The 115343-nt window shown below is 40.7% G+C and carries 83 protein-coding genes and 1 tRNA gene (1 of these 84 only partly in view); 61 read left to right on the top strand and 23 right to left on the bottom strand.

Features of this window, described 5'->3' with window-relative positions:
- The 3 genes from B4A24_RS09770 to B4A24_RS09760 all read left to right on the top strand — a co-directional run.
- Positions 1-747 carry the end of a RagB/SusD family nutrient uptake outer membrane protein gene (locus tag B4A24_RS09770; RefSeq protein ID WP_293944587.1) on the top strand. Its footprint begins 939 nt before the window's first position, so the window shows 747 of its 1686 coding nt (coding positions 940-1686); its start codon lies off the left edge, out of view; the stop codon is at positions 745-747.
- 56 nt (positions 748-803) lie between these two features.
- Entirely contained in the window at positions 804-2408 is a 1605-nt protein-coding gene (locus B4A24_RS09765; RefSeq protein ID WP_293944585.1) for a glycoside hydrolase family 32 protein, read from the top strand.
- Positions 2409-2469: 61 nt separating this feature from the next.
- Positions 2470-3975 (top strand): glycoside hydrolase family 32 protein, encoded by a 1506-nt coding sequence (locus tag B4A24_RS09760; protein ID WP_216660827.1) that lies wholly within the window; start codon positions 2470-2472, stop codon positions 3973-3975.
- Between the two features lie 62 nt (positions 3976-4037).
- Here B4A24_RS09760 and B4A24_RS09755 read toward each other — a convergent pair whose 3' ends face one another.
- Positions 4038-5186: an alginate lyase family protein gene (locus tag B4A24_RS09755; protein ID WP_172395532.1), complete on the bottom strand. Its 1149-nt coding sequence runs from the start codon at positions 5184-5186 to the stop codon at positions 4038-4040.
- A gap of 157 nt (positions 5187-5343) precedes the next feature.
- Between B4A24_RS09755 and B4A24_RS09750 the strand changes: the two genes are divergently transcribed.
- The 17 genes from B4A24_RS09750 (at position 5344) to B4A24_RS09670 (ending at position 36105) form a co-directional block, all read left to right on the top strand.
- Positions 5344-5943, top strand: a complete 600-nt coding sequence (locus B4A24_RS09750) for an RNA polymerase sigma-70 factor (protein WP_172395533.1) — start codon at positions 5344-5346, stop codon at positions 5941-5943.
- 67 nt (positions 5944-6010) lie between these two features.
- A complete protein-coding gene (locus B4A24_RS09745; RefSeq protein ID WP_288808435.1) occupies positions 6011-7285 on the top strand; it encodes a FecR family protein in 1275 nt (424 codons plus the stop codon).
- Between the two features lie 250 nt (positions 7286-7535).
- Entirely contained in the window at positions 7536-11075 is a 3540-nt protein-coding gene (locus B4A24_RS09740) for a SusC/RagA family TonB-linked outer membrane protein (RefSeq protein ID WP_288808436.1), read from the top strand.
- A gap of 14 nt (positions 11076-11089) precedes the next feature.
- Complete coding sequence (locus B4A24_RS09735; protein WP_293944582.1) at positions 11090-12856, top strand: RagB/SusD family nutrient uptake outer membrane protein; 1767 nt, start codon at positions 11090-11092, stop codon at positions 12854-12856.
- 70 nt (positions 12857-12926) lie between these two features.
- Positions 12927-15572, top strand: coding sequence for an alpha-L-fucosidase (locus B4A24_RS09730; RefSeq protein ID WP_293944580.1), 2646 nt, complete (start codon positions 12927-12929; stop codon positions 15570-15572).
- A gap of 94 nt (positions 15573-15666) precedes the next feature.
- Positions 15667-16548 (top strand): SGNH/GDSL hydrolase family protein, encoded by an 882-nt coding sequence (locus B4A24_RS09725; RefSeq protein ID WP_288808439.1) that lies wholly within the window; start codon positions 15667-15669, stop codon positions 16546-16548.
- A gap of 36 nt (positions 16549-16584) precedes the next feature.
- Positions 16585-18426 carry an alpha-L-fucosidase gene (locus B4A24_RS09720; protein ID WP_172395539.1) on the top strand — a complete coding sequence of 614 codons (1842 nt, stop codon included), beginning with the start codon at positions 16585-16587 and terminating at the stop codon, positions 18424-18426.
- A gap of 134 nt (positions 18427-18560) precedes the next feature.
- Positions 18561-19844, top strand: coding sequence for a Gfo/Idh/MocA family protein (locus tag B4A24_RS09715; protein WP_172395540.1), 1284 nt, complete (start codon positions 18561-18563; stop codon positions 19842-19844).
- 254 nt (positions 19845-20098) lie between these two features.
- Complete coding sequence (locus B4A24_RS09710; protein ID WP_288808442.1) at positions 20099-21109, top strand: LacI family DNA-binding transcriptional regulator; 1011 nt, start codon at positions 20099-20101, stop codon at positions 21107-21109.
- Between the two features lie 194 nt (positions 21110-21303).
- Positions 21304-23889 carry an alpha-amylase family glycosyl hydrolase gene (locus B4A24_RS09705; RefSeq protein ID WP_293944576.1) on the top strand — a complete coding sequence of 862 codons (2586 nt, stop codon included), beginning with the start codon at positions 21304-21306 and terminating at the stop codon, positions 23887-23889.
- A gap of 11 nt (positions 23890-23900) precedes the next feature.
- Positions 23901-26870, top strand: a complete 2970-nt coding sequence (locus B4A24_RS09700; protein ID WP_293944574.1) for a SusC/RagA family TonB-linked outer membrane protein — start codon at positions 23901-23903, stop codon at positions 26868-26870.
- A gap of 11 nt (positions 26871-26881) precedes the next feature.
- Entirely contained in the window at positions 26882-28477 is a 1596-nt protein-coding gene (locus B4A24_RS09695; RefSeq protein WP_293944573.1) for a RagB/SusD family nutrient uptake outer membrane protein, read from the top strand.
- 212 nt (positions 28478-28689) lie between these two features.
- Positions 28690-29709: a SusE domain-containing protein gene (locus B4A24_RS09690; protein WP_172395545.1), complete on the top strand. Its 1020-nt coding sequence runs from the start codon at positions 28690-28692 to the stop codon at positions 29707-29709.
- Between the two features lie 8 nt (positions 29710-29717).
- Positions 29718-31577, top strand: a complete 1860-nt coding sequence (locus tag B4A24_RS09685) for a glycoside hydrolase family 13 protein (protein WP_293944572.1) — start codon at positions 29718-29720, stop codon at positions 31575-31577.
- A 33-nt stretch (positions 31578-31610) separates the two neighbouring features.
- Entirely contained in the window at positions 31611-32258 is a 648-nt protein-coding gene (gene pgmB, locus B4A24_RS09680) for a beta-phosphoglucomutase (protein WP_172395547.1), read from the top strand.
- A 111-nt stretch (positions 32259-32369) separates the two neighbouring features.
- The gene (locus tag B4A24_RS09675; RefSeq protein WP_293944571.1) at positions 32370-34679 is read left to right on the top strand and encodes a family 65 glycosyl hydrolase domain-containing protein; all 2310 of its coding nucleotides are present in this window, start codon (positions 32370-32372) and stop codon (positions 34677-34679) included.
- A gap of 100 nt (positions 34680-34779) precedes the next feature.
- Entirely contained in the window at positions 34780-36105 is a 1326-nt protein-coding gene (locus B4A24_RS09670; RefSeq protein ID WP_172395549.1) for an MFS transporter, read from the top strand.
- A gap of 191 nt (positions 36106-36296) precedes the next feature.
- Here the strand turns inward: B4A24_RS09670 and B4A24_RS09665 are convergent, their stop codons facing one another.
- Positions 36297-40250, bottom strand: coding sequence for a hybrid sensor histidine kinase/response regulator transcription factor (locus B4A24_RS09665; protein WP_246250867.1), 3954 nt, complete (start codon positions 40248-40250; stop codon positions 36297-36299).
- 373 nt (positions 40251-40623) lie between these two features.
- Here B4A24_RS09665 and B4A24_RS09660 point away from each other — a divergent pair, with 373 nt between their 5' ends.
- Both B4A24_RS09660 and B4A24_RS09655 read left to right on the top strand, forming a co-directional pair.
- Entirely contained in the window at positions 40624-43608 is a 2985-nt protein-coding gene (locus B4A24_RS09660) for a SusC/RagA family TonB-linked outer membrane protein (protein ID WP_172395550.1), read from the top strand.
- 372 nt (positions 43609-43980) lie between these two features.
- Positions 43981-45225 carry a RagB/SusD family nutrient uptake outer membrane protein gene (locus B4A24_RS09655; protein ID WP_293944570.1) on the top strand — a complete coding sequence of 415 codons (1245 nt, stop codon included), beginning with the start codon at positions 43981-43983 and terminating at the stop codon, positions 45223-45225.
- Between the two features lie 546 nt (positions 45226-45771).
- Here B4A24_RS09655 and B4A24_RS09650 read toward each other — a convergent pair.
- Positions 45772-45845 (bottom strand) — tRNA-Pro (locus B4A24_RS09650).
- A gap of 164 nt (positions 45846-46009) precedes the next feature.
- Positions 46010-46573: a porin family protein gene (locus B4A24_RS09645; protein ID WP_293944569.1), complete on the bottom strand. Its 564-nt coding sequence runs from the start codon at positions 46571-46573 to the stop codon at positions 46010-46012.
- Between the two features lie 259 nt (positions 46574-46832).
- Here B4A24_RS09645 and B4A24_RS09640 point away from each other — a divergent pair, with 259 nt between their 5' ends.
- The 3 genes from B4A24_RS09640 to B4A24_RS09630 are packed head-to-tail and all read left to right on the top strand — an operon-like array spanning position 46833 to position 50204.
- Entirely contained in the window at positions 46833-47366 is a 534-nt protein-coding gene (locus B4A24_RS09640; RefSeq protein WP_288808451.1) for an RNA polymerase sigma-70 factor, read from the top strand.
- Positions 47363-48475 carry a FecR family protein gene (locus tag B4A24_RS09635; RefSeq protein WP_293944568.1) on the top strand — a complete coding sequence of 371 codons (1113 nt, stop codon included), beginning with the start codon at positions 47363-47365 and terminating at the stop codon, positions 48473-48475. Before B4A24_RS09640 ends, B4A24_RS09635 begins: the two co-directional genes overlap by 4 nt.
- 34 nt (positions 48476-48509) lie before the next feature.
- The gene (locus B4A24_RS09630) at positions 48510-50204 is read left to right on the top strand and encodes a hypothetical protein (RefSeq protein WP_293944567.1); all 1695 of its coding nucleotides are present in this window, start codon (positions 48510-48512) and stop codon (positions 50202-50204) included.
- Positions 50205-50369: 165 nt separating this feature from the next.
- On the opposite strand, the gene B4A24_RS09625 is transcribed toward B4A24_RS09630, so the two are convergent.
- The 3 genes from B4A24_RS09625 to B4A24_RS09615 form a co-directional block, all read right to left on the bottom strand.
- Entirely contained in the window at positions 50370-50822 is a 453-nt protein-coding gene (locus B4A24_RS09625; RefSeq protein ID WP_172395555.1) for a KTSC domain-containing protein, read from the bottom strand.
- Between the two features lie 54 nt (positions 50823-50876).
- Positions 50877-51098, bottom strand: coding sequence for a VF530 family protein (locus tag B4A24_RS09620; protein ID WP_293944566.1), 222 nt, complete (start codon positions 51096-51098; stop codon positions 50877-50879).
- Between the two features lie 84 nt (positions 51099-51182).
- A complete protein-coding gene (locus tag B4A24_RS09615) occupies positions 51183-51701 on the bottom strand; it encodes an NADPH-dependent FMN reductase (protein ID WP_293944565.1) in 519 nt (172 codons plus the stop codon).
- Positions 51702-51965: 264 nt separating this feature from the next.
- Between B4A24_RS09615 and B4A24_RS09610 the strand changes: the two genes are divergently transcribed.
- From B4A24_RS09610 to B4A24_RS09575, 8 genes are all read left to right on the top strand, one after another.
- The gene (locus B4A24_RS09610) at positions 51966-52523 is read left to right on the top strand and encodes an RNA polymerase sigma factor (RefSeq protein WP_172395558.1); all 558 of its coding nucleotides are present in this window, start codon (positions 51966-51968) and stop codon (positions 52521-52523) included.
- 183 nt (positions 52524-52706) lie between these two features.
- Positions 52707-53810: a FecR family protein gene (locus tag B4A24_RS09605; RefSeq protein ID WP_293944562.1), complete on the top strand. Its 1104-nt coding sequence runs from the start codon at positions 52707-52709 to the stop codon at positions 53808-53810.
- A gap of 186 nt (positions 53811-53996) precedes the next feature.
- Positions 53997-57254 (top strand): SusC/RagA family TonB-linked outer membrane protein, encoded by a 3258-nt coding sequence (locus B4A24_RS09600; RefSeq protein WP_293944560.1) that lies wholly within the window; start codon positions 53997-53999, stop codon positions 57252-57254.
- A gap of 12 nt (positions 57255-57266) precedes the next feature.
- Positions 57267-58862 (top strand): SusD/RagB family nutrient-binding outer membrane lipoprotein, encoded by a 1596-nt coding sequence (locus B4A24_RS09595; protein WP_293944559.1) that lies wholly within the window; start codon positions 57267-57269, stop codon positions 58860-58862.
- 64 nt (positions 58863-58926) lie between these two features.
- A complete protein-coding gene (locus tag B4A24_RS09590) occupies positions 58927-59412 on the top strand; it encodes a hypothetical protein (RefSeq protein WP_293944558.1) in 486 nt (161 codons plus the stop codon).
- A gap of 236 nt (positions 59413-59648) precedes the next feature.
- Positions 59649-60206 carry an RNA polymerase sigma factor gene (locus B4A24_RS09585; protein WP_293944557.1) on the top strand — a complete coding sequence of 186 codons (558 nt, stop codon included), beginning with the start codon at positions 59649-59651 and terminating at the stop codon, positions 60204-60206.
- Complete coding sequence (locus B4A24_RS09580; RefSeq protein ID WP_293944556.1) at positions 60196-61020, top strand: HEAT repeat domain-containing protein; 825 nt, start codon at positions 60196-60198, stop codon at positions 61018-61020. The genes B4A24_RS09585 and B4A24_RS09580 overlap by 11 nt, the downstream gene beginning before the upstream one ends.
- A gap of 120 nt (positions 61021-61140) precedes the next feature.
- Positions 61141-62022, top strand: a complete 882-nt coding sequence (locus tag B4A24_RS09575; protein ID WP_293944555.1) for a DUF4097 family beta strand repeat-containing protein — start codon at positions 61141-61143, stop codon at positions 62020-62022.
- Positions 62023-62148: 126 nt separating this feature from the next.
- Here B4A24_RS09575 and B4A24_RS09570 read toward each other — a convergent pair whose 3' ends face one another.
- The 3 genes from B4A24_RS09570 to B4A24_RS09560 all read right to left on the bottom strand — a co-directional run bounded on the left by B4A24_RS09570 (position 62149) and on the right by B4A24_RS09560 (position 65801).
- Positions 62149-62850 carry a class I SAM-dependent methyltransferase gene (locus tag B4A24_RS09570; RefSeq protein WP_293944554.1) on the bottom strand — a complete coding sequence of 234 codons (702 nt, stop codon included), beginning with the start codon at positions 62848-62850 and terminating at the stop codon, positions 62149-62151.
- The gene (pncB, locus tag B4A24_RS09565) at positions 62843-64024 is read right to left on the bottom strand and encodes a nicotinate phosphoribosyltransferase (RefSeq protein ID WP_293944553.1); all 1182 of its coding nucleotides are present in this window, start codon (positions 64022-64024) and stop codon (positions 62843-62845) included. Before pncB ends, B4A24_RS09570 begins: the two co-directional genes overlap by 8 nt.
- A gap of 256 nt (positions 64025-64280) precedes the next feature.
- A complete protein-coding gene (locus tag B4A24_RS09560) occupies positions 64281-65801 on the bottom strand; it encodes a DUF6600 domain-containing protein (RefSeq protein ID WP_293944552.1) in 1521 nt (506 codons plus the stop codon).
- A gap of 256 nt (positions 65802-66057) precedes the next feature.
- On the opposite strand from B4A24_RS09560, the gene B4A24_RS09555 reads away from it, so the two are divergent.
- From B4A24_RS09555 to B4A24_RS09530, 6 genes are all read left to right on the top strand, one after another.
- Entirely contained in the window at positions 66058-66816 is a 759-nt protein-coding gene (locus B4A24_RS09555; RefSeq protein WP_172395567.1) for an MlaE family ABC transporter permease, read from the top strand.
- Between the two features lie 6 nt (positions 66817-66822).
- Entirely contained in the window at positions 66823-67596 is a 774-nt protein-coding gene (locus B4A24_RS09550; protein ID WP_293944551.1) for an ABC transporter ATP-binding protein, read from the top strand.
- A gap of 5 nt (positions 67597-67601) precedes the next feature.
- The gene (locus tag B4A24_RS09545; protein ID WP_172395569.1) at positions 67602-68606 is read left to right on the top strand and encodes an MlaD family protein; all 1005 of its coding nucleotides are present in this window, start codon (positions 67602-67604) and stop codon (positions 68604-68606) included.
- Positions 68607-68810: 204 nt separating this feature from the next.
- Positions 68811-69512 (top strand): RluA family pseudouridine synthase, encoded by a 702-nt coding sequence (locus tag B4A24_RS09540; protein ID WP_293944550.1) that lies wholly within the window; start codon positions 68811-68813, stop codon positions 69510-69512.
- 27 nt (positions 69513-69539) lie between these two features.
- Positions 69540-69803 (top strand): hypothetical protein, encoded by a 264-nt coding sequence (locus B4A24_RS09535; protein WP_293944549.1) that lies wholly within the window; start codon positions 69540-69542, stop codon positions 69801-69803.
- 30 nt (positions 69804-69833) lie between these two features.
- Positions 69834-70250: a DUF983 domain-containing protein gene (locus B4A24_RS09530; RefSeq protein ID WP_293944548.1), complete on the top strand. Its 417-nt coding sequence runs from the start codon at positions 69834-69836 to the stop codon at positions 70248-70250.
- A gap of 34 nt (positions 70251-70284) precedes the next feature.
- Here B4A24_RS09530 and B4A24_RS09525 read toward each other — a convergent pair whose 3' ends face one another.
- Positions 70285-70575 carry a DUF4286 family protein gene (locus B4A24_RS09525; protein ID WP_172395573.1) on the bottom strand — a complete coding sequence of 97 codons (291 nt, stop codon included), beginning with the start codon at positions 70573-70575 and terminating at the stop codon, positions 70285-70287.
- Positions 70576-70713: 138 nt separating this feature from the next.
- Between B4A24_RS09525 and B4A24_RS09520 the strand changes: the two genes are divergently transcribed.
- The 9 genes from B4A24_RS09520 to B4A24_RS09480 all read left to right on the top strand — a co-directional run bounded on the left by B4A24_RS09520 (position 70714) and on the right by B4A24_RS09480 (position 79707).
- Positions 70714-72600, top strand: a complete 1887-nt coding sequence (locus B4A24_RS09520) for an alpha/beta hydrolase family protein (protein ID WP_293944547.1) — start codon at positions 70714-70716, stop codon at positions 72598-72600.
- A 9-nt stretch (positions 72601-72609) separates the two neighbouring features.
- Positions 72610-74268, top strand: a complete 1659-nt coding sequence (locus B4A24_RS09515) for a sensor histidine kinase (RefSeq protein ID WP_172395575.1) — start codon at positions 72610-72612, stop codon at positions 74266-74268.
- 87 nt (positions 74269-74355) lie between these two features.
- Positions 74356-75054 carry a response regulator transcription factor gene (locus tag B4A24_RS09510; RefSeq protein ID WP_077438378.1) on the top strand — a complete coding sequence of 233 codons (699 nt, stop codon included), beginning with the start codon at positions 74356-74358 and terminating at the stop codon, positions 75052-75054.
- 143 nt (positions 75055-75197) lie between these two features.
- Positions 75198-75671: a transcription elongation factor GreA gene (gene greA, locus B4A24_RS09505; protein ID WP_108635709.1), complete on the top strand. Its 474-nt coding sequence runs from the start codon at positions 75198-75200 to the stop codon at positions 75669-75671.
- 222 nt (positions 75672-75893) lie between these two features.
- Positions 75894-76310: an HIT family protein gene (locus tag B4A24_RS09500; RefSeq protein WP_172395576.1), complete on the top strand. Its 417-nt coding sequence runs from the start codon at positions 75894-75896 to the stop codon at positions 76308-76310.
- Positions 76311-76450: 140 nt separating this feature from the next.
- Positions 76451-77101, top strand: a complete 651-nt coding sequence (locus tag B4A24_RS09495) for a DedA family protein (protein ID WP_293944546.1) — start codon at positions 76451-76453, stop codon at positions 77099-77101.
- Positions 77102-77109: 8 nt separating this feature from the next.
- Positions 77110-77652 carry an inorganic diphosphatase gene (locus tag B4A24_RS09490; RefSeq protein ID WP_293944545.1) on the top strand — a complete coding sequence of 181 codons (543 nt, stop codon included), beginning with the start codon at positions 77110-77112 and terminating at the stop codon, positions 77650-77652.
- Between the two features lie 8 nt (positions 77653-77660).
- Positions 77661-78974 carry a hemolysin family protein gene (locus B4A24_RS09485; RefSeq protein WP_293944544.1) on the top strand — a complete coding sequence of 438 codons (1314 nt, stop codon included), beginning with the start codon at positions 77661-77663 and terminating at the stop codon, positions 78972-78974.
- A gap of 19 nt (positions 78975-78993) precedes the next feature.
- Positions 78994-79707: a 16S rRNA (uracil(1498)-N(3))-methyltransferase gene (locus tag B4A24_RS09480; protein WP_293944543.1), complete on the top strand. Its 714-nt coding sequence runs from the start codon at positions 78994-78996 to the stop codon at positions 79705-79707.
- An 80-nt stretch (positions 79708-79787) separates the two neighbouring features.
- Here the strand turns inward: B4A24_RS09480 and B4A24_RS09475 are convergent, their stop codons facing one another.
- The 3 genes from B4A24_RS09475 to B4A24_RS09465 form a co-directional block, all read right to left on the bottom strand.
- On the bottom strand, positions 79788-80261 hold the full coding sequence (locus B4A24_RS09475; RefSeq protein ID WP_293944542.1) for a hypothetical protein: 474 nt from the start codon (positions 80259-80261) through the stop codon (positions 79788-79790).
- A gap of 100 nt (positions 80262-80361) precedes the next feature.
- Entirely contained in the window at positions 80362-81759 is a 1398-nt protein-coding gene (locus B4A24_RS09470; protein WP_293944541.1) for an ABC transporter permease, read from the bottom strand.
- Positions 81760-81805: 46 nt separating this feature from the next.
- Positions 81806-82447: an ABC transporter ATP-binding protein gene (locus B4A24_RS09465; RefSeq protein WP_293944540.1), complete on the bottom strand. Its 642-nt coding sequence runs from the start codon at positions 82445-82447 to the stop codon at positions 81806-81808.
- Positions 82448-82832: 385 nt separating this feature from the next.
- Between B4A24_RS09465 and B4A24_RS09460 the strand changes: the two genes are divergently transcribed.
- Both B4A24_RS09460 and B4A24_RS09455 read left to right on the top strand, forming a co-directional pair.
- A complete protein-coding gene (locus tag B4A24_RS09460; RefSeq protein ID WP_293944539.1) occupies positions 82833-84080 on the top strand; it encodes a hypothetical protein in 1248 nt (415 codons plus the stop codon).
- Between the two features lie 96 nt (positions 84081-84176).
- On the top strand, positions 84177-87002 hold the full coding sequence (locus B4A24_RS09455) for a TonB-dependent receptor (protein ID WP_293944538.1): 2826 nt from the start codon (positions 84177-84179) through the stop codon (positions 87000-87002).
- A gap of 45 nt (positions 87003-87047) precedes the next feature.
- On the opposite strand, the gene B4A24_RS09450 is transcribed toward B4A24_RS09455, so the two are convergent.
- Together B4A24_RS09450 and B4A24_RS09445 are read right to left on the bottom strand one after the other, a co-directional pair.
- A complete protein-coding gene (locus tag B4A24_RS09450; protein WP_293944537.1) occupies positions 87048-88259 on the bottom strand; it encodes a hypothetical protein in 1212 nt (403 codons plus the stop codon).
- A gap of 318 nt (positions 88260-88577) precedes the next feature.
- Complete coding sequence (locus B4A24_RS09445) at positions 88578-89273, bottom strand: hypothetical protein (RefSeq protein ID WP_293944536.1); 696 nt, start codon at positions 89271-89273, stop codon at positions 88578-88580.
- Between the two features lie 325 nt (positions 89274-89598).
- On the opposite strand from B4A24_RS09445, the gene B4A24_RS09440 reads away from it, so the two are divergent.
- Positions 89599-91455: a DNA polymerase III subunit gamma/tau gene (locus B4A24_RS09440; RefSeq protein ID WP_293944535.1), complete on the top strand. Its 1857-nt coding sequence runs from the start codon at positions 89599-89601 to the stop codon at positions 91453-91455.
- 72 nt (positions 91456-91527) lie between these two features.
- Positions 91528-92322, top strand: a complete 795-nt coding sequence (gene rlmB, locus B4A24_RS09435; protein ID WP_409456473.1) for a 23S rRNA (guanosine(2251)-2'-O)-methyltransferase RlmB — start codon at positions 91528-91530, stop codon at positions 92320-92322.
- Between the two features lie 45 nt (positions 92323-92367).
- Here the strand turns inward: rlmB and B4A24_RS09430 are convergent, their stop codons facing one another.
- Entirely contained in the window at positions 92368-94146 is a 1779-nt protein-coding gene (locus B4A24_RS09430; protein ID WP_293944534.1) for an AMP-dependent synthetase/ligase, read from the bottom strand.
- Positions 94147-94361: 215 nt separating this feature from the next.
- Positions 94362-96230, bottom strand: a complete 1869-nt coding sequence (locus B4A24_RS09425) for a DEAD/DEAH box helicase (protein WP_172395602.1) — start codon at positions 96228-96230, stop codon at positions 94362-94364.
- A gap of 262 nt (positions 96231-96492) precedes the next feature.
- Between B4A24_RS09425 and B4A24_RS09420 the strand changes: the two genes are divergently transcribed.
- From B4A24_RS09420 to B4A24_RS09395, 6 genes are all read left to right on the top strand, one after another.
- On the top strand, positions 96493-97107 hold the full coding sequence (locus B4A24_RS09420) for an RNA polymerase sigma factor (RefSeq protein ID WP_293944533.1): 615 nt from the start codon (positions 96493-96495) through the stop codon (positions 97105-97107).
- Between the two features lie 129 nt (positions 97108-97236).
- Positions 97237-98199 (top strand): FecR family protein, encoded by a 963-nt coding sequence (locus B4A24_RS09415; RefSeq protein ID WP_293944532.1) that lies wholly within the window; start codon positions 97237-97239, stop codon positions 98197-98199.
- Between the two features lie 162 nt (positions 98200-98361).
- Entirely contained in the window at positions 98362-101715 is a 3354-nt protein-coding gene (locus B4A24_RS09410) for a TonB-dependent receptor (protein ID WP_293944531.1), read from the top strand.
- A 218-nt stretch (positions 101716-101933) separates the two neighbouring features.
- Positions 101934-103289 (top strand): hypothetical protein, encoded by a 1356-nt coding sequence (locus tag B4A24_RS09405; RefSeq protein ID WP_293944530.1) that lies wholly within the window; start codon positions 101934-101936, stop codon positions 103287-103289.
- Between the two features lie 55 nt (positions 103290-103344).
- Positions 103345-104160 carry a hypothetical protein gene (locus tag B4A24_RS09400; RefSeq protein ID WP_293944529.1) on the top strand — a complete coding sequence of 272 codons (816 nt, stop codon included), beginning with the start codon at positions 103345-103347 and terminating at the stop codon, positions 104158-104160.
- A 69-nt stretch (positions 104161-104229) separates the two neighbouring features.
- Positions 104230-104544: a hypothetical protein gene (locus B4A24_RS09395; protein WP_293944528.1), complete on the top strand. Its 315-nt coding sequence runs from the start codon at positions 104230-104232 to the stop codon at positions 104542-104544.
- Between the two features lie 5 nt (positions 104545-104549).
- Here B4A24_RS09395 and B4A24_RS09390 read toward each other — a convergent pair whose 3' ends face one another.
- The 5 genes from B4A24_RS09390 to B4A24_RS09370 all read right to left on the bottom strand — a co-directional run bounded on the left by B4A24_RS09390 (position 104550) and on the right by B4A24_RS09370 (position 110712).
- Complete coding sequence (locus B4A24_RS09390) at positions 104550-105908, bottom strand: S41 family peptidase (protein ID WP_293944527.1); 1359 nt, start codon at positions 105906-105908, stop codon at positions 104550-104552.
- A gap of 185 nt (positions 105909-106093) precedes the next feature.
- Positions 106094-107422, bottom strand: coding sequence for an OmpA family protein (locus tag B4A24_RS09385; RefSeq protein ID WP_293944526.1), 1329 nt, complete (start codon positions 107420-107422; stop codon positions 106094-106096).
- 144 nt (positions 107423-107566) lie between these two features.
- Positions 107567-108910: an OmpA family protein gene (locus B4A24_RS09380; protein ID WP_293944525.1), complete on the bottom strand. Its 1344-nt coding sequence runs from the start codon at positions 108908-108910 to the stop codon at positions 107567-107569.
- A 90-nt stretch (positions 108911-109000) separates the two neighbouring features.
- On the bottom strand, positions 109001-109843 hold the full coding sequence (locus tag B4A24_RS09375) for a universal stress protein (protein WP_293944524.1): 843 nt from the start codon (positions 109841-109843) through the stop codon (positions 109001-109003).
- A gap of 14 nt (positions 109844-109857) precedes the next feature.
- Positions 109858-110712 carry a universal stress protein gene (locus B4A24_RS09370; protein WP_293944523.1) on the bottom strand — a complete coding sequence of 285 codons (855 nt, stop codon included), beginning with the start codon at positions 110710-110712 and terminating at the stop codon, positions 109858-109860.
- Positions 110713-111138: 426 nt separating this feature from the next.
- Between B4A24_RS09370 and alaS the strand changes: the two genes are divergently transcribed.
- The 3 genes from alaS to B4A24_RS09355 form a co-directional block, all read left to right on the top strand.
- Positions 111139-113754 carry an alanine--tRNA ligase gene (gene alaS / locus B4A24_RS09365; protein WP_293944522.1) on the top strand — a complete coding sequence of 872 codons (2616 nt, stop codon included), beginning with the start codon at positions 111139-111141 and terminating at the stop codon, positions 113752-113754.
- A 214-nt stretch (positions 113755-113968) separates the two neighbouring features.
- On the top strand, positions 113969-115066 hold the full coding sequence (locus B4A24_RS09360) for a TlpA disulfide reductase family protein (protein ID WP_293944521.1): 1098 nt from the start codon (positions 113969-113971) through the stop codon (positions 115064-115066).
- A gap of 102 nt (positions 115067-115168) precedes the next feature.
- Positions 115169-115343, top strand: a 175-nt coding sequence (locus B4A24_RS09355) for a response regulator (protein WP_293944717.1), incomplete at its 3' end; no start/stop codon positions are given.

Here is a 115343-nt window from a genome sequence, read left to right as displayed (position 1 = left end):
GATTTTAATAAACCTAGTCAGAGCTTGGTGAATGCATTTCGCACGACAGGAAAGGGTGTACCTCTTGATATCTACAATACGTTAAATACGTTCAACGCTTCGGAAAAATATGACCCAAGGTTATTTCACACCGTAGCGATTCCGGGACTGCCTTATAAATACAATACCAAACGCACCTATCAAGAGAGCTGGAATCGTAATCCGGCGGACTATTCGGTCTATGCTTCGTTAAAAGAGAACGTTGATCCTGATTGTGATTGTTTTGTACCAATGGCTCCCTTTTTTGCGAATACGAAAAACCGTATTGTGCTGCGTGTGGCCGATGTCTTGCTGATGCGTGCCGAAGCACTAATAGAATCGCATCGTTCGGCCGAAGCTTTACCCCTGATCAACCAAGTACGTCTGCGTGCAAAAAATAGTGCCACAATGACGGGGTATGCTACAGATAAAATGTTGATCGAAACGTATAAAAATGGTGACAATATCATATGGAATGAGGAAAATGCACGGAAGGCTTTACGTTGGGAACGTCGTTTGGAATTGGCGATGGAAAATGGCCGATTCTTCGATCTGGTACGCTGGGGAACTGCGGATCAAACGATGAATGCGTATTATGAAACGGAGAAATCGCGGCGTTCTTATTATGCTGTAGCTCATTTTACGGCAGATAAGAATGAGTATTTGCCTATTCCCGAAGCACAGATCAGATTGAGCAAGTACCTCTATAAACAAAACCCAGGATATTAAAACACTGTAGGAATGGGCAGAACAATATGTAATTAATGGTTTTATTGAGATCCTAAATGAGAACAAAATTATATTTAATTCCGGTGCTATGCTTGATGGCGTTGCTGACAAATTGTAAAAGTGTTGATCAAAGCTTGCCTCTCGATAAGCCGAGTGATCCAGTAGCCGTAGATCGGTCTACTTCCTGTACTTCGGTACAGGAAGCCGGTCTGTTTCAGACTTTTTATAAGCCACAAGAAGGATTTGTCGGAGATCCCATGCCGTATTACAATGCCGATGATAAAAATTATTATTTGTTTTATCTCTACGAAAATGCCAATCGCCATCCGATTCAGGTGACCAAAACCAGCGATTACGCCACATTTGATGGTTTTACAGAAGTATTGCCTGCTGGGGTTATGGGAAGTCAGGATGAATGGATAGGCACAGGCAGCTTTATTAAAAAGGATCAGACCTATTTTTGTTTTTATACGGGGCATAATGGCAACCTGAATCCGGCCGAAAAAGTGATGATCGCGACTTCGACAGATTTACTGAACTGGACAAAGCAGTCCGCCTGGACGATACAGTCCGCTCCGGGTTATGACCAAAACAATTTTCGGGATCCTCATGTCTATTGGGACGAAACTCGCGGCAGTTATGTGATGTTGGTGACGACGCGTAAGGATGGTAAAGGTGCTATTGCACGATATATATCTGTAGATCTGAACAATTGGTCTAGTATAACACCCGTCGTAGCGACAGATGCACAAGCTGTAGGGATGTATCAGATTGAAACGGATGCAGAAATATTGGAGTGTCCAGATCTATTTAAAATGGGTGACAAATGGTATTTAACATTCTCCCGGATCAACCGGGACGCACATCGCAAGACTTTTTACCGCATTGCTGATTCACCCGATGGCCCCTGGAAAATATGTAGAGATGAAAACGGCCATCATGAAACTTTTGACGGCTTATACCTGTATGCTGGCAAGACAGCCAGTGATGGAACAGCACGCTACCTATCGGGCTGGTGCTCTACAGGGCAGACCATCAACAGCAATAATGAACTGCCCTGGTCTGGAAGTTTAATTACACACAGGCTGCTGCAGGGGCCGACAGGGAGGTTATATCCGGTTATTCCCGCTGCTGTGGACAATAAGTTTAATAAGGAACTGCTGTTTGAAAAACTGAATGCCGTTGGAAATGTTTCGGAAAATAATAAAACATATCGTATAACAGCGCAGTCCAATGGGAGGAGCTATGCACAATTCAACCGGAACAAAACCGCTGTTAAAATATCAATGACGATAGATGCTTCACAATCTGACCACTTTGGTTTCACTTTTGGTGCTTGTGACAAGCCTTCTGAGTTGTATAGTATTGCCTTCGACCTAACTTCTGCAAATCGCTGGGGCATGCCTTCGCTCTTTATGAATCGGGAAGTCAGTCTGGGGGGAACAGCTGGAAAAACAGAACTTAACTTTACGCCGTTGATCATACCTGCCGATAAACGTTTTGATGTAAAAATTGTCATCGAAAAATCTATCTGTGTGGTCTATGTTAATAAGAATGTCGCTTTTACCAATCGTATTTATAAAATGGACCAGAATCCATGGACGATTTATGCTGATCAGGGTACTATTGAAGTCAATACGATGAAAGTCGAGAAATCATAAGAATTATCGTTATTTTATAGACAGACATAAATAACCTAAAATGATATAAACTAAATAAGCTATGAATAAAATAAAGAAATATGGAACTATGCTGCTTCTTGCAGGTATAGCAAGTACAGCATTCGCGCAAGTTGGTTCGAAAGAAATAAAAGATCCTGAGGAAAAATACCGTCCGATCTACCATTTTACGCCCAAGCAGGGCTGGATGAACGATCCGAATGGCATGGTATATATCAACGGAAATTATCACCTCTTTTTTCAGCATAACCCCGAGAAACCAGTCTGGGGACCTATGCATTGGGGGCATGCGACAAGCAAAGATCTGCTTCATTGGGATGAAAAAAAGATTGCCTTATATCCGGACAGTTTAGGAACTATTTTCTCGGGAAGTGCTGTAATTGATCAGGATAATACAGCCGGTTTTGGAAAAGGTGCGATGGTCGCTATTTTTACCCATCATAATCATCAGGAAGAGGATCGGAAAACAGGATTACATGAAAACCAAAGTTTGGCGTATAGTCTGGATGAGGGTGCTACCTGGACAAAGTATAAGGGGAATCCAGTGCTGCCTAATCCGGGAATATGGGATTTCAGAGATCCAAAGGTGATGTGGCATGCGCATAGTCAACGTTGGATCATGACTTTAGCAACCAAGGATTGCATTACTTTCTATTCATCTAAAAACTTAAAGGAATGGAATAAGGAAAGCGAATTTGGTAAGGAGGTGGGTGCACATGGCGGAGTCTGGGAATGTCCTGACCTTATCCCAATGAAATACAAAGGCGAGACGAAATGGGCTCTATTGGTGAGCATAAATCCGGGAGGACCAAATGGTGGCTCGGTAACGCAATATTTTGTCGGTGATTTTGATGGAAAGCAATTTAAAGCTGATGATACTGCAGTTAAATGGTTAGACTGGGGACCGGATAACTATGCTGGCGTAACCTGGAGTAATCTAGGCGATAGACATCTAATGATTGGTTGGATGAGCAATTGGGAATATGCTAATGTGGTACCTACGACAGGGTGGCGTTCCTCATCAACTATACCCCGTGTTTTATCCTTGGAAAAAGTTGGACAGTCTTTCTACGTCACGAGTACTGCGCCCAAAGAAATTGAAACTGCATTTCGGCCTTTAAAAAAATACCATGGCGGCGGAGCGAAGGAAGTCTCATTCGAGGAACAGCTCCCACAAGCGTACCGTTTGGACCTCAAGAAGTTGGAACAGCAGGCATTTAAAGTGATCTTATCGAATGAATCTGGTGATGAATTGGTCATTGGTTATCGTGAAGACCAAAATGCATATTACATCGATCGTTCTAAGTCCGGCGAAGTGTCTTTCAATGCGGAATTCGCTAAAACCGCTTTGGCGCAACGCCTGCTGAATAATGGAACATTGTCTTTCAGCTTGTATGTTGATGTGAGCTCTGTGGAGCTTTTTGCAGATGGAGGACTGACGGTAATGACCAGCTTATTTTTTCCGAATAAGCCAATAACCAAGATTCGTATCGTCGGGGATAAAAAGCTGGAATTTCAAGAGTTAAGCATTGCTGAGTTTAAAAAATAAGCGCTGGTTTTGTGCAATTAAAGCGATCCTTTGTCATGACAGGGATCGCTTTATTCCATGCGTTACTTGGTCGTATTGTCCGAATGCAAGTGTGCCGGCATTAGTGTCGGGAAGGTCCACGCAAAATGATTTTTTTTGTAGACCATTGGACGATAAATCGAGAGGTACGAATCAAATTGAGATGTATGATAAATATCCTTCATGGCTTCAAATAGATTGGAAGGCCAGACTCCTGCTGTCCTGTCCGGAATGTCAACATCAGGGTTCTTAAACCAAGGCCATTCTCTCGGGTGTTGATTGTAATAATATAAGTAGTCTATGGCCTGCTTGATCGATTTTCCATCCTTCTTGGCTGCAAACAAGTTTTCTCCGGTGGCATTGTATATGCACCACATGGAGGCTGTCAATGGAGCCAAAGAAAAGTACGTATACCATAAACCTTTCTCACCCCGTTTTACTTCTTCAATAAGATGGCCATCCGCTGCGATCTTTTCAAAAAGATCAGCCTTGATTAAGGCTACTGTAAAAGAAAGCTCTTTTTTGTCATCAAGAAAATTTGCCGAAAGTAGATTAGCAAATCTTGCCCAATCCGCAATATTATTTGGTCTTTCGCGCAAGAAATGTGTCGCTTTTTGATAGACCTTGACAGTCCAGGTTTTGAAATGATCATGGTCGTTCTTCGTCCAAAGAGGATCGTTTTTAAGTAATTCAGCCGCGATCATTAATCCGGCACCAGCATAAGAAAGTACAACGGGTCCGTCAAAATCAGAATATTTTTTATTGATTGTGGCCCAGGAGTTGATGAAATATAGGGCCTTGGATGCATATTTCTGCTCACCGTTTATTGTATAGGCTAAGGCGGTACAATAGGCCGCAAAAGCATCCGCATGGAGTTTTTTTGCCATGGCACGCTGGCCTTCTTTATCGCTGTAGAAACCAGGTACGCTAAAATCTTCGACAGCATGATGGTCGGTCAATAAAAGGGAGTCGGCCAGCATAATCAACTGCTTGTATGCAGTATACACCGGTTCGGACTTTTTGCTGATTTGGGATTTGACATCATTGATCTGGGTAATTGGATGCATTAAGGATTGGGCATGCCCATGTGAAGGTGAGATAAACAGGCCCGCTAGGAACAAAGTCAATCCTATTTTTAAAAATTGGGCAGTTCGGGCATAGAGGCCAGGAAATAAATAGATGAAATTTTGCATGGTTTTAAAATCGATACGTTTATGGATTGATTACGCAGCTATGGGGGGATTAGCTGCTGCAAATTAAGAAAAAAATACCACAAGTTTACTGGGATTCAGAAATTTGATTTGAATTATTGCAGCGAAGTAATTAACTTCATGCCTAGAATAATCAATTATGGACATCGATCAAAATCTGCTTGAGAAGGAACTCTTGTGCCAACTCCATCATGGAGATATGCAGGCCTTTGATATTTTGTATCATCGCTATAGCCAGATTATTTACGCCAATATTCTTAAGTTTCTAAAAGATGAAACTAGCGCTGAAGATTTACTTCAGGATGTTTTTCTACGTATTTGGGAAAATAGGTCAAAGATAGATCCTGAGCAATCTTTCGCAGCATTTCTGTTTACCTGTTCGCGTAATATTACTTTTAATTTCAAACGACGGCTGAAATTGGAGATGGAATCTGAGATCCAGCTCGCCTATGGGGCATCGGAATCCGAGAATACCATTGATAAAGTGCTGGATTCAAAGGAGGCCATGGCCTTGGTAGAAGACTTGTTGAGCAGATTGCCCAAACAACGCCAAAAAATATTCAGGCTATCTAAGCTGGAAGGTAAAAGCTATCAGGAGATTGCGGAAGAAATGGGTATTTCTATTGCTACTGTTCGTGACCATATTGTCAAGGCAAATAAGTTTATCCGAAGTGGTGCGCTGCAGGATAATGGCTTCTCAGCCTTGTTACTGATTCTGCTTCTCCATTCTGCGCAGTAAAAAAAATTTTTTTTAGAGCAGACCTTTATTCCCCGTAATGTGTATTTACTTTAAAAATACACAAAGCGTGGAGACCAATAAATCTAAAATAGACCAATTACTTCAAAAATATAAAGAAGGGAACTGTTCGCTTGAGGAGATCGAATGGCTACAGCATGCGCTTTCTACTGCTGATATCCATGATCAGGATGCCATCGACCAAGCCATAGTCGCTAATTTACTTCAGCCTTCTTCTGTAGAGAAAATGAGCCAATCCAGGCAGAAAATAATGCTTGAAAACATCAAAGAGCAAATTCAGCGGGGGACCGAAAATAGCGATGAGATAACGGATATGGGTGCAGAAAGTATGGTGCCGATGCAAAAGAAAACCATATTTTCTATACGATGGCCCTACTGGACTGCTGCGGCTTGTCTACTGCTCTTTGTTTTTTCAATGGTATTCCAGCGGCAGCAGAGGAGTCCTGTTCAGGTGGATAGCAACCTGGCTGGGATACAGGATACAAGGAAGGATATCGTACAGCCTGGCGGAAACCGTGCAACACTTCGTTTGGCGGACGGTACACTTCTGGAGCTCGATAAACATGCATCTGGGATTGTTATGGGCGAAAGTATTACTTACGAAAATGGGAAATCTATTGCTGCCGCCACATTAGGTAAACAGGGGATGACAGTAGATCCGAGCAAGGTTATGTTGGAGTTAACCACACCGCTGGGCGGGATGTACCAGATTACTTTACCTGACGGTACAAAAGTGTGGCTCAATGCGGCCTCTTCTTTAAAATACCCGATGAGCTTTGCCAAAAATGAACGAAAAGTTATCCTGCTGGGCGAAGCTTTTTTTGAGGTGACCAAGGATAATTCACGACCTTTCAAAGTGCTGAGTAAAGGACAGGAAATTGAGGTGCTTGGGACTGCGTTTAATGTAAATGCTTATCCTGAAAATACGACGATCAAGACGACCTTAATCACAGGGAAGGTTAAGTTATCAAACGATAATCATGCCACGCTGCCGATATACTTGAAACCGGGCCAGCAATCGACCAATACCAATAGCGGGAATATACGAGTTGCAAATGTGGATACAGCACCCTTCACTGCTTGGAAAGATGGCCTGTTTTATTTTGACGAAACACCGCTGCCGGACGCATTGCAGCAGATCGGTCGCTGGTATAATGTCGAAGTAAGATACAAAACCGAAGTGCCGCAAACGCATTTCTATGGTCGTATAAAACGGAGCAAGCCACTCCGGGAAGTACTCGAAGTATTGGAAGAAGGTGGACTGCATTTTGAGCTGAGCAAAAGCCAGGAAAAGAACATCTTATTTGTGATACCATTACAATAATAACCTTAAATAATGATGAAAAAAGAAATGATCATGGATTCTACCTAAGCTGGAGAAGGGTATAGGCAAGACAAAAAAGGGCAGTGCTGGGGGGCACTGCCTTGGATTGGATGCATATACTTACAAGTATTGCCCGAGGGCAAATTTTTGATAACCATTTATAAATAAATACAAACCGTACAAACATATGATTTTTTATCCATTTGTTAGGCTACACCCGTGGAGTTTAACTTTACGAAGTATACTGATTATGAAATTGATCGTACTCATTTCCTTGCTGACCACCATGCAACTGTTTGCAGAAGGAAATGCGCAGACCATAAACTTAACCGCTAAGCATGTGACCTTAAACCAGGTGATGCGCGATATCCAAAAACAGAGTGGCGTCAATTTTTTCTTAAATGGCAAGTCCTTGGCCCAGACTCGTTTGTCTGTCAATATACAACATGCCAAATTGGAAGATGCGTTAAACGCCATTGTAACGCCACTGAATCTGGAGTGGGTCAAAAAAGACGAGGTAATCGTGATAAAACCCAAAAGAAATCCGCTAAATCCCGACCGAAAGGAAGTCCTACAGCGGAACATTGGCGGTAAAGTCGTCAATGGCAAGGGACAGGCTGTTATAGGAACAACCATTATGGTGAAAGGAACCAATGTCTCCACGGTCACGGACCAAGAGGGAAGATTCACGATTCAGTTGCCTGCCGCGAATGGCACCTTGATATTTTCGAATGTTGGCTACCAACGCTTGGAAAAAAGTGTCGCCGCTGGAAATGACGAATTAACGATCGTACTTCAGGAGGAGGTAAGTGGCCTGGATGAGGTGGTTGTTGTGGGATACGGAAGCCAAAAGCGCGCAAATGTGATTGGCGCTGTATCCACAGTGAACGGAAGTTCAGTGGAAAACCGTTCAACGTCTACGCTTACGTCTTCCTTGGCTGGACTCGCGGCCGGCGTGAATGTACAGACCACAACCGGAAAACCGGGGGCAGACGGCGCTAATATCCTTATTCGTGGAAAGGGAACATTAAACAATACCTCACCCTTGGTGGTGATCGATGGTATTGTGGGATCCATGGATGCTGTCAATCCCAACGATGTGGAATCGATTTCGATTTTAAAAGACGCGGCGACGGCAGCAATTTATGGATCCTTGGGTTCGAATGGCGTTATTTTAATTACGACAAAAAAAGGGGGCAAAGGGAAAAATAATGTGTCCTATACGGGTATGGTTTCGATGCTACGGCCAAATAATGTACCCGAATTTATCACCGATTATGCGCAGCATATGCGCCTTGTCAATGAAGGCTTCAAGAATTTGGGACAGGCTGCTGTTTATACGGATGCCACGATCAATCTCTGGGAAGAAGCGAAGAGAAATCCGACGGGGTTAACCGAATTTGGTATTCCCAATGAAGTTGCTTATCCAAATACCAAGTGGGGCGATGTGCTTTTTGGACAACGTAAACTTTTACAAAACCACAACCTTTCCTTAAACGGTGGAAGCGAGAATACGCAATACCTCTTTTCAGTAGGTTATTTCAACAACCCGGGGACGATGCCCGAAACTGGGGCAGACAAGATACGTATGCGTATAAACTTACAGTCCAAAGTCGCCAAGTTTTTAACTGTGGGTACCCAGACCTTTGGCGATATGCAGAATTTGAGTGTGGCCGATGTGGTTACTGCATATTCCTACCTGACCCAAACTGTGCCCGGGGTGTATCCTTACTACAATGGTGTCTATGGTTTCCCGGCTGCTGCCGAAGAATCTGCGACCGCAAACAATGCCTTGGCTTTTCTAAATGGGATGGGTGGAAAGAACCAGGTCAATCGATTCAATACCACAATATTTGCGAAATTAAATCTAATGAAAGGGCTGGAGTTTGAATCAAAGGTAAATTATAACCATACGTACACCGAAACCAATTCCCATCAGGTTCCTTATGAAAAATGGAATTTTGCAACCAACAAATTGAGTACAGCGGCGCTATCGTCAGGACAAATAACAACGCAATATGGCATGACTAAGAGCTACAACGTCATCATTGATAATGTATTGCGTTATTCAGGATCATTTGGTAAACACGATGTGGGGGGGATCTTGGGGTATAATGAACAGTATTTTAACCAATATAATATTGGTGCGGCCAAACTGGGACTTGTGCATCCCGACTTGACGACATTTAATTCGGCGACAACAATGAGTTCCATTACAGGCGATGAGCTTGATTACGGTTTGCGGTCCTTTTTTGGCCGTGCCAATTATGCATACGACAATAAATACCTCGCTGAAGCGGTGGTACGGTACGATGGGTCATCGCGATTCGGAACCGCCAAACGTTGGGGCTTCTTCCCGGCCTTCTCCGCGGGGTGGCGTATTTCGGAGGAATCTTTTATGAGTCCGCTCAAATCCTTTCTGAATGATTTGCGGCTAAGAGCTTCATGGGGGAAAACCGGAAATAATGCATCTCCGGGTAATTACGATCATCTTCCGTCATATGGTACTGTAAATTACTCATTCAATAATCAGGCTGTCCGTGGTTTGGCGCAGACTAAATTAGGAAATGACCTGCTGCACTGGGAAACGACCACCACGACAAATGTTGGCTTTACAGCGACAGCATTGAAAAATAAATTGACAGTCGAGTTTGATGCCTATCGCGCTTACACGGATGGAATTTTATACGTCCCGACTATTCCTGCGACAACAGGGACGGCTACAGCAGCAACGATGAATATTGCCGAGGTCAGCAAACGGGGGATTGAATTGACTTTGGGGTATCAAGATAAAATCAGCGATTTTAAATATGGAATATCAGCCAACTTCGCCTATAATACCAATCAGGTAGAAAAATATAAAGGGGCATTGTCGGAGGGCTATGTCACTGATGCCGCAGGTAATCGGGTTTATCAGTCAAATATCGGTATGGTTTCCAACGGGGTAAACCAGCGGATTCTGGAAGGGCACGAAATCAATGAATTCTATTTGTATAATGTGTACCGTGGATCAGGAAACCATTTTCTAACGGATGGTTCCGTTGATAAAAATGGCGGGCCGCGCGATGGTATGATCCGCACCGAGCAGGATATGGCCTGGTTAAAGGCCATGGTCGCAGCAGGCTATTTGTTTCAGCCTGCCGATGGCATAGACCCTACCAAGATCTGGTATGGTGACCTGATTTATTCGGATATGAACGGGGATGGAATTTATGGAAATGTGTATGACCAAAAGTTTATGGGCAAAAGAGCAACACCGGCATTCAATTATGGTCTTACTATCAACATGGCCTATAAAGGATTTGATGCGTCTATGATCTGGTCCGCTTCTTCAGGCATGTCGTATTATTGGAATGAACTTTATCTCAATTCATCCATCGTCGCGCAGGGTAAATCGGTACCGGCATTGGTCGCTAACGACCATTATTATTATAATCTTGCGAATCCCGCGGATCCCAACAATCGGATCGATGGTTATTATCCACGCTTAAAAGGTGTGACTGATGCACAGAACGGACGTACCAGCGATTATTACTTGTATAATGCTTCTTTTGTGAAGCTGAGAAACCTTCAGTTAGGCTACACCCTTCCTGAAAGCTTAGCAAGCCGTTTCTCGATCGCTAAACTCCGGATTTATCTAGCTGGCGAAAACTTGCTGACATGGACAAAGTTCCCGGGACTGGATCCGGAAATTGGGCCGGCAAGCAACGACCCCTCGTTGATCAACTCTTCTGTTGTAAACTATCCAACGATGCGCCAATATTCACTGGGTCTAAATCTTACCTTTTAATCCGAATGAGAACAATGAAAAAGATGAAAAAAATTCTGGCGATTGTATTGCTAACAAGTATAGTGGGGTGTAAAAAAGATCTTTTGGATACCTCTCCGTATTCATCGGTCTCCACGGCAACGATGTGGACAACCGATAATTTAACAGATTTGGGCGTTGCGGGAATCTATAGTTCCTTTCGACTCTTAATGGGGCATAGCGGACTGATTTCGCCTTATGAGCTCTATCAATTTGACCGTTTCTCCTATACTGGGCAAGCACGTTTTGATGAGCCCTTATTGACAGGGACCATCACTGCTGGAGATCCCTTATTTATGAATGTCTGGAAGATCCAATACGAAGGTATTCAGCGGGCAAATGACGCCTTGAAGAATATTCCCATAAAATCGCCTTCAACAGCAGAAAAGAAAGCTAAATATATAGCCGAAGCTAAATTTCTACGTGCTTACTTTTACTTTCGACTCAATCAACTCTACAAAGGAGTACCTATTTACCTTGAACCTTTTACGGCGGTCGAGGCTATCAAAGGACGTAGTTCGGAAGATGAGGTCTGGAATCAAATATTGGCTGACTTGAACGATTGTATTGCGGAAACTAATTTTCCGGATCGTTATCCCGCGGGCAATGCGAATTATGGACATGCAACAAAGGCGGCTGCTTATGCCTTACGGGGTAAAGTGTATCTCTATCGAAAAGATTGGGCAAAGGCTGCAGCTGATTTTCAAAAAGTAAAAGATGCTGGACATACACTCTTCGCTGATTATAAAGCTTTGTTTAAGGAAGCCAATGAGCAATGTCCTGAGATGATTTTTTCCATTCAGCATCGGAGTGAGTCAGGCTATGGAAATAATATGCAATTGTTTTGCGGTTGGCCTTCAGTCTATTCGCGGGGCTGGAATTATTACATGCCTTCACCACATTTGGTCGATCTCTATGAAAATAATGACGGTTCTAAATTTGATTGGGATAAAATCATTCCCGGATACAATAGTTTAACTGAAAATGAAAGGGAGGTCTTTTTTCTACGCAACAACCTCACGGAGGCCGAGAAAGCGGCTGCGGCATTGAGAGGAGCAAAGATGAGCCTATATCTGCCGCAAGGTAATGAAGAGCGTATCAAAAAAGCCTATGAAAACCGTGATCCTCGTTTGCAGGCCAATGTCGTGACGCCTTATTCGACGTTTAGGGGCGCCTATAATTTTACCAATGTGGAAAGTCTTCAATTTATGCGCTGGCCATTTCGTGGACAGGCACAGGCAGATGGCGATATTCAGAGTGATACACAGATCAATTTCTTTTATTTCTACCGAAAATTTGTTGCGGAAGGAGTCAATGAGATTGTCGATCGCAATTATGGCCCTATCGATTTCCCGGTTTTCCGTTATGCTGATGTCTTATTGATGTGGGCTGAGGCGTTAAATGAAGATGGGCAATTGAATGAGGCCATTGCAAAAGTCAACGAAGTACGGCAACGAGCTGGCGTCGCGCTGTTAAATTCAAATGTTGCAACGGCTGTTGGGGGGAAGGATGACTTACGCCTGCGTATTCGCAATGAACGTCGTGTCGAGTTTCCGAATGAAGGAATCAATTATTTCGATGAATTGCGCTGGGGAACATGGAAAACGACCGTATTTCAGACAGGCAATGGACGTAAGCAGGTCTGGGGGACAAATGTCGGAAATTATAGCTATAAAGGCGACTTCTTGAACGTATGGCCTATTCCGACCTCAGAAATACAGATGAACGTGAACCTGGTGCAAAATCCGGGCTGGATCGACTAGTTTTTTGTAAAATAAGACCGGGGAAAGCGCTATCTAGGCTTTTCTCCGTTCGATATAAACTGAACCTAATATGATTGTTTTTAGATATAGCCTATACGTTATTTATTTTTTGAGCTTTTTTTCTCCATTTCTTCTGCGTGCGGATACAAGTGATATCGTAAAAAAAGGATTTGATTTAGCCGAACGACAGTATGCATTACTGTATCAAGGTCATAATGACCTGAGTAAATATCCGCGATCGGCAGATCGCAATGGGAAACCAACTTTTACGGATATTCGGGATTGGACCGGCGGTTTTTGGCCGGGCTGTCTCTGGTATGTTTTTGACTATACCGGTGACGATAATTGGCGGAACGCAGCATTAAAATGGACGAATTCATTACGTCAAAATCAATTCAATACCAATCACCACGATATTGGTTTTGTCATGAATTGCAGTTATGGCAATGCCTATCGGCTTACTGGTGATACAACGTTCAAAGCGATTTTAATCCAGAGTGCTAAATCCTTGCTGACACGGTTCAATCCCAAGGTAGGTGCTATTAAATCATGGGACGTATTTCCTTCCTGGGACGGTAAACATACCTATGAGTTTCCGGTCATTATTGACAATATGATGAATCTGGAGCTGCTTTTTCTGGCTTCGAAACTTTCTGGCGATCCAATCTATCGTAATGTGGCGATCAGACATGCCGAGACTACCCTGAAAAATCAGTATCGTCCGGATTTTAGTTCGTATCATGTAGTCAACTATGATCCGGACAACGGCCGAGTATTGAGCCGGGAAACAGCGCAGGGTTTTTCGGACAATTCTGCTTGGGCACGAGGTCAGGCATGGGGACTGTATGGTTTTACGGTGATGTACCGCGAAACGAAAGACCAAAAATATTTGGAGGCCGCAGTAAAGATGGCAGATTTTTATCGCAACCATCCGCGACTACCTGCCGATAAAGTACCCTTTTGGGATTTTGATGTCAATCAGCCTGGCTTTGTGCCGCGCTGGGATTATCGAAAAGCTGATTTTCAGACCATACCGCGTGATGCCTCTGCAGCTGCAATAACAGCTTCGGCACTGCTTGAACTGGTGGATTATGTACAGCCACAACAGCAGCATACTTACTTAGCGCTGGCCGAAACGATCCTGCAGTCGCTAGGCTCTGCGAAGTATTCCAGCAAGGTCGGAGAAAATGGTTTTTTCATTTTAAAACACAGTGTTGGCAGCATCCCGCATAAAGGGGAGATCGATGTGCCGTTGGTATATGCAGATTATTATTACCTGGAAGCAATGATGCGCTGGCACAAACATGTTGATGAATCAAAACAGCGGATGATGCAGGAATGGAAAGCGATGAATGTACAGAAGGCCGCAGCCCTAGCCGATTTTCGACATCAAAAATTCGGCATGTTTATCCATTGGGGACTCTATGCAATTCCGGGAGGCGTTTGGGAGGGGCAAAAAATAGAAACCTTGGGAAGTCCGAGTGTGGCCGAGTGGATCCAGTTGGTGGCCAAAATTCCACGGTCCACTTACGCGGATCTAGCGAAGCAATTTAATCCGGTATCATTTGATGCCGACGAAATTGTGAAGATGGCAAAAAATGCAGGAATGAAATATTTGGTGGTCACGAGTAAGCACCACGATGGTTTTGCCATGTATGACTCCCGGATCAGTACCTTTAACGTTGTGCAGGCCACGCCGTTCAAAAGAGATGTGATTCAGGAACTGTATGATGCATGTATACGACATGAGATCGACTTTGGCCTATACTATTCCCATAATATTGATTGGAAAGACGGTAGTGACGCACAGTATGCTGTAACGAAAGCACAGCATGACATGCTAGACAAAAAAACTGATGCTTTTGGGGCAAACCTTTGGGACCCCAGTGCCAATTCCTTTGCTTCCTACTTGAATGAAAAGGCTATTCCACAGGTTCAGGAAATCTTACAACGTTTCAAAAAATTAAAATATATCTGGTTTGACATGCCTGGATTGATGACCGAGGAACAGAGTTTTCGTTTTTACAAAACGGTCTATGACATCAATCCAAAGGTCATCGTCTCCGAACGAATTGGCAATGGTATGGGAGATTATGCCATTCCGGGTGATAATCGTATTCCAGTGGATAACAAAGCGTTCAGCAGTCCCTGGGAAGCCATCGGTACATTCAACCATTCCTGGGGCTATAAATCCTATGATCAAGATTGGAAGTCGATTGATGAGCTGCGGTATTGGCTCTTGGAGATCTGCAGTAAAGGAGGAAATTACATGCTTAATATTGGACCTGATGCAAAGGGGGAGATCGCTGAGCAGGTTAAGCAAAATCTTAGTATATTGGGAGACTGGCTTCAAACCAATAAGGAAGCTGTATTCAACAGCACAACTTGGGTAATACAGCGTGAAGGACCTACAACAATACAGATTACAGATACCGAACAGCGGGAAAGGGAAGGATTTAAAGCTGCTTTCACAGCGTCCGACTTTTGGTTTACCCAAAAAAAGGGTGTTGTATATGCATTTGCGATGGTAGCGCCTCGTGATGGAAAAGTAAGGGTACGTAGTTTAAACCGAAATAAAGCTAAGATCCGATCTGTCGAGATCTTAGGGGCAGGCAAAGTCAATTTTCGTCAGGATAAAGAAGGACTGCATCTCAGCCTGCCGAAAAAATTGCATGGCAGCGCCTTGGGATATACCCTGAAAATTAAATTAACTTGAATGAGGATGTTCACTATATGACATGATAAACTTAATGCGGATACAATTTATTTACTTTTTGCTACTAGGCCTTTTGAGCATAAGCTATTTGTCCGTGCGGGGACAAGTTCGCCACAAACCAGAAATATGGGATGCTGCTGGCCCCATACTTTTTTTAGGAAATAGTATTACGTATTCTGGTCAGTATGTGGCGATGACGGAGAGTCTGCTATTGACTAGCCATCCTAAAAAGAGCCCTATCTTTTGTAATCTAGGCTTGCCCAGTGAAACTGTATCAGGTTTGAGCGAACCGAATCATGCGGACGGTAAGTTTCCCCGGCCCTGTCTCTTTGACCGGCTTGATCATGTATTGGACAAAATCAAGCCTGAGGTGGTGTTTGTCTGTTATGGTATGAACGATGGGATTTATCTTCCTTTTGATTCTAGCCGCTTTGAGGCATATAAAGTTGGGATTTTACGCTTGCACGAAAGGTTGCAAAAAGCGGAGATAAAACGTATTATTTGGTTGACACCACCCGTACACGATGATCTCAGGCTGCGGACCGCTGGATACAATCAGGTATTGGACCGTTATGCCGATTGGTTGATGGCTGAGGCTGTTAAAAACAGCTGGGAAATAATAGACCTGCATTTTCCGATGAAAGGATACCTGGAGCAACAGATAAAGGTGGACAGTACATTCAAATTGGCTACAGATGGTGTCCATCCTGGTACCTTGGGGCATTGGTTGATGGCCAAGGCTATCATCGCCCACCTGCTCCCTAAAATGGTGCTTGAGCCTACTTGGGACGAGCAGTTAAGTCGCTATGCAAAGCTAGAACGACTTTATCCTTTGGTGCTGAAACGCCAGACCATCATGAAAGATGCCTGGCTGACGCATACGGGGCATAAGCGGCCTGGTATGACGAAAGGGCTTCCGATGGCACAAGCGTATAGGTTATATCAGGAGATAAAAAGTAAAATTGCTGATCTCTGATCCATTCCAACTGAACTTTTATGTACAAAAAATAAAATGATGAAAATTAACTTTATTAAATGGAAATGCGCGGCAGCACTGGGAATGTTGCTGTACATGACCGAGGGATCATTTGCCCAAACCAAGTCAATACCTTATGAAGGTGTATCCGGATGGGCTGAAAGCCAGGACAAACGCATGGCATGGTTTAAAGAAGCACGTTTCGGACTCTTTATTCACTGGGGTTTATATAGCGCTGCCGGTGGTAGCTTTGAAGGAAAACGATATCCACAGCACTATGCCGAGTGGATACAAACCTGGGGTAAAATTCCTAGCAAACATTATGCGGAAGTGTTAAAGCCAAAATTTACATTACGTTCTTTTGATCCGAAGTACTGGGCTCGCCTGGCTAAAAAAACAGGAATGAAATATATGGTATTGACTTCGAGGCATCATGAAGGCTTTAGCCTATTTAATAGCCAGCAACCCTATGCGCTGAATAATGACATTACAGGCAGCGCTAATCTGTCACCCAAGGGAAGGGATTTATATAAAGAGATCATGACAGCATTCCGTCAGGAAGGACTGAAAGTGGGGGCCTATTATTCGCTGTTGGATTGGCAGCATCCAGATTCCTATGAAGCTTTTAGTTTGAACCCTAATCCTGAGCATCATCAACCGGATCATAACCGCTACAAGGATTACCTCTATGGACAGATTAAAGAATTAGCACAAAATTACGGGAGATTGGATGTGCTCTGGCCAGACTTTAGCAGCAAAAAGCATCAGGGAGAGTCGTGGGGAACCAAACGCATCTTGACTGACCTGATCAAATGGCAACCCGATATCATTATCAACAACAGGTTTTGGGAAGGGTTGGAGAACAAAAACGGAGATATCGGAACGCCGGAAAAATATATTCCACCGACAGGCTTGCCCGGTATGTACTGGGAGGTGAGCCATACCATGAACGAAAGTTATGGCTATAGTGCGCATGATCAAAACTGGAAAAGCTTCCCTAAAATCATGCAGTTATTTGTGGAAACAGTCAGCAAAGGCGGTAATTTTCTCCTAAATGTAGGTCCTGACGGCGATGGTGCTATCCCGGAGCCGGCAATTAAAATTATGGAGCGCATAGGAGATTGGATGCAGATCAACAAGGATGCCATTTATGGGTCGACGGCAAGCCCGTTTCAGGCGTTGGATTGGGGCTATTGTACACAAAAAGAAGGTAAATTATACATGCTTATATTTGATCGGCCAGCCAGCGGAAATATAGATCTGCCAATCAAAAATAAAGTCATCGCTGCTTATGCATTGGCCACGCCCAAAGCTAAATTGAAGGTTGTAACGAATAGCGGAAAGCCCGTGATTCCGGTAGATACTTTTGCTATTGAAAAGGGACCAAAGGTCATTGTTGTTGAAATACAAGGAAAACCAATTGTCGAGGAAAGTTTAACGCAGACTCAGGCAGATGGGCGCATCGTGATGAACGCAAATAATGCAAAATTGCAGGAAGGCAAGAGCCTGAAAATTATTGGCGCACATACCCATGACCCAAATCGCCCCAATGCCATAGGTCAGTGGAAAGACCTTGTGGACAAAGTTTTTTGGGATATCAAAATTCAAAAACCAGGTAAATATCGTGTGCTTGTCAATTATCTGCCGAATGCAAAACAAAGCGGGAAGGTAGTGCTTTCCATACTTGGGCAGAAGCTTCCATTTATTTTGGCTGCAGAAAATGGAACAGGATTTAAAGAAGCTGAAATGGGAACGGTAGAAGTATCGCAGCAGGTTATCGGCGAACCGAGTACTCGGGTTATTTTACAGGCAACTACAATTGAAGGCGATGCATTGCCTGAAATTGCATCCATTAACTTGGTCCCAATAAAAGAGTGATTACTCAATATGAGCACCCCAACAACTAATATTAGATCATCTCAGGATCGTCCTTATATAAAATTTTTGGCTATTTACCTAGTTAAAGTATTAAATAGGGGAGACGCCTGACCAATAAGAAAAAATGTTAACATATGAAAAGAAGAGAATTTATTGCTAAAGGAATTGTATCTTCCTTGGCTTTTACCATTGTTCCGCGCGTCGTGTTGGGCGGGAATGGATTCCTTGCGCCAAGTGACCGTATTAATCTGGGCTTTATTGGAGTTGGAAAACAGTCTTACACCTTGATGCATGGCCTTAATAATTGTAGGGAAATCAATACATTGGCAGCCTGTGATGTAGACCGGAAAAAATTGCAGGCATTTATTGCAGGGACAGCAAAAAAACAGATTGAATTGGGCCGATCGCAAAGTACGGTGACCGCCTATCACCATTATCGGGAACTCTTGCAACGGAAGGACATCGATGCGGTTGTCATTGCAACACCAGATCATTGGCACGCCCAGATTGCTGTGGACGCTGCAAAGGCAGGAAAGGATATTTACTGTGAAAAACCCCTGGCACTCACAATTGCTGAAGGGCGTGCCATGGTGGATGCGACCCGCAAATACAAACGCGTATTCCAAACAGGAAGTATGCAGCGTTCATCTTTCAATTTTAGGCAGGCAGCAGAATTGGTTTCCAATGGATATATTGGAAAAATAAAAGAGATTAACGTTGCTGTAGGTGAGCCGGTCAGACAATGTGATTTGCCTTCAATGCCAGCACCGGAATATTTGGATTGGGATATGTGGGTTGGCCCTTCGCCTTATAGAGGATATAACCCTATTCTGAGCCCGCCGATCGAGGATGATAAATGGGCGTGGTGGCGTGGCTATCGGGATTTCGGTGGTGGCTATATCACCGATTGGGGGGCACATATGTTTGATATCGTGCAATGGGCATTGCGAATGGATAATTCAGGACCAACGCAATTTATTCCTCCCAAACAAGCCAATAGTAACAGTGGGCTTTCGTTTATCTATGCCAATGGGGTTAAAGTCAACCATGTTGCTTGGGGGGTACATAATGCTATTCAGTTTATCGGTGAAAAAGGTAAGATTGAAGTAAGCAGAGAATTTATCCGTTCGAACCCGGAAAATTTGGCGAATCTTAAATTGACATCTGCAGATCGTCGTCTGTATTACAGTGATAATCATTATCAGGATTTTGTGGATGCCATTAAGAAAAGAAGCAAACCGATCTGCGATGTGGAAATCGGCCATCGTACAAGTTCTGTGTGCAACGCTATAAATATCGCGTACGAGCTCCAGAAAGATCTCAAGTGGAATCCGCACAAAGAAGAATTTGATAATGAATATGCCAACCTAATGCGCAGCCGTCCGTATCGAGGGGAGTGGGATTTTCATAAGTTTTAAATAAACGGATAATATAAGCTTTCGAAAACAAACGGGTAAACAGCCTCGTTTTGATTCACAGCCTCAGTAAGAAAACTACTGAGGCTGTTTTGGTTGCTGAAAAACATAACATATGACCGATAACCATCGTTTTGAGTTTATTGAAAATAGATGATAAATGAACGTACAGGAAAAAAGAAAATTTGTTATTGTGGAAAGATAATTGCTTTATTTGCATAAAGCAATTATTAAGTGCAGCAAAGGAAACCACCGTTATGTCTCAATTAACAATCGTCGATCTGGCCAAAAAATTAGGCTTATCAAAATCAACCGTTTCCCGGGCATTTCGGGACAATGTGGACATTAACCCTGCGACCAAAGCCCGCATCTTGGCAATGGCTGAAGAAATAGGCTTTTCCCCAAATGTGTATGCAAGCAGTCTCAAGGCCAACAAAAGTCTAACGATAGCGATTATCATTCCTGAATTTGGAAATAAGTTTTTCTCACAGGCGATCAAGGGCATAGAAGCTGTAGCGCGATCCAAGGGCTATCATACCCTGATTTATGTGACCGATCATCAGGTGCAAAATGAAGCTTCTATTGTGCGTTCGCTGGCCAATGGGCGGGTGGATGGTGTTATCATTTCGGCTTCGGGTGAGGGAAAAGACCATTCTCATTTGCAGCTTTTGGCAGAACGGGGAATACCTGTTATGTTTTTTGACCGTGCTTACGACGACTGGAAGGGGGGATACGTTACGGGCAATGATTTTGATTCTGCTTACCTGGCAACCAGGCATTTGATCCATAATGGTTGCAAACGGATTGCTTACTTAGCGATTAATCCGAATGTTTCCATTGGTAAGGTACGTAAAGATGGGTATGAGAAAGCTCTAAAAGAAGCTGGGATACCAATCCATCCAGAACTTATCTTGGACACAGTCAACGACGCGGAACAAAATATGCAGGATATTGCCACTTTGATCAAAACAGAAAAACCAGATGCAATATTCGCCTCCGTTGAGCGTTTAGCGATTTCCAGTATCCGCGTCGCTAAGCAGCTGGGGATCCGAATTCCGGAAGATCTCAAGATCATTTGTTTTTCTTGTCTGGATATTGCCGATCTGATTGATCCAGCACTCAGTGTGGTAAAGCAACCTGCTTATGAAATGGGCGAATTAGTAACAAAATACCTCTTGGATAAGATGGATGATCCTACTAATGCTAAGTTTGCTAATTCGGTTTACCTTGATTCCCAGCTTATTTTTCAAAAATCTAGTCTTAAATAAGAAAAAAAATATTTGTTTTTTGTTATCCCATTATTTAGCTTTGGTTACTTTTCGGGAACATTCCCGAAAAGTATTTAAATAATCAATTTGTATATAATATTGGATAGGGAATCCAGAAAATCGCAAAGGCGATTTCTTTTTTCTTTGATTTCGGGAACGTTCCCAATTCAATATCCAATGAAAGCTAATTATCGATGGGGAAGCATATCACGCGTTTAATAGGGTATCTCTGGATGGTTGTCCTATTATCATCATGTGCAAATAAAAAAGATATCGTTGATACTGAACAGCCGTCTGTAATTGAGCAGCAAGGGACTGGTCTCGTCAATCTGTCTTCTCCATTTCTCTTCTGGGACAGGGAAATTACCCTGCAATTTGATCTTTCAAAAGGAAACGCCGCATTAAAAGGCAGTACAGCAGATCTGTACCTACACGCCGGATTGATCGCTGTCAATGGTAGCGAATGGCAACATGTAGTGACAGACTGGTCAAAGAATGATATCGCTTACAAATTAAAATTTATAGCTTCCGGACTGTACTCGTTCACATTTACACCCGCCAAATTTTTCAACCTGAGCAACGCTGAGGGCTTTGGTCAGCTAGCATTTTTGCTGCGCAATGGTGATGGATCATTGGTTCAACGAAATCAGAATAATTCGGATTTATTTCTACCCCTGGTGGCAGACAATGCGCAAGCAATTCGTTTTGTGTCGCCTATGCTGCAGCCCACAGATCCAATTACGACGGAGCAGATGTATGCCGTTGGCGATAATCTAAAATTGGGCGTTCAAGCAACCCAGTCCGGAAAAATCAGTATCTGGGACAATGGCCTGGAAATCGCTGAGTCCAGTGCTGCAAAGTCGTTAGAAAAATCTATTAGCCTTCAAAGCGATGGTCTACATGAATTTGAGGCACGCTTTGAAGCGAACGGGAAGGTAGCTACAACTAAAATAGCTTTATTTGTACAGACTAAACCAGCAATTGCAGCGCTTCCAATAGGAGTTAATCCTAATGGGACGACGATCAATAAGGAAAAAGGACAGGTTAGTTTTGCGTTGACTGCGCCCTTTAAAAACAGTGTGTATCTATTGGGTGATTTTAATGGTTATAAAGCACTGCCGGCCCATGCAATGAGTCAGACTCCGGATGGTAAAACCTGGTGGGTGACTATATCCAATTTAGATTTCTCCAAAAAATATACCTACCAGTTTTTGGTCGACGGTCAGCTTTATATTGCAGATCCTTATGCCGAACTGATTCTCGATCCGCAAAACGATCCGGCTTTGGGCCGGACAAGTACTATGTTGCCCGCCTATCCCGAAGCAGCACACGGAATTGTGGGGATATTGGACCTCGCAGCGAAGCCGTATTCCTGGAAGATCGACTCGTTTACCAAACCCGCACAAGGTGATTTGGTGATTTATGAACTTTTGGTGCGTGATTTTGTCAAACATCATCAGTATACCACACTCAAAGATTCCTTAACTTATTTAAAACGCTTAGGGATTAATGCGGTTGAACTGATGCCCATTCAGGAATCGGAGGGGAATTCAACCTGGGGATATAATCCTTCTTTCCATCGCGCTCTGGATAAATATTATGGATTGAAAAATGACCTGAAAGCCTACGTAGACGCTTGTCACGAAAACGGTATTGCTGTTATTCTGGATGTCGTTTTTAATCATGCTTTTGGTCAGTCTCCACTTGTGCAGCTTTATGTTGAACAGGGAAATGTCGCCGGCAATAGCCCTTGGTTCAATACCGTTGCCAAGCATCCGTTCAATGTGGGCTTCGACTTTAACCATGAAAGTGGCTACACCCAAACTTTTGTCAAGGATGTGCTGACCTATTGGATGCAAGAATATAAAATTGATGGTTTTCGGTTTGACCTATCCAAAGGGTTTACGCAGAAAAATTCAGGGACTTCAGAAAATGACTTAAGCGCCTGGAATGCATACGATGCATCCCGTGTAGCCATTTTGAAGCAATACCAGCAGCATATCCGTGGCATAGATCCCTCTTGTTATATTATTCTTGAACATCTCGGTGGAGATCAGGAAGAAATGGAGCTAGCACAATCAGGCATGCTGCTCTGGAATAATATGAATGTTGTCTTCAATGAAGCTGCAATGGGATGGAATGCAAATAATGGATCGGATCTAGGTAGATTGTTTGCCTCAAACCACGGTATGGCACAGCCCTCTTTTGTGTCGTATATGGAAAGCCATGACGAACAACGACTGTTGTTCAAATGCCTGAATTATGGGAACTCATCGGATAGCTATACGATCAAGAACTTGAGTACAGCGCTCAAACGTATGGAATTGGCGGCCCTGTTTTTATTGGCTTCGCCCGGTCCCAAGATGATTTGGCAGTTTGGTGAATATGGCTATGATGTGTCTATCGACGAAAATGGCCGAACCGGAGAAAAACCGCTTTTATGGAGTTATTTGCAACAAGACGACCGTAGGCAGCTCTTTGAGACCTATGCGAAACTCATACGCTTTAAAACACGAAATAACATCTTTCAAAATGGAAATATCATTGTCACAGGGGTAAAAGACGCGATGAAGTATTTTCTATTGGAAAAGGATGGGCAACAAGTAGGGGTACTTGGTAATTTTGGGGTGGAAAATGCAACGTTTACATTACCACAAGCACTACAGGGGCAGTGGGTGGACAATTTTACGGGGAAAGAGCTCAACTGGTCCAGTCAGTCGACATTGAGCCTTTTGCCGGGACAATACCAATTGATAAGCAAAACAAAACTAAATAAATAAACAGTTATTTTATGAACAAACAGCTATTACGTCCATTTTGGGCTCTGAACATGCTACTCGGGGTGAGCGCTTCGGCATTTGCCCAACAGGCTACGCTTCAAGGGCGAGTAATGGACCAGAAAGGAAGTTCCTTGGTCGGTGCCACAGTGCGCTTCGAGGATATTCAAAAATCGCTGTCTACCAATGCGAATGGGGATTTTAGCTTGGATAGACTGCAATCTGGAAAATTGCGTCTGAAAGTAAGCATGGTCGGCTATGCGAGCTTGGATACGTTGATCCAAGTGAAGAATGGGCAAAATCCGTTAACCTTATACCTGAAATCCAATACAAGTGCATTGGAAGAAGTTGTTGTCATTGGTTATGGTACGCAAAAGAGAAGTGAGCTGACGGGATCGATCAGTACGGTGACTTCCAAGGACTTTCAGAAGGGGCAAATTTCATCTCCAGAACAGCTTATTGTCGGTAAAGTCCCTGGTGTGCAAATTACCACCAACGGCGGACAACCGGGTGCCGGAAGTACAATCCGTATCCGTGCTGGAGCTTCGCTGAATGCCAGCAATGATCCACTGATCGTTGTTGATGGCATTCCATTGGCGGGCGGATCGGTATCCGGCGTAGCAAACCCACTGAGTTTGATTAATCCCAGTGATATCGAAACGTTTACCATTTTAAAAGATGCCAATGCGACGGCAATCTACGGTTCAAGGGCTTCGAATGGGGTGATTCTGATTACCACAAAAAAAGGTAGCCGTTCAGGAACACAGATCAATTTTTCGACACAAAACTCACTCGCCACTGTAGCCAATAAAGTGAAGTTGCTCAACGCAGATCAAATCCGTGAATACGTCAACACCAACGGCAGCGATGCCATGAAAAAATTGTTGGGAACAGCCAATACCGATTGGCAGGATGTGATCTATGGCAATGCATTTACCACAGACAACAACGTTAACATCGCTTCTAAAGCGGGTAATATGCCTTACCGGATTTCGGCTGGATATATGAACCAGGATGGCGTGCTGAAAAATGATAACCTAAAACGGACAACAGCTGCATTGGCTTTGACCCCAAAATTTCTGGACAATCACCTATCCTTAGATGTGAATGTGCGTGGTACTTGGTCAAAATCTAAGTTCGCAACACAGGATGCGATTGGATCGGCTATTCAATTTGATCCGACACAGCCCGTTTATGTGGAGGATAAGAACAGCTTTGGGGGCTACTATGAGTGGATTCAAGGCGGGAAACCTAATCCGAATGCACCACGCAATCCACTGGCACTGCTGGATCTGCGCAAAGATAACGGAGATGTTTTCAGAAGCATTGGAAATGCAAAGGTTGATTATAGTTTCCATTTTCTCCCTGAGTTGCACGCCAACTTAAATGTGGGATATGACTTGGCCCGCTCAAAAGGGAACACATTCACACCGGCAATAGCTGCGCGTAACTTCAATGAAGGTGGTGAAAGAACCCAGTATAAAACAGATATCAACAACAAAACGCTTGAGTTTTACCTAAAATACGATAAGGAATTACCTGCAATAAAAAGTAATATAGACGCAACATTAGGATATGGTTACTATAAAAACAGTAGTAAGGTCTACAATTTCAACCGGACCAACGCTGAGGGAGATAAGATCCTAAATGAACCTACGCGGGCTTTCGACAGACCCGAAAACTTGCTGATATCGTATTATGGTCGTTTGATCTATACGTATGATAACCGTTATGTGCTTTCTGGAACATTGCGTAGCGATGGCTCATCACGTTTTAGTCCAGATAACCGTTGGGGATATTTTCCATCTGTCGGATTTACCTGGAGAGCAAAAAATGAAGGCTTTTTAAAGGAAGTAGCAGCTGTATCGGAATTAAAACTTCGTTTAAGTTATGGAAAAACAGGACAACAGGATGGTATTGCCAACTATTCTTACTTGCCTAATTATACCATCAGTGGCAATGAATCCATGTATCGCTTCGGAGATGAGTATTATTACCTGAATTCGCCAGTGGCCTATGATAAAGATATTCGCTGGGAGAGCACGACAACCTACAATGCCGGAGTTGATTTTGGCTTCGCCAACAATCTATTCTATGGTAGCATAGACTATTACTCGAAGAAGACTAAAGATCTGCTCAGTACCATTCCAGTTCCTGTAGGATCCAACTTTAGCAACTTTTTGCTGACCAATGTCGGTAATATGGAAAACCAGGGATTGGAGTTTAACCTACACTACGTTCCTGTAAAAACAGAGAATTCATCGTTGGATCTCGGATTCAATTTGACGTATAACAGAAGCAAAGTGACCAATCTGACGCAAAGTGATGATCCAAATTTTATCGTCGAGACAGGTGGTATCCGTGGCGGAACAGGTGGAAATATCCAGGCGCATAAGGTGAATTTCATGCCCAATAGTTTCAATGTTTTCCAACAGGTGTATGATGAGCAGGGGCGTCCGGTTGAAGGTGTCTACGTCGATCGTAATGGGGATGGTGTGATCAGCGATAACGATCGTTATCTGTATAAATCACCTTTACCGAAGTATCTTTTGGGCTTTACAGCGGCGTATAGTTATAAAAAATGGTCCGCAACAACCGTATTGCGTGCCAACTTGGATAATTATGTGTACGACAATGTCTCTTCCAACCTAGGCAGTGGTGCAAATGTCAACGATCAGGCGGTTATGGTTATCAACAATGCGCCGGTGGACTTTTTGAATACTAATTTTCTACTCAAACAGTTACAAAGTGATTATTACATCAAGAACGCCTCATTTTTGAAAATGGATAATGTCAATCTGAGTTATAACCTTGGAAAATTTATCCGTAATAGTAATGCCTCGATGTCTATTTCTGCAACCGTTCAAAATGTGTTTACCATCACCAAGTATAAAGGGGTTGATCCGGAAATATCCAATGGTATAGATGACCGGTTCTATCCTAGACCAAGAACCTATGTATTGGGTGTAAATGTGAGTTTTTAAACGATATAACGATGAAAAAATTAAATAAATATATAAGTGTTTGCTTGCTCGCCATCGCATTGAGCAGCTGCCACAAGGATTTGGATCTAAAACCGACCAACGATGTCACAGCAGATGTCGCCTATAAAGATTTTAAGGGTTACACATCGTCTTTTGCACGCTTGTATGGGTCGTTGACCTTGACGAGCACTTCAGGACCGAACAACTCCGACCTAGGAGGTCTGGATGCGGGTACTTCTGATTTTTTACGCCTTTTTTGGAATGCACAAGAACTGACCACAGATGAAGCGGCCTGTGCATGGCTAAATGACCCGGGGATCAGTGGATTGGATTATCTCAATTTTGACGACAGCAATCCGATGCTGAGGGGGCTCTATACACGTTGTGTCTATAGCGCTACTCTTGTCAATGAATTCTTAAGGGAGAGTACAGATGCTAAGTTGGCCGAAAGGGGCATCTCAGAAGCCGATAAAGCAGAGATCGCCTATTATCGTGCCGAAGCAAGATTCTTACGCGCTTATAACTATTGGGTACTCCTTGATTTGTTTGGAAATCCCCCATTTGTAACCGAAGAAACTCCTGTCGGGAAAGTTTCTCCGCCGCAGATTAAAAGGCCTGAGCTTTTTGCTTATGTAGAGAAAGAACTGTTGGAAGTGGCTGGTCAGCTAAAAGGTCCCAAACAGAATGTATATGGTCGTGTGGATCAAGTTGCCGCCTGGGGATTGTTGGCTCGCTTATACCTCAATGCTGAAGTATACTTGGGCGCAGGCAATAAGAAATATGCCGAAGCGATTACTTATGCAGAAAAAGTATTGAATTCGAGCTATAGCCTTGGAGCAAATTACAGGGAGCTCTTCTATGCAGACAATAATATGAACAACCCTGAATTTATTTTTTACCTACCCTACGATGGGACTAAAACGCAGAGCAAGGGGGGAACAACATACCTGATCAATGCGGCGATTGACGCCACAATGGATCCGACATCCTTCGGCGTACCCGGAGGAGGTTGGGCGGGTAATAGAACACGCGACAATATTGCGACGATTTTTGGGGACTATTCCGGACAGACAGATAAACGTGCCATGTTTCATTTAAATACAAGTGTTAAGATCGAGGATATCGCTGTTTATAAGCAGGGACTTGCGGTTACTAAATTCCGTAACGTAAATAAAGATGCTAAGACCGCTCCACCGGCGGCAGAAGGCTTTGTCGCATCGGTTGACTTTCCGCTGATTCGTCTGGCAGAGATGAACCTGATCTATGCCGAAGCGACTTTACGGGGCGGAGCTGGCGGTACCCAGGCGAAGGCCTTGGACTACGTCAATAAGTTACGCGTACGTGCTTATGGTAATAATAGTGGGAACTTGACCAATCTGTCGTTGGATGGTATTCTCAACGAGCGTGTGAAAGAGCTTTACTGGGAAGGATTTAGACGCTCGGATTTAATCCGCTACGGCAAATTTACGGGTGACAATTACCTCTGGCCTTTTAAAGGTGGTGTCTTGGGCGGTCAGGCGGTTGCAGCCTACAGAACCTTATTCCCACTTCCGGCATCGGATATTATTGCGAATTCAAATCTTGTGCAGAACCCCGGGTATAATTAGTCAATATTGAAAATGAAGAGCTTACCCTACTAAAAAAGGTTATTCCGGTCTTGTAAGCCAGAGCCGGCTTTTGACAGGTGAGCTCTTTGCTGATCGATATAATGAACCGGTAGTAGACAATGATTAAACAGCTGAAACACGGGAGCGTTCATCAGCTATTGAAACGAGATCATTTATACCGATGGGCCTAAACACTTATAAATATTAAATAGATGAAAATTAGACACTATATCGGATTGATGCTGCTATTTATAGTCGCCTTCCAGAGTTGTAAAAAAGACGAAACGCAAGCAAGATTGGCTAGTAATGATGCCGTAAAACCGGCAGTATTTAACCTTGATAAGACCAACTTAAGCTTGTCGAAAGATAATGCGAATGATACAGTATTACACCTCAACATAATCCAGCCTGACTTTGGTTTTCAAGCTGCGGTAACCAATGTGCTACAGTTTGGCCTTAAAGGGGACAATTTTAAAACGGTAAAGGAAGTAGTTATTCCGAGTGGCCGTAGCGCCATGGGTTTTACGGGGTATGAACTGAATAGCTACTTACTTGCCTTAGGTGTGCCAACTGGGAAAGCCTCTGAATTTGATGTTCGCCTCAAGTCAAGTATCAACACGAAAATTGCGGCCGTATTTTCTGCTTCAGCAAGTCTTAAAGCAAGTCCATACGCGTCCACTAGCTATTTGTATGCCATAGGCGCGTACGAAGATTGGGTTGAGGCTAATGCCGAATCGTTGATTTCGCCGACGAGCGATGGAATCTACACGGGAATAATCAATTTTCCAGAAGGAAAATTGACATTTAAACTGACACCTGAACGGAATTGGAGTAATTCGTATGGAGAGACAGAGCCGGGTAAAATAGTTTACAATGGCGGTCAAGACATTAAGGCTCCGCGCACAGGAAATCTCGAACTTCAGGTCAATACCAACACAAATACCATCTCATACAAAGACCATAGCTGGGGCGTAATTGGTAGTGCGACGCCAAAAGGCTGGGATGCAGATACCGACATGAAATACGATAATGCGAACCAGGTCTGGAAGCTCACCGTCAACCTAACTGCCGGCGCGATCAAGTTCCGCAAGAATCACGACTGGGGGACCAATTTTGGTGGTGCAAATGGAAGTTTAGTTGCAGGTGGTGGCGATATCGCAGTAGCAAGTGCAGGTACCTATGATATTGTCGTTGACCTGAATGCGAATACCTACACTTTAACTAAGAAATAATGCCGATTATGCTGAAAAAAACAATAACGCTTACCACAATTGTTGTGGCACTAACAACCCTTGGATGGAGCCCCTTACTGGGGCAATCCATTCAGCGCGTAGAACCATTAAATTGGTGGGTAGGAATGGAAGATCCGACTGTGCAGCTTGTCGTCTATGGACCTCAGATTGGAAAAAGTGAGGTACAGGTAGAGGATAAAGGGATAGAGCTGATGAAAATCAATCGTGTAGAAAATCCCAACTACCTGTTTTTGGATGTCAAAGTTACTGCTTCGGCTCAACCGGGCTGGTCAACCTTTACCTTTAGCCAGGGAAAGAAAAAGCTAACTTACCGCTATGAATTAAAACAAAGAGACCAAAGGGTAAAAGCGCAAGGAGTAAATAGTACGGACTTGATCTACCTGATTATGCCTGATCGTTTTGCAAATGGCAATAAGGCAAATGACCAAGTAAAGGGCATGCTGGATATGAGCTTAAACCGGGATTCGATGTACCTGCGTCACGGTGGTGATCTGGATGGGATCATCGGTAAGCTGGATTACTTACAAGATCTTGGCGTGACATCGTTGTGGTTAACACCCGTGTTGACCAACGATATGCCGCAATCGTCCTATCACGGCTATGCCAATACCGAAACCTATCATATCGATCCTCGATTTGGCAGCAACGATACCTATGTGCAATTGGGCGAACAGCTGCATAAGCGTCAGATGAAATTGATTTTTGATGTGGTACCTAACCATATCGGTAGCTATCATTGGACGGTGAAAGACAAACCAATGTCCGATTGGCTCAATGAATGGCCAAGCTATACACAGACGTCCTACAAAGATCAGACTGTTTTCGATCCGTATGCATCGGCAGACGACAAAAAGAAAATGGTCAAAGGCTGGTTTGTCCCCACTATGCCAGATATGAACGAGCAGAACCCTTATGTTCAAAACTATTTGACCCAAAGTCACATCTGGTGGATAGAGACTGCGGCAATTGATGGATTTCGTATCGATACCTACCCCTATAATGATCTTGATTTTATGGCTAAATGGACCGATCGAATCCAGCAGGAGTACCCTAATTTCACTTTTTTTGGCGAAACCTGGGTGCATGGCGTCGCTAACCAAGCTTATTTTCTTGGCGGAAAACGCGTAGGTCAGGATGTGGATTCTAAGTTGATGGGCGTCACGGATTTTCAGCTGAATTACGCGATCGGTGATGCGCTCAATCAAAAGACCGAATGGACTGCAGGCGCGAATAAATTGTATTCTACCTTGGCCTCAGACTATCAGTACCCGACACCTGAGCGCAATGTACTGTTTTTGGATAACCACGATAAAGATCGTTTTTTCTCCGTTGTGGGCGAAAATGTACAGAAATACAAATCGGCCATGGCCTGGCTAATGACGACAAGGGGTATCCCACAATTGTACTATGGTGCGGAGATTCTGATGAAAAATTTCTCCAATCCCGACGGCTTATTACGGGAAGATTTTCAAGGCGGTTTTGCGGGTGACAGATTGGATAAGTTTAGCCCTCAAGGGAGAACAAAAGCGGAGCAGGACATGTGGAGCTATGTGCAGACCTTGGCCAATTATCGAAAACAACATGCCGTTTTACAAACCGGTAAAACGATGCAGTATGTACCCGAAGATGGGATTTATGTTTATTTCCGTTATAACGAGCAGCATACGGTCATGGTGGTCATGAACTGTAATGATACAACGAAGGAGCTCAAATTGGATCGCTTTAAAGAGAGAAACAATAATGCAAAATCCTATTTCGACATTATCCAAAAACAAGAGACTAGTCCAGCTGACAATACCTTGAAGTTGGAAGCTTATGAGACTAAAGTCCTTGAGCTTAAATTTTAACACGAATTAAAATTCTATATAGTTCATTTTTCAATGATTAATTATAATACTGTAAAAGCCGTAATATTTGATTTGGACGGTGTGTTGGTGGATACGGCAATCTACCATTTTCAAGCTTGGCATAGATTAGCGGAAGGCTTGGGCTATTCGTTCAGCATTGTCGACAACGAACAGCTGAAAGGTGTTAGTCGCATTGAATCCCTGGAGTTGATTTTGAAATGGGCAGGGCTGGAAAAATCCAAAACGGAAAAAGAAGAGTTGCTGCGGCAGAAAAACCTATGGTACTTGGAGCTGATCGAGCAGCTTAGTCCAGCACATTTGCTTTCAGGAAGTCTGGACCTGCTAGAAAAGCTGCGGGAAAAGGGAATCAAAATTGCACTTGGCTCGGCAAGTAAGAATGCATTGGGCATCCTTGAAAAGACGGGAATTGTCGGTTATTTCGACGCCCTGATTGATGGAAATGCGGTTCAGTTGTCAAAACCCAACCCCGAGGTTTTTCTAAAAGGAGCCGAAGCATTGGGGACAGCAGCAGCATACTGTCTCGTTCTGGAAGATGCCCAGGCCGGAATAGATGCTGCCAGGGCAGCAGGCATGCAAGTAATCGGGGTAGGACAAGCCGAGAACCTAAAAGGAGCCGATTTGGTGGTGGCTGATTTAGGGACCTTAGTAGATAAATTTTAACGTATAGTAGCAATTTAGTTGATGATACTGCGATGTAAATGATATTGGATTGGCATACAATACAATATCATTTATACAGGGCTCTCATTAGGTATTGAAAAAAGTAAATCAATGAAAACATATATTAAACATAACCCTTGGCAAATAATTGAGGATACATTTCGTCCCGAGCATAATGAGTTTTCGGAAAGTATTTTTGCCATAGGCAATGGTCGCATGGGGCAGAGAGCCAATTTTGAAGAACATTTTAGCGGCAAGAGCCTTCAAGGCTCTTATCTCGCAGGTATCTATTATCCGGATAAAACGCGCGTGGGCTGGTGGAAAAATGGTTACCCGGAGTATTTTGCAAAAGTCATCAATTCCTTCAATTGGATCGGTCTGGATATTGCGATCAATGGTCAACGATTAGACTTGGCACAGGTAACCGTCCTATCGTTTGAACGTCGGTTGGATATGCAGCGTGGTGTGCTGCAGCGTAGTTTTGTGGTACGGATGCATGATGGGGTCGAAGTTAAAGTAGAAGCAAGCCGTATGTACCATCTTTTTGCGTCTGAAACAGCCTCCTTGCAATATCAAGTACAGGCACTCACAGCAGATGTCACAATTGAGTTGACCTCTTTTTTGGATGCAGAGGTGGTCAATCGAGATAGCAACTACGATGAGAAATTCTGGGAGCCATTGGAACAGGGACAGCAAGGGCAAAATCTTTTTGTCTCCTCGCGGACGAAAAAGACAGGCTTTGAGGTATGTGCCGAACTGGAAACGCGCGTCACAGGAACCGATGGAGTTATCGAGGCCGGTGAGATCGTTTCAAAAGACGGCTATATGGCCCAACGTTATACGGCAACAGTCGCTAAATCACATACACTTTGTATAGAAAAAAGAGTAGCGATCATTACTTCCGAAAACCATGTCGCTGAAAAATTGAGGACGGTAGCTACAGGACGATTGACGGACCTAAGGGCATTTCATTTTGACCAACTGAAGGAAAAGCAGGCAAAGGCTTGGCAGGCAATCTGGGACGAAAGTGATATCGAGATTTTTGGCGATGTAGCTGCACAACAAGCCATTCGCTACAATATCTTCCAGCTCAATCAAACGTATACGGGGGAGGATGCCCGATTGAATATCGGTCCAAAAGGATTCACGGGAGAGAAGTATGGCGGAGTGACCTACTGGGATACAGAAGCTTATTGTATTCCATTCTATCTGGCCACACAAACACCTGAAATTGCGCGCAATCTACTTTTGTATCGCTATCAGCAGCTTGATAAGGCGATTGAAAATGCAGGAAAATTAGGTTTCAGTAATGGAGCAGCCCTTTTTCCGATGGTCACTATCAACGGGGAGGAATGTCACAATGAGTGGGAGATTACTTTTGAAGAAATACATCGCAACGGCGCAATTGCCTTTGCCATCTACAATTATGTGCGTTATACAGGGGATAACGATTATATCTGGTCACACGGATTGGATGTATTGATCGCAATCAGTAGATTTTGGGCTCAACGTGTCAATTGGAGTACTGACAAGGAACAATATGTGATGTTGGGCGTAACAGGGCCTAATGAATACGAGAATAATGTCAACAACAATTGGTATACCAACCGGATTGCCTCCTGGTGCCTGGACTATACCCTGACCTGCCTCCGGAACTGCGAAAAATCCCGAACCGAAATTTTTACAGCATTGTTAGCGAGACTGAAATTAACTGCTGATGAACAAAACCATTGGCAGCATATCATCGACAAGCTCTATTTTCCTTACGATGAAAAGAGAAAAATCTTTTTACAGCAGGATGGTTTTCTGGATAAAGAATTGATCCCTGTGCAGGAGCTCGATCCATCGCAAAGGCCAATCAATCAAAAATGGAGCTGGGACCGTATTTTGCGCTCCTGCTATATCAAGCAGGCAGATGTACTGCAGGGCTTTTACTTTCTGGAGGAGCATTTTGATGAAGAGACATTGGACCGACATTTTGAATTCTACGAACCCCTAACTGTACATGAAAGTTCGCTTTCGCCTTGTGTTCACGCTATTCTGGCGGCCAAACTGGGTAAGACTGCCAAAGCATATGAATTTTATCTACGTACATCACGTCTAGATTTGGATGATTACAATAACGATACTGAAGATGGTCTGCATATCACATCGATGGCAGGCACATGGATGACTATTGTTGAAGGTTTTGCAGGAATGCGTGTTAAAGATGGACGGCTCTATTTAAACCCAATGTTGCCACCGGAGTGGAAGGGCTATAAGTTCCGTATCTTGTTTCGTGGGGCGACACTGCTGATTGCAGTATATGCCGATTTTTATACCATCGAAAACGTCAGTGATACACCAGCCCATATCCAGACAGCTGCAGAAGTGTTCGTGTTGGCTGGACATGGAACAAAGCAGATTTCGCAGGTTAGATAAACCTAAGTTTTCAGCGGTGAAAGACAAGCGCTTTCGCTGCTGAAAATCGAAGTTAAATGGTAATTAAATTGTATTTTGTCTTAAATTTTGATAGCCTATTATGGGAAATAAACCTGAATTAAGTATAAGCCAGGTCGTTAACATGAGTTTTGGGTTTTTAGGAATACAAATGGGCTTTGCTTTACAGAACGGCAATGCTTCGCGTATCCTACAGACTTTTGGTGCCGATGTGGAGCATCTCTCATTATTTTGGTTGGCAGCACCGATAACTGGTATGATCGTTCAGCCTATTATTGGCCATTATAGTGACCGGACATGGGTTCGTCTTGGGCGTCGCCGTCCTTATATATTGGTGGGTGCCTTACTGACAACATTGACGTTGTTACTCATGCCAAATGCAGCTTTATTTACAGCCTTGCTTCCTCCACTTTGGATCGGAGCAGGTCTACTGATGTTTATGGATGCATCGATCAATGTAACCATGGAGCCGTTTAGGGCGCTGATAGGAGATAACCTGCCGAGCAGTCAGCGTAGTCTTGGATTTTCGGTGCAGACCTTCCTCATCGGTATCGGAGCGGTCGTAGGATCACTATTGCCCTATATCTTAACAAACTACTTGGGCTTTTCCGGTACTGCGGCACCGGGGCATGTCCCCGCAAATGTAATTTACTCGTTTTATGCTGGTGGATTGGTACTACTATTGTCCGTATTATGGTCGGTGCTCAAAACGAAAGAATATAGTCCGTCGGAACTGAAATCATTTGCTGAAAATAAAACTGAAACAGCTGAAAGTACTGCTGCTTTTGGATTAAGTACCATCGTTCGTGATATCAAGGAGATGCCGGCAGTTATGAAGAAATTGGGCTGGGTACAGTTTTTTTCCTGGTTTGCATTATTCATGATGTGGGTGTATACAACACCGGCTATTGCTGAATCTGTCTTTTATCTAAAAGCTGGAAGTCGCCAGGATCTTTATATGGAAGCCGCCAACTGGGTAGGTGTGCTGTTTGGGATTTACAACGGAGTTTCGGCGATCTATGCCCTGTTTATCCCTAAAATTGCAAAACGCTATGGACGCAGTAAAACCCATGCTTTTGGACTGATTGTGGGCGGTCTTTCGCTGATCTCATTGTTTTTGATCAAAGATGCTACGTTGCTTGTCATACCGATGCTTGGTATTGGCATCGCCTGGGGGAGCATACTGGCCATGCCCTATGCCATCTTGAGCGATCATTTGCCGCCAACGAAAATGGGGGTATACATGGGCCTTTTTAATTTTTTTATTACACTGCCGCAGATTGTATGTGGGTTCTTCGGAGGGATGATTATTAAATTCCTCTTCCAGAGCCAATCCATCTATGGCTTGTTGCTGGCAGGGGTATTTATGTTTTTGGCAGCCTTTTTTGTTCCCAAAAGTAAGCAATAATTTAAAGGACTGCGTTTGACATCATGATGTCAAACGCAGTCCTATTTAGCTATTCCCAATAGCTATCGTTACTCAGCTCACAGCATAATCGCAACTACAAATCCTTAGGATTTACCGTACTTATTCTCTTCTGCTGCCATTCCGATGGCTCCGGGCCCCGCCTTATCCTTGTATACTGTTTGTTCGAATGATCAGCTGTTTTCAGTCATGTAAACACTGGGAGGCATTCCATAATGTTTATGGAAATCCCTTGAAAAATTGGATTGTACCGTATAACCGACCATGGTAGAAATTTGGGTAATGTTATATTCCCTTTGAACAAGCAACTCAGCTGCTTTCTTTAAACGCGATATATTGATCAATTCGTTGGGCGTGAGGTCAGATAAGCCTTTAATTTTACGGTATAGGGTTGGCCGGCTCATATTCATTAACCGTGCCAACTCGTCGACATTGAGATCTATGTCTGAAATATTGGCGTAGATCACGGTGTTGAGCTGGCTTATAAAATCCTTGTCTGGGGCCGAGACATTGATATCCTTCAGATTGGAAACGGAAGAATTGGTGAAATAGTTTTTGATGATCTTACGGTTGTTAAGGATGTTTCGTATCTGTACGGTCAGGAATTCTAGGGAAAAAGGCTTTTCAATATAGGCATCAGCACCAATTTTCAAACCTTTAATCTTGGAATCGAGTGCATTCTTAGCTGTCAGGAAGATGACCGGAATATGGCTGTATAGGATGTCGCTTTTGATACGTTTACATAAGGCAAGGCCATCCATAATGGGCATCATGATATCTGTCAAGACGAGCTGTACATTGTCCTGGTCTAATATTTCAAGCGCTTCGGCTCCGTTGCCCGCACGCAGAATGGTGTAATCTGTTTTTAGCTCTTTATTGAGGTAAGCCAGTATTTCTTTGTTGTCTTCGACGATGAGGACCACGGGTTTTTCGGTACTTTCATCCTCTTTCGGATACAGTTTGTCCTCATGATCTGTTTCTTCGAGGAAGGGAATGTCAAGCGACTGTTCCTGAAGGATTGGCAGTGAGAGTAAAAAAATATTGCGGTTTTGTTCGGTATATGCTAAGGATAAAGTTCCTTGATGCAGTTCGACAAGCGAGCGGGAGAGTGGTAGACCAATGCCTGTACCAGTATCCTTGTTTGATTCATTCAGCCGATAAAAAGGTTCAAAGATCTTTTCTCTCTTCTCGAATGGAATAATATCGCCGTCGTTTCGAAACTCTATATTAAACATAATGTCGTCACTGTTGAATGGAAGCAATTTGATATGCACCTGCTGGGTGGCATATTTTATGGCATTATGGATCAAGTTGGTGAATACCTTGCGCAAGGCTTCTTCGTCGACTTGGGCAGTGAGTGTAATCCGCGGCAAGGAAAGATCATATTGCAACATCTTTTCTTTCGCTAGAACGTTTAGGTCATTGAAAACGTCAAGTAGCAAGCTGTTAATGTCCGTTTTTGTAAAGATAAGGCTCATATTATTTGTTTCTGCTTTTCTAAAGTCCAAAAGCTGATTTGTTAGCCTAATCAGCCTCGTTGTGTTTTTTTCGATCAAGGCAAGGTCGTTTACCGTATCTTTATCCTCCTTAAATTGATGTGTACGGATGAGTTTCTCCAATGGCATCTTAATTAAGGTCAGTGGTGTGCGGATCTCGTGAGCGAGATTGGTAAAAAACTCCAATTTGAGATTATAAACTTCCTGTTCTTTTTTACGTTCGTAGCTATCCATTTTTTGCGTGTTATTCGCTTTGATGAGCAAAAAATAATAGCGCAAAATCAATAACACAATCGTGCTAATGACTAAAAAGTAAAGGATGTATGCCGAGAGAGATGACCACCAGGGCGGCGAAACGACAATACGTAATTCTTTTTCCATCGGATTCCAGATACCATTGTTGTTAGCGCCCTTAAATTTAAACGTATAGTTTCCAGGGGGAAGTTTATTGTAATAGATTTTTTGACTGCCGGTAATATCCGTCCAACCTTTGTCATAACCTTCCATAATATAGCGATAGACATTACTCTTTGGGGAAACAAAGCTCAGGGCCGCGATATTGAAGCTGATATTGGAACTGTCGTACGGCAAGTGGATCTCTTTTGATAGCGAAATGGACTGTTTTACGATGCCATTTTCACGGACAGGTATACTTACATTGTTGATCTGAATGCCGCTAATGAATATAGGTGGAATAAAGCTGTTCTTAATGGATTTTGTCGGGTTGAAGCTGACCATTCCTTTGATCGTGCCAAAATATAATGTTCCGTCGTTATCTTTGAAAGCTGAATTATAATTAAACTGATCTGCGGGAAGTCCGTCTCTCGATGTATAAATGACCCTACGGGGGACATCTTCATCCAGTCTGACTAATCCACCACCTGTTGAGATCCATATGCTGTTATTGTCATCTTCCAAGACTTTAAATACTTGATTGGAAGGTAAACCGGATTCGGTCAGATAATTGGTGAAGCGTCCATTACGACGGTATTTCGAAAGGCCGCTTTCGGTGCAAAACCAGAGGTTTTTTTTACTGTCTTCAAATAAGCCATTGACGTAATTATTGACGAGCGTATTTTGTTTACCCTGCTCGGAAAGCAAATGCTGTATCTTTCCCGAACGGCGGTTATACTGATAAACACCGCTGCCATAGGTATTGACCCAGAGTATACCATATTCATCTTCATACATGCCTTGGATCCATGCTGTAATGGGGAGGAGGTCAAAACTGTCGTTATTTTTGTTGTAAACGTATAATGCGCGGTCTGTCCCAACAAGCATGCTGTTGTCCCTGGATTTATAGATGCAAACGGCAAAGCGGCTTTGTAAAGTACCTTTGCCGATACGGTCATAGTGCTTTTTTAATTTTCCGGTCTTTACGTCGAGTATATCCAGACCATGTGTTGTGGAGCCTACCCAAAGATCATCGCCGATCGTTGCCAAACCATGAACATTGTTATGCGCAATACTTCCCTTTTTGCCATTGGCGACAAAATGCTGAATCTGTTGTGTTTGAGCATCTATTTTGTTTAGACCACCATCCTCTGTACCTATCCATAAATTTCCATAATTATCTTTTTTTATATCATGTACGATATTTCCTGATAGAGCCGATTTTCCAAATCCGGATAAGTACTTTTTGAAATTGTCGAATTGGTTGCTGTATTGGTTAACACCGCCGAAAAACGTTCCAAACCAGATGTTATTTTCACGGTCCCGATAGAAATTCAAAACAGCATTGTCAGAGATGGCAAATGGATTGAGCAGGTCTTTTTTGATGTGCTGGCTCTGACCTGAGCGAATGTCATAGGTGTATATTCCAGTCTCTGTTCCGATCCAGTATACCGATTCTGTCTGTTGAATAATGCAATTTGCCTGGATGACTTTGTCCGGGTAATGGTTTGCAAATAGATTTTTTAACGTGCCATTTTTAAAATCAAACAGGTAGGCTGAATTGATCGTCCCCACCATGAGGAGGGAGTCGTTGATGGCGTAAACGGTCTTGGTGTTGGCCAGTGCTTTCCGGTCTGTTTTTTTAAGCGCAATCTGAATAAATTTGCCAGTTTTGACTTGATACCGTTCGATTGTACTGTTATTGTCTGTAGTCCATAGACCACCTTTTTGGCTACTGGTAATGGCCACTAGGCTGTTTCTGTTTTGATCGAAAGCAACGACATCTGTCGTGTAAGGATTATAACGATACAATTTCCCATTGGAAAGCAACCAGATAAAACCGGCGTATTCATGGATGGCATTGACCTCACCAATCGGTATTCGATTGAATGGTTTGAAGTTTTCTTTAACCGGGTCGTAACAATAGGTGCCCCGAGTCGTTCCCACCCATAGCAGCCCTTTACTATCAGTAAGGATACTTAAGATGGATGAACTTCCGATGCTGGAGGGATCCGAAGCATTGTGCCTAAATATCTTAAATTGATTCCCATCAAAACGATTGAGACCATTCCTTGTTCCTAACCATAGGAATCCCTGTGTATCTTGTGTAATACACTTAACAGAACTGTTGGAGAGACCATCGTGGGGTTGATAATTTTTAAAATAGAGCGATTGTGCCCGCAGGTTGCCCCATGCGAGCAATAGGGATAGGATAAGTATATAGGTTATTCTTCTCAAAATTTATAAACTCACTCTAAAAGTAATCAATAAAAAAGGAAAAAAAGAGTTTTGTTGATACGTTATGATATAAAAATGAGACGCTGTGATTGGAGGTAAAACAATGATTTGCTGTATTTTTATCATACGATAATAACCAAAAAGTAAACTTATGCCTTGCCCTAAAATTATGACAGCAAATTGTTGTACCCTTATTTTTCAGCGCGCTACCTATTTCTATTTGACCTGGATGCAAAAGTTATTCAGGGGATTAACTTTCTGTGGGGATTGATCAAGAGGCTCTTCGTTTACGCAATATTTTTAAATCACTTAACGAAAGTTGAGCATTGTTGCTCAGGATAATAAATCAATTAAACCATCAATTTAAAAGCGTATGAAAAACAGACTACTTGCGCAATGTGTAATGATGCCGACATTACTGCTTGTAACCTTTATTGCGGCCGCCCAAACGCGGGTGTTAAAGGGAAAGGTTGTGGATGAGACCCAAAGTCCATTGACAGGCGCTACGATTAAGGTAAAAGGGAGCACCACGGCGACGACTTCGGATGCTGAGGGAGCTTTCTCCTTGAATATTTCAAATGATGCCAAATCATTGGAAGTGACTTACATCGGTTATGCTTTGAAGGAAGTTCCAATTGTAGGCAACGACATGACCATCGCCCTTGAGCCTAGTTCAGACCAAGGACTGGAAGAAGTGGTTGTCATCGGTTATGGTACCGCCCGAAAAAAAGATTTGACCGGCTCTATGGTGACCATCGGAGCAAAGAATTTCAATAAGGGCATTATGACCAGTCCCGATCAATTGATCCAGGGAAAGACACCCGGCGTAATGGTTATTAACAACACTGGGCAACCCGGCGGATCGACAACCGTACGGATCCGGGGTAATTCATCCATTCGGGCAAGTAACAACCCCTTATTTGTTTTGGATGGTGTTCCTATGTCGGGCAATTCGCCATTACCCGAAGGTCGTGGAGGATTTTCATCTGACAGAGGTAATCCATTGACGTATCTGAATCCTGGTGATATCGCGAGTATGGATATCCTGAAAGATGCTTCTGCGACCGCAATTTATGGGTCTCGTGGCGCAAATGGTGTCGTTATTATCACGACCAAAAAAGGAAAGGTCGGCTCGCCCGAAGTTTCCGTAGGTGCATCAGCGGGGGTATCGACGATGCGTGAATATCCAGATGTCTTGAATGCAGCACGATTTAGAGAGGCGTTAAAGTATTACACACCATCGGAAGCTGCCGATTCTGATTTTGGGGACAATGAGGATGCTTTTAAAGCCATTACAAGGAAAGCGATTACCCAAAATTATTACGCAGACGTGGCTGGAGGTACAGAACATGGAAAATATCGTTTATCTGGTGGTTATTTGAACCAAAACGGTATTATCCGGGGTTCACAATTGAAAAAATATACAGCTAATTTTACAGGCAACTTCCGCTTTTTGGAGAACAAGAGACTGGGACTTGATTTCGCTGTATTCCTGACGCAAATGGATAACAAATATGCGCCTATCAATGCAACAGTAGGCTCTGAAGGAAATGTGATCTCTCAGGCTTTACAATGGAATCCGACTCGTCCTTTACGTGATGCCCAAGGTAATTTGACATTCGTCAGTTCGACAACCCGAAATCCGTTAACCAGCATTGAAGCATTTCGGGATTTGGCAACAACCAATACAATGGTCGTCAACGTAGCTCCATATTATAAAATTACAGATGACCTAGAATATCGCTTTATCTACAGCGCAATGCGGCAAACAGGAAATCGTGAAGGTATGTATCGGGCCGGACTTATCGATCCATCGGCAGTGAATAACGAACAAGCATTTATTTCGAATAATGGGGAGACTAATCTACAGATGACCCACATGCTTTCCTACAACAAGCAAATTAATGAGGATTGGAGTGTAAATGCTGTAGCAGGATACGAATACTTGGATTACAATTTTAATAATAATATCGCTTTTGGAGGTGGATTTCGTTATATGGGATTGGATTATTTTGATTATCTCCAATATTCATCGGTGTCAACCCGGGAAGTCTCATCGTATAGAAGTCCTACAAATCAACTACAATCGCTTTTCTTACGGGGTGGATTTAATTATTTGGATCGTTATCTCCTTACAGCGACTGTAAGAAGGGATGGTTCCACTAAATTTGGATCGAACAACAAATATGCGATGTTTCCATCCTTAGCCGTAGCTTGGAATGTTGCTCAAGAAGACTTCTTAAAATCAAGTGGAACTTTTGATCAGTTAAAAGTAAGATTGGGCTGGGGAAAAACAGGTAACCAAGAGTTTCCATCAGGTGCATCTTTGAACAGATTAGTCTTTGGGAACCAAAGTGTAAGTCAGGCTAACTACGGTAATCCAGATCTCAAGTGGGAAACCTCAACCACCATAAATGCTGGTATTGATTTTGGAATACTTGGCAACCGTCTGTATGGTTCAATTGATTATTTTAATAAAAAGACGACGGACGCACTATTTGAACAGACACTCGCTCAGCCAGCACCTGCAGGACGTATCTGGGTGAATTTGGATGGTGAAATCGTTAATAAAGGGGTGGAAATTGCCCTGACAGGAACGATTATCAAAAATGACAATTGGACTTGGGACTTAACCGGTAATGCCACCTTCCTTAAAAACAGTGTCAGTGGTCTAGTCGGTTATTATGAAACGGGCGCATTAAGAGGACAAGGATTTTCGGGCGTATTGGGACAACGTATGGTGAATGGACAGCCGCTGAATGTTTGGTACCTGGCCGATTACCAAGGAATCGATCCGCAAACTGGTATGAGCATGTACCGTGGGCAAGACGGAAGCATTAGCACAACAAATGATCCGGCGATTAATAAATTCTACATGAATAGCCCAAATCCAACCACTTTATTGGGTATCTCGACTAACGTAAATTATAAACAATTTTCGCTAGCAGCCAATATGAACGGCGCATTGGGGCACTACTTATTTAACAATACAGCGGCTACAACCTTAGGTTTAAGTAACTTGTCCTCCAGAAATATTGGATCGGCCTTTTTTGATACAGCTGTGAAAGAATCTACGTCCAATTCAGCTGCACCATCAACTCGTTTTCTGGAGAAAGGTGATTATTTAAAGATGGCTAACCTGACATTAAGCTATAAAGTAGGGGATGTTGGAAAGACACTCAAAAATCTTAATGTATCATTGACTGGTCAAAACCTTTTTATTATAACTAAATATACAGGTTTTGATCCTGAAGTGAATACAGATGGAGCTACAAATGGCATTCCTTCCCTGGGCATTGAATACTTGCCTTATCCTCCAGCGAGAAATATACTATTGGGTGTTAATTTCTCACTATAGACCGTTAGCAGATATCATTGGATAATAAAATATGAGACAGATGAAATTAAGAACATTATTATATATCGGAATCATTGGTTCGGTTGTATCAAGCACCTATTCTTGTACTAAACTGAAAGAAGAGTTTAAGGGAGAATTGGAAGAAGGAACATCTAATGTTGATCCTGGAAGCCTTTTAATTACCGCTTATAACTCATTGAATACGCCTTATCAACAGGAACAACGCTGGGTGATGCAGGAAGTATCTACAGATGCAGCCATGGCCCCCACAAGGGGCGGTGACTGGGACGATAATGGGATGCACCGCGCGATCCACCTTCACACCTGGAATGCAGACAACGGTTACATGAATAATACCTTTNNTTTGTAAGCTTGGGAACGGCAATTTATAATGCCTCTAATGTCTTACGCTATAAGCCTAATGCGCAGCAAGCTGCAGAAGCCCGATTTATTCGTGCGCTAACCATGTTTGATATGTTGGATCTGTATGGGGTAGTGCCCATGCGTGAAGGAGAATCTTTTGATGATTTTAGGATAGCGCCGGAGGTACTGCAACCGCAGGCGGCCATAGATTACATGGTGAAAGAACTCAATGAAATTTTAAGTAGTTTGCCAGCAAATGGTCCAAAGGCGGCTTATGTGGCTAATCGGAATGCCGCTAAAACCTTGCTGATGAAAATCTACTTGAATAAAGGCGCATTTTTGAATAGGCAAGCACCTGCTTTCGCAGCAGATGACATGAATAAAGTAATTGCACTAGCTAAGGAAATTATTACGAGCGGGGCCTATACAGTTTCTGCAAAAGGAAAATATTTTGATAATTTTGCTCCTGATAACGATGAAAAGTCTACGGAGAATATCTATACCTTGTTCAACAAAAATGGAGAACGAGGTGGAAATGTGGATCGTACTTGGAATACAATAGCCCATTATAATATGAATCCTGGCGGGTGGAACGGCTGGTGTACGCTCTCAGATTATTACGATAAATTCGCTGCCGCGGACGAACGTAGGGGTATTTACTACGAGTACGCTGCAGATACAACGTCGAATCGAAAAAAAGAATTCGGACGCCAAAATGTGGGCTTTTTTGCAGGTCAGCAATATAATTGGAGTACAAATAAGCCATTAATGGCACGTAATCCGTCCAGCGCACCATTATCCTTTACGCGAGAAGTGACAATCCGTACATCTGGTGCTACGCTGGAAACGGCAGGTATCCGTCCAATGAAATATGCATTTGATTATGGCGTTACGGGACAACGAAATAACGACTGGGTAGTCTTTCGTTACTCGGATGTGCTGTTAATGCAAGCGGAAGCGATTTTGAGAGGGGGTACTGGTGCGGCTGGTGAGGCCCTGGCTTTGGTCAATAGTATTCGTACCAATCGTGGTGTGACTAATTTAACAGCCTTGACATTGGACAATTTATTGGATGAACGTGCCCGTGAACTGTATTGGGAAGGCTGGAGAAGACAAGATCTAATCCGATTTGGCAAGTTTTTACTGGCTTGGCAGGAAAAGGCTGCGGATCCGGATCCGAAAACATTGTTATATCCTATTCCGAGCCAACAGATAGCGGTTAACCCGAATCTGAAACAAAATCCAGGTTATTAGTAATAGCAAAAAACTGTTTGCTAATTTTTAAGTTGTAAAGGTATCTGGATTACTGGTGTGTCTCAGTAATCCAGATACCTTTTTCATTGGACAATCTTACTGCCGTCAGAGCTATATTGTTCGGCTATCATTCTGTGGTGAAACGAGTCTCCTTCGAGATATCGCCGTATCTGCTTCTCCATGTGAGCGAGGTGAGTCCGTACTGAGTCCGTGTTGAGTCCGTGTTTAACTCGGACTTATTGCTTGATCAACCCGGTTTTATTCCGCTCTTACCTACTCTATGTGTCGAAGAAGGGGTATAGTGGTTGCGAAGGAAACTCGAATCAGCATCAACAAACGTCAAAACACGGACTGTGCTGATAAAGACTACTTGTTGGGAACCTTTAACGTTAGCAGGAAATGGTTTATGGCTTATACAGGAAGGTCTGATTGTATGAAAGAATTTAATTTATCAAAAGGTTTCCCGTTACATTCGACAGCTGCAATCATGCTCTATAATCTAAAGACCACTTAATTACGTTAATTAAGTGGTCTTTTATTTTTATGTCGGGATGGCCGGATTTGAACCGACGACCTCCAGCACCCCATGCTGGCGCGATACCGGGCTACGCTACATCCCGAGTTATTCCAACAGTAGTGGATAGGATAATCCTATACTAAGTCTTTCAGGAATATTTTTTTGTAGCGCTAAAATAATAATTATTGACAAAAAATAAAATCTAAATAAAAAAAACACCATTTTTTTTGAAATGGTGTTTTAAAGTTGTTTTTAAATGAATCACGATTAGAATTTATAGCCAACCATAATGCCAATCGTTTTGTTCTTGGCGTCCAACGTTTTGTCCACGCTTGTGAATCCATGACTGTAGTAAGCGTCTACGGTAAAGCGGCTGACGTCTATCCCAATTCCTGCCCTTCCGTCAAGAGAGAATTTCTTATAGTCGGTCGTCGCGCTGGATTTGACAGTTTTTAAATCATAGTTTAATTGCGGTCCTAATAAGCCACGAAGGTTGAAATCGCCATTTTCTAAAAATTTATAACCAACTTGTAATGGAAGATTAACCTGGTAAAATTTAGGTGTCTTCTGTATGTTTTCAAACGTATATTCCTTCCGCAATAAACTGGCACCGATACCGGGCTGAAAGAAGAGACGATCCCCGACACGGGCAAATGCAGCGACAGAAACGCCTACTTTACCATTATTATCCTTAACGGATTTGTTCCCCAATGATGTCATGTGATAGTTGCTCCCTATTTGTATACCATAGGTCACTTCCTGTGCTCGCGCTGTACCTGCTATTCCTAATACTGTCATTGCCAATAAGGCCGCTTTGAATGTTGTTTTCATCTTTAATACTATTTTTGTTTTCTATATTCTAATGCACTTTTATGTTATGACAACGGAAAGCCGTTATACCCTTAGAAAAAAACAATTTTCTGTTTTCAGATAATTAACTTTAGTTTCTATTTGTATAATGGAGATGGGATGCTACAATAGGCCGTTATTCTAACCAAGAAAAAAAAGTAAAAAAATAATAAGGGTAATAGCTACTTGGGATGTCTTAGTAATAAAGTAGATTGTTTAATCAATAGGATAGAGTTAACCGATGTCGGAAAATAAAGAAAAGAATTTCGAGCAGCTTTTTCGGGCGCATTACAAGGAATTGCATCGTTATGCTTTTAGGTACCTAGGGGATAGTGATGGGGCCGAGGAGGTCGTACAGCAAGTATTTCTGCGATTATGGGAGAAAGATTGGGAAGAGCTGATTCATACTTCACTGAAGGCCTATCTATACCGTGCCATTTATAATGAAAGCATGAATGCCCTTAAGAAGGAGCAACGTAAGCTTAAATATCAGTCTTATGAACAGCATAGGCAGGGGTGGGAACCAGCTGTAGATGAAAGCAGCAAGGACCTCGATAAAAAGTTAAGGGTGGCACTTTCTGGTTTGCCTGAAAAGAGTAGGACTGTATTTGAATTGAGCCGTTTTCAGGAGATGAAATATAAGGATATCGCAGCAACATTAGACCTGTCGATAAAAACAGTGGAAGGACATATGAGCAAGGCTTTGCGTCACTTACGTATTGAGCTTATGGACTATTTGACGTTGATTATTTTCTATATCATCTATATACTATGAATAAGGAATTACTGGAAAGATATATCGTTGGGAATACCAATGAAGCAGAGAATAATAGGGTACAAGGTTGGTTGGATGAACATCCTGAGAACCGGGCCGAATACCAAAAAATGAAAAATGTATTTCTATCTTATCTATATGCGATGAATAAGGAATTGTTAGAAAGATATATGGTTGGGGAAACGAATGAAGCCGAGCGTATGATCGTAGAGGAATGGTTGGAAAATGATGCTAATAATAGGGAGGCATATTTGCAAATGAAAAAGTTATGGGATAGCTTACCCAAACCCCTGGAGGTGCCAGAAGTGGATGTGGATAAGGCTTGGACTGAATTTAAGATCGCTAGGGACCGGAGAGCTTCGGAACTTACCGGAACAAGAATCATTCATTGGAATTGGTGGGCTGCAGCAGGTATTTTGCTTATCTGCATGTTCGGATTCTACGTGTTTGACCGTTCACAACGGGAGAAAATACATTTTATAACCCAAGACGGTGTACGTCAGGATTCACTACCTGATGGGTCGATGGTAACACTCAACAGAAATAGTGAATTAGCCTATTCAAGGACATGGAGCAATAAAAATAGGAATGTTGAATTAGCGAGAGGAGAAGTGTTCTTTCAGGTGCATAAAGATAAAAAGCATCCTTTTGTGATAGCAACAGGCAATACGAAGATTACCGTACTGGGAACGAGCTTTAATGTGCGTCGCATTCCGGATGCAACAGAGATTATTGTCGCTACAGGTTTGGTTAAGATAGCTTATGCAGATAAAGAGATCTTGCTGCGACCTGAACAGATGGTAACGATTAGGGATACAGACACCATGAGGGTTGAGAAGAAGCCTGTTCAGGATAAATATTATAAATACTATGTAGACCGAGAGTTTAGTTTTGAAAATACACCTTTGCAGAAGGTCGTGGAGCTGCTGAGCCGAGCGTATGATTACAAGATTATTATAGATGATCCTATTGTTCAAAAAATACCTTATACGGCTGAATTTAAACAAAATAGTCTAAGCGAAATCATTAAAGTGATGGCAAAGAGCTTGGACTTAAAAGTCGAGGTCGAAGGCAGGGAAATTCACTTGATAAATAATCAAAAGCGCTAATATGTCTCCGAAACAACATTGTATAAAAAACGTCATGATATTATTTTTTAGCAATCGAATCAGATTATATATCCTATTTACGCTGCTATGCTCCTTTCAATGGGGGCTAGCGCAGCATAAGCTCGCCGATGAGGTGCAGATGCCTGCTTTTTCAAAAACTACGGTCGGCGAAGTCTTTCAGCTATTAAAGGAACGGCAAGACGTCTTGTTTTCTTTTAATGGAAACATTTTACAGATGGATAGTATCATTTCTCCGAAGGCATTTAAGGGAAACTTATATGACTATCTCGATGGGATTTTGGGCAAAGAATATAGCTTTAAAGAACTTGGAAAACATATCATCGTCCAGTACACGCCACAGCGTATGTCTGTAGATTTTGAAGTGCAGACCCCGGGAAAAAATAAAGTCGTTATCACCGGTTATATCAAAAATATCCGGACCAACAACCCGATTTCCAATGCCAGCATTTTTGACCGAAGTGCTTTGCTTTCTACTTTGACGGACAAGAACGGTTATTTTGAATTGGATGTCAAGAAAAAGAGTAGTCTGATCGCTGTTAATGTGAGCAAGGAAATGTTTCGTGATACCAGTGTGATGGTTATCTTTCCTATTGAAGCGCAGGTTGGAGGTAAAAAGAAACGCGAATATGGTTATTTTGAGGGTTATGAGGAAGATCATGGTCTTTATAAGTCATTTTTCGGAAGGGTCTTTTTATCTCCTGCACAACGGATTCAGAGTATGAACCTTGGCGGTATGTTTTTATATAGCCCTTATCAAATATCCATGACACCGGGATTAAGTTCGCATGGCTTTATACGGTCCCAGATAGTCAATAAATTTTCATTAAATATTATCGGCGGAGCGACAGCCGGTGTGAAAGGTGTGGAGCTAGGCGGGGTATTCAATATCAACCAATATAATATGCAGGGCTTTCAAGTGGCTGGGGTATTCAATACGGTTGGTGGAAATGTAAGCGGAGTACAATTAGCGGGGGTAGGGAATCGGGTTTTTGGGAGTTCAAAGGGAGTTCAGATAGCGGGTGTATTGAACAAAGTCGATACCGTCCGAGTGGTCCAAATAGCCGGAATTGCAAATACAGCACGACAGGCAGCGGGGACGACGCAATTAGCAGGGGTATTGAATAATAGTAGCGACGATGTGGGTATTCAAATTGCGGGAATTGCGAATAGGGCCAAAAAGGTTAAAGGGTTTCAGCTCGCGGGAATTGTTAATATCGCTGACAGCAGCGATTATCCAGTTGGCTTATTGAATTTTATCAAAAATGGAGAAAAAAGTCTATCGTTATCAATAGATGATGAACATTATCTCGGGCTGCAGTTTCGTTCAGGAGGACGGGTACTCTACAGTATATTGGGAGCCGGGGTGGCTCTTGTTGATGATGGTCCCTCTAAATATGCTTTTGAAGCAGGGTTGGGGGCGTTGTTACTGAATAGATCTAAGTTTGCGCTTCGCGCAGAAATTACGACACGCAATCATCTAACAGATAAATTTAAACTGTTGGATAATCACCAATCTTCTTTGCGTATTATCCCGGCCTATAAATTGACCGATGCCTTGTCCATATTTGTAGCACCGAGTTTCAATTATGCTGAACGGGATGAGAATACTGTACCTATTGGTGGTACTCGTTGGAAAGCTTGGGGAAGAGACCATACAAGAAATACATTTTACGGTGGTGGAATAGCTGGCCTAATGCTAAAATTATAAAATTAAAACTATTTGAGCTAGTCAGCTGTTATATAGATAGCTTTTAAACATTTAACATTTTACATAAGCGCCCTTTGTTATATCAACAAAGGGCGCTTACGCTTTTAGCCAATATGCGGTCAATAAACCCGTATATATATAATGTACGTATGTAATTCGTTTTTATTATGCGACAACCGTGGATGTTTTCAGCACATTCCGATAAGGATAGGAATGAAAAACATGTCTACGTGCAAATCGTCCTAAAGAATCTGCATTGACAAATTTTACATAATCATTTCGTTGGACACCAAAGTATTCATATTGACTGCCATCGTGAAATGTAATCGTCAATATTTGGGCTTTCCAATCAATATCCTGAATACCCGAATTCGTAATTGTTTCTGTATAAATGGGCAATTGTTGTTCAATAGTTTCTGGGCAGATGCTTACTAAAAAATGATAAGCTTCGATCATTTCTACACTCTTTTGTTCAGCAGCCAAACGACCTTCTTCGTCATTGACAAATTTATCCGGATGACATTCTTTCATTATCGTCCGATAGGTGGATTTTAGGGTCTTAAGATCCGCTGATTTATCCACATTTAACAACTTTCGGTAGTCGGCAATTTTTTTCATGGCTGCAAAGATATGCTTAATAATCAGATTATTTGCATTAACCTGGAAATAAGGTTATTTTTTGCCCAAGGTTTTGACATAGAGCTGTTCAACCTTCTCACGCGCCCAAGGTGTTTTCCGTAGAAAAGTTAAAGAGGATTTTATACTCGGGTTTTCATTGAAACATCGGATGGCTATCCTTTGTCCAAGTTCTTCCCACCCATAATAGTCTACGAGATACGTGATGATAGTATCTAATCGTTTCCCGTGTAATGGATTATTGATTTGTTCTTGCATGTTGTAAAGTTAGTAATCTTTGCACATTTAATATGATTTTTATTCCATTGCTATAGCGCTATAGATGGATTCAATAGCATTTAATTAGGATTTCTTGAGCTGTTCTGCAAGGGCATCAAGTTCTTGATCGAGCTTCTCGTCCCAGATATTTCCCACTGCGTCTAATTTTCCTTTTACCCCCTGGATAAGCAAGTTTTTTCTAGGATCAAGCTGTGCTCCAAGTCCCTGCATGATCCGCTGTAATTCGGCATGCCCCGTTTCTCCTTGTGCAGACGCGGTAATAATGGAGACGGGTTTGTCTGTAAAAATAGTAGTCGCAGCACACCATTCAAGCAAATTTTTCAATCCACTGGGTACACTGAAAATATACTCTGGGCTGCTGATCAATACAAGATCCGCATCCTGGATGACCTGACGTAGCGCAATGATTTCTATTGGTGGCTGGGAGGTGCTTTCCTCTGGGTCAAAATGCGGCAGTTCTTTTAAGCGGTCAAAGAGCACAAGATTAATCTCTGGATTTAACTTGTGTTGAAGATGACGTACAATCTGATGATTGGATGAATGTTCGCTTGCGCTGCCTATTATCGCAAATATGGTTTTCATTGAATATATTTACTTGAAGGCCCAAAGGCCCAAAATTGTTTAATCAATTTATTTACACGCTATGCGAGTTGCGTCGTGTAAGATTTGAAGCGGCTAATTTACGATAATGGATCTAAAACAATACAGAAAAATACGGTAATTATAATTTTAGACGATATACAAACACTATACTTAAAGATAAAAACTTTTTCCTTTTACCGATTAAGTTTATACTTTTGGAAATAAGGACTTGTATTAGCTTAAATACGGATTATATGCTTTGTTATGAGAAATAAAATGGGGTACCGTTTGTTGTGGGAGCGTATTCGTACGGGTGATGAGGCCGCGTTTTTTGATCTTTATGCGGCACTTTACCAAGAGCTTGTTAATTTTGGAATCCGGACCTGTGGTGACAGTGACCTGGCAAGTGAGGCTACCGACCAGGTTTTTGTCAAGATCTGGGAGAAAAGAACACAGCTCGAACGCGTCGAAAATGTACAGTCCTATCTCATTACCTTTCTAAAAAGGCGTATTCTGCGTCTGATCGAAAAGCAGCATAAAATTAATACGGCACTTCAGAACGTCAAAGCAGAAGATGAATGGATCGAGATGCCATACGACGAGTTTGTGATCAAAGTACAGACCAATGAGATTATTCAGATCCGTTTAAAAGAAGCGTTGGAAAAATTGTCTTTTCGCCAGAAGCAATTGGTCAATCTAAAGTTTTTTGAAGGCTATTCTTACGAAAAGATTTCGGAAACTACGCAGATGTCTGTCAAGACGGCTTACAATACGCTTTATGACGCATTGAAAATCTTGCGGCAAGAGCTAAAGGATATTTAATACTATTGACTACAAGAGCTGATGCATGTAAGGCATTTATCAGTTACTGAATAGCATATCTCTGATTTTAATATCGCTTTAGAATAAAATAAAGTACTGGTAATTAATATCTTGTGAAATATGTTGTTTTTTTCTTAGGAAAAAGGTCTCATCATGGGCACTATAAGATAAATACCCATTAGAATGAGCCAAAAAGATTATAAGCAGTTAGAAGATTTTTTGATTGACGATACTTTTCAAAAGTATTGTTCCGGAGAGGATAAAAACTGCATTCTTTATTGGCAACAATACAGCTTAAATCATCCAGACCAGGCTGAAATGATCTTAAAAGCAAAACGTCTTTACCAAATATTGGTTGGAAATCGAAAATCTGTCCATGAGCAAATGGAAAGATTGAAGACTGATCTTCAAAATGTTCCCGTTGAATCCTTACCTATCCGTCGAATAACCTGGCAAAAATGGGCTGCTATTGCTGCGGTATTGGTTGCTTTAGTGGCAGGCGGCGTATGGTATTATACGCTTCCAACAAATGATACCATTCCTCAAGCAATGGCTAATATTGGCCAGGTTTATCAGACAAGAAAAGGCGAGAAGAAGACCTTTGAGCTAATCGATGGTAGTACTGTTACCTTAAACTCTGCAAGCAAATTGGAAGTATCTTCGGATTTTAACAGCGAGTTGCGCTTAGTGAGGTTGGTTGGTGAAGGGTATTTTCAGGTAGCAAAAAATACGGAAAAGCCATTTATGGTGCAGGCTGCTGATTTTGATATCAAAGTTTTGGGCACTACTTTCAATGTGAAAAGTTATCCCGAAGAACCCACGGCAGAAGCGGTATTGGTGGAAGGATCGATTGAGATGAAAAGCAAAGGGCTTCGGGAGAACTCCGTTGTTATTAAGCCAAATCAGAAAATTATCCTATTTAAAAACCAAGATGAGGTTCTAGTCAATCCAAATAAAGGAAATAAACCAACCCTCAGTAAATTACCTATTAAAGAAATCGCCATTGAAAATATTCCGGCGATGGAGTCCAATACTGCCGAAATACCCGATATCGCCTGGAAGGAAAATAGATTGGAAATTGTGGACCAAGATTTCGAATCTTTACGCCGGACGCTGGAACGTTGGTATGATGTGGATATTGAGCTCCAAGGCGAACAATTAAAAAGATATCGCTTTACTGCAACCTTTAGTAAAGAAAATATTGAGCAGGTACTGAGTGCTTTACAAAAAGTTGAACCTTTTAAATTTGAATTATATGAGAAAAAAATAACGATCTCTGAAAAATAAAAGGATGGTGGACCAACACCATCCTTCATTGAAAAAATGATTAACCAAAAGCAGCAACATTGGGGCGTGCTGCTTAACATTAATTTTAACCAACACTAAAATATGATTAAAAATTGCTTATTGCAAATGCGCAATGGATATATTGTGCATTTTAGATTCATTATCCGGATGAAACTAGCCTTAATTATGACTACGTGTGCTGTAATCAATGTCTCAGCATCTGTATTTTCCCAACAAAAAGTTTCCCTGGATGTTCAAAAAACAAAGCTGAGCAGGGTACTTAAACTGATCGAAGAGCAAAGTGATTATTATTTTGTTTACAATTCGACCAACGAGAATTTAAATAAAGAAGTGTCAGTCAATGTTAATAATACAAAAGTATTGGACGTTCTGGCGAAGCTTTTCAATAAAAGTGGACTGGTTTATTCGGTATCCAAAGAAGGCCTTGTGGTGATTAGCCAACAGCAACAGGTTACCATCTCGGGTATAGTGACAGATAATAAAGGGAATCCATTAGCAGGAGCCAGTGTACGTGTTAAAGGTACCGCCGTAGGACGGGCGACCGATATCAACGGAAGGTTTTCAATTGAAGCCTCAACCGGTAATACATTGATTGTTTCTTTTGCAGGTTATACCTCACAGGAAGTAGCTGTAACGAAGGATGGCGATATGAAAATCATTTTAGTGGAAGATAACCGAATGTTAAATGAGGTGGTGGTCACCGCATTGGGCATGAAAAAGGAAAAACGTTCCCTTGGTTATTCCGTCACACAAGTTGCTGGTGAGTCCCTGACGACTGCACGGGAAAATAATGTGATGAACTCACTTGTCGGAAAAGTCGCAGGTTTGGATATTAGTTCGACTTCAGGTGGTGCAGGGGCAGCTTCGAATGTAACCATACGTGGGATTTCTAGTTTAAATCAAACCAATCAACCTTTGTATGTAATCAATGGTATACCTATGGAGAGCAAACCCGTGGGTATTGGCAATACGAACACCAAGGGAAACGCAGGTAGTCAGTGGGACAATGCACCAGATTTAGGTGATGCGATCAGTAATATCAATCCGGACGATATTGAGAGTATTTCGGTGTTAAAAGGCGCGGCAGCTTCAGCTTTATATGGGTCACGCGCAAAAGCAGGGGTGATTTTAATTACGACCAAATCCGGAAAAGGAAATTCAATCGATTTTAACAGCAATTTTGTCGGCGAACAAATTATAGACAATACAAACTGGCAGACAGTATATGGCCAAGGGGCTAATGGTGAAAAACCAAATAACCAAGCGGGTGCTGCCCAGGTTGGTGGTTCTAGCTGGGGAGCAAGGTTGGATGGAACACCCGTCGTACAATTTGATGGAGTAGAAAGACCGTATTCGTTACAAGATGGAAATCTTAAAAGGTTTTATAGAACAGGTTCGACATGGACAAATACGCTAGCATTAAATAAATCATTTGATGGTGGATCAATTCGTCTGTCAGGAACAGATGTAAATAACAAGTCTGTTGTTCCAAATTCGGGTTTGAAAAGACAGTCGTTCAATTTGGTCGGACTTTTTGAACCGCTTAAAGGATTGACGATCGATGCACGCTATAATATGATTCTGGAGCAAGTCAAAAATCGCCCAATGGTTTCTGACGGTGCTGGAAATGCCAATTATAATGCCATGTTTTTACCGACAAGTATTAATATTAATGATTTAAAACCATGGAAAGATGGCAATGGAAAAGAGATACTCTATAATTCAGGGAATGTATATGCGACCAACCCTTGGTTTGCAGCGAATGAGTTTATCAATAATACGAACCGGGATCGTTCGATAGCTTCCGTAACAGCAAAGTATACGCTGGGTAATGGTTTGTTTGTTCAGGGAAGGGCGGGAAGAGATGGTTATACCGATCATTATAAGAATGTTGTTCCTTCCGGAACCGGTTATTATGAGAATGGTAAAATCGCTGAGCAGGAAACCAAATTTGCGGATATTAATGCCGATGTTTTGGTTGGTAAGTCATTCACTGTCGGAGATTATTCCCTTACACCTAATCTCGGTGCGAGTTACAGAAATACGAAAATCAGACAGACGACCAATTTAGGTACTGACTTCGCAATATTTGGTGTTTACAATATTTTGAACGCAAAAAATAAATCGGTAGCGTATCTCGAAAGTGAATCGGAAACACAATCAACTTATGGAACATTGGAATTTGCGTATAAAGATGTGGCCTATTTGACTGGTAGTTTACGCTCTGACTGGTTTTCTACCTTAGCTACACCTGGAGTGGATAATAAATTGAACTCTGTTTATCCTGCTATCTCGGGTTCATTTATCTTTTCAGAATATCTAAAACCGTCGTGGTTGAGTTTTGGAAAGTTGAGGGCAGGTTTTGCTCAGGTAGGACAAGCAACAGATCCCTATCAAACGTTGTTAACCTATAATTTTAGAAGTGAGGTACTCAACGGACAACCTTTAGGGGTTATTAACAATGTGAATATTCCGAATTCTTCCTTGAAAGCCTCTACAGCAACTGAGTTAGAAATCGGAACGGAGTTGCGCCTTTTTAATGATCGTGTAAATTTGGATCTAACATGGTATAACAAGAAGTCGAAAGATGAGATCTCCTTTATCACAACACCTTCTGCAAGCGGTTATGCTGGCGCCGTACTCAATGCCGGCAAAATGCAAAATAAAGGATTTGAAGCATTGATTTCAGCTACTATTTTCAAAACGGAAGATTTTAAATGGGTATCCTCATTGAATGGTTCTTACAACGATAATAAGGTGATTTCATTGGCTGAGGGAATGGACGAACAGATAGTGGCTACTTCACGTTCGGGTGTAGGATATTTAATGAATAAAGTTGGTATGCCCGCTTTTCAGATCATGGCTTTCGATTATAAATACGATAGTAATGGTGAGATCGTAAAATTGGCCGACGGTTCTCCTGACCGGGGTGAGTTAAAGTCCTATGGTTCGGCTATGAATAAATGGTTTGCTGGATGGAACAACGAATTCAACTACAAAAGATTCAATTTCTCTTTTTTAATTGATGGAAAATGGGGTGGAAAGCTTTTCTCGGGAACAGATTACTATGGTTATATTTTTGGGTTGCATCAAGAAACTGTGGCTGATCGTGAAAGCTTGGGTAGAACAGCCTCTACCTATTACACCAATACTGCGAATAATGTATCCAAGATATTTGTTAACAGCGCTGATTTTGTGAAGTTGAGACAGGTCGTTATGGGCTATACTTTCCCGTCCAACCTATTCAATAACAAAGTCAAGTCGATTACGGTAAGTGCGGTAGCACGCAATCTCTGGACGATCATGAAGAAAACAAATAATATTGATCCGGAATCGAGCTATAATGCAACCTTCCCAGGGTTAGAACTTGGTGGCGTACCAGCAGTGCGTACCTACGGTGTTAATTTAAGTGTTAAATTCTAATTGCAAACAATCATGAAAAAATATATTAAACCGGTATTTATTAGTTTAATAGCAGCTACCTTATTTATGGAAAGTAGCTGTACAAAAGATTTTGATAACATAAATACAGATCCAGTTGCTTATGGTAAAGATAATTGGGATCCAAATTATACATTGAGCTCTGCACAATTATTTTACACTGGAAGTTTTGATTTTGCATACGATACTTGGCGTGGCAATCTGATTTACTCGTCGACAATGATGCAGGGTTTATCGACTGTGGTGAGTTATTGGGCGGGGGATAAATATATGCTGAATGAAAGCTATACTGCGGCTTATTGGGGTACGGGTACGGTTGGGGCCTATATTGAGCAGGTACGTAATATTGTGGATGTGGTTGAGTTTACAAAAGACAAACCGAAATATGCTAATCTATACAATGTCGCACGTATATGGAAAGCTTTAATTTTTGCACGCTTAACTGATTTGTATGGCGATGTTCCATATTCGGAGGCCGGACTGGGTTTTTATACCAAAGTTTATAAACCGAAGTACGATAAGCAGCAGGACATCTATAATGATTTGCTCAAGGAACTTGAAATGGCTACTGCCGCATTAAAAGATGATGGAGACAAAGTGACGGGAGATATTATTTATAAAGGTGATATTGGCAAATGGCGTAAATTTGGCAATTCTCTGCTACTTCGTACAGCTATGCGTCTAGTGAAAGTGGATGAAGCAAAAGCGAAGGAATATGTGCAGAAAGCTGCGGGTAAGACAATGGATAGTAATGCTGACAATGCATTTATTTTACATGATGAATCAGGATCTAGGGTGACTCAAAATAGAAATAGCCAGGTTTTGTTGGGCGATGGTGGTCAAGAGAATTATTATGTAAAATGGTCTAAAACATTTATTGACTATCTAAAAAATAATAATGATCCGAGGCTACAAAAGGTTGCTGTTACAAAACTATATTTATCAGAAAACGACAAAGTACAGAATGGGAGTTTTATCACAGACCCAACAAAGCAAAAAGGGATGCCTAATGGAAAAGATTTGGGAGCAAATGCGCAGTATAATATCAGTAGCGATCCAAGCTACACGACCTTTGCGGAATATTCCTCACCCAACCCTAATATGATCAAGCGGACTGGTGCAACATTTATTTTGACTTACGGTGAATCTGAACTGCTTTTGGCAGAGGCAGCCCAACGTTGGGGGATAGGTGGTAGTGCGGCCGATCATTATAAAAAAGGCGTGAAGGCAAGCATTACCTATCTGAGTCAATATGATGGCTCTTTGGCTATCAGTGACACCGAAGCGAACGCGTACTTAACTGCACATCCATTTAATACGACGGATGGCTTGAAACAAATAAATATGCAGTATTGGGTCCATACCATTACGATGCTGGATTTTTATGAGACTTGGAGTAATTGGCGGAGAACTGGTATCCCAGCACTGATTCCTGTAAACTATCCCGGAAATGCAACATCAGGCACTATCCCACGTCGCTTCCCATATCCTGCAAATGAAGCGGCCATAAATGGAGAAAATTATAAGGTCGCTTCTTCAGCGGTACCAGGTGGCGATAACCTCGCTGGCAGGGTCTGGTGGGACAAATAATCACAATAGTTTTTTTTGAGGCTGAACTTTCGTAGTTTGGCCTCTTTAAACCTCTTATCAAAATATGATGAACCTAAAAAATCAAATTTTACTAATTGCGGCCTTGCCGTGTATTGTCTTTTCCTGTAATAGCGTTGGTGAAAAGCAAAAGAAAAATGAGGCTACAAAAGCCAATACATTGACCGGAACATATAGACTTTTGGAAAGTAAGACGATCAAAGGAAAAGATACGGTGACCGCATTCACGGATACCAGTAAAACCGAAATGTTTAAGATGTTTAATGAAGATCATTTTTCGTTTTTCAATCATGATAAGGAGAAGGGGAAAGGGAAGGAACCTCATTTTCTCGCTGGCGGAGGAACTTATTCATTTGACGGCAAAAATTATCAGGAACGGTTACAATACTGTAGCCTGCGTGACTGGGAAAGTAACAAGTTTGATTTTGAGTTAGAATTTAAAGGGGACACACTTATTCAACGGGGGGAGGAAAACCTGCCTGAACTTGGGGTAAAGCATACGATCATTGAAACCTATCTAAAAATAAAATAACATTTATCCAATGAAGCTTTTATAAAACTTCATGAAGTATATTTTGTTAATGCAAGCACCCAGGGATTTCCTAGGGTGTTTTTTTTAGCCTATAAAGTTCAAAAAACGTATTTGTTGACGCCTGTAAATGGCTCTTTATTTATCTTAGAAAAAAAATAAAATTAAATTGCAACATTTTCTGGTGCTGTCCGACTATAGAATAGAAACATAGAAATTAACGGTATTAAATAGTAAACGTGCAAAATCAACTTAGCGATAAAGATTTATTAGCAATGTGCCAATCCGGTAATGAGTCGGGATTTACACAGCTCTACCATCGCTATGCGAAGAAGATTTTTAATTCAATCTATCGGATTTTGTCCAATCAGGAGGAAAGCGAGGATATTTTGCAAGAGACTTTTGTTGAGTTTTTCTCAAAATCGGATAAATGGCAGGCGGTACTTAGTGTGGAGGCTTGGTTGCGACGGATGGGGGTGAATAAGGCGATATCTCTTTTGCGGAAGAATAAGCAGTATTATACACCAATTGATGATTTGGAAATCCAAGATGAGGGCGAAGACGAACTACTGGAAAAGGAATGGCGCGAATGCCAGCTGACTGATTTGGAATCTGTAATTGATCAGTTGACTGGGATCCCTAAGATGGTCATCAATCTTTATCTTTTTGAAGATATGAGCCATGATGAAGTGGCTGAATCTTTGGGAATGACAGCAGTGGCGGTACGGAGTCAATACCACCGTGCCAAAAAGAAAATTTACGAACAATTGAAGGAGAGGTATAATTATGCGGGATAATTTGAAGGATTTTGTAAATGCGAACCGGGATGCATTTGACCAAAAAGAGCCGTCTGCGGATTTATGGAATAAAATCAAACCACAGGTGGTTCCTCAGGTACAGGAAAAGAAAATCAAACCCTTATGGCGGTGGGCGAGCATTGCGGCAGCGATATTATTGGTGGGTACTGCTACATTGTTAGTTTTTAATCAGAACGGTGGATCTGACCATACTGCTAAAGTAACGAATATCAAACCAGTTACTGTTCAAAAAGAACCGGAAGTAATGGAAAAATCTACCCAGCGGGAAGCTTCTGTAAAAGTTGAAAAGGAGAAACCTATTCGAACCATACAGACAATGATAGCTAATCAAGAAATAATTCGTGTAGCGAAGACGGAGGTGCCAAAAGCAATTAAGGACAAGAATCTGAAAGAGAAAAAACAGGATTATATCGAAATGCTTCAAGACTCCATCAGGGCTAGTACACGTCTGGCGGCTGTACTTGGTCTTCAAAAACAGGGTAGTCTGAACGAAGATGCAACACTGGCGCTGGAGAAAATAGCAGTTTCAGATGAAAGTAGCAATGTACGCATGGCAGCCATTGAAACCTTATTGGATAGTATGACGCCGGAAGCTAGACAACAAAAAGTTCAGGACTTTTTTGTCGCACAAAACGATCCTACATTGCAGGTTGAACTGATGCAAATGATTGGGCAGAGAGATGAATTGGAAATGAAAAATAGCACAAAGGATAAGCTGAATGCTATTGTAGAGGATCCCTTTACCCTGAAGTTTGTAAAGGAACAAGCTTATGCGGTACTGTTGCACCAATAGAACCAGTATAGATTGTGAGGACGCTATAGCGACCTTCGCGATAAATTGGAAAAATAGCGCTTAAGCGCACAGGAATAGATAGAAAAAAAACAATAGATAAAGGATAAAATAATTAGAGCGATGAAAAGGATAAGAATAATGATTATGGGAATGGTCTTGCTTTTTGCAAATGCGTTGCAAGCCCAAATAACGGAGAACGCCGAAGGTGTTATTCCACCAAAAGCACCCAAACCTCCTAGGGAAATGCGAGGGCCAGTTGGAAATAGTGGAAAGAAAGTTTGGAAAGAGTTTAAAGTACCTGCTTTAGGAGAGAAGTTATTGCTAAAATTTGATAATGTGGCTATCGAAGGCTACAATGGCAAAGAAGTTTTAATTACAGCGAATGTAGAGGAACAGGAAGAAAACGATCGTGCTAAAGGTTTACGCGTAGTCAACGGTTCGGGTTTGTCCGATAATTCGGGAATGGGGATGAATATCCAGAATAACGCTGGCGTGACCGAAATTAGTTTGGTGGGCATGCCAATGGAGGATTCGGTACATGTGCGTGTTCCTTTTAATCTTCCTATTAGCGTAAAAGGTCGCGGCGGTTTTTTTAATGGCGGTGGTATCGAGATAAAGGATGTTAAAGCTGAGGTGGAGATTTCCAGCACGATGAGCGATGTCAAAGTGATCAATGTAACAGGGCCGATTAATGTAAAGGTCGCTCAAGGAGATGTGGTCGCCAAATTTGTACAACCGGTTAAAGGACCGATTTCCCTTATTGCCGCAATGGGGGCTGTGGATGTCGCTTTTCCAGCAAAATTCGGCGCCAACGTAGATATGAAGACCTCAATGGGCAATATCTATGCGGCGGATGAATTTCAGTTTGAAAAACCTGTGGAGGAACCTAAAAGTAATCCTTACAACATGTCAAATACTGTTAAAGGGAAAATGAATGGTGGCGGACAGGATGTGATCCTGAAGACTTCGATGGGTGATATCTATATTAGATCCCAAAAGTAGTAGTTGAAACCCTGAAACAGGCTGACCATGTTTAGCATACGAAAGCAAAAAACCTTAACTACCGAACAGGTAGTTAAGGTTTTTTTGATGCATTTCAGTTGTGCCTAAAGTTCTGAAATAGGTCTGTTATTTTTTCGGTTCCATACGAACCAAATACTGATCATTTTCATCTTCATATAGAATCTGGACTACCCAGCCCAGTTCGTGGGATATTTTGATCAGCTTATCCTGATCTAGATACAGCCATTTGAAGGGAGTGCCCCTTTGTCCTTTGTATTCGTATTGATATTGAATCTCTCCAAAATAGTAGGCAGGCTTTTTGATATTATAATCTTTATAGAGGTAACTGATATCTGAGGAATCAAAAATAAGCTGGCCTTTTTCAGTTAGGAGCTCTTTACTATGATGCAATAGCTTTTTAAAACCAGCAATGTCACCAGCAATGCCTATACCATTCATAAGAAACAGCAGCGTATCATACTTTTGTCCGTTAAATTGATAAAAATTTTGACAGACGATATTTTGCACGCCGCGTTGTTGCATAATATGGCAGGCCGTTTGTGATATTTCCAATGCATCGACCTCAAATCCCTTATCCTGTAAATATAAACTATGACTGCCTACTCCTGCACCTACATCCAATACCCGTCCGTCACAGAGAGATAATCCGATAAACTCCAGTTCTGGAAAATCATCTGCATCCCTAAAAAAAACTTCTACGGGCATTTCGTCTTGGTCCCCATAACTTGTATGGAGCTTTAATGGGAATTTTTCTTCCTGATGGATAAAGTAATCATCCAATGCCTCACCATATACGTCTCTATACATTGTCATTATCAATCATTAATACTTTTTTAGCAATATAGATGGAATCTTCATCACCAGTGTGTTTCATTGGTTCATCCGAAAGTTTGATGACAGGAGTCCATTGGTCGTCCTCCGGGAGAGCATCGGTCATTTTGATGACGATATTCATGGGTTTAAGTCCCACATCGTTGGTAAAGTTGGTGCCAACACCAAAGGAGTGTAATATCTTGCCTTCGCAATAATTCGCTATCCGCTCAACTTTATCGTAATCGAGCCCATCGGAAAAGATGATTGTCTTTGACAGCGGATCTATACCATTTTTCTTGTAATGCGCAACTACTTTGTCTGCAAATTCCAAAGGGTCGCCGCTATCGTGGCGTACACCATCAAATAATTTGGTAAGTTTTTTGTCGAATTGCTGAAAGAAAACTTCGGTTGTATACGTATCAGATAGCGCAATCCCAAGGTCACCCCGATAAACATCGGACCAGTGTTCCAAGCCCAGCAAGTTGGCCATCTTATAGCCATATTTAGCTGCATGAAACATAAACCATTCGTGTGCATGTGTGCCAATAGGTTTGGTCTCATATTTCATGGCCAGATGAACATTACTGGTTCCGATAAAGGTTTTTTCTCCGTATTGTTTTAAAGTACGGACAACCAGATCGTGGACTTCGTAGGAATGCCGTCTGCGGGTGCCGAAATCGGCAATAGTAATATGAAGTTTTTTATATTTTTCAATTTTATCTTTGGCTGTCGCGATCACTTCTTCATCTGACGCACGAATTAAACCTTGTGACTCATAGAAAAGTTCACAAATGAGCGACATTAGCGGTACTTCCCAAAGGATGGTCCGGTACCAATACCCCTCAATAACAACCTCGAGATCAGGCCCATCTTGGGTGATTTTGATTTCATCTGGATCATAACGATATCCCTGTAGAAAATCAAAATAGGTGGGATCAATGTAAGGGCAAGTTCTCGCAAAGAAGGCCTTCTCGGCTTTGGTAAGGCGTAGATCTGCCATTGTGTTTACAGCTTCTTTTAGAAGGATGTCGAATCCTTCCGGAAACTTATGGTGGCCTCTATTGATAAAGTGGTAGCGTGCTTTTGCCTTGGGAAATAATTTGACTACCGCATTCTGCATGGTGAATTTATAGAAGTCGTTATCTAATATAGAGGTGAATGAAGCCATCTTTATTAATCTGATTTTTGTTTAAAGCTGTAAATTTACTAATTAACATGAAATTGTTCGGATTGTTCGTCATAAATATAACTTTCGTGATACTGGGTATCCTGTATATATCGAGTTATATAAGTCTATAAGTGCCCGAAACGAAGTCTTTAATGATTGAAGAAAATACGTTAGCACCTCGAATAGTTAAACGTTAAAAAAAAAGCGGGTCAGTACATTACTGACCCGCTTTTTTAAAGCTTAATTTTTTGATCTTTTAGCGTGATCTTGTTCTTTCTGAACTACCTCCCGAACGACCAGAGCTTTCAGATGATCTCGACCTTGGCGCTGAAGAGTTTCCGCTATTTGCCGAACCTGATCTGTTTACTGTAGGAGCTGATGACCTTGTTCGGGAACCCTCAGAGCTTCTGTTTTGCACCGGTTGGGCAGGTTGGTTTACGGGTTGGCTTGAACGAGTTCTACTGTTACCCGAGTCATAGTTTCCATTTCTTTGCGGTGTTGTTGTTGGTTGCGAACCGCGTGAAGAATTTGCTCCACCTGTGTTGCTTGTACCCGTTCTTACGCGTGCATTGTAGTCCGTATTTCGGCTGTTGACAACGCTACCGTTGTCAACAGCGTTTCCTTGTCTGGTTCTACCGGTAGAAGTAGGGTTGTTATTATTTGCTGGATTCGACTGCCTGTCGGATCGTGTTCTGAAATCGTAATTGTTCGAATTTGGTGTTGTGCCTACATTATTTCTGTTGGTCGAACCATTATCTCTCGTTCTGCTGTTATTGTCTCCAGAACTACGTGTAGATCCGGTAGTACTGTTATTATTACGTGATCTTACCGATGCATTACCACTATTGTCTATGTATAATTCACGGTTTCCGGATCTTGTATTGATGTTATCCCGATTAGAGATGACACGGTTGGTACGATCCGATATTGCACTATTATTGCTGCGTGTGCGAGTCGAAGCGTCAACAACATTGGTCGGACGTGCAGAAGAACGTGTGTTGCGGTCTACATTCGGACGGTACATACTGATTTCGTTTGCCCGTGAACGATTGCTGCTACTACGCGCAGATCCAGGACGATCGACATTGGTAATCCTGTTGACTGTAACACTTCTACCTGTATTACGTTCGATGTCAGATCTCCTCGGACCACCAACATAATAATTATTATTGATGATCGTGGTGTTGTTGATCACAGTTGTTCTATTATAGATGTTGTTATAATTGCGACGATTTACATAATATCTATCCATGTTTCGGTTCATGAAATGATTGACTGAAACAAAGGTCCAGAAGTTCATAGGGATATTGACCGAAACATTAATGTTCATACCGGGACCCAATGGAGCCCATCCATAATAGTCATTGCTTTGACGCCAGTTGACCCATGCTGGTCCCCATTCGTAATCAGGAACCCAACCCCAGCCATAACGGTCATTGTAATTCCATCGTCCATAGTGGAAAGGAGCCCACCCCCAATCGTAGTCGGAAACCCAGGTGTTACCATAATCCGTCATTGACCAGTAACCATTGGTCGCATAAGGTTGGAAGTCCGGGCCAGCATCAGGGATCCATACATATCCATAGTTTGGATCATTGACCCATTGTCCGTATGGTGAAAGTTCATCATAGAACATCTGAAATGAAACCCCAGTGTTATTATAGTTATTATAACCTGAGTATCCCCCTCTTTGGGCCATTGATGTTGTGCAACTTGTAAAAGAAGCAACTCCGATTAGACCCAATACCCAATATTTTATATTTCCCAAATTTTTCATCTTCGTAATATTTTAAGTACGACAAAACTCTATGCTATTGTCTTTGTTATTATGACAGCATAACGTATTAAATGGTTTAATCAGTACAGCATAAATCTGATTTTATAGATATAAAAGTCAAATTGATGATCTTTTTACATAAACGACAATTTTAGATACATATTTTTTATTTACCTTTACCGCTCGAATTGTTACGTGTTTGTTGAGCATATGAGGTGTTTTATGACACATTAATTTGACATAGACATAATTTTAAATGGCTAAAAAACTTCAGACTTTTTTTCTAGAATTCGCAAACATTCACCGTTTTTTATTGCGGTTTTGGCGCGAATTAGTAACACCACCATATGAATTCAAAGAAATTATTCGCCAATGCTATGAGATAGGCTATAAATCTTTGCCTTTGATCAGTTTAACAGGATTTATCGTTGGTTTTGTCTTTACCAAACAATCTCGCCCTTCCTTGGAAGAATTTGGTGCAACTTCGATGTTGCCATCCTTAATTTCCATTGCTATTGTCCGTGCACTGGCTCCTCTGGTAACGGCTTTGATTGCTTCGGGTAAAGTAGGGTCGCAAATTGGTGCCGAATTAAGTTCGATGAATGTGACCGAACAGATTGATGCAATGGAGGTATCAGGCACGAATCCTTATAAATATTTGATTGTAAGTAGAATTATAGCTACAACTATTGGTATCCCCGTGCTCTGTTTCTATGTAGCAGGTATTGGTCTTTTAGGTGGCTACTTAAGTATGATGAGTAAAGATGACTTGAGCTTTTTGAGCTTTTTTACACAGGTCTTTGAAACAATTGCCTTCAAGGATTTGGGCGCTATGGTATTACGCGCTGTTATATTTGGCTTTACCATTGGAGCTGTTAGTTGCTATTGTGGATATTTTTCTTCTAAAGGTACAGAAGGAGTCGGTAAGGCCGCCAATGCGGCCGTGGTTGCTTCGATGTTTCTTGTATTTATTGAGGAAATAATTATAGTTCAGGTTTTATCGTTCTTTGGATAGAGGTATATGGAAAAAGCTAAATTAAATATAGATCATTCTCAATCCGTTATTGAAATCAGAAATGTCAGTAAATCGTTTGGGGATAATCGTGTATTAAAGAATGTTAACCTGGAATTATATAAGGAAGAAAACCTTGTTGTATTAGGACGTTCGGGTACAGGTAAATCGGTGCTGATCAAATTGATTTCGGGATTATTAAAACCGGACGAAGGGACAATTGATGTATTAGGTGAATCTGTTACGGAATTAAACGATCGTCAATTGCGTGAATTACGATTAAAAATAGGTTTTTCTTTCCAAAATAGTGCGCTTTATGACAGTATGACGGTTCGTGAGAATTTGGAATTTCCTTTGGTGAGAAATAAACGGAAGCTCACACGATCTGAGATTAATTATGCAGTGGAAGAGGTGTTGGATGGTGTAGGCTTATCCCAAGCAATCAACCAGATGCCATCTGAACTATCAGGAGGCCAACGTAAGCGGATTGGTATAGCTCGTACGTTAATCCTGAGGCCAGAGATTATGATGTATGACGAGCCAACGGCGGGTCTTGATCCTATTACTTGCTTAGACATCAATGGATTGATTAATGAAGTTCAAGAGCGGTATAAGACATCGTCAATTATTATTACGCATGATTTGGCCTGCGCGAAGGAAGTAGGAGATCGTATTGTGATGTTATTGGACGGTAAGTTTGAAAGACAGGGGTCTTTTGAGGAAATTTTTGATACAGATGACGCACGTGTAAAAGCGTTTTATAATTATAATTTTATTCTATAATATACATGAGTAAGGCAGAAAATAAAAGAGCAATCATTGTTGGTATTTTTGTTTTTTTAGGCGTATTGATTCTTTTGGCCGGGATTTTTATTTTGGGCAGTCAACAGAAGAAATTTACAAGAAACATCGAAATCACAACTTCATTTCCTGATGTTGCAGGATTGAAAGTAGGAAGTAATGTCTGGTTTTCTGGAGTTAAGGTGGGTATTATTAAAAATATCCATTTTAAAAGTGTACAGGATGTCGAAGTTGTTTTAACTATTGAAGAGAAATCTGCGGAATATATTCGTAAAGATGCAGTCACAAAATTAGGTTCTGATGGACTGATTGGTAATAAGATTGTTGTTATTTCAGGGGGATCGCAGAATGCACCTACCGTAGAAACAGGCGATTTTTTACGTTCGGCCAAAACCGCTGATATGGAGGCGATGATGGAAACATTGCAGGTAAATAATGAAAATTTGGCGAAGATTACAACAGACTTTGTCGAGATATCACGTGGCTTAGCAGATGGAAAAGGAATGGTTGGTGCGATGTTGACCGATACGGCTATGGTGAATACGCTCCGTGCTAGTTTATTGTCCATCAGTGCAGCAATGAACAATGCGAACAAGGCATCCGCAAACTTGGTAACATTGACAAATTCGTTGAACAGCAATAGAGGTTTGATTCATGATCTGACGACTGATACCGCTATCTTCTCCAATTTACGTCAATCAGCAGCTCAATTGCAGGGCGTATCCCAAACGGCGAATGCGTTGATCAATAACTTGAATAATGCCTCGAGCCGATTGAATGATAAGGATAATGCAGTCGGTGTCTTATTGAACGACCCTGCTTCAGCAAACCAAATTAAGTCAGCAATCAACAACTTGAATTCAAGTACGGAGAAATTAGACGAGAATATGGAAGCTTTGCAACATAACTTCTTATTACGTGGCTTCTTCAAGAAGAAGATGAAAGAAGATGCAAAGAAAGCAGAATTACTAAAGGCGGATAGTGCGCAGTAATTTTGATTAACAAAATATGGAAAGGCTTTACGCTTGCGTAGGGCCTTTTTTTCTGAGTGGATGTGGTACAAAATTCGTCGAAAATTTTTACAGTTGTTGGGAAAACGATGGAGGACCGAGCATTTTCTCAACAATAAGTCGTGCGTTTTTTTAATGGATTATTTAAAATAATTGCACGTTTGGATGATCTTTAGTTTAAAAGAAATGAATAAATCTGAAATTACGGATAAAGAGGTGATCTACGAAGATAATCATCTAATAGCAATCAATAAACGAGCAGGAGATATCGTGCAAGTTGACGAAACCGGCGACCTTTCATTGGAAGATATGGTGAAGATCTACCTGAAAAAGAAATATGGTAAACCTAATGATGCTTATGTGGGGGTGATCCATCGGTTGGATCGACCGGTAAGTGGTATGATTCTTTTTGCGAAGACAAGTAAGGCGCTGGAGCGTATGAATAAGTTTTTTCAAGATCGTACGGTGAAAAAAACTTATTTTGCCATTGTGCGTCAACGTCCGCGAAATGCTGAAGGCAAATTGATTAACTGGTTAATTCGAAATAGGCAGACGAGAGTGACCAAAGCATTTCCGCGTGAAGTGAAAGGCGGTACCTATGCCGAACTGGATTATGCGGTAATAGGTGAGTTGAATGGCTTTTACCTGTTACGTGTTGAACCTCTTACAGGTCGTACGCATCAGATTCGTGCGCAGCTGGCGGCGATGGGTTGTCCTATTGTTGGCGATAACAAATACGGATATCCAAGAGGGAGTTCATTGGGAAGCATCTGTTTGCACTCGCGATCGCTAGCGTTTACACATCCCATAAAAAAAGAGGAGATGAAGCTGGTAGCTTCATTGCCGCAAGATGGCTTTTGGGACAAATTTGAAGCATTGGTACGCTAATCGTTAAATTTTCAGTAACTTTGAGCTATGAAATGGTTTAAATATCTACTCGTAATATTTACCTTAAGCTGCTCGGTGATTTCTATTTCCCGAGCACAGTGTGCGATGTGTACATTGAATGCCGAGAATTCCACGAAAGAAGGGAATATGCAGGGAAAGGGGTTGAATGATGGCATCTTGTTTCTATTGGTGATTCCTTATTTGGCTGCGGCCGGATTGGGCTATCTCTGGTATAAAAAATACCGTAAAAAGAATCCACCTACCAAAAAATTTATTAACGAGATAAAATAGAAAGTAATGCCGACATCTAAATTTCATGCGATGATACATTCCAAATGCCCCAAATGTCATGTTGGAAATGTATTTGAAGGAAAGGTCTATAGCCTACGAAAGCAGCAGATGAATGAAGTCTGTCGGCATTGCGGTGTTAAATATGAGGTCGAACCGGGCTATTTTTATGCGGCGATGTATGTGAGTTATGCATTATCTGTTGCACAAACTGTAGCTGTATCGGTGATCATTGCAATTTTGACCAGGAGCGAGTCCCCCTGGGTTTATATAAGTGGATTGGCGGCTACTATTTTAGTTTTCGCCCCTTTTAATTTTAGGTATGCCCGTTTAATCCTTTTACATTTCCTAACGCCCAAAATAAGTTATGATCCACGGTACGAACTAGCGATGGAAATTGCTGAGAAAGACGAGGAACTGGAGCCTAATAAGAAGAATAAAGAATTCTAGTTTATATTAAAAAAACAAGGAGCTTTAAAGCTCCTTATTTTTTTAAATATTTCATTGTGCTGTCAAAAAGGAAAACCTTGTCCTTGTACGACTCCGAAACAAGTTGTTGTAAAGGTATCAAATGTACCTGTTGGAAGTCAGCAATGTGTTCTTCCGAAGGTAAGACCACTTGGATACAATAAGTTATTCCTTCGTGGGGCGACTGGAGCATCTCCAGAAAATGAACTTGGAATTTTTGGGATTGCACGATATTATCCTCAATCCAAGAAACGATCTCATGATGGATTGTTTCTTCTGCTATAATAGATACATTATATAAAAACATAAACAAAAATACGGTTTTATACGCTATTTTTGAATATTACGTTTAATTACTATATCTTGTAAAAATAAGGTTGCATTGGCTGCAATTTGGTTTTTAATTACAATATTTGAGTTAATTGATAAGGACGCATTTGGGATTATGAGGTTGCAATTTTGGACTATTTTGTTTTTCTGTATATTGACTATGTTGGGATGCCAACAACATAAAGTTGACCCTATACCCATCAATCAATTCTTTTCCACACCTGAAAAATCAAATTTTAAGATTTCTCCCAATGGCCGATTCATTGCTTATATTGGCATGGACAATCATTGCAAAAATATCTATTTAATAGATTTACTGCATCAGGACAGCTCCAAACAGCTTACTTATCAGAATGATATCAATGTAAAATCATTTGTTTGGAACAATGATTCCAAAATTTCTTTTTTGACCGAACAATCTTCCCAGGATAGTTTACGTTTATATGCAGTGGATATTAACACAGAAAAGATTTGGCCACTCATTAAACCTGTTCGTGCACGGTTCAGGTGGGTTCATTCGATGGTTTCCGGTAAAGAGGCTTTTGTGGCGGGGATCAACGATCGAGACTCTTCATTTTTCGATCTTTATCGCATTTACTTGGACGGTAGACCACGGGAATTGATTTTGCAAAACCCTGGTAATATGAGCTCCTGGATTGCTTCCAAAGACGGGCAGGTCCGCTTGGCGATTGCCAACGATTCGGTACAGCAATCTGTTCTTTTCAGGGCTTCACAGGACCAGCCTTTTAAGGAGATTATACGCTGTGATGTTGAAAGTAGCTTTACCCCTTTAGGGTACAAAGATAGTTCAAACAGTATTATCTATGCCCTGTCAAATATAAATCGCGATAAGCTAGCCCTTGTCAGCTATGATTTGGTCAATGAAAGGGAATTGGGGGAGTTGTATAGTCATAAAGAGGTCGATGTGAGCCCAGGGGGATACTTTCCGGAGCAGAATCGTTTATTGTTTGTGAATTATACAACTTCAAGACAAAACCGGCATTTTTTTGATGAGGAGACAAAAAAGAAATATGATGAACTTTCGAAGCAAATTGATGGCTTTGAATTCCAGGTTCTCAGTACCGACGTTTCAGGTGAAAAAGTGATTATTAAGACCTATACAGATGTCAATCCCGGTGGAATTTATTTTTATGATTTTACCACAAAAAAATTGACCAAATTAGCAGATAATAATTCTGACCTTAAAGATAAAGAATTGTCCCCAAATGAGTTTATTACTTACAAAGCGAGAGACGGTATAACAATATCTGGATATTTGACCTATCCTGTGCATTCCAATCGGAAAGATCTTCCTATGGTAGTATTACCACATGACGGTCCCAATGGAAGGGAAGTTTGGGGTTTTGATAATGAGGCGCAATTTTTAGCGAACAGGGGATATTTAGTTTTTCAAATGAATTATAGAGGGTCGACGGGTTTTGGAAAGAAGTTTTGGACGGCTGGTTTTAAGGAGTGGGGAGGGAAAATTCAAGATGATATTACGGATGGCGTGAAATGGTTGATTAAAGAGGGAATCGCCGATAAGGATCGTGTCGCAATTGTTGGTAAAGGCTTTGGAGGATATTCGGCGCTGCATGCGGCTTGTTTCAATTCAGACCTGTATAAATGTGCAGTTTCTTATTCTGGATACACCAACCTATTTACCTATTTTAGGGATATTCCGCCTTATTTTAAATCCTATGTGCAAAAAATGTATCAGATCGTAGGGAACCCTATCCGGGAAGCAGAGCTATTTAAAAATATATCTCCGGTTTTCCATTCTGACAAAGTACGGATACCTGTATTACTAGTCCAAGGAGGTAAAGACCGATTTAGCTCGGTAACGGATGCAAATCAATTTGTTCAAAAGCTAAAAAACAACAATGTTCCTGTACAATATTTTCTTAAGGAAGATGAAGATAGAACCTTTAAAAAGGATGAGAATGTATTTGGCTACTACAATGAGCTGGAACGATTTTTGGCAAAATATCTAGTAGACTAGGGGCATTATATGAAAGCAGAAAAATATAGTTATCGAAAAAATTATGGACTATTGCTGATGTTTTTCATTGTCATCAGTGGTTTGTATATTTTTGCACTTTTTCTATCCAGAAATTATACCGAATCTCACATAAAGAACGAATTTACGAACAGGAAATCAGAGATTTTTGATCAAACCTTAATTCCTTTTAATGACTTTTTCCAAAATCGAATCCCTGAAGTTTCCTTTTATCAAGGCTTTTTAGATTCTGTACAGGCCGGTAAATATGCTTATAGCATCTTAAGTTCTTACCCTTTTGTGCGGGAAATTGGTTTTTTTGATCTACAATTTAATAATGATCATAATTTAAATTATGGCTTTATCGTTAATAATTTAAGAATTCAACCCAAAACCATTACTTTTTTTACAGTGTCCCGTTCGGGGCTCAATAAAAACACAATTCGTGACCGCGGTCAGATGGGGCTACATTCTGAGGAAATTAATAATATAGGTGTTAAGTTAGCTACTTATATCGATAAATTGCAACCGAATGCAAAGCTTTCTGATAAAGATATTTTGAAAGTATTTTATACGATCAGGCCCGGGCAGATTACCTATTTAAATATACCACGGGTTAACGATTTGATTGTTTATAAATCCATTATGGAAGGAAATTTGGACCATACTGTTGGCTATGAACAAGACATGTTCAACTTTCAAATTGACCCAATGTATTTGGAGGTTAAAAATAGTTATACGAATCTCTATGAAAAAGTAGAGATCGTGCCATTAGTGGGGGCTCCGATCACGCCGGAAAATGATGAGATTTCGACAGAAATGCCGTTGCCAGGCGCTTTGGCTGATTATAAATTGCTTTTCAGATCAAGTAAAAGTTTTCTTTCGAAAGAGATAAATCGAAGTTTTTGGCCCGTATTGGGTGGTATATCCTTGATTTATATTATTTTGATTGCAATTTTATATTTAATTTATAGAAATTTAGAAATTAACGGGAGACTTTTTAAATTGCAATATGATTTTATCAACAATTTGACCCACGAGTTTAAGACACCTGTAAGTGTGATAAAAATTGCGGGAAATAATATCAAGAGTGCGCAAGTTCTTTCCGACGAGGAGCGAAAGATGTATGGTAATATATTGGATCAGGAAGCTGACCGGCTCAATAATCTAATGAATAAATTATTGTCCTTTAGTCAGATTGAAAATAAAACCATCAAATTAAATAAGGAGGAGGTGGATTTAGAGGAATTTACTGAAAATCTGGTTGCTTCCTCGAGAATAAAATACGCGGACTTCAAGATTAGCACAAAAATTGATGTAAGAACGTCAATGCTAGCAGATCCGGTATTATTGAGTAGTGTGTTTCAAAATATGATAGACAATGCCTACAAATATTCAAAAACAGGGCATAAAATCTTGGATATTGCGATACAACAAAATAAGAAGAATTTTGTTATCACTTTTAAGGATGAAGGAATTGGTATCGAGAAGGCGGAGTTTAACAATATCTTCAAAAAGTTTTATAGAATAAAAAGTCAATATAATCAGCAAGGAAGTATTGGTTTAGGTTTGGCTTTCTGTAAGGAAATCACTGAGTTCATCGGTGGGGACATTACAGTAAAAAGTCAACTGGGGCAGGGCACTACCTTCACGTTGGTATTTCCGGTTTAAAAATAAATTTAAATATGAAATATCCATGTTTACAAAGCATGAAAACTTGTAGAATAAACAGGATATTAAAAGACAAATTGTTTACTTATGAATAAAGACATCACTGTTGCTGTTATTGAAGATGATGAGAACCTACGTTTCTTGGTAAAACATCGATTAGAATCTGAAGGCTATCAAGTCATCCAAAGCGGAAATGGGAATGAAGCAGAAAGTTTAATCTTGGAGAAAAGACCAGATGTGGTCCTGTTAGATTGGATGCTCCCAGGAAAAGAAGGTAACGAGATCTGCGAGGATGTCCGTAAGGCAGGATTTGAGAATATCATTATCATGATGACGGCTAAATCCCAAGATGTGGACAAGATTGAAGCTTATAGCTTTGGTGTGACGGACTATATTAGTAAGCCATTCAATATGGATGTGTTGATTGCTATGATAGATAATAAGGTGAAGTTTTTCCTACCTAAGAATAGCCCTGAGATCTACAAGTTTGGACAGACAGAACACCACCCAAATATTCATTCCTTAATACGTGATGGTAAAAAGGTGGAATTGACGATTTTGGAAAATAGGATCTTATTACATTTTCTTCAAAATTTGGGACGAGAGATCACCCGAGAGGAACTAATGGAAGTGGTATGGGGGTATAGTTCGAATGTAAATACGCGGACGCTGGATATGCACGTAGTGCGTTTGCGGAAGAAGATTGAAACAAATCCGGATAAACCACATTATCTGCAAACAGTGCGTGGCCTGGGCTATAAATTTGTTGACGAAGAAGAGATTTGATTAGATTTGATGGATAAGAATTTGTTTTGTTGAAAACAATTATTATCTTCGTATAGATTGAAAGCAAGACCATGTTACCCGACGAGGGTAATATGGTCTTGTTTCTTTTTTAAAATGTAGAAAATAAGAAAAAAGATAAAATTATGGCAGAAGTAACTTATTTTACGGAAGAAGGATTGCGTAAGCTTAAAGAGGAATTAGCTTATCTGAAAACGGAAGGAAGATCTAAAATTGCCAATGCTATTGCAGAGGCAAGGGACAAAGGTGATTTGTCCGAAAACGCGGAGTATGATGCTGCTAAAGAAGCTCAAGGGCTTCATGAGGCTAAAATAGCCAATTTGGAAAACACCTTGGCTACAGCTCGATTGATTGATGAGTCCAAATTGGATACGTCGAAAGTCCTCGCTTTGTCTATAGTGAAGATCAAGAATAAAAAGAATGGAGCTGTGATGACTTATCAATTGGTTGCCGAATCAGAGGCGGATCTTAAGTTAGGTAAAATTTCTGTTAAATCTCCGATTGCTCAGGGATTATTAGGTAAATCGAAAGGTGACACGGCGGAGATCGAGGTACCTGCAGGTAAGATTGAATTTGAAATCGTAGAGATTTCGAGATAATATATGTCGGTTATGTGCGGTACGCCATAACCGCACATCCACAAATTAACTTTATATTAAGAAGGTCGGGTTCTAGCAATCGCGACCTTTTTTGTTTATATTTGTTCAGAACATTGACGGCTGAAAATTTAACGGCTGAAAAATTTTGTGAAGTAAACAATATTTATGCTGCTTATGGTCGTTTCATTATTATATAAAAGAGTTTATTCCAAATAGGATAATATGTCAACAATTTTTTCAAAGATCGTTGCTGGAGAGATTCCAGCGTACAAAGTTGCGGAGAGTAATGATTTTCTGGCTTTCTTAGATATCAGCCCTTTAGCGAAAGGACATGTTTTGGTAATCCCTAAGAAAGAAACAGATTACATTTTCGATATAGAGGATGATGAGTACATGGCGCTTTGGGTATTTGCAAAAATTGTTGCACAGGGGATAAAAAAGGTAATTCCATGTGTTAAAGTTGGCGTGGCTGTTGTGGGATTGGAAGTCGCACATGCGCACATCCATCTTGTTCCGATCAATAAAATAAGTGACCTAAATTTTGCGGGGCCTAAGTTGAGCTTAGGCGAAGATGAACTTTATCAGATCGCCGAGACAATCCGAGAGTCTATTATTAGCATAACTACACAAAATCAATAACAAGATTATATTACACTTGATTTACTTTCGTTTTTTAGGAGAATACTATATTTGTACTTTGTTGTTTTAAAATTATACAGGGATAGAAGTAGAATTTGATTCTAAAATGGAGAAAACAACATTGATTTTTACTGAAAGTTATGCATGAACTTTTGTTGTCATTTCAACAGCTAATGAATCCCGAAGAACTTTTGAGTTCTGGCGGGTTTTATTTAGTTATATTGATCGTATTTGCCGAAACAGGTCTGTTTTTTGGTTTTTTTCTACCCGGCGATTACTTATTATTTTTAGCAGGATTGTTTTGTGCACTCAACAAAATCGACGTGAATATATATACGCTTTGTTTTGGCTTATTGGGTGCAGGAATACTGGGTAATTTTACGGGGTATTGGTTTGGTTATCGGGCCGGTCCCATGTTATTCAAGCGAAAAGATAGTTTTATCTTTAAGCGGAAATATGTGGTTATGGCGGAAGAATTTTACCATAAATATGGCGGAACGGCATTAATTATAGGTAGATTTGTCCCAATAGTTCGTACTTTTGCTCCTATCTTTGCCGGAGTCGTAAAATTAGATTTCAAAAAATTCGTTTTATATAACATCGGTGGAGCCTTGATATGGGTCTTGGTATTGACCCTTTCTGGATATTTCTTGGGGATTGAGTTCCCATGGATTATCCATTACGTTGAATATGTTGTCGTTGGGATGATCGTGATCGCATTTTTGCCTATTGCAATTACTTTGCTCAAAAAGCGAATAAAAGACAAAAGAAACAAACAAAATATACAGTAAAATAAAAAATGAGTAAACAAAACCCTTGGCACATGGTTTCTCCAGGTGAGAATGTGCCAAATGCCGTAAATGCTATCATTGAGATTACGAACGGATCCAAAGGAAAGTATGAATTAGACAAAGAAACAGGTTTGTTGCTTTTGGACAGAGTAATGAGTTCATCTGTCGTCTATCCAGCCAATTATGGTTTCATTCCACAGACTTATTGCGACGATAAAGATCCTTTGGATATTTTAGTGATTTGTTCGGTTGATATTTTACCTTTAACATTGGTAGAAGCGCAAGTTATTGGTGTAATGAATATGGTTGATGGTGGAGAGCAAGATGATAAAATCATTGCTGTTGCCAAAAATGATCCGGTATTCAACTACATTAAAGACATCGATCAATTGCCGCCGCATACGATGAAAGAAATTGTACAATTCTTTGAAAGTTACAAAGCTTTAGAAAAGAAACACGTTGTTGTTGAAGGGGTGAAAGGACGTGAGGAAGCGCAAAGAATCTTGATTGAGGCTATTGAATTGTACAACAAAGAATTTGCTAACAAATAACCCCCAGCATGGCGCTCGATATTTTTTGGACATTGTTTTTAGTATTGGCCAACGGTTTTTTCGTTGCGGCTGAGTTTGCTATTGTCAAAGTCCGAGTCTCCCAAATTGAAGTTCAGGCGAAAACAGGTAGCAAAGTTGCTACAATAGCCAAAAGTATAACAGAGCATTTGGATGGTTATTTGGCCGCTACACAATTGGGTATTACACTTTCTTCACTGGCCTTAGGTTGGGTAGGGGAGGCTGTAATGACCCAGATTGTGCAGGGGGCATTAGGTTTCTTTGGTGTTGAATTGACTGGTACAATAGCGACCAACGCAGGGCATGTGTTGGCATTTACGATTATTACGGTATTGCACATCGTCTTTGGTGAGCTGGCCCCTAAGTCAATTGCCATTCAGAAACCCGTTGCAACGACGATGAAGATTGCGGTCCCGCTGCAATTTTTCTACTTTATCTTTAGGCCTTTTATTTGGGTCTTAAACGGTTTTGCCAATTTCCTACTTAAAATGTTAGGATTTGAAGTGACGAAAGGTGAATCTGCCCACTCTTCCGAAGAGCTGCAATATCTCTTGGATAAAGGCAAAGAGTCTGGAGCATTGGACATTTCTGAGCATGAGCTGATCAAAAACGTCTTCGATTTTAATGAACGTATCGTAAAGAATATTATGGTACCCCGGACGAAAATTGTCGCTGTTGAAGTTACAGCGGATGCGTCTGAATTAATCGAAACCATGACTGAGGAGGGCTATTCGCGTATTCCGATTTACGAAGACAACATCGACCAGATTGTCGGTATTGTACACACCAAGGATATTCTTCCGCTTTTAGCGAAAGGTAAGGAAGTGGTGATGAAAAATATCATGCGTAAACCTTACTTCATTCCTGAAACAAAAAAGATCAATGATTTGATGGCAGAGTTTCAACAACGAAGGCTTCAACTGGCCATTGTATTGGACGAATTTGGCGGTACAGCAGGGATGGCTACCTTGGAAGACATTGTGGAAGAATTAGTGGGCGAGATCCAAGATGAGTATGATGAAGAAACACCAGTTGTAGAGCGCATATCTGAAACAGAGTACATGGTGGATGCAGGAGCTAGTATTCATGACGTGAATGAGTTTTTGCCAATAGAATTACCAGAAAGTCAGGATTACGATACCATGGCTGGATTGGTCAGTGAGATCTTTGATAAAATTCCTGAAGTAGGCGAGCGGAAAGAAGAATATGGATATGTATTTACAATTATCCGTAAAGCACAACAGAACATAGAGTTTGTCAAGTTAGAACTGGTTGAGTCGGCTGACGATGATATAGAAGAATAGGATTACAAGGAAGCAGTACATGCAATTATTTTTTACACCGGATTTAAATCCTTCTTTAGAAAATTTTATCCTCTCTGAGGAGGAAAGCAAGCATGCTGTTCGTGTGCTTCGCATGGACACCGGAGATCGACTATATTTAATAGATGGTCGCGGAGGCTTGTACGAAGCTGAAATTATGGATCCACATCCGAAACGTACGGTACTGAAAATTCTCGATATTAAGGCGGACTATCAAAAGCCCAATTATCATTTGCACATCGCTGTTGGCCCCACCAAGAATATTGATCGTATCGAATGGTTTTTAGAGAAAGCCACTGAGATTGGGATCCAGGAGGTTACGCCGATTATTTGTGAACATTCAGAGCGCAAAGAGGTGAAGTTAGACCGCCTGAATAAAGTCATTGTTTCGGCCATGAAGCAGTCTTTGAAAGCGTATTTGCCAAAGCTGAATCCTGCTGTATCGTTTAAACAGTTTATAAAGGATATTCCAAAGGATGGTACCCAAAAGGCGATTGCACACTGTGTCGATTCCGATAAAAAGTATTTAAACCAAATATTTGAAGCGGGGCAGCATTATATTATTTTGATAGGCCCAGAGGGCGATTTTTCGGCAGAGGAAATTGATTTAGCCTTAGCGGCAGGTTTTCAACCGATGTCGCTTGGGGATGCACGGTTGCGTACAGAGACAGCGGCTTTGGCAGCGTGTCTTGAGACTTCGCTGATCAATAGATAACATTCGTGTTTAACAGATTGATGTGAATCTAATCCATTTAGAATAGATTAGATTCAACATTGAGCACTCCTTTATTTCAATTATTTTATAAGTTCAGCATCGACGATCTGAATTTCGGAGTTCCCTTTCAGTGGATCCTTTGTAAAAATCATCTTTCCTTTGAGCTTGATAGGATCTTCAGAAAATTTAATTGCTCCACCCTTTAAGGTCACTTCTACCATAGGCGGGATTCCGTTTGAACCACAAAATTGACATTGCATGACAGGCAAGACAGACATCATAAAGTTTTTATGATTACGTCCACTGTGTAGCGGGACCATATAGCCTGGTAATTCAACCACTTTGTTTTCCAGTGCTTTGAGTTCTTTCGGATAGAATGGTGTATATACTTTTTTTGCTCCATTATAAGTTACTTTATAAGCCATTTTGTCAATGGCTTCCCAAGTTTTATTCATCATGGGCGTATGATCGGGTACATCGGGATTATTTCCAATCTGTGCCTGTGCTTGTATGAAGAAGCATATAAATGCGAATGCCGTGATAATTTGTTTCATCTATTATTTTAGTATTACGTATTGTGTATTTGGTGAAGCAAATCCAAGATTTACCTCGTATATGCCATTTTTGCATTTTTAGTTCGATTGCCTATTCATTCTATTTGTTAGACAAAGTACCAGAGATGCTTGTCCTATAGGCTTTAATCGCCGGAATTAAAGCAGCTATAACGCCAATGAGACAAGCGACAAGCAAAAATACCAATTCTTTTGGATGTAGCCTAAAAGCTTCGATAAAGTCAGCGCTCTGGCTTGTTTGGTTGCTGATGTAGTATAACGCAAGATGTGCCAATAATAGTCCCACCAGTCCGCCCACGATTGTGATGGACAGACCTTCCAATAGGACAATGTTAAATAATTTCCCTTTGGACGCACCGAGTGTACGCATGATAGCAAGATCATATTTGCGTTGTTTCAACGCATTGTAGAGGTTAATAAATACACTCAGACCAGCGATTGACATAATGATATAGGCAAGTATAGCTAACGAATCTATTCCTACACCTAAGAGGGAAAACAGTCGTGTACTTTCCATTGCCGGAGAAGCAGCTTGCATATCCGTTTGTTGGTCGATCATTTTCGGCAATATGCCGATAGCAGCAGGTGACTGATATTTTATTAAAATCGCGGTTATTTCCAGTCCGTTTTGTTTCACCATATCGGCGCCAATGGATTTGACAAATACCCCTTCCTCTTCGTGTTCATGGTCGTGGTCTGCGTGATCGTGATGTTCTTTTTCTTCATTTGCCGCCTGAGCCGTAGAGTTTTCCGGCAAGTCCTCCCCATGGTGGTGAAGGTGTGCTTTGACTGTTTCTTGGCGATCTTCTTCCCGCTCACGTTGTTCTTTTTGTGCTGCTGTTTCGTTGTCAGCATGGGCATGTGCAATACCGTGCACATCCCAGACACTTTCAAGGTTGGTCAATATGAGATTATCTGTCACGTTGTTGTTTTGCTTTAGAACCCCCACGATGGTAAAAGGATGTTCGTCATGGCTGTGGCCATCTTTGCTCAGTCCGTGTGAGCTGTTGATCTGGTCACCTATTTTTAAGTGGTGTTTTTTAGCGACCTGCTCACCGATAACGGCCTCAAAGTCTTTTTGCCAAATGCGGCCTTCATTTATTTTGGTATCATAGATGGCCAGAAAAGAAGAGTCCGTACCCACAATACGATGTCCCTTAAAATTATCACCCAGGGATAAGGGAACTGCCAGTTGAACAAGCGGGTTCTGACGCAGTGGCTCGAGTTCATCTAATGGTATGTTTCCAGTTGGATTATCGATATGATATACGCTGGATAAGATCAATTGAAGTGGACTACCTTTGGCTCCGACAACAAGGTCAATGTTCCTGCTATTATTGTCAAGTTGCTTTTCAAATGTATCACCTGTGATAGAAATTACAGCTAAGATGGAAACTCCAAAAGCCGTCAGCAAGATACTTAGAAAGACAGAACCAACCTGTCTACTTAAATTTTTCCAAACCAACTGTATCGTATTCATAACTATTTCTTAATCTAAAAGGATGATGAATTAAAGGTGTATGTCATTATTTTAGGATATACATTTTTGAGAACTGATCCTTAATCCGCTTATCATGTGTGGTGATCAATAAGGTCGAGCCGGCAGTGTCTGCGATATCCATAAGAAGCTCCAGCACGCGATTTGTATTGGTGTCATCTAAGGCTGCTGTTGGTTCATCCGCAATGAGCAGAGCAGGCTTGTTGATTACACTCCTTGCAATTGCAGCGCGTTGTAGTTGGCCACGACTTAATTCATTGGGGTAGGCAGCAGTTTTGTGATCCAGTTGCAATTGTTTCAACACCTGATGAATCTGATTGACATCCACCTTTTTTCCTGCAAGAGACTGTGCCAATTTGATGTTTTCCAACAAAGTTAAGTTTTTGAGAAGGTGTGCCTCCTGGAAGATAAAACCGATATATTGTGATCTGAATTTGTCTAGTTTGCTATTAGATAATAAAGAAAGATCTTGATCATTAATTTTAACATGACCAGTTTTCGGTCTGGATAAGCCCCCCAACATGTTCAGTAAGGTTGTCTTTCCTGTACCTGAATCGCCCAATAATAGCGTGTGTTGCCCTTTCTCAATATGGATATCAGGAAATGCGATGCTATTTGCATCCGGATATTGGAATGTTAGCTGCTCAGTAGATACGATCGGATTGCTCATACGCTCAAAAATTGAAAATATATTCAAACTTAGAGAAATTGCTTTGCATATGCAATTATATTGCAATAATAAGATTGTTCTCGGCATTTTGTCCCATAAGCCAAGCGGTACTTTTTCTCATCGGAGGCTATATGATCGGAGGGATTATGTCAAAACTTAGAAATTAGCTTCAATATGTTAATAACTTTTCGGCTTAATAATTTTATTACACTGGGTTAATCAGAAAAGGCCTGTTTTTGAAAAAAATCCTCGTTTTGTTACTATTAAATAGGTTTTGTTGATTGAGTACATATTAAATTAACATACTATTGATTTATTAATAACATGTAGTGCATATGTAGTTAACATTACCTCAGTTAATTTGTAGTGTCAAAAAAAACAAATCATGAGAAAGAAATTTTTACCAATCTTCGGCGCATTAGCAGTAAGTTTAGCTACTGTAGGTTGTAGCAGCGATGATCCGATTAGTCCCGGCCCTGAGCCGACACCAGAGCCAGGAAAGGATATCGTGAAGTCGGGTATTTTGAAATCCAGCGAAACATGGACAGCCAACAATATTTATGTATTAGATGGTCGTGTCGTAGTAGATGAAGGTGTAACATTGACAATTGAACCAGGAACTATCATAAAAGCGGAAGATGGCCAAGAGGCTAATGCGACAACTTTAATCGTAGATCAGGGAGGTAAATTGGTTGCAAACGGTACGGCTGATAAACCCATTATCTTCACGAGTGTAAACGATCAGATCAAAGTGGGTGAGAAAAAGAGCACATTGAAACCAAGTGATGCTGGACAATGGGGCGGAGTAATCTTATTGGGTAAAGCTCCGATTTCAGTAGCGGCCTCTTCGGGTACAGGTTACATAGAAGGTATTCCTGCAGGTTTATCCTATGGTGAATACGGAGGAACAGTTGCAAATGATAATTCAGGTTCTTTAAAATATGTGTCCATTCGTTACAGCGGAACTACTGTTGCTCCAAATAGTGAAATTCAAGGTTTAACTTTGGGTGGCGTAGGTAATGGTACAACAATTGAAAATATTGAAATTTTCTCGAATAAGGATGACGGAATTGAATTCTTTGGAGGTACTGTAAATGTTAAAAACGTTATTGTATATGCTCAAGAAGATGATGGTTTGGATATTGATCAGGGGTATGCCGGAACAATTGACAACGCACTTGTCATTCAGACGAGTGAGGATAATACGGATTCGGCTTTAGAAATAGACGGGCCTGAGGGAAATGCAACAGGTTCATTTACATTGAAAAATTTGACAATTGATATGGGGAACTTTGCTGGCAATAAGATTGCAGATTTCCGCGATGGTGCTACTGGTAAATTGGAAAACGTTTATGTTAAAAATATCAGTGCGACAGGAAGTACAGTCAATGTGAATGATGAGAAATCAATACTTTCGTTTAATGGTACAGGAATTACGTTGACTAAATGGGAGATGGTATTGCCAACAGGTAAAACAATCGCCAACTTATTAACATCTAAAGGAACAACTGCTATAGACGCAACTAAATTTACAAGTAATGCAATCGCTGTTACAGCAGGCTCACAAACAGTTGGTGCCAATGTTTCAGTATTTGATTGGACATTTACAAAAGCTAGTGATTTATTGAAATAATTTAAATCATATATATATCCACCTTTCGATAGTAAGGAATTAGTCGAAAGGTGGATTTCCCTAAAATACATACTCAATCCTATCAATCAAAAATTAATGAACAAGCTATTTTCGGTTTTACTGTTTGTTTTAACTGTAATTCCAACCCTATTATTTGCACAAAATGGTAAAATTACGGGTGTCATTAAGGAAGAAGGTTCTAATTCTCCTTTAGCCGGCGTAAGTGTAGCCATTGTTGGTGCTCCCCAAGCTACCAGTTCAGACTTTGAAGGAGACTATACATTAGAAGTAGCTCCTGGAACCTATAAAATTGTTTTCAGTTATGTAGGTTACCAAAAAAAAGAAATTACAGATATTAAAGTTGAGGCTGGAAAGTCAGCCCTTGTAGATGTTAATCTGACTTCTACAGATAATAAAATAGACGAAGTGGTAATCACTGTTTCGGCTCGTAAAAATACAGAACAATCAATCTTGAATATGCAGAAAAGCTCCGGGGTTGTGATGGACGGTTTGTCTTCACAAGCAATTCAGCGTTCAGGAGCAAGTAATATTGCATCTGCAGTCCGGGTAGTTCCAGGTGTGTCAGTTCAGGAAGGTAAGTATCTTTATGTACGTGGGCTAGGGGATCGTTATACCAAGTCTATTTTAAATGGTGTCGATATTCCTGGATTAGATCCCGATAAGAATACTGTTCAGATGGATATATTTCCTACAGGGGTATTGGAAAATATTATCGTAATGAAAACGGCTTCTGCCGAATTGCCGGCGGATTTTACGGGCGGTGTAATTGATATTGTTACGAAAGATATCCCGGCGCAAAGGAATCTAGGTGTTTCTGCGTCTCTGGGATATAATCCTAATGCGCATTTCAGGGATGATTTTCTAAGCTATAAAGGGAGTAAAACAGATTTTTTAGGATATGACTATGGAGATCGGAATCTTCCTGTTAAAAAGGATTATAACATCCTAAACCCGGTTGCTCCTGAAAATAGAAATGCTGTTGAACAAGTTGCTAAAGCTTTTGATCCGGTATTAGCTGCTGAACGCAGATCAAATAATATACCTGACCTAAGTTTGGGAATTGATTATAGTAATCAATTTAAAATAGGTGAAAATAAGCTTGGTGTGATAGGATTGTTGAATTACAAACGAAATACAATGTTTTATAAGGGATTCCAAAATGGAATCTATCAAAAACCTAATCAAACGGATGCTAGTTCGGAACTTCGAGCGGATATCACAACACAGGGAGATTTGGGAGAACAAAATGTTTTATTGTCTGGAATGTTAGGACTGAACTATAAAACGGAGCGTTCTAAGTATACGTTAAATGCATTGCGTATACAAAATGGAGAATCCAGGGCAGCAATTTTCAATCAGGTGACCCGGATTTCAAATTCGAACGAAACGATGCGCCATACTTTGGAGTACACGGAGCGTGCGGTCACAAATTTGTTGTTGAGTGGTAAGCATAGTAATGAAAATGCAGATTTTATTACGGAATGGAAGCTGTCACCGACTTGGGTCAAAGTGAATGATAAAGATATGCGTCAGACAACTTTTGAATTGGGAAGCGACGGAAAATATGTCCTTAACACGAATGCGACCATGCCGATGCGTTTTTGGCGGTATTTGGATGAATTTAATGGAGTATCGAAAGTGGATTTCACCAAGAAGTTAAATTTATTTGAACGTGAGTCCTCATTTAAATTTGGTGCTTTATACAGCTATAAAAAGAGAGACTATCGTATTAATAACTATCGTATAGACTCTCGGGGTATTGGTACAAGTATTATTAATGGAGATCCAAACGCTATACTGAATCCCGAAAATATTTATAATGCCGATACGGATAGGGGTTTTTTAGTATCTGGAAATTATCAGGCTTCAAATACATTTGAAGCGTCACAACAAACTGCAGCTGGCTATGCTTCTGTAGAATTAAGACCGATCGAAAAGTTAAAGGCTATCGTAGGTCTCCGAGGTGAAAATTATATGACTTTTTTTACTGGAGAAAATGTCGAGGGATTGAAATATGACAACGTAAAAACCATCAATAAATTTGATTTGTTTCCTTCGGTGAATTTAATTTACAATACTTACAGCGATCATAATTTAAGAGTATCATACTCGCGTACAGTAGCTAGGCCATCTTTTAAAGAATTATCTGTCGTCCAAATTTATGATCCATTGACAGGAATCAGATTTTTAGGAAATTTAAGCCTCGTTCCTACGTATATCAACAATATTGATGTCCGTTATGAAATTTTTGCCAAAGAGGCGCAAATGTTTGCATTAAGCGGGTTCTATAAAGGATTTAAAAATCCAATTGAACTTCAAGCTTATAATGACGCAGCTCCTTTAGATATTACGCCGAGAAATTCTCCTTCTGCTACTGTAATTGGCTTAGAGTTTGAAGGCCGTAAGAATTTTGGATTCGTATCCGAAGAGTTGAAAAATTTGAGCTTAAATTTAAATGTTACAGTTGTTAAATCGGAAATTGAAATGGGTGAGGAAGAATACACATCTAGGCAATCATTTGCTCGTGAGGGACAGGAAATTTCAACAAAGAGACAACTACAGGGACAGTCTCCCTATTTGATCAATACAGGTTTATCCTATAACAGTGCTAGTAACGGCTTAGAGGCAGGCGTCTTCTACAATGTACAGGGTAGAACTTTGGAGGTTATTGGTTTTGCGAGGAACTCGGATGTTTACTCAAAACCATTTAATTCGCTAAATCTGAATGTTTCTAAAAAAATCGGTACGAATATGAAAGCTGGTACAATTTCCTTAAAAGTAGATAACCTTTTAGATAGTAAGCGTTTAAGTGTCTATGAAGCTTTTCAAGCTACTGATCAGATTTATCAACAACGTATACCGGGACGTAATTTTAGTATAGGGTATAGTTATAACTTTTAATAAAAAGTAATCCGTTTAGAGCTCTGCTAATTTATTAGCAGAGCTCTATTTTTTTAAACCATGGGGTTTGTAATGATATACGACCTGATAATTCTCCCCCTGGTGTTTCAATGAAAGTTCTCCTATTTTCAATTTGTTCTCCTGCGGGGTTGGTTCACAAAGTGTGTAATAGTTCCCATTATAGAGAATACTTTGGCCAACTGGTTTATCAAATTGAATAGCTAATGTGAGATGTGTAGGGTAACGAAGAGCTATCATTGGCAAATCATAAATTTCCTTTACAAGATAAAAGAATAGTGCAGCACGATCATCACAGTCGCTAATATCGTTTATTAAGGTTTGTTCTGGTGGGAAACGTCTTTCTTTTCCATATATTTCGCGGTCATCTTCGTATAAAAAAGAATATCTGGTAAATTGCATTAGATAGTCTACACCCTTTTTTATTGACATCTTCGCGGTGTTCAGCTTCAAGAATGGTATAATGGATTCATAGGTTTCCTTACTCAATGGAATATTAAAATAAGTCTCATAATCAACAATTGGATAATTTTTAAATATTTCATTAACGTCAGAATTGACTTTCAACTTAAAATGATAAGCTTTACCATTGTACTTAAATCCAATTTCTTTATCGGTATAGTTATCGGGTTTAAAGTCAGGAAGCTTTGTTAGTTTGTAACTAAAACTATTTTTAGCCTCTGGAATTTTAATATCCACCAACTTATATTTTTCTTGATAATTGAAGACGTTGATATAATCATGATAATTTAAGCAAACATAATTATCATTGTCTAAATTGAAAAAAGGTAAATCTGATATATCATCCTTACTTTTGATATACAGAATTATCTGATTCTCTAGAAGGCCCAAACGGGCATCATATCCAGACTTACACATCAAGAACCATTTGTATAGTGTGTAACGCGCATAGTTCTCCGCTTTTGGGGCTATTTGTTGTGCTGTACGGCGCACAAGCTGATAGTATACCCAGTCGTTGAGATGTTGTTTATCTTTGTATTCCAACAAACTATTAACCAAATCTCGATATTCAGCCTGATCAGCGGCTTGATAGAACTCTTGGACGCGAGCTCCAGTTAAACTATCATCGAAGGGAATATTGAACGAGGGGGATACATCAATTGAGACCTTTCCATCATAAAAATCGAACACATGCTTTTGCGCCCTAACAGGTTGTGGACTGTAGGTTAACCAGCATAAGATGGTCAAAAACGCAATATAGTGTCCTTTGATACTCAAGTCTTAACAATTTGATAACATTAGTGTAATATAAATTTAACAAATTGTAGTTGGTTTTTTGTAAGGTTTGAGAAAAATGTTTTTTTGATTACAATAGCAAATAAGAAATCTATATTGATCGATATATCGTTGGCTATCGCAAGCTAAATACCAAAAAGCGAGCAATCAATAGACACTTAACTTATCGCTAGAGTTATTATATCTGGGAGCGTTATACTAAACTGCGAATACACCCAAGAGCGAAAATTTCGAATAAAAATGATGTTATTTTATACAAGGCCAATTCCAAGAACTGGCCCTATAATCTTTTAAGAGAAATTAATACGTTACTTTTGCTTTGCCACTTTCACAGACCACACCTTTAGCTGGTTTGTCATTTTTGTCTGGACAATTCAAGCTTTTGTCCTGTATTCTTTTTGCATTGTCCAAATGATTATATTGTTCTGCCATATTTCCAAACTCAGCGAAGTTTTGTTTATCGGTATACAATATGGAGATAAATTCACAGTCTTTACGAAAGGTGGCAATGTGCCATTTACTTGGGTCGTTGCAGGGAACGTCATCAAAAAAGGTCTGCAATTTGGGGAGCAGATCCGCCAATCGTTGATTGATTTCAGATAATTCCAGATCTCTAGCCGAAGCGACTTTCAGTTTACCGGCGATGCAACGTATCCCAAAATGGGGTGGAAGATAATTAGGGGCTACGCTGGTGTCGTACACAATCGGTCCTTTATATACTTTCTGTGCTCTTTCTTTAAGATCTGCGGCCTCGGCAAGTAATTTATTATAGGCTTGCTCGAAGCTCGGATGTACGGGTACGTAGGTATAATAAAGTGTGTCAATACGGCATTCCTTAAGGTCGTTACAGGAAATATTTTCTGTAAGCTTTACTGCTGCCTGGATTTTATCATCTGCTAGACGAGTGAGCTCCTCATAATTGTCTTCTTTTTTACATCCAGAAAATAAAAAAATACTAAATAGGCTGAGATAAAATAAGGTTATTTTTTGCTTCATAATTTTGGCTTTTAACCCTATAACGTCTGTTACGAAATTTTTGCTACAGTAAAAGGAGTAATGGATAGAGTTATTCTCTTTTTGTATGTTTCCTGTTAAATTTTATGACGATGAAATGTTGACAGATGAAAAGATGATGAGCCAGCTCGCTTTAAAGGGCAATATGCATTTGTGAGCTTTTAAGATGGAGGCATTTTTATAATGAGGTTCTGCTTCAATGAGATAATAATCCTTCAATTTGGATGGGTTGATTAATAATTACTGACTTGTGATTTTTAGGTTTTAGTTTCTCCATTTTCTTTTTTAAAATCCGTATCTTCGTGCAATGGATAATTTTATTGTTTCTGCACGTAAATACCGCCCGATTACCTTTGATTCGGTTGTAGGTCAGCAACACATTACTGGTACCTTAAAAAATGCAATTCACAACAATCAGTTGGCGCAGGCATTTTTATTTTGTGGGCCACGGGGTGTTGGTAAAACTACTTGTGCCCGTATTTTGGCTAAAACAATAAATTGTGAACAGATTTTGCCAGGGACAGAGCCTTGTGGCGAATGCGATAGCTGCAAATCCTTTCAAAACGGTAATTCTTTCAGTATACACGAACTTGATGCTGCATCCAACAACTCGGTAGATGATATCCGTAATCTTATTGATCAGGTCCGTATACCACCGCAGGCAGGAAAGTATAAGATCTATATCATCGATGAGGTGCATATGCTCTCACAGGCTGCTTTTAATGCCTTTTTGAAGACATTGGAAGAGCCGCCTTCTTATGCGATTTTTATCCTGGCTACAACGGAGAAACATAAGATTTTACCCACGATCCTTTCACGCTGTCAGATCTTTGATTTCAACCGGATCAAAGTCGAGGACATGGCAGGTCACCTCGCACAGATTGCCGATCGTGAGGCGATAACTTATGACCAAGATGGTTTGCATATCATTGCCCAAAAGGCAGACGGTGGTCTTCGGGACGCATTGTCCATGTTTGATCAGATCGTCAGCTTCTCCAATAAAAACGTAACCTACCAGGCTGTAATCGATAACCTGAATATTCTGGATTACGATTATTATTTCAAGCTAACAGACGCGATCTTGGCTGAAGATGCTGCGCAAACGCTATTGACATTTAATGAGATATTGAACCATGGCTTCGACGGAAGTCATTTTATTGCTGGTTTGTCAGCGCATTTTCGCAATCTGCTGGTGGCCAGGGAACCTGCTACGTTAAAATTATTGGAAGTAAGCGATAGCATACGTCAAAAATATTTACAGCAAGCTCAGAAAGCTTCTTCGGGATTCCTTCTTTCAGCTTTGAATATTTCAAACCAGTGTGAAATAAATTACAAGACAAGTAAGAACCAGCGTTTGCAGGTGGAGCTTGCCTTGTTGAAAATGTGCCACATTGCAAATGCCATTAAATTAAGTCAGCTTGGTTCTGTACAGATTCCTTCGGCTGCTGAAGGAGTAAAAAAAAAACTCCCTGAGCCAGTAGCTTCACAACCTAAGGAAACTCCTTCTGGGGCAGTGCCTTCTGGAAATGCTACGCAAAATATAGCATCCGTATCGGCTGTACCGACCTCGGCTCCAGGATCCACAGCACAGCCAGTAACGTCCAACGCTCCGGCAGCAGCCATTAAACCCGAAGTAAAAAATGAGGGAGCTTCAAACGTGCCCCCAAAAGTCAAAAAAGGTGGATGGGGATCCTCAGCCTCAGCGATTATTCCATCGTTGCCCGATCTGAATACTATTTATGACAATAATTCTGTTGCCAAAGAGGGGGATGAACCAGAATTGATAAGAGGGACAGAGCAGCGTGAGATTAGCTTTAATCAGTTTATAGTGATCTGGAATGCCTATGCCGAACAGTTAAAGGCGGAAAATAAGATCAACCTGTATACCATGATGACGACTACGCAACCTCGCTTGAAGGGCACATTGATCGAGATTGATGTGGAGAATGGTGTACAGATGGATGTATTGCAAAGTGCGAAAGTTGATGTGCTGAACTACCTTCGCGTCAAGCTGCAAAATTTTGCACTCGATCTCCAAGGGGTTATGATGGAATTTACCGTTTCCCGTAAACCATACACCTCCCAGGAAAAGTATCAGGCTATGGTGAGCAAAAATCCACTTTTGGATACTTTGCGTAAGGAGTTTAACTTGGGTTTAAGCTAATCAATCGTTCCAATTCCTGTTAATTTTTGTACCTTTGCAATCTCTTCTATTTGGAAGGTAATATTTAGTTTTATGATGCAAGGAAATTTTCAGAGACGTGATCGCGATCACGGCGAAAGACGTGAAGTAAATCAGATGGTATTCGGTATCCGTGCCGTTATTGAGGCGATTGATAGTGGTAAAGAAATTGAATCGTTATTTGTACAACGCGGATTAAGCGGTAGTCTGATTCTGGAATTGAAGTCCTTATTGAAAGAACATGATATTGCTTTTCAGCAGGTACCTATTGAGAAACTGAACCGTATCACACGGAAAAACCATCAAGGGGTAATTGCGGTTATATCGCCAATTACTTATCAAAATATTGAAGATCTCTTACCGCAGATCTATGAGAAGGGTGAAATTCCTTTGCTTTTGATGTTAGACGGGGTGACTGATGTCCGTAATATGGGGGCTATTGCACGTACGGCAGAATGTTCAGGTGTGCATGCGATTATTGTGCCTAAAAAAGGGTCTGCTGAAATAAATCCGGATGCAATTAAAACATCAGCTGGTGCGCTATATAAAATCCCGGTCTGTCGTCACGACAGCCTTTCTAAAGTGGGTAAATTTTTAATAGATTCAGGCGTACAACTGGTTGTTAGTACGGAAAAAACAACATCAAGCATCTATGACGTGGATTATACTGCGCCTACTTGTGTCATTATGGGCGCTGAAGATGTCGGTGTATCAAATGATTTAATTCGTATCGCGGATAATCTTGCCAAGATACCAATGTATGGCGAAATAGGATCCCTTAACGTGTCTGTATCGGCTGCGGTTGTGATCTATGAGGCAATTCGTCAACGTCTGCCGAAGAAGTCGTAAGTACAAAAAATCTACAATATAACATAGCCTTTGTCAAAGACAAGGCTATTTTTTTTGATTTTCTATTTTGTAGATTTCGTCCACCTCTTTCGCATACTTCTGAAGGATAATTTTCCGCTTCATCTTTAAGGTGGGGGTCAATTCGCCTGTCTCTATCGTCATTTCATTCGGAATAATCGCAAATTTCTTGATCTGCTCCCAACTGCCAAAATTTTGATTGATGCGATTGAGTTCGGATTCGATCTGCTGTTTAACTTCTGGACTGTTCAGGAATTCTATTTTCGGAAGATTGGCCAACGAAGGGAAGGAGTCCTTGCTCCATTCCAACAGATTGACATAGCTTGGAACAATAAGGGCTGCGGGGAATTTCTGTGACTCGCCAATTACCATCACTTGCTCAATCAGAGAAGATTCCGCAATCTTGGACTCAAGCTGTTGGGGGACAATGTATTTTCCGCCGGAAGTCTTAAACATTTCTTTTTTACGGTCGATGATTTTGAGAAATTTACCGTCCACCCATTGACCGATATCTCCTGTATACAGCCAACCGTCTTTTAGGACCTCAGCAGTGGCTTCTTCATTTTTATAGTAGCCAATCATATTGTTTTCACCTTTGGTGAGAATCTCCCCATCATCGGCAAGTCTGATTTCTATATTGATCAGTGGCAGACCGACAGTACCGATTTTCATCCCTCTTTTAAAACAGTTTACAGCAATACAGGGGCCTGCTTCAGTTAAACCATAGCCTTCATATATCGGTATTCCGGCAGCCATGTATAATCGAATTAATCTTTCCTGTAAAGCTGCACTGCCCGATGCGATACCTTTGATATCTCCGCCTAATGCCTCTCTCCATTTCGAAAAGACTAATTTTCGTGCAATACTTAATTTAATGTCATACCACCAGGAACGGTTTTCCAATGTATATTGTTCACCGATACGAAGCGACCAAAAAAATATATTGCGTTTTAATCCGGTCAGTTGATCACCCTTGGCCTTAATTTTTTCATACACTTTTTCAAGCACACGCGGTACGGCAGAGAAAATATGAGGTCGCACTGATTTGAAATCTTCTCCAATGGTGTCCATCGACTGAGCGAAAAAGATTGTCAATCCCTTATACATATAGACGTATTGGAATACACGTTCGTAGGCGTGGCAAACCGGGAGAAAGGAAAGTGCTCGGTCGCCACGTTCAACAGGGAAGGAGTATTCGCTGCTCATGGTATCGGCCAATAGATTCCGGTGAACCAGCATTACTCCTTTTGGATTTCCGGTTGTACCCGATGTATAAATGATTGAAGCCAGGCTATCGGTATTGACGGCATTTCGAAGTACCTGGACCTGCTCATCAGTCACAGAAGCTCCAGTAGCTACAAAACGCTGCCAATCTGGTAAATCCGCTTCTTTATCTAAGGTGAAAATATGCTCCAGGAGCGGGCAAGAGTCTTTGATCGAAGTGATTTTAGTGTATAATTTTCTGGAGCTTACGATACAATTTTTGATCTCAGCATGGTTGAATATATACCTGTAATCTGATTCAGAAATATTGGGGTAAATTGCTACGACGACAGCGCCGATCTGCTGGATAGCAAAATCAAGAATATTCCATTCGATACGGTTTTCACTGATTAAAGCAACTTTTTCTCCTGCTTGAACACCTAATGCAATCAGACCTTTGGATACCTGATTGACTTGTTCGATAAAGTCTGTATTACTTACCGCTACCCAATTTGTTCCGTTTTTGTAGGAAAACATAGGAAAGCCGGGCGCAGTTTCTTGTTGCAGATAGGCTAAATCAAATAATCGTGTTGCTGTTAGCATGATGGAAATCCCGTTCGTATAATTGAGCTAATTTACGGATTTTTGAGGAGATTAAAGCAGTTGGGAAATGGAATATCGCGCATGAAACTAGCGAGAAGGGGAGGAGTATAACTGGTTGTGGATGCGTCGGGGAATTATAAATGAAAAAGACTCTGATCTGCAAAGCCGGGGCTTTCCAAATCAGAGTCCTTATAGGTTTTATCTAAATACTAAATCTAGTATTTGCTTTTAGATTCTTTACGTTTACCTGAGAAATCACGGAAACCTCCGCCATTGCTGCCACGGTCGCGTTTTTCGCTGCTGAATCCGCCTTCACGTCTTCCGCCACGGTCACCGCCACCATATCCGCCTTCACGTCTTCCGCCGCGATCACCACCACGGTATCCGCCTTCGCGTCTTCCGCCACGGTCACCACCACGACTTCTTCCTCGGTCACCACCACGGCCTTCGCTTTTTGCGTCTCCAGATACTTCGATACGTACTTGACGACCGTTATAATCTACACCTTGGAATCCTTGGAATACTTTCTCTACTTCAGCATCTTGAACTTCAAAGAATGTAAACACACCTTTTAAGTCAATTTTACCGATAGATTTTCCTGAGATATTCGCATTGTTACAGATAAAGCCTAACATGTCTCCACGAGAGAATTCATCTACTGAACCTAAGTTCATAAACAAACGTGTATAACCTTTCGAACCTTCGCGAGAACGACCATCACGTCTGTCACCACGATCTTCACGAGAACCTTCGCGGGCTTCGATATTTAAATCAGGTGCATTTTTGTAATAATCTAAGAAACGGTTAAATTCAAGAGAAGCAAATCTTTTGATAATATCTTCTTTTGAAAGAGATTCCAAGTTCTCCATAATTGCAGGCAAGAATGGACTGATTTGTTCATCATTTACTTCTACGTTTTCAATCTTCTTAACGATAGAGAACAATTGTTTTTCGCAAACTTCAGCACCTTGAGGAACTTGTTTTTTCTCAAAAGCTTTACCGATGATCTTTTCAAGATGACGGATTTTGCTGAGCTCTTTTACGTTTACCAATGAAAGAGAGATACCAGTTTTACCTGCACGGGCAGTACGACCTGAACGGTGCGTATAGTTTTCTGTTTCATCAGGTAAAGAGAAGTTGATTACGTGAGTTACATCACTTACATCAATACCACGAGCTGCTACGTCTGTTGCGATCAATAATTGTAAACTACGGTCACGGTAACGTTTCATTACTTTATCACGTTGTTGTTGAGACAAGTCACCGTGCAGCGAGTCTGCATTGTAACCATCTTTGATCAACGCTTCAGCGATATCCTGTGTTTCAATTTTTGTACGACAAAATACGATACCAAAGATATCAGGGTTTGAATCCACAATACGTTTGAACGCAGCATATTTATCTTTTGCTTTGATCAAATAATAATGGTGTTCAATGTTGGCGTTACCTGTGTTTTTTGTACCTACAGTAAGCTCAACAGGATCGGTCATATAATTCTTCGCAATACGACGCACCTCGGAAGGCATTGTCGCCGAAAATAACCAAGTTTTTTTCTCGTCAGGAGTTTCTGACAAAATGTTGTTGATGTCTTCTTTGAAGCCCATATTGAGCATCTCATCCGCTTCATCTAACACAACATACTTAACATTTGAAAAATCAATTGCATTTCTGCCAATGATATCCAACATACGACCTGGGGTCGCTACTACAATTTGCACTCCACGTCTAATTTGACGTAGCTGGTCTGAGATATTTGCACCTCCATATACAGCAACAACATGTACGTTGTCAACGTATTTAGCAAATTTTTCTAAATCTTTTGAGATTTGTAAACATAATTCCCGGGTTGGGCAAAGGATTAATGCCTGTGGGTGTTTTTGAGAAAAGTCTAATTGCTCTAATAATGGAAGACCAAATGCCGCGGTCTTTCCTGTGCCAGTTTGGGCTAATCCGACAAAATCGTCGTTACCAGTCAATAAAACAGGAATGGCTTTTTCCTGAATTTCAGAAGGTTTTTCGAAACCTAATTCTGAGATGGCATTAACAACTTCCTCACGGATTCCCAGTTCTAAAAATGGGTTCATGAAATATTATATACAATAGGCACTATTGCCTAAGGCGTTGCAAAGGTAAAAATAATATTTGAATAATCAAAGAATTTAAATGATTGATTTTTAATGAGATTGAAGAATTTCAAATTAAGGGGATAAAAACTTTAGTTGCGCTGTATAGTTAATGGTAAGCTGAAAAGTATTATTTTGATTGTAAACTATTTTGCTTCTTTGTGCTTTCTTTATTCATTTATTAATAGAAACTTAATATTCCAACCTTATTTTTGATATTAGTATGGATCAGATACCAACTATATATCAACAGTGGCTGCGGGCTATTAAAGAACGTAATGATACAACTGCTTACGCTGCATTATATCAGTATTGTTGGAAAGATCTTTACCAACATGCTGCCCGGCGTATTCTTGATGCGCAGGATGTAGAAGATATGCTCCAGGAACTGTTTGTCCAGTTTTGGGAAAAACGTCATACGATCGATATCCAGATGAATCTTCCTGCCTATCTAAAAGGAATGCTCAAATATAAGATTATCGATTTTTTCAATTCCAATAAGGCAAAAGACAAACTCTTGGATCATTGGAGCAAACATGTTTTTGATTACGTACAGCATCATCCAGAAGAACTTGAAACTTACCTCATGCTTGAAAAGATGCTGGAAGATGAACTCGAAATTATGCCACATAATATGCGGCAGGTACTTTTGTTGAAGTGGGAGCATCTATCAATTCGTGAAATAGCACTGCGGATGGGACTCTCTGAACAAACCGTGAAAAATAACCTTACGGAAGCGTCCAAAAGACTGAAGAAAGCGATAACCGGCTATCAAAATGTCCAAAATGGCAGCTTTACACTCCTGCTTATTTTTGTTCTGGAAGAACTCTCCAAGTAAGGATTGTACGTTTAAAGGCGGTCGCAGGAATAAAAAATCAACTTAACAATTCTTTTATAAAACATTAACCATTTCTTGAAGTACTTTCTGGCTTTTTTGAAGACTTGTATATAAACAGCAAGTAAAAAAGTGAAAAGAAGAATTTTTGAATCCTTAATCTATAGATATCAGCAGAACAAAGCCAACAAGGCTGAGCAGTCTCTGATTGATCGCTGGTACGATACGCTCGATCAGGAAGAACTTCCTGTAGAGGAGATAGATGAGGTTCGGTTGTGGAATAGCATACAAGAACGTATTGGAAATACAGCTCCTAAAAAATCAGCGATTCGGAAAATCAGCTATTGGAGTGGGGCAGTCGCCGCAGGCTTGGTATTCTGTCTTGGAATTTTATTTTGGAAACAACAGCACGAGCTTAATTTAATCGCAAAAGAAACGCATTTAAAACCGGGTTACCGGATTTTTGAAACCGGGGCCTCACAGCGTAAACGGGTACTTTTGGCCGACGGATCAATCATTGTAATGAATGCCTATTCGAAAATTAAATTGGATACAGTTTCTTACGACAGGAGGGACCGCGTTGTAGAGCTTCTTGCTGGAGAGGCGTTTTTTGAGGTCAAGAAAGATTCTGCAAAGGCTTTCATTGTGCATGCCCAACAAGTACAGACAAAGGTCTTGGGAACCTCGTTTACCGTAAAAAACTACACGGGATTGGATGATATATCGGTGTCTGTATTTACAGGTAAAGTGCAGGTCACGGCCAATAATCATCCGTTGGGTGTGTTAACTCGTGGCGAAGAGGTCCGATATTCCAAAAATAACCACCATAGCAATCAGGCGGCTTTTGATCTGACGACACGTAATAGCTGGATTGAGGGAAGAGTTTACCTTAAGCAAAGCAGTTTTGCAGAATTGGCACTGGCGATTAAAAATATTTATGATGTGGATATTAAAGCTGGCGACCAGCGGATTGCCCAACAACGTTATAGCATGCCGATATCAAAGCAGCTCTCCTGGACGGCAACCCTGGAAAGTATCAAAGCAATTCATCACAACAAATCCAGAAAGGAGGGCGGGATAGTGCATATTTACTAATTCGGGGACAAAAAAAGAGCTGACGACGGCCATCGTCAACTCTGAATCATACACCATTTGGAGGTGGTATAAATAACATATACAACAACTTATAGAGATATTATATACGCATACAAATTTATGAAATTTAAGCAATACGTTACGCAAAACGATATTAAGTTTATGATAAGGACATCGTTGGTAGGTTTACTTCTTTCGATCGTGTCGGCCGAAATGCTTTTTGCTTCGGGCGCATACGGCCAGTTACTCAATAAAAAGATCGCAATTTCTTTTAATGAATCCAATATTCCGGCGGCTTTCGAGCGTTTGGAATCCCAAAATATTCATATCGCTTTCGATGCAGCGAAATATACTCTGGCAAAGAAAAAGGTCAATGCCAAAATTTTCAAAAGCCACAGTGTCCGGGATATCATGCATTATCTGCTCAAGGAAACGAACTTGATGGCGCGTGACAACGGGGTCTATATTACATTGGTCGAAAAACCGGTACAGCAGGATGGGCGTATCGCAGGTAAAGTGATTGATGATCGCGGTCAGCCTTTGGCCAATGCCAGCATCAAACTGATCGGTGCCAATAAATCAACACAGAGCGGTATCGATGGTAGCTATGTGTTGAATGCTGAACCGGGAACCTACATACTGGAAGTCAGTTATCTCTCTTATCAGACCCAACGTATTGAGGGGGTCAAAATACAGGCTGGACAACGGACAGGGCTAAATATTGCCATGAAGACACAGGTGAATGCGTTGGAAACGGCAGTTGTCAGCGTATCGTTTAAAAAAGCTTCCGTAGCGGGACTTTATGCAGCACAAAAGAACGCAGCTTCGGTGACCGATGGTATTTCGGCTGAACAAATCGCCCGTACACCAGACAATGATATGGGACAGGTTTTGAAACGTGTTACCGGAGTGACGACGGTCAACAACCGGAACGTCATTGTACGGGGTATGTCGGACCGCTACAATCAGGCCATGCTGGACGGGGTCGTGATTCCAAGTACTTCACAGAATAGACGGGATTTTTCTTTTGATATTATCCCAACAGAAATGGTGAGCTCGGTAGTGGTCAATAAAACGGCAACACCAGATGTATCCGCTGAATTCTCGGGCGGACAGGTTTCGGTGAATACATTAGATATTCCGGAGAAGGATTTTACGACAATACAATATGGTATAGGCGGAAATTCCCGTACAACAGGCAAAGACTTTTATCGTCTTGGGGAGCGGAAAGCATCTGAATTTTTTGGTTTTAATCATTCTACTTCAAAACAACCTGAAGGGATATTGCCTTGGTATTGGAATGGTGAAGCCCGACGTCTGGATGCGCCTCCCGGGTATGTACTGAACGATCCAAAGTTAAATGAAGAATCTTTAATGCCCGGTTCAAATCTCAAGTATAATGACATTGATGCAATATCCCAATCTAAACAGGTCAATGCAGACGCTATGAAACTATATCGTTATAAAGCCAATCCCAATCAAAATTTTCGGTTTGCATTGGGGCGACGATATAATCTTTTAAATGGATTATTGTTTGGTTTCTCTGCTTCTACGAATATTCGAAATGAACAGAATATTGTAGCCTTCAATAATGTGAGAGGATCCGCTATTAATGGAGCACATTACATTGACAGTACAGGAATCGGCTTAAATGGAGCTGGCACTTCTTATCGTTTTAGTAGCAGTGGTGGTTTAGTCGCAAATTTTGGGCTACAGGGGAAGGATTTTAAGCTCGCATTCAAAAATATGTATGCCCGTACTTATAATAATACCTATAATGAAAATATTCGAGCAGCTTTCGCCGACCTTAGTAATGCTCCTGCAAAAAATCAATATCAGTTGCCAGAAGCAATGTCCTTACAACAACACCAGATAAGTGGTGAGTATAAACTGCCTTGGAAGATTAAAGCCGAAGGAATGTTTGCTTATAATAAAATCAAACAACAGATTTTAGATGAACGAAAATTAAGATATAGATTGACAACTGTAATGGATGGTGAATATATGTTTCAAACTCCAAATTTACTAAATATTTCAGGATGGTCTAATTCATCTGTGCTAGGGAAAGATTCCCGGATGTGGACACAGATTAATGAGAATGATTATAATTGGGCTATGGCATTTTCCCGCATCTTTGGAGAAGGGCAATCAGTTAGCACTTTAGCCAAAATTGGCTATCAGGGCTGGTCCAAGCAACGTGATCTTTCCATATTCCGTTTATTACCTTTTACTCGTTCTTATTTGCCCAATGATCCTTCAAAACCAGCTCCTGCAATTGAAGCGCCCTATGATGTATTGTTTTCTCCGGAGAATATTGGAAATGATGTAGGGCAGGCTTATTACTACCCTGAGCTCATTGGAGGGAACGTATATGATGGAAGTATGCAATCACATGCTGGATATTTTATGTTGGATCAGAAATTTTGGGATAAATTACGCTTGGTGTATGGCGTCCGTGCAGAGTATTATAACCTGAAAAATCGCCAAGATGAAATGTTTAGAAAGCAGAATGGTGATCCGAATGATGACATAAATAAATTTATAAAGTACAAATTGCTAGTGCGTGAAAATAACTGGAAATTTTTACCATCCATTAATGCTACTTATAGTGTGACCAATACCTTTAATGTTCGAGCTAGCTATTCAAAAACCGCAATCCGTCCAGATTTTCGAGAAACAGGTTTTTTTGGATTTTATGACTTTGAACTGGATGCGATTATTTCAGGGGATAATGTGGAATCAACCTTTATTGATAATGCAGATCTGCGGTTGGAATGGTATCCAAGTCCTGGAGAAATTATATCCTTAACTGGATTTTATAAATATCTGGATAAACCCATTGAATTGGTGGAAGATGAGTCATTTACAGGTGGTGCATATTATGTTTTTAATAATATGGAATCTGCTAGAAATAAAGGAATAGAATTTGAAATCCGTAAAAATTTAAGTTTTATAGGTGATAAAGATTGGCTCACTAAGTTTTTTATCTCAGCAAATACAACATTTTTAAGTTCTAAAGTAAATGTACTGAGTTCGTGGAAGTATAAGATTGTTGACGGAAAGGAGTTGCCAGATAGGATCAAAGATAGATCTCCTAATCAGGATCGTCCTTTGATTGGTCAGTCGCCATGGTTGTTAAATTTTGGAATTGGCTATTGGGGGGACTCTTTTGGAGCGACTGCTAGTTATAACCATAGGGGCTATAGAACGAATATTACCTCAGTGAATCCCAATAGGATAGAATACGAATTGGCACCAAAGCAATTAGATTTTCAAATATATGCACGTTTTTTTAAAAACAAGTTAGAAGCTAAGTTAAATATGGCCAATCTGCTTGATGACTGGACACGTTACTATCAGAATACCGAAGGATATAATATAGGAAATGAAAACGGGATATATTCAATTGAGAAATTAAAAGGGGATAATAGATACAATAAAGCGGACGGTGATATTATAACCTATCGCAAAAAAGATGGAAGAAGATTTAATCTTTCATTCACATACAATTTTTGAGAGTTATGTAAAATATAACTGCGCGAGGCAGTTTCATGTCACCCCTTAATAATGTAAATGAGTTCCGGGTTTGTCCAATAGCACAACAGGAAGATAAAATAGAAACAAAAAACGGGTGATTGAAAACAACTATGCAGCCTTATGAAATGCTATCCCATAGGGTGCATAGTCTAAAAAATGATCTTGTGATGGCAAAACTAGTAATTATTTAACACAAAATGAAAAAAATCTTAACAGTAGCAAGCGTATGCGCAATCGCATTGGCTTCTTGTAACAAAGACAACGTAGAACCTAATTCAGATTTGAATGCTGGTTTGCCCAACAAACCTCAAGCAACTATTCCAACCGATGCCGCAGGTATTATTACCAAGACAACTCTCTCTGCGGATACGGTATGGAAAATTGATGGCGTTGCTTTCGTAAAACCAGGTACTACATTAACTATTTTACCAGGCACGTATATTACTTCGGGAGCAACAAAAGCTTACAGTGATCAAACGACCGGATTGACACATCATATTAAAGGGGTATTGGTTGTGCCAAAAACAGCGAAGTTAATTGCTAACGGTACAGCTTCTGCACCGATCGTATTTACTTCTCCAAACGCGGCGGGATCTCGTAATCCTGGTGATTTTGGTGGTGTTGTATTATTGGGTAGCGCAACAACAAACCAACCTACAACAACAAAAATTGAAGGATTGCCACAGCCAATAGGAACTGATGTGTCATATGGTGGCGCAAATGCTGCAGATAATTCAGGCTCATTGAAATATGTACGGATTGAATTTGCAGGTTACAATCTTAATAATAATAACGAAATCAACGGACTAACTTTAGGTGGTGTTGGTACTGGTACGACGCTAGAAAATATCCAAGTATCTTGGGGTAAAGATGATGGATTCGAATTCTTTGGTGGTACTGTCAATGCGAAATATCTCGTGGCTACATCAAACGACGATGATGATTTTGATTTCGATCATGGTTATACAGGAACAATTCAATATGCCTTATCATTAAAGGATCCTAATTCTACAAATAGCACATCAAGCGGTAGCTCGGATTCAAATGGTTTGGAGTCGGATAACGAAGGTACGGCACCATATGCAGCGACGCCCAAGACTCGCCCGGTATTGAAAAATTTTACATTCCTGGGAATTAAGGATGCTACTGTAGCTGGTACAAAACTGAAATTTGGTAACCGTTGGAGAAGAGCTTCACAGTATGATATTCAAAATTCGATTATCGCAGGTTATGCAACAGGAGCTGCATTCCAAGATGGCGCAACAGGTACATTTACGGGTAACGTTGTACATGCTTATACTGCAGCTTTCAGTGGTGCAACACCAGCTGGAAATCAAACAAATGTTTCAACGGATGCAACAACGTATTTGAAATTGGCTGGCGCTGCTAATATCTTTTATCCAACAGCAACTGCATTCAACCCGGCTGTCTTAAGACCGTTGTCGACTTCGCCAGCATATGGTGATGGAACTACAACCTATAAAGGAGCATTCCACCCGACAAATACTGTGTGGACTGCTGGTTGGGCTCAATTTGCGCCAAAAACTTATTAATATTTATTTCTTGAGTGAGCCATTTCTATGGCTCACTTTCCTAATTACTTTATATATGATTAAAAATATATTTATCTTTTTTGTAACTCTATGGGTTGGATGTGTGTTGTCCTCCTGTCAAAAAGGGGAGGTCATTGAAGATCAGCGGCAACTGGCACGCGTGTCTTTTAAAGCTTATTCGGGTGAAAATTTAGGTATAAAAAGGATATCCATAGATGGTGAATACACTAAATATGATAAGGATCAAGCTAACTATCTTTTTTTCTTTGATAAGAATAAAGATACTTCTGATGTGATTGCTTTTGGTGATGATGAGAAAATCGTGTTGGAACAACGTCTGGCGTTAAAAAGTGGAAGCAATATTTTTGGAGTATATCCCAAAAGTCCCATAGACCCAACATTAGTAGTTGGGGAGAATCCCTTAGATGGATCAGAACCAAATCCGGGGAATTTTCAAGTCAAAATATTGAATTACAATAAGATTATTTCTCCAAATAGTGAACCGATACGCCTGGCTATTTATAGTGGAACAATGGTTTTTAATGAAAACACATTTGAGGAAAAGATGGTGTATGATGATGAACCTCTTTTGATTACTGATTTGATAAGTGATCAAATACCAGACAGCTTTATTCAGATACCATTTGAAAGATCTTCATATTTAAGAGCAACGGTACTGGATAAAGATGCCAAGCCATTCTTGGTCAATGGGCAAACAGCCTATGTGTTTATTGGAGGATTAAATGTAGATAAACCGATCTCTATTTTATATCTTCCTAATAAAGAGCCCGATGTAATTTTCGATCGTGATTGGGTGACTTTTCTTGATGGACCCGGTTTTGAATTGTTTGATATCTGGTTAAAAAAGTAGAATTAGCGATTGAAGAAGAGTATAGTCAATAATTTGGGTAAAAATCGAACCAATCCAAATAAATTTATTATGAAAGGAATCAGTGATTTAAAACATCAAAAACTATTAGCGATTGCCCTGGAAATTCAGCGGGATGTAGAGCATGTCATTGATTCGGAAGTGCTTTACAAATTGCGTGGAGAATTTACAAATCTGAATGAGCTGTATAGTCAATATAGGGAACTATTACAACAATTGGAAGGACTAGTGCGGGATTACGAATCGAAGGAACGTGCTATCCGTTCCAAAATCTTGTCCCGCTCGCTTCGCAAATTAGCCAAAAACGGGCAAACTGGCGCTGATCTCCGCATGGTCATTACTTCATTAAATTCCTGCGCACACTGACGAAGCTATTTTTCGGCCTTGTCCTGTGCGCTAACTTCAATGGGTATTGTCTGATAACTGCTGCCTATATATTTTGGCGTTAAAGTGCTCGTTTTTCCTATTGTATTGACCGCACTTCTTGTTCTGAGGTTTTTATTGCGAATTGTTTGTAATACTTGCTGTATTAAAGCATCTCTAGTATCCCCTATGGGAACCAAAGGCAAGAAAGCAAATTCATCCGTCACTTTCTGTGGAGCGATTCCATTACCGTAATCTCCTTGGTTCGCTTTATTATAGATTTTATAGATCATAGGGATCAAATGCCAGGCTCGTCCTGTACCATGGATTTCTTCGGGGGTGGATATGGTGCTCGAAGCCATATCCTTTCCGTACGTTTTGTCTCCAATTTGAATCACCTGTATATAGGGGCCTAATCCATTGATTAACATTTCGGATGCAGATGCTGTGTTTGGTCCCGTGAGCATATAGATTCTTTTTAAATGTAAACCTTGCTTTACAATGTCCGTTGCCATAAATGAATAGCCATCGGGCTGTCCTTGCAGTGCAGCTGCAAAGCTGTCTTCTCTATTTTTGAGGTTTTTGTTGCCTTGGTATTTGGCAAAAATGTCATTTTCTTTGATATCTGCCAATAAGAGTGCGCAAAACGCGGCAAAAGCGACTTGGCCACCTGGATTGTAACGTAAATCGATAACAAGTTCCTGCACTTGTTGGGATTTGAAATTTTGAACTGCTTCTAATAAGGGATAAGCGCCGCTAAAATCAAATTGACTTAAAAACATGTAGCCTACTTTGGGGGAGGAGGAGATGAGCTTGGCGTTATAGAGGACGGGTTGCGAAATATAGGAAGCGGGCAGATTAAATAGTTTGCCATCGTTTCGCTTCAATTGCATTGCCGGTAAATGCAAGGATTTGCTTAGTAGCGATTTCAGGTTGCTGTGATCAATGGGCTCGTTGTTGATGTGGGTGATGCTGTCTCCCCTTTTGAGTCCCATTAAATCCCCTTCGCTGAAGGGAACAACTTGGGTGACAAGCTGGATGGTTTTACCGGTTGTTTGGAGTTGCACCATATCGAACCCAAAAGTGTTCGTTAAAGTATTACCATAGGTGTCGCTGTTGAGTGTCTGCAATATGCCGGAGTAATGGTCATCTTGAAATAAGAGACCTTTAAAAAATAGATCTGGAGCTTGCTGATAGTCGTTTGGTTGTCTGATTTTATCATTCCAGTAATAGTATTGCCGCATCTGATTCAGCGTCCATTCATTGACTGCTTCATTTGACCCCGGTTCGTTCAGAGGCGGGTCTTTTTCACAGGCGGAAAAAATCAATGAAAAAAGGGTCAAAACAAGAGCTTGTGGTTTACGCATTTTTTAAGATCTTAGCTTAATAAAAATACGGATAATGTGACTCTTATCGGTGTTATCTTTTTGTTGTTCACATGTTTATTTATTTTAAACACAAAGATTACTGCGCAAGTTAGTCTGCTATATTTATAAAAAAAGGCATCACAATTAGGTGATGCCTTTCGACTGTATGAATCGAAAAATATCGATTAATAAAGCGTAAATTCTACACGGCGGTTTTGTTGACGACCAGCGGCATTCTTGTTGGATGCAATCGGTTGGTCAGGACCGTAACCTGTTGCTTCGATACGTGAAGCGTTTGCACCTTGGGATACCAAGTACGCTTTCACTGACTCAGCACGCTCTTTGGATAAACGCATATTCAATTCACGTGAACCTGTATTATCGGTGTGACCCGCTAATTTCAAGCTAAAGTTTTTCTCAATCAATAATTCAGCAACTTTGTTTAATGTTGCATAAGAAGTAGGGCGGATGGTTGATTTGCTTAAATCGAACTCTAAGTTTTTGATCGCATCAGCAATAACTTTTCGGTCAGCTTCCGTAACAACAACTTTCTCAACAACTTTAGTTTCGTTTTTCACGACAATCGGACAACCTGCACCATCTACCTGTACACCAGAAGGGGTACCTGGGCATTTGTCGTATTTGTTTGCTACTCCGTCACCGTCATCATCTTTCAGATCACTGTTCAAACCATCCAATTGACTTTGTAAGGCTTGATTTTTTGCGTTTAATGCATCATTTTGGGCTTTTAAGTCATCGTATTTTACAGTGTAATCGTTTACTAAGGTTGCTACTGGATTTGAATTGCTTAATGCCGGTTTGCTACCGCTACCCAAAGCAAATTCTAGACCACCGTGGATATAGGTAAATAAGTCATTTTTATATTGACCACCTTGAATACCATCGAAGTTTTGGTTAACCCAGTTCAATTGGTAACCCAATTCGAAGTTGATCCCTTTAGCAACTGCAAATTTCAATCCCATGTCTAACGGTACATATATTTTACTGATACCATCAGCTTCCACTGATGTAGAACCAGTAGTCAAGGTTGTTTTGCTGTTCATTACGCCGACACCAATTGATGCATAAGGCTTGATGAAACTATTGAAAAATCTCCAGTTTGTATTGGCCGCTAGGAATTCTCCGGATAAAGCTGCTGACCAGGGTGTTTTTGCTTCAAATGACTGTGGACCGAAATTTTTGAATGCTCCGCCTGTTTTACCACCAAAATAAGTCGCTTTAATGCCAAATGAAGGGGAGATTTGCTTTTTGATGTAGGCACTATAACCTAGGTTCCATGCTAAATCATCATAACCTTCGCGGTTGAAACCAGCGATATTAGTTTGGTTTGTTACCCCTGCACCAATACCGATTGACCATGTTCTATACTGCGTAGCTGAACTAAAAGGAGTCGTTCCTTCTATTGATGCTACCTTTGTGTTCTGAGCAGAAGCGGAATTGGCGAATAAGCCTGCAGTTGCAAACGCAAGTGCTAATTGTAAATTTAGTTTCATAGAATTTGTTTGTGTAAACCGAGGTAAAAGTAATAGGTTAAAAATTAAATTCCTAATCGGTTTGTAGTTTAAATATGACAATGGGTAAATAAAACGGTATTTTATTGAAAAAATACCGTTTTATTTTGTGTAATCTATTAGCTATTAATAAAGTGTAAACTCTACGCGACGGTTTTGTTGACGACCAGCGGCATTCTTATTGGATGCAATCGGTTGGTCAGGACCGTAACCTGTAGCTTCAATACGTGAAGCGTTTGCGCCCTGAGATACCAAGTAAGCTTTCACTGACTCAGCACGCTCTTTGGATAAACGCATATTCAATTGGCGTGAACCTGTGTTGTCGGTATGACCTGCCAACTTCAAGCTAAAGTTTTTCTCGATCAACAATTCAGCAACTTTGTTCAATGTTGCATAAGAAGTAGGGCGGATCGTTGATTTGCTCAAATCGAACTCTAAATTTTTGATCGCATCAGCAACAACTTTCTTGTCTGCTTCTGTAACTACAACTTTCTCTACAACTTTAGTTTCGTTTTTCAGTAAAATCGGACAACCTGATCCATCTACCTGTACACCAGAAGGGGTGCCTGGACATTTGTCGTATTTATTTGCAACACCGTCACCGTCATCATCTTTCAGATCACTGTTCAAACCATCCAATTGACTTTGTAGTGCTTGATTTTTTGCATTTAATGCATCATTTTGGGCTTTTAAGTCATCGTATTTTACAGTGTAATCATTCACTAAGGTCGCTACTGGGTTTGAATTGCTCAATGCCGGTTTGCTGCCACTACCCAAAGCAAACTCTAGACCTGCGTGGGCATAGGTGAACAAGTCATTTTTATATTGTTGTGGCGGATTTGTATTGTAACGATTGTCGAAACGTTGGTTTGCCCAATTCAATTGATAGCCCAATTCGAAGTTGATTCCTTTGGCAACGGCAAATTTTAAACCGAAGTCTGCCGGTACGTAGATCTTAGAATAGGAATCACCATATTCAGCTCTATTTCCGTCAGCAATTGCAGCTGTCTCCGCATTCATTACCCCAACACCAATCGATGCGTAAGGTTTAATGAAACTGTTGAAAAACCGCCAATTTGTGTTGGCTGCAATAAACTCTCCAGATAAGGCAACTGACCAAGGTGTCTTTGTTTCAAATCCTGTTTGTTTGTCACTGTTCTCATAGCCTGAGGTCTTTCCGCCGAAGTAAGTTGCCTTGATTCCGAATGAAGGTGAAATTTGTTTTTTGATATAGGCGCTGTAACCTAGGTTCCAGTCCAATTTGTCATACCCGCCATTATTAAACTTAGCAATGTTCTGTAAGCTGGTAACACCGGCGCCTACACCGATGGACCAAGTCCTGTATTGTGTTGCCGGACCAAATGGAGTAGTGCCTTCAATTGATGATTGGTTTGCGCTTTGTGCAAAGGATGCGGTCGAGATAATTCCTGCCGCCATTAGTAACCCTGATTTTTTAAGGCAAATTTTCATAATGTGTTCTTGTAAAATTTTCTACTATAAAATTCTTGTTAAATTAACTCATTGACTACTCTTACAATAAATTTGCCAAAAATTATTTGGTCAATCCACTCGACCGAAAAAGTTTGGCACCTCAATTTCGAAAGCCATGTGCTTAACAATGTTCTCAGTAAAAATGTTTTGGAAAAAAGTTTTTCTACTTTTTGTAATCAAAATCACATCAATATCTTCATCCCTGATTATCGTATGTATTCCGTTGGCAATGTTCTCTCTTGAACCTGCAAAATAGCTCGGCGCTTTGACAATATACGATATATCCTCTATGCCTGTTTCGGAAATAATTTGCGCAATCCATTTTTCGAGTTTTGGTCCTAATACATTGATTTCTAGTTCGCTTTTGTTTATATGGATAAGTTGTAAATGGAAGTTTTTTCCAAATAAAGGAATTGCTTGTTTGAGAACTTCAAGTTCACCCGGTTTAAAATTTGTCAGCAAACCAATGTTATCTTTTTTTAATTCTACGGCATTTTTTGGAATCGCTAATACAGGGATTTTTGATTCTTTAATGACGTCGTAAGTATTGCTTCCGATCAGTACAGATTCAAGTCCGGTGACACCCTTTGTTCCCATAATCACGGTTCGATAACTATCTTTTATCTCTTGTTTTTCCAGAGATTCTGCTAAGATTCCGTTCGTAAACAAGGTAGAAATTTTTATCGAAGGATATTTTTGTAGAAGTTCGGCGACAAGTTCCTCCATCTTACGATGAGCCTCCTCTTCGGTCGGGTCTACTAAATGCTTCGCATTTGCGAACTTATTGATATGTGAAGTGAAGGAGTGAAAAAGAGTAATTTCTTCATTAGTTTCCTGAGCGATCTGGGCTGCATAAGCCGCTGCGATTTTTGCATTTTCAGAAAAATCTACTGGTATTAACAATTTAGACATAGTGATATACTTAATTATGCTTTGGTAAAAAATATTGGAACTAAAGGGTGGCTAAATAATGCTTTTGCCACTGATCTGGTAAAAACACGTTCAAAAAAGGATTTTCGCGAACGCGTTACCAATAATATCTTGATTTTTTCCGAATGGATCATTTCGTTGATGACTTCAGGCACAGTATCCAAATCTTCAATATCGCCCTGTATTGAGTCGACTTCAATGGCGATATTGGTGNNGGTGACACCGATGTGTTTTTTGATCTTATATTTCCACACCTCCAATTTATCTTCTATACGGTTTTCTGAGGAATGGTCATAATGGACATGCATCAGCTTCAACTCAAAATCCTTACCCATGATATTGACAAAGTCTTGGACTGTCTGCACTTCTTCTTCCTTGAAATTGGATAGTAAACCAACTTTATCGATTGATTCAAATGAAGCTTCTGTTGGAATTGCCAAAACTGGAATTTTTGCTTTTTTGCTAATGACATAGGTTGTACTACCAATAAGCTGGCTATCATCATTTGTAATACCTTTTGTCCCCATGATCACAAAATCATAGTGGTCAGGTAGGGCAATCTCAGGCAATGTTTCGGTGATCATACCGCGCTCGCATTGGGTGGTTACTTCGAGAGTAGCATTAACCAATTTTATTTGCTGAGCAAGATCCTTAATTAGTAGATCAGCTTTAAATATAGGACTTCGTTTGCCAATGGGACCTGTTTCCTCCTCAAATACTGCAGAAGCTGAAGTGTAATTGTGGTAAAGGTGGATGCTATAGCCTTTTTTTGTGGCGAGATCCACAGCGTATTTTACCGCATTGTTTGAATGAGTCGAAAAATCTACCGGTAGTAGAATGTTTTTTTTCATTGGAAGGAATTTTATCTAACTATCTTGTCTTAATTTCTTTTTAATACGGAGAGCTATTTCAAAAAGTATCCTTGTTGAGATTCTCCATCCCTATCAAATGTAATAAAACAAATGCAATTGTGAATGACTATAGTCAAAATGTTTTTATTGTTTAACGTATTAGTTTTAATCCTAATGGCACAAAATTGAATAATATTTAATGCTTTTAAAATGTTGTGTTTAATGCGTATTTGTGATTACTGTCATCTTTAAAATAAGATTATTCTGTTGCTCTGAATTTTAAGTGCTGATTTTTTTGTTTGAAAAGTCAGTGCAATAAGGGCTGAAGCTCAATTAACATCGCTGAGCCTAGGTTATTTATCTCACATTGCACATTGCAGAACAGGCCAAATTTGAGTAAGTTTGCACATATTTTTAGATAATTAAATGACAAGTAGAGAAATTCGTCAGGCCTTTTTAGACTTTTTTAAAAGCAAAGGGCATCAGATAGTACCTTCAGCACCAGTAGTTGTAAAAAATGATCCGACATTGATGTTTACCAATGCAGGGATGAATCAGTTTAAGGATTTGTTCTTGGGTGAAGCACCAATTAAATTTCCACGTGTAGCCGATACGCAGCGTTGTTTGCGCGTTTCAGGTAAGCATAATGATTTAGAGGAAGTTGGTATAGATACTTACCACCATACGCTATTCGAGATGTTGGGAAATTGGAGCTTTGGAGATTATTTCAAGAAGGACGCTATTGCCTGGGCTTGGGAGCTATTGACCGAAGTCTATAAACTCGATAAAGACCGTTTATATGTAACCATTTTTGAAGGCGACGCAAGTGAAGGTCTGGAAAGAGATATGGAGGCATTTGATTTCTGGAAACAGTGGATTGCCGAAGACCGTATTTTACTAGGTAACAAAAAGGACAATTTCTGGGAAATGGGAGAGACCGGCCCTTGTGGCCCTTGTTCTGAAATCCATTTTGATATGCGTAACACTGAAGAGCGTGTTCAGGTTTCCGGACAAAGTTTGGTCAATGCCGATCACCCGCAGGTGATTGAAATCTGGAACCTGGTCTTTATGCAATTTAATCGCCTGAAAGATGGATCGCTTCAATCTTTACCTGCGAAACATGTGGATACAGGCATGGGATTTGAACGTCTGGTTAGATGTATTCAAGGTAAGACTTCAAATTATGATACGGATGTTTTTAGACCAACCATTGATTTTATTGCAGAGAAATCAGGAATCAAATATGGCGTGGATGAGAAGAGTGATATTGCGATGCGCGTGGTATCTGATCATATTCGAGCGGTGGGTTTTGCGATAGCAGACGGACAATTGCCATCCAACAATAAAGCAGGTTATGTTATCCGTCGTATTTTACGCCGTGCTGTACGTTATGCCTACACCTTTTTGGGATTCAAAACACCCTTTATTAACGAGCTTATTCCAGTATTGGCGGCACAATTCAGTGGTGTATTTGACGAATTGATTCAACAGCAGGATTTTGTACAGAAAGTAATACTGGAAGAAGAAGTTTCTTTTTTAAGAACCTTGTCCACAGGTGTACAGCGATTTGAAAATTATGTGGAAGATCATGATGTTATCAATGGTGATTTTGCATTTGAATTATACGATACGTATGGCTTTCCAATTGATTTAACTGAATTACTAGCGCGGGAGAAAGGCTTGTCCGTTGATATGGACGGTTTTAAACAAGCGCTTCAAATTCAAAAGGACCGTTCACGGGCGGCGACAGCGATCGATACCGGTGACTGGGTTGTTGTTAATGATGATGAGGGCTTCGAATTTGTAGGTTACGATACATTGACGGCAAAAACAGAAGTCGTGAAATACCGTAAAGTTGTCGCAAAAAATAAGGAGCAATACCAATTGGTACTTTCTGTCAGTCCATTTTATGCTGAAGGAGGGGGACAAGTCGGTGATTCTGGTGAATTGATTTCGGAGGAAACAGGCGAAAAGATCTATATTACGGATACCAAAAAGGAAAATGGAATTTTCGTTCATTTTACCAATAAATTGCCATTGGACCTGAATGGAACCTTTATTGCAGAGGTTGACAAGGCCAAACGATTGGATACGGAGAATAATCACTCTGCAACCCACTTGTTGCATGCGGCACTAAAACAGGTATTGGGTACACACGTTAATCAAAAAGGTTCATTGGTGAATGCTGATATTTTACGTTTCGATATTTCTCACTTTGCAAAGATGAGTGAAGATGAGATCAAACAGGTCGAAGATATTGTGAATGCTAAAATCCGTGAAAATATCTCATTAAAAGAAGAACGGAATATACCTTATCAACAGGCTTTGGACTCAGGTGTCACGGCTTTGTTTGGCGAGAAATACGGTGATTTTGTTCGTGTGATTACTTTTGAAGACCAATTCTCCAAAGAACTATGTGGGGGTACGCATGTGAAAGCAACAGGTCAGATTGGATTCTTTAAGATTGTTTCGGAGTCTGCTGTGGCGGCTGGAGTACGTCGTATTGAAGCGATTACAGGGTCGCGTTCTGCAGCGGTAATCCGTGAGCATTTTGAATTGGTACAGCATTTGAAAGAACTCATGAATAATCCAAAGGATTTTGTATCGGCTTTGGGTAAAATCATCGATGAAAATGGAGCCTTGAAAAAAGAAATAGAGAAAAGCATTACCGAAAAATCTTTGGCGTTGAAATCAGATCTTGAGGCGAAAATCGAACAGGTTGGTGATATAAACTTTTTATCGACGCTGGTTGATCTGCCCAATGCAGAAGCGGTTAAGACCTTAGCGTACGCGGTAAAGGGCGCTGTCAATAATTTGTTCTTAGTTATCGGTGCTGAATTCGATGGGAAGCCAAGTTTAACTGTCGTTATTTCAGATGATCTAGCAAAAGAAAAAGGTTTAAATGCAAGCAATATCGTTCGTGATCTGGCAAAAGATATCCAAGGTGGTGGCGGTGGGCAACCTTTTTTTGCGACTGCAGGCGGTAAGAATTCTGCAGGACTAAAGGCAGCCATTGAACGTGCAAGGGAATTTTTAAGTTAAATTTACGATGAGGATCGGACAATTAGGATACTTGAGGAATATCGTTCAAGCGCACTGAATGTTTCGTCTTTAATTTTATACGATTAAATTATCCTGGCTATTCAATTTGTAAATAGGTTTAATAACTGGGATAGTTTCATCCATTTACAATGAAATCGAGGGCACTATCAACCATAAATTGTTGAATATTTAGTGTTCATTAAAATTAGATACAATGAAGAAGGTGATTTTTTTAGCAATGGGCGTGGTTGGATTGATGTTTAGTTGCCAGAATAAAGAGCAATTTACTATTGAAGGTAATGTTGAAAACCCGGGTAACATAAAAGTTGTCTCTTTATACGAAGGTGATACTAAGCTGGATTCAATGTATTTTGGCGATAATAATAAATTTCAGTTTGTGCGCCAGGCCAGTCAATCGAGGCTGTTGTCCTTACGTGTTGGTAAAAACCGCTATGACCTGATTGCTTCCCCGGGTGAAACAATTTCTTTTAAAGCGGATTTGCATAAAGATGTCAACGACTATTTAGTCGAAGGATCTGAATTGTCGAAAACCATACAACCTTTCGCTAAAGAAAGAAATCACCGTGATTATATACAGGATTCCCTACAGGGTGTTTTCTCTAAATTAACAGCGAATTCTACTGCAGATGAAATAGAAAAGCTTCGCGCTGAATATAAGGCCAAATTCGCCAGTGAACTCCGCGCTTATACCAGCAAGGCAGTCGATTTTTCCAATAAGCACAATGATTTGGCTGGATTCTATGCGATCTCAACATTAGATCCTGAAGTAGCTGAAGCTGAAATTATTACTTATGCGGACAAAATCAAAGACGAATTTAACGAAAATAGATATGTAACGCAGTTTAAGGAAGAAACTCAGAAGCTGAAGAAAATGGCTATTGGTCAGCCGGCGCCGGAACTTACATCTTTTACACCTTCTAACAAGGAAGTAAAGCTATCCAGTTTCAAAGGGAAATATACTTTAGTGGATTTTTGGGCTTCTTGGTGTATGCCCTGCCGTCAGGAAAATCCGAACCTCGTCAAGTTGTATAATGCTTATCATTCCAAAGGTTTCGATATTCTATCTGTTTCATTTGACGATAACCCTGGTTCGTGGATGCGGGCTATTGCAGACGATAAACTTACGTGGACCCATGTGTCTGACTTAAAAGCTTGGACTTCACCGGTTGTAATTGATTATCGGGTGAAGGCATTGCCTACATCTTATATCCTCGATCCAAACGGTATTATCATTGCGAAGAACCTGCGTGGCGAGGAGTTAGCGGATTTTCTGAAGAAAACAATTAAGTAATCAATGTGTTATTGTTAATTGAAATATTACTTAATAATTTGGTAACATTAGATTAACCGATTGTTATCATTTTGTTCATATTTTAGCAAAAAAATAAGACAAATGAGTTCTTCGAAACAAAAGATTTTAATTGTTGATGACGAAAAGGATATCTTGGATTTAATTGCATTCAACTTAAATCGTGAAGGTTATCAGGTCTCTACAGCGCAAAATGGGGAAGAGGCAATACAAGTTGCCAAACAAGTAAACCCTGACCTAATCATCTTGGATGTGATGA

The organism is Sphingobacterium sp. UBA7249 (assembly GCF_002472835.1).
In the GTDB taxonomy this organism is placed as follows: domain Bacteria; phylum Bacteroidota; class Bacteroidia; order Sphingobacteriales; family Sphingobacteriaceae; genus Sphingobacterium; species Sphingobacterium prati.
Note: the sequence above shows the minus strand (reverse complement) of the source record. Positions and strands in the feature narration are given on the sequence as shown.

Coding starts and splice junctions, on each gene's coding strand:
- B4A24_RS09755 (WP_172395532.1), bottom strand. CDS start 5,186: ATGCAAAATTTCATCTATTTATTTCCTGGCCTCTATGCCCGAACTGCC.
- B4A24_RS09460 (WP_293944539.1), top strand. CDS start 82,833: ATGAGAAAGAAATTTTTACCAATCTTCGGCGCATTAGCAGTAAGTTTA.
- greA (WP_108635709.1), top strand. CDS start 75,198: ATGGCAGAAGTAACTTATTTTACGGAAGAAGGATTGCGTAAGCTTAAA.
- B4A24_RS09695 (WP_293944573.1), top strand. CDS start 26,882: ATGAAAAAATTAAATAAATATATAAGTGTTTGCTTGCTCGCCATCGCA.
- B4A24_RS09440 (WP_293944535.1), top strand. CDS start 89,599: ATGGATAATTTTATTGTTTCTGCACGTAAATACCGCCCGATTACCTTT.
- B4A24_RS09405 (WP_293944530.1), top strand. CDS start 101,934: ATGAAAAAAATCTTAACAGTAGCAAGCGTATGCGCAATCGCATTGGCT.
- B4A24_RS09600 (WP_293944560.1), top strand. CDS start 53,997: ATGACTACGTGTGCTGTAATCAATGTCTCAGCATCTGTATTTTCCCAA.
- B4A24_RS09735 (WP_293944582.1), top strand. CDS start 11,090: ATGAAAAAGATGAAAAAAATTCTGGCGATTGTATTGCTAACAAGTATA.
- B4A24_RS09430 (WP_293944534.1), bottom strand. CDS start 94,146: ATGCTAACAGCAACACGATTATTTGATTTAGCCTATCTGCAACAAGAA.
- B4A24_RS09720 (WP_172395539.1), top strand. CDS start 16,585: ATGATGAAAATTAACTTTATTAAATGGAAATGCGCGGCAGCACTGGGA.
- B4A24_RS09765 (WP_293944585.1), top strand. CDS start 804: ATGAGAACAAAATTATATTTAATTCCGGTGCTATGCTTGATGGCGTTG.
- B4A24_RS09730 (WP_293944580.1), top strand. CDS start 12,927: ATGATTGTTTTTAGATATAGCCTATACGTTATTTATTTTTTGAGCTTT.
- B4A24_RS09545 (WP_172395569.1), top strand. CDS start 67,602: ATGAGTAAGGCAGAAAATAAAAGAGCAATCATTGTTGGTATTTTTGTT.
- B4A24_RS09360 (WP_293944521.1), top strand. CDS start 113,969: ATGAAGAAGGTGATTTTTTTAGCAATGGGCGTGGTTGGATTGATGTTT.
- B4A24_RS09570 (WP_293944554.1), bottom strand. CDS start 62,850: ATGTATAGAGACGTATATGGTGAGGCATTGGATGATTACTTTATCCAT.
- B4A24_RS09375 (WP_293944524.1), bottom strand. CDS start 109,843: ATGTCTAAATTGTTAATACCAGTAGATTTTTCTGAAAATGCAAAAATC.
- B4A24_RS09560 (WP_293944552.1), bottom strand. CDS start 65,801: ATGAAAAATTTGGGAAATATAAAATATTGGGTATTGGGTCTAATCGGA.
- B4A24_RS09635 (WP_293944568.1), top strand. CDS start 47,363: ATGAATAAGGAATTACTGGAAAGATATATCGTTGGGAATACCAATGAA.
- B4A24_RS09390 (WP_293944527.1), bottom strand. CDS start 105,908: ATGCGTAAACCACAAGCTCTTGTTTTGACCCTTTTTTCATTGATTTTT.
- pgmB (WP_172395547.1), top strand. CDS start 31,611: ATGATTAATTATAATACTGTAAAAGCCGTAATATTTGATTTGGACGGT.
- B4A24_RS09495 (WP_293944546.1), top strand. CDS start 76,451: ATGCATGAACTTTTGTTGTCATTTCAACAGCTAATGAATCCCGAAGAA.
- B4A24_RS09620 (WP_293944566.1), bottom strand. CDS start 51,098: ATGCAAGAACAAATCAATAATCCATTACACGGGAAACGATTAGATACT.
- B4A24_RS09760 (WP_216660827.1), top strand. CDS start 2,470: ATGAATAAAATAAAGAAATATGGAACTATGCTGCTTCTTGCAGGTATA.
- B4A24_RS09490 (WP_293944545.1), top strand. CDS start 77,110: ATGAGTAAACAAAACCCTTGGCACATGGTTTCTCCAGGTGAGAATGTG.
- alaS (WP_293944522.1), top strand. CDS start 111,139: ATGACAAGTAGAGAAATTCGTCAGGCCTTTTTAGACTTTTTTAAAAGC.
- B4A24_RS09410 (WP_293944531.1), top strand. CDS start 98,362: ATGATAAGGACATCGTTGGTAGGTTTACTTCTTTCGATCGTGTCGGCC.
- B4A24_RS09395 (WP_293944528.1), top strand. CDS start 104,230: ATGAAAGGAATCAGTGATTTAAAACATCAAAAACTATTAGCGATTGCC.
- B4A24_RS09555 (WP_172395567.1), top strand. CDS start 66,058: ATGGCTAAAAAACTTCAGACTTTTTTTCTAGAATTCGCAAACATTCAC.
- B4A24_RS09445 (WP_293944536.1), bottom strand. CDS start 89,273: ATGAAGCAAAAAATAACCTTATTTTATCTCAGCCTATTTAGTATTTTT.
- B4A24_RS09710 (WP_288808442.1), top strand. CDS start 20,099: ATGTCTCAATTAACAATCGTCGATCTGGCCAAAAAATTAGGCTTATCA.
- B4A24_RS09595 (WP_293944559.1), top strand. CDS start 57,267: ATGAAAAAATATATTAAACCGGTATTTATTAGTTTAATAGCAGCTACC.
- B4A24_RS09750 (WP_172395533.1), top strand. CDS start 5,344: ATGGACATCGATCAAAATCTGCTTGAGAAGGAACTCTTGTGCCAACTC.
- B4A24_RS09485 (WP_293944544.1), top strand. CDS start 77,661: ATGGCGCTCGATATTTTTTGGACATTGTTTTTAGTATTGGCCAACGGT.
- B4A24_RS09705 (WP_293944576.1), top strand. CDS start 21,304: ATGGGGAAGCATATCACGCGTTTAATAGGGTATCTCTGGATGGTTGTC.
- B4A24_RS09420 (WP_293944533.1), top strand. CDS start 96,493: ATGGATCAGATACCAACTATATATCAACAGTGGCTGCGGGCTATTAAA.
- B4A24_RS09645 (WP_293944569.1), bottom strand. CDS start 46,573: ATGAAAACAACATTCAAAGCGGCCTTATTGGCAATGACAGTATTAGGA.
- B4A24_RS09480 (WP_293944543.1), top strand. CDS start 78,994: ATGCAATTATTTTTTACACCGGATTTAAATCCTTCTTTAGAAAATTTT.
- B4A24_RS09385 (WP_293944526.1), bottom strand. CDS start 107,422: ATGAAACTAAATTTACAATTAGCACTTGCGTTTGCAACTGCAGGCTTA.
- B4A24_RS09605 (WP_293944562.1), top strand. CDS start 52,707: ATGAGCCAAAAAGATTATAAGCAGTTAGAAGATTTTTTGATTGACGAT.
- B4A24_RS09640 (WP_288808451.1), top strand. CDS start 46,833: ATGTCGGAAAATAAAGAAAAGAATTTCGAGCAGCTTTTTCGGGCGCAT.
- B4A24_RS09615 (WP_293944565.1), bottom strand. CDS start 51,701: ATGAAAACCATATTTGCGATAATAGGCAGCGCAAGCGAACATTCATCC.
- B4A24_RS09465 (WP_293944540.1), bottom strand. CDS start 82,447: ATGAGCAATCCGATCGTATCTACTGAGCAGCTAACATTCCAATATCCG.
- rlmB (WP_409456473.1), top strand. CDS start 91,528: ATGATGCAAGGAAATTTTCAGAGACGTGATCGCGATCACGGCGAAAGA.
- B4A24_RS09590 (WP_293944558.1), top strand. CDS start 58,927: ATGATGAACCTAAAAAATCAAATTTTACTAATTGCGGCCTTGCCGTGT.
- B4A24_RS09550 (WP_293944551.1), top strand. CDS start 66,823: ATGGAAAAAGCTAAATTAAATATAGATCATTCTCAATCCGTTATTGAA.
- pncB (WP_293944553.1), bottom strand. CDS start 64,024: ATGGCTTCATTCACCTCTATATTAGATAACGACTTCTATAAATTCACC.
- B4A24_RS09700 (WP_293944574.1), top strand. CDS start 23,901: ATGAACAAACAGCTATTACGTCCATTTTGGGCTCTGAACATGCTACTC.
- B4A24_RS09500 (WP_172395576.1), top strand. CDS start 75,894: ATGTCAACAATTTTTTCAAAGATCGTTGCTGGAGAGATTCCAGCGTAC.
- B4A24_RS09715 (WP_172395540.1), top strand. CDS start 18,561: ATGAAAAGAAGAGAATTTATTGCTAAAGGAATTGTATCTTCCTTGGCT.
- B4A24_RS09540 (WP_293944550.1), top strand. CDS start 68,811: ATGAATAAATCTGAAATTACGGATAAAGAGGTGATCTACGAAGATAAT.
- B4A24_RS09690 (WP_172395545.1), top strand. CDS start 28,690: ATGAAAATTAGACACTATATCGGATTGATGCTGCTATTTATAGTCGCC.
- B4A24_RS09530 (WP_293944548.1), top strand. CDS start 69,834: ATGATACATTCCAAATGCCCCAAATGTCATGTTGGAAATGTATTTGAA.
- B4A24_RS09525 (WP_172395573.1), bottom strand. CDS start 70,575: ATGTTTTTATATAATGTATCTATTATAGCAGAAGAAACAATCCATCAT.
- B4A24_RS09625 (WP_172395555.1), bottom strand. CDS start 50,822: ATGAAAAAAATTGCCGACTACCGAAAGTTGTTAAATGTGGATAAATCA.
- B4A24_RS09740 (WP_288808436.1), top strand. CDS start 7,536: ATGAAATTGATCGTACTCATTTCCTTGCTGACCACCATGCAACTGTTT.
- B4A24_RS09475 (WP_293944542.1), bottom strand. CDS start 80,261: ATGAAACAAATTATCACGGCATTCGCATTTATATGCTTCTTCATACAA.
- B4A24_RS09630 (WP_293944567.1), top strand. CDS start 48,510: ATGATATTATTTTTTAGCAATCGAATCAGATTATATATCCTATTTACG.
- B4A24_RS09675 (WP_293944571.1), top strand. CDS start 32,370: ATGAAAACATATATTAAACATAACCCTTGGCAAATAATTGAGGATACA.
- B4A24_RS09400 (WP_293944529.1), top strand. CDS start 103,345: ATGATTAAAAATATATTTATCTTTTTTGTAACTCTATGGGTTGGATGT.
- B4A24_RS09580 (WP_293944556.1), top strand. CDS start 60,196: ATGCGGGATAATTTGAAGGATTTTGTAAATGCGAACCGGGATGCATTT.
- B4A24_RS09610 (WP_172395558.1), top strand. CDS start 51,966: ATGAGAAATAAAATGGGGTACCGTTTGTTGTGGGAGCGTATTCGTACG.
- B4A24_RS09575 (WP_293944555.1), top strand. CDS start 61,141: ATGAAAAGGATAAGAATAATGATTATGGGAATGGTCTTGCTTTTTGCA.
- B4A24_RS09380 (WP_293944525.1), bottom strand. CDS start 108,910: ATGAAAATTTGCCTTAAAAAATCAGGGTTACTAATGGCGGCAGGAATT.
- B4A24_RS09425 (WP_172395602.1), bottom strand. CDS start 96,230: ATGAACCCATTTTTAGAACTGGGAATCCGTGAGGAAGTTGTTAATGCC.
- B4A24_RS09470 (WP_293944541.1), bottom strand. CDS start 81,759: ATGAATACGATACAGTTGGTTTGGAAAAATTTAAGTAGACAGGTTGGT.
- B4A24_RS09515 (WP_172395575.1), top strand. CDS start 72,610: ATGAAAGCAGAAAAATATAGTTATCGAAAAAATTATGGACTATTGCTG.
- B4A24_RS09685 (WP_293944572.1), top strand. CDS start 29,718: ATGCTGAAAAAAACAATAACGCTTACCACAATTGTTGTGGCACTAACA.
- B4A24_RS09520 (WP_293944547.1), top strand. CDS start 70,714: ATGAGGTTGCAATTTTGGACTATTTTGTTTTTCTGTATATTGACTATG.
- B4A24_RS09510 (WP_077438378.1), top strand. CDS start 74,356: ATGAATAAAGACATCACTGTTGCTGTTATTGAAGATGATGAGAACCTA.
- B4A24_RS09660 (WP_172395550.1), top strand. CDS start 40,624: ATGAAAAACAGACTACTTGCGCAATGTGTAATGATGCCGACATTACTG.
- B4A24_RS09670 (WP_172395549.1), top strand. CDS start 34,780: ATGGGAAATAAACCTGAATTAAGTATAAGCCAGGTCGTTAACATGAGT.
- B4A24_RS09455 (WP_293944538.1), top strand. CDS start 84,177: ATGAACAAGCTATTTTCGGTTTTACTGTTTGTTTTAACTGTAATTCCA.
- B4A24_RS09535 (WP_293944549.1), top strand. CDS start 69,540: ATGAAATGGTTTAAATATCTACTCGTAATATTTACCTTAAGCTGCTCG.